The 115,343-nt window shown below is 64.0% G+C and carries 101 protein-coding genes (1 of these 101 running past the window's edge); 58 read left to right on the top strand and 43 right to left on the bottom strand.

Translation table 11 applies throughout. The features are described 5' to 3' along the window. Together AB4Y82_RS05415 and aroE are read right to left on the bottom strand one after the other, a co-directional pair. On the bottom strand, positions 1–150 hold the 5' portion of the coding sequence (locus AB4Y82_RS05415) for a YkgJ family cysteine cluster protein (protein WP_441601835.1). The gene continues 138 nt to the left of window position 1, outside the view; only the first 150 of its 288 coding nucleotides appear in the window; the start codon lies at positions 148–150; the stop codon falls past the left edge of the window. A gap of 10 nt (positions 151–160) precedes the next feature. Continuing rightward, positions 161–991 carry a shikimate dehydrogenase gene (gene aroE / locus AB4Y82_RS05410; RefSeq protein ID WP_441601834.1) on the bottom strand — a complete coding sequence of 277 codons (831 nt, stop codon included), beginning with the start codon at positions 989–991 and terminating at the stop codon, positions 161–163. Between the two features lie 155 nt (positions 992–1,146). On the opposite strand from aroE, the gene AB4Y82_RS05405 reads away from it, so the two are divergent. Further along, on the top strand, positions 1,147–1,404 hold the full coding sequence (locus AB4Y82_RS05405; RefSeq protein ID WP_441601833.1) for a hypothetical protein: 258 nt from the start codon (positions 1,147–1,149) through the stop codon (positions 1,402–1,404). A 271-nt stretch (positions 1,405–1,675) separates the two neighbouring features. Here AB4Y82_RS05405 and AB4Y82_RS05400 read toward each other — a convergent pair whose 3' ends face one another. Beyond that, positions 1,676–3,160 (bottom strand): RimK family protein, encoded by a 1,485-nt coding sequence (locus AB4Y82_RS05400; RefSeq protein ID WP_441601832.1) that lies wholly within the window; start codon positions 3,158–3,160, stop codon positions 1,676–1,678. Positions 3,161–3,527: 367 nt separating this feature from the next. On the opposite strand from AB4Y82_RS05400, the gene AB4Y82_RS05395 reads away from it, so the two are divergent. Continuing rightward, positions 3,528–4,001: a GNAT family N-acetyltransferase gene (locus AB4Y82_RS05395; protein WP_441601831.1), complete on the top strand. Its 474-nt coding sequence runs from the start codon at positions 3,528–3,530 to the stop codon at positions 3,999–4,001. A 1,266-nt stretch (positions 4,002–5,267) separates the two neighbouring features. Here the strand turns inward: AB4Y82_RS05395 and AB4Y82_RS05390 are convergent. After that, the gene (locus tag AB4Y82_RS05390; RefSeq protein ID WP_441601830.1) at positions 5,268–5,951 is read right to left on the bottom strand and encodes a hypothetical protein; all 684 of its coding nucleotides are present in this window, start codon (positions 5,949–5,951) and stop codon (positions 5,268–5,270) included. A 137-nt stretch (positions 5,952–6,088) separates the two neighbouring features. Between AB4Y82_RS05390 and lptM the strand changes: the two genes are divergently transcribed. From lptM to AB4Y82_RS05355, 7 genes are all read left to right on the top strand, one after another. Continuing rightward, complete coding sequence (gene lptM / locus AB4Y82_RS05385) at positions 6,089–6,478, top strand: LPS translocon maturation chaperone LptM (protein WP_441601829.1); 390 nt, start codon at positions 6,089–6,091, stop codon at positions 6,476–6,478. Continuing rightward, positions 6,478–7,311, top strand: a complete 834-nt coding sequence (gene dapF, locus AB4Y82_RS05380) for a diaminopimelate epimerase (RefSeq protein WP_441601828.1) — start codon at positions 6,478–6,480, stop codon at positions 7,309–7,311. The genes lptM and dapF overlap by 1 nt, the downstream gene beginning before the upstream one ends. Positions 7,312–7,397: 86 nt before the next feature. Continuing rightward, positions 7,398–8,081 (top strand): DUF484 family protein, encoded by a 684-nt coding sequence (locus tag AB4Y82_RS05375; protein WP_121883777.1) that lies wholly within the window; start codon positions 7,398–7,400, stop codon positions 8,079–8,081. 5 nt (positions 8,082–8,086) lie between these two features. After that, positions 8,087–8,974: a tyrosine recombinase XerC gene (xerC, locus tag AB4Y82_RS05370; RefSeq protein ID WP_441601827.1), complete on the top strand. Its 888-nt coding sequence runs from the start codon at positions 8,087–8,089 to the stop codon at positions 8,972–8,974. Positions 8,975–9,168: 194 nt separating this feature from the next. Continuing rightward, positions 9,169–9,702 (top strand): ATP-dependent protease subunit HslV, encoded by a 534-nt coding sequence (gene hslV / locus AB4Y82_RS05365; protein ID WP_046972849.1) that lies wholly within the window; start codon positions 9,169–9,171, stop codon positions 9,700–9,702. Between the two features lie 79 nt (positions 9,703–9,781). Then, positions 9,782–11,119 carry an ATP-dependent protease ATPase subunit HslU gene (hslU, locus tag AB4Y82_RS05360; RefSeq protein WP_441601826.1) on the top strand — a complete coding sequence of 446 codons (1,338 nt, stop codon included), beginning with the start codon at positions 9,782–9,784 and terminating at the stop codon, positions 11,117–11,119. Between the two features lie 36 nt (positions 11,120–11,155). Further along, positions 11,156–11,770: a hypothetical protein gene (locus AB4Y82_RS05355; RefSeq protein WP_441611150.1), complete on the top strand. Its 615-nt coding sequence runs from the start codon at positions 11,156–11,158 to the stop codon at positions 11,768–11,770. Positions 11,771–12,469: 699 nt separating this feature from the next. On the opposite strand, the gene AB4Y82_RS05350 is transcribed toward AB4Y82_RS05355, so the two are convergent. Together AB4Y82_RS05350 and AB4Y82_RS05345 are read right to left on the bottom strand one after the other, a co-directional pair. After that, complete coding sequence (locus AB4Y82_RS05350; RefSeq protein ID WP_441601825.1) at positions 12,470–14,749, bottom strand: DPP IV N-terminal domain-containing protein; 2,280 nt, start codon at positions 14,747–14,749, stop codon at positions 12,470–12,472. Between the two features lie 163 nt (positions 14,750–14,912). After that, on the bottom strand, positions 14,913–15,611 hold the full coding sequence (locus AB4Y82_RS05345) for a glutathione S-transferase N-terminal domain-containing protein (RefSeq protein ID WP_441601824.1): 699 nt from the start codon (positions 15,609–15,611) through the stop codon (positions 14,913–14,915). A gap of 135 nt (positions 15,612–15,746) precedes the next feature. On the opposite strand from AB4Y82_RS05345, the gene AB4Y82_RS05340 reads away from it, so the two are divergent. Next, positions 15,747–16,172, top strand: a complete 426-nt coding sequence (locus tag AB4Y82_RS05340; RefSeq protein ID WP_441601823.1) for a hypothetical protein — start codon at positions 15,747–15,749, stop codon at positions 16,170–16,172. A 59-nt stretch (positions 16,173–16,231) separates the two neighbouring features. Next, positions 16,232–17,113, top strand: coding sequence for a ribokinase (rbsK, locus tag AB4Y82_RS05335; protein WP_441601822.1), 882 nt, complete (start codon positions 16,232–16,234; stop codon positions 17,111–17,113). Positions 17,114–17,220: 107 nt separating this feature from the next. On the opposite strand, the gene AB4Y82_RS05330 is transcribed toward rbsK, so the two are convergent. From AB4Y82_RS05330 to rpmH, 5 genes are all read right to left on the bottom strand, one after another. Further along, a complete protein-coding gene (locus AB4Y82_RS05330; protein WP_441601821.1) occupies positions 17,221–19,800 on the bottom strand; it encodes a DNA translocase FtsK 4TM domain-containing protein in 2,580 nt (859 codons plus the stop codon). A 119-nt stretch (positions 19,801–19,919) separates the two neighbouring features. Next, a complete protein-coding gene (gene mnmE, locus AB4Y82_RS05325) occupies positions 19,920–21,260 on the bottom strand; it encodes a tRNA uridine-5-carboxymethylaminomethyl(34) synthesis GTPase MnmE (RefSeq protein WP_441601820.1) in 1,341 nt (446 codons plus the stop codon). Between the two features lie 253 nt (positions 21,261–21,513). Then, entirely contained in the window at positions 21,514–23,202 is a 1,689-nt protein-coding gene (gene yidC, locus AB4Y82_RS05320) for a membrane protein insertase YidC (protein WP_441601819.1), read from the bottom strand. Between the two features lie 57 nt (positions 23,203–23,259). Then, positions 23,260–23,658: a ribonuclease P protein component gene (rnpA, locus tag AB4Y82_RS05315; protein ID WP_441601818.1), complete on the bottom strand. Its 399-nt coding sequence runs from the start codon at positions 23,656–23,658 to the stop codon at positions 23,260–23,262. Positions 23,659–23,671: 13 nt separating this feature from the next. Beyond that, positions 23,672–23,809 carry a 50S ribosomal protein L34 gene (rpmH, locus tag AB4Y82_RS05310; RefSeq protein WP_019464789.1) on the bottom strand — a complete coding sequence of 46 codons (138 nt, stop codon included), beginning with the start codon at positions 23,807–23,809 and terminating at the stop codon, positions 23,672–23,674. A gap of 211 nt (positions 23,810–24,020) precedes the next feature. On the opposite strand from rpmH, the gene dnaA reads away from it, so the two are divergent. The 9 genes from dnaA (at position 24,021) to AB4Y82_RS05265 (ending at position 34,484) form a co-directional block, all read left to right on the top strand. Beyond that, entirely contained in the window at positions 24,021–25,367 is a 1,347-nt protein-coding gene (gene dnaA / locus AB4Y82_RS05305) for a chromosomal replication initiator protein DnaA (protein ID WP_441601817.1), read from the top strand. Positions 25,368–25,618: 251 nt separating this feature from the next. Further along, entirely contained in the window at positions 25,619–26,719 is a 1,101-nt protein-coding gene (gene dnaN, locus AB4Y82_RS05300) for a DNA polymerase III subunit beta (RefSeq protein WP_441601816.1), read from the top strand. A 96-nt stretch (positions 26,720–26,815) separates the two neighbouring features. Next, positions 26,816–27,895: a DNA replication/repair protein RecF gene (recF, locus tag AB4Y82_RS05295; protein ID WP_441611149.1), complete on the top strand. Its 1,080-nt coding sequence runs from the start codon at positions 26,816–26,818 to the stop codon at positions 27,893–27,895. 73 nt (positions 27,896–27,968) lie between these two features. Next, positions 27,969–30,383 (top strand): DNA topoisomerase (ATP-hydrolyzing) subunit B, encoded by a 2,415-nt coding sequence (gyrB, locus tag AB4Y82_RS05290; protein ID WP_441601814.1) that lies wholly within the window; start codon positions 27,969–27,971, stop codon positions 30,381–30,383. A 310-nt stretch (positions 30,384–30,693) separates the two neighbouring features. Beyond that, positions 30,694–31,983, top strand: coding sequence for a tetratricopeptide repeat protein (locus AB4Y82_RS05285; RefSeq protein ID WP_441601813.1), 1,290 nt, complete (start codon positions 30,694–30,696; stop codon positions 31,981–31,983). Positions 31,984–32,181: 198 nt separating this feature from the next. After that, on the top strand, positions 32,182–32,841 hold the full coding sequence (locus AB4Y82_RS05280) for an energy transducer TonB (protein WP_121883796.1): 660 nt from the start codon (positions 32,182–32,184) through the stop codon (positions 32,839–32,841). Between the two features lie 49 nt (positions 32,842–32,890). Next, positions 32,891–33,637: a MotA/TolQ/ExbB proton channel family protein gene (locus tag AB4Y82_RS05275; protein WP_046972825.1), complete on the top strand. Its 747-nt coding sequence runs from the start codon at positions 32,891–32,893 to the stop codon at positions 33,635–33,637. Positions 33,638–33,648: 11 nt separating this feature from the next. Continuing rightward, on the top strand, positions 33,649–34,062 hold the full coding sequence (locus AB4Y82_RS05270) for an ExbD/TolR family protein (RefSeq protein ID WP_046972824.1): 414 nt from the start codon (positions 33,649–33,651) through the stop codon (positions 34,060–34,062). A gap of 5 nt (positions 34,063–34,067) precedes the next feature. After that, positions 34,068–34,484: an ExbD/TolR family protein gene (locus AB4Y82_RS05265; protein WP_046972823.1), complete on the top strand. Its 417-nt coding sequence runs from the start codon at positions 34,068–34,070 to the stop codon at positions 34,482–34,484. Positions 34,485–34,737: 253 nt separating this feature from the next. Here AB4Y82_RS05265 and AB4Y82_RS05260 read toward each other — a convergent pair whose 3' ends face one another. Together AB4Y82_RS05260 and AB4Y82_RS05255 are read right to left on the bottom strand one after the other, a co-directional pair. Next, positions 34,738–35,481 (bottom strand): pyridoxine 5'-phosphate synthase, encoded by a 744-nt coding sequence (locus AB4Y82_RS05260; RefSeq protein WP_441601812.1) that lies wholly within the window; start codon positions 35,479–35,481, stop codon positions 34,738–34,740. A gap of 211 nt (positions 35,482–35,692) precedes the next feature. After that, entirely contained in the window at positions 35,693–36,337 is a 645-nt protein-coding gene (locus tag AB4Y82_RS05255) for a 4'-phosphopantetheinyl transferase family protein (RefSeq protein ID WP_441601811.1), read from the bottom strand. A 108-nt stretch (positions 36,338–36,445) separates the two neighbouring features. On the opposite strand from AB4Y82_RS05255, the gene AB4Y82_RS05250 reads away from it, so the two are divergent. Continuing rightward, positions 36,446–39,913, top strand: coding sequence for a hybrid sensor histidine kinase/response regulator (locus AB4Y82_RS05250; RefSeq protein WP_441601810.1), 3,468 nt, complete (start codon positions 36,446–36,448; stop codon positions 39,911–39,913). Positions 39,914–40,810: 897 nt separating this feature from the next. On the opposite strand, the gene AB4Y82_RS05245 is transcribed toward AB4Y82_RS05250, so the two are convergent. Then, positions 40,811–41,485 carry a response regulator transcription factor gene (locus AB4Y82_RS05245; RefSeq protein ID WP_441601809.1) on the bottom strand — a complete coding sequence of 225 codons (675 nt, stop codon included), beginning with the start codon at positions 41,483–41,485 and terminating at the stop codon, positions 40,811–40,813. Between the two features lie 156 nt (positions 41,486–41,641). Then, a complete protein-coding gene (acs, locus tag AB4Y82_RS05240) occupies positions 41,642–43,582 on the bottom strand; it encodes an acetate--CoA ligase (RefSeq protein ID WP_441601808.1) in 1,941 nt (646 codons plus the stop codon). A gap of 217 nt (positions 43,583–43,799) precedes the next feature. Between acs and AB4Y82_RS05235 the strand changes: the two genes are divergently transcribed. Continuing rightward, positions 43,800–45,305 carry a hypothetical protein gene (locus AB4Y82_RS05235; RefSeq protein ID WP_441601807.1) on the top strand — a complete coding sequence of 502 codons (1,506 nt, stop codon included), beginning with the start codon at positions 43,800–43,802 and terminating at the stop codon, positions 45,303–45,305. Positions 45,306–45,484: 179 nt separating this feature from the next. After that, positions 45,485–47,143: an MFS transporter gene (locus tag AB4Y82_RS05230; RefSeq protein ID WP_441601806.1), complete on the top strand. Its 1,659-nt coding sequence runs from the start codon at positions 45,485–45,487 to the stop codon at positions 47,141–47,143. Between the two features lie 62 nt (positions 47,144–47,205). Here the strand turns inward: AB4Y82_RS05230 and AB4Y82_RS05225 are convergent, their stop codons facing one another. Next, complete coding sequence (locus tag AB4Y82_RS05225; RefSeq protein WP_441601805.1) at positions 47,206–47,466, bottom strand: GlsB/YeaQ/YmgE family stress response membrane protein; 261 nt, start codon at positions 47,464–47,466, stop codon at positions 47,206–47,208. Between the two features lie 191 nt (positions 47,467–47,657). Between AB4Y82_RS05225 and AB4Y82_RS05220 the strand changes: the two genes are divergently transcribed. Together AB4Y82_RS05220 and AB4Y82_RS05215 are read left to right on the top strand one after the other, a co-directional pair. Beyond that, a complete protein-coding gene (locus AB4Y82_RS05220; RefSeq protein WP_441611148.1) occupies positions 47,658–49,865 on the top strand; it encodes a hypothetical protein in 2,208 nt (735 codons plus the stop codon). Positions 49,866–49,939: 74 nt separating this feature from the next. Beyond that, a complete protein-coding gene (locus AB4Y82_RS05215; protein WP_441601803.1) occupies positions 49,940–51,031 on the top strand; it encodes a PA0069 family radical SAM protein in 1,092 nt (363 codons plus the stop codon). Positions 51,032–51,058: 27 nt separating this feature from the next. On the opposite strand, the gene AB4Y82_RS05210 is transcribed toward AB4Y82_RS05215, so the two are convergent. The 7 genes from AB4Y82_RS05210 to AB4Y82_RS05180 all read right to left on the bottom strand — a co-directional run bounded on the left by AB4Y82_RS05210 (position 51,059) and on the right by AB4Y82_RS05180 (position 58,895). Then, complete coding sequence (locus AB4Y82_RS05210) at positions 51,059–52,549, bottom strand: hypothetical protein (RefSeq protein ID WP_441601802.1); 1,491 nt, start codon at positions 52,547–52,549, stop codon at positions 51,059–51,061. Beyond that, positions 52,546–53,442, bottom strand: a complete 897-nt coding sequence (locus AB4Y82_RS05205; protein ID WP_441601801.1) for an ABC transporter ATP-binding protein — start codon at positions 53,440–53,442, stop codon at positions 52,546–52,548. Before AB4Y82_RS05205 ends, AB4Y82_RS05210 begins: the two co-directional genes overlap by 4 nt. Positions 53,443–53,530: 88 nt before the next feature. Beyond that, a complete protein-coding gene (locus AB4Y82_RS05200; RefSeq protein WP_441601800.1) occupies positions 53,531–53,914 on the bottom strand; it encodes a GntR family transcriptional regulator in 384 nt (127 codons plus the stop codon). Between the two features lie 114 nt (positions 53,915–54,028). Further along, on the bottom strand, positions 54,029–56,056 hold the full coding sequence (locus AB4Y82_RS05195; protein WP_441611147.1) for a S9 family peptidase: 2,028 nt from the start codon (positions 56,054–56,056) through the stop codon (positions 54,029–54,031). Positions 56,057–56,124: 68 nt separating this feature from the next. Beyond that, positions 56,125–56,643, bottom strand: coding sequence for a hypothetical protein (locus AB4Y82_RS05190; protein WP_441601798.1), 519 nt, complete (start codon positions 56,641–56,643; stop codon positions 56,125–56,127). Positions 56,644–56,745: 102 nt separating this feature from the next. Then, positions 56,746–57,687 (bottom strand): patatin-like phospholipase family protein, encoded by a 942-nt coding sequence (locus AB4Y82_RS05185; RefSeq protein WP_441611146.1) that lies wholly within the window; start codon positions 57,685–57,687, stop codon positions 56,746–56,748. A 194-nt stretch (positions 57,688–57,881) separates the two neighbouring features. Beyond that, positions 57,882–58,895 carry a class 1 fructose-bisphosphatase gene (locus AB4Y82_RS05180; RefSeq protein ID WP_441601796.1) on the bottom strand — a complete coding sequence of 338 codons (1,014 nt, stop codon included), beginning with the start codon at positions 58,893–58,895 and terminating at the stop codon, positions 57,882–57,884. A 327-nt stretch (positions 58,896–59,222) separates the two neighbouring features. On the opposite strand from AB4Y82_RS05180, the gene AB4Y82_RS05175 reads away from it, so the two are divergent. The 7 genes from AB4Y82_RS05175 to AB4Y82_RS05145 all read left to right on the top strand — a co-directional run bounded on the left by AB4Y82_RS05175 (position 59,223) and on the right by AB4Y82_RS05145 (position 66,289). Next, positions 59,223–59,840: a DJ-1/PfpI family protein gene (locus AB4Y82_RS05175; RefSeq protein WP_441601795.1), complete on the top strand. Its 618-nt coding sequence runs from the start codon at positions 59,223–59,225 to the stop codon at positions 59,838–59,840. A 23-nt stretch (positions 59,841–59,863) separates the two neighbouring features. Continuing rightward, entirely contained in the window at positions 59,864–60,058 is a 195-nt protein-coding gene (locus tag AB4Y82_RS05170; protein ID WP_441601794.1) for a hypothetical protein, read from the top strand. Then, positions 60,055–60,459 (top strand): GFA family protein, encoded by a 405-nt coding sequence (locus tag AB4Y82_RS05165; RefSeq protein ID WP_441601793.1) that lies wholly within the window; start codon positions 60,055–60,057, stop codon positions 60,457–60,459. The genes AB4Y82_RS05170 and AB4Y82_RS05165 overlap by 4 nt, the downstream gene beginning before the upstream one ends. A 37-nt stretch (positions 60,460–60,496) precedes the next feature. Beyond that, positions 60,497–61,126: a glutathione S-transferase family protein gene (locus AB4Y82_RS05160; protein WP_441601792.1), complete on the top strand. Its 630-nt coding sequence runs from the start codon at positions 60,497–60,499 to the stop codon at positions 61,124–61,126. A gap of 127 nt (positions 61,127–61,253) precedes the next feature. Then, entirely contained in the window at positions 61,254–61,961 is a 708-nt protein-coding gene (locus tag AB4Y82_RS05155; RefSeq protein WP_441601791.1) for a helix-turn-helix transcriptional regulator, read from the top strand. 870 nt (positions 61,962–62,831) lie between these two features. Beyond that, positions 62,832–64,502 (top strand): SulP family inorganic anion transporter, encoded by a 1,671-nt coding sequence (locus AB4Y82_RS05150; RefSeq protein WP_441601790.1) that lies wholly within the window; start codon positions 62,832–62,834, stop codon positions 64,500–64,502. After that, positions 64,499–66,289: a DUF885 domain-containing protein gene (locus AB4Y82_RS05145; RefSeq protein ID WP_441601789.1), complete on the top strand. Its 1,791-nt coding sequence runs from the start codon at positions 64,499–64,501 to the stop codon at positions 66,287–66,289. The genes AB4Y82_RS05150 and AB4Y82_RS05145 overlap by 4 nt, the downstream gene beginning before the upstream one ends. A gap of 51 nt (positions 66,290–66,340) precedes the next feature. Here the strand turns inward: AB4Y82_RS05145 and AB4Y82_RS05140 are convergent, their stop codons facing one another. Then, positions 66,341–66,883: an SRPBCC family protein gene (locus AB4Y82_RS05140; RefSeq protein ID WP_441601788.1), complete on the bottom strand. Its 543-nt coding sequence runs from the start codon at positions 66,881–66,883 to the stop codon at positions 66,341–66,343. Between the two features lie 162 nt (positions 66,884–67,045). On the opposite strand from AB4Y82_RS05140, the gene AB4Y82_RS05135 reads away from it, so the two are divergent. Next, positions 67,046–67,438 carry an MbcA/ParS/Xre antitoxin family protein gene (locus AB4Y82_RS05135; protein WP_441601787.1) on the top strand — a complete coding sequence of 131 codons (393 nt, stop codon included), beginning with the start codon at positions 67,046–67,048 and terminating at the stop codon, positions 67,436–67,438. Positions 67,439–67,599: 161 nt separating this feature from the next. After that, positions 67,600–68,283, top strand: coding sequence for an RES family NAD+ phosphorylase (locus AB4Y82_RS05130; RefSeq protein WP_441601786.1), 684 nt, complete (start codon positions 67,600–67,602; stop codon positions 68,281–68,283). A gap of 70 nt (positions 68,284–68,353) precedes the next feature. Here AB4Y82_RS05130 and AB4Y82_RS05125 read toward each other — a convergent pair whose 3' ends face one another. Together AB4Y82_RS05125 and phhA are read right to left on the bottom strand one after the other, a co-directional pair. Further along, positions 68,354–68,971 (bottom strand): OmpW/AlkL family protein, encoded by a 618-nt coding sequence (locus tag AB4Y82_RS05125; protein WP_441601785.1) that lies wholly within the window; start codon positions 68,969–68,971, stop codon positions 68,354–68,356. A gap of 169 nt (positions 68,972–69,140) precedes the next feature. Further along, entirely contained in the window at positions 69,141–70,031 is an 891-nt protein-coding gene (gene phhA, locus AB4Y82_RS05120) for a phenylalanine 4-monooxygenase (RefSeq protein WP_441601784.1), read from the bottom strand. Between the two features lie 145 nt (positions 70,032–70,176). Here phhA and AB4Y82_RS05115 point away from each other — a divergent pair, with 145 nt between their 5' ends. The 13 genes from AB4Y82_RS05115 (at position 70,177) to AB4Y82_RS05055 (ending at position 78,947) form a co-directional block, all read left to right on the top strand. Then, on the top strand, positions 70,177–70,653 hold the full coding sequence (locus AB4Y82_RS05115) for an Lrp/AsnC family transcriptional regulator (protein ID WP_441601783.1): 477 nt from the start codon (positions 70,177–70,179) through the stop codon (positions 70,651–70,653). 51 nt (positions 70,654–70,704) lie between these two features. Continuing rightward, entirely contained in the window at positions 70,705–71,523 is an 819-nt protein-coding gene (locus AB4Y82_RS05110) for a lysophospholipid acyltransferase family protein (RefSeq protein WP_441601782.1), read from the top strand. Next, positions 71,520–72,527, top strand: a complete 1,008-nt coding sequence (locus tag AB4Y82_RS05105; protein ID WP_441601781.1) for a YheT family hydrolase — start codon at positions 71,520–71,522, stop codon at positions 72,525–72,527. The genes AB4Y82_RS05110 and AB4Y82_RS05105 overlap by 4 nt, the downstream gene beginning before the upstream one ends. Positions 72,528–72,602: 75 nt before the next feature. Beyond that, entirely contained in the window at positions 72,603–72,992 is a 390-nt protein-coding gene (locus AB4Y82_RS05100) for a DUF3224 domain-containing protein (RefSeq protein WP_441601780.1), read from the top strand. A 61-nt stretch (positions 72,993–73,053) separates the two neighbouring features. Beyond that, on the top strand, positions 73,054–74,148 hold the full coding sequence (locus tag AB4Y82_RS05095) for a PQQ-dependent sugar dehydrogenase (RefSeq protein WP_441611145.1): 1,095 nt from the start codon (positions 73,054–73,056) through the stop codon (positions 74,146–74,148). Positions 74,149–74,203: 55 nt separating this feature from the next. Beyond that, entirely contained in the window at positions 74,204–74,824 is a 621-nt protein-coding gene (locus tag AB4Y82_RS05090; protein WP_441601778.1) for a YbhB/YbcL family Raf kinase inhibitor-like protein, read from the top strand. Between the two features lie 130 nt (positions 74,825–74,954). Then, positions 74,955–75,110, top strand: a complete 156-nt coding sequence (locus AB4Y82_RS05085; protein ID WP_441601777.1) for a DUF1328 domain-containing protein — start codon at positions 74,955–74,957, stop codon at positions 75,108–75,110. A gap of 84 nt (positions 75,111–75,194) precedes the next feature. After that, on the top strand, positions 75,195–75,560 hold the full coding sequence (locus tag AB4Y82_RS05080; protein WP_441601776.1) for a DUF883 family protein: 366 nt from the start codon (positions 75,195–75,197) through the stop codon (positions 75,558–75,560). Between the two features lie 20 nt (positions 75,561–75,580). After that, complete coding sequence (locus AB4Y82_RS05075; RefSeq protein ID WP_441601775.1) at positions 75,581–76,042, top strand: ABC transporter ATP-binding protein; 462 nt, start codon at positions 75,581–75,583, stop codon at positions 76,040–76,042. Next, positions 76,039–76,350, top strand: coding sequence for a hypothetical protein (locus AB4Y82_RS05070; RefSeq protein WP_441601774.1), 312 nt, complete (start codon positions 76,039–76,041; stop codon positions 76,348–76,350). The genes AB4Y82_RS05075 and AB4Y82_RS05070 overlap by 4 nt, the downstream gene beginning before the upstream one ends. Before the next feature lie 95 nt (positions 76,351–76,445). Next, complete coding sequence (locus AB4Y82_RS05065) at positions 76,446–77,513, top strand: AI-2E family transporter (RefSeq protein WP_441602133.1); 1,068 nt, start codon at positions 76,446–76,448, stop codon at positions 77,511–77,513. After that, positions 77,510–77,971 carry a GNAT family N-acetyltransferase gene (locus AB4Y82_RS05060; protein WP_441601773.1) on the top strand — a complete coding sequence of 154 codons (462 nt, stop codon included), beginning with the start codon at positions 77,510–77,512 and terminating at the stop codon, positions 77,969–77,971. Before AB4Y82_RS05065 ends, AB4Y82_RS05060 begins: the two co-directional genes overlap by 4 nt. 34 nt (positions 77,972–78,005) lie before the next feature. Then, complete coding sequence (locus AB4Y82_RS05055) at positions 78,006–78,947, top strand: prolyl oligopeptidase family serine peptidase (protein WP_441611144.1); 942 nt, start codon at positions 78,006–78,008, stop codon at positions 78,945–78,947. Here the strand turns inward: AB4Y82_RS05055 and AB4Y82_RS05050 are convergent. The 8 genes from AB4Y82_RS05050 to AB4Y82_RS05015 all read right to left on the bottom strand — a co-directional run bounded on the left by AB4Y82_RS05050 (position 78,941) and on the right by AB4Y82_RS05015 (position 90,061). Beyond that, positions 78,941–79,918: a hypothetical protein gene (locus AB4Y82_RS05050; protein ID WP_441601771.1), complete on the bottom strand. Its 978-nt coding sequence runs from the start codon at positions 79,916–79,918 to the stop codon at positions 78,941–78,943. The two genes, AB4Y82_RS05055 and AB4Y82_RS05050, sit on opposite strands and share 7 nt — an antisense overlap. Before the next feature lie 127 nt (positions 79,919–80,045). Then, a complete protein-coding gene (locus AB4Y82_RS05045) occupies positions 80,046–80,813 on the bottom strand; it encodes a LytR/AlgR family response regulator transcription factor (protein ID WP_441601770.1) in 768 nt (255 codons plus the stop codon). Further along, entirely contained in the window at positions 80,810–81,886 is a 1,077-nt protein-coding gene (locus tag AB4Y82_RS05040; protein WP_441601769.1) for a sensor histidine kinase, read from the bottom strand. The genes AB4Y82_RS05045 and AB4Y82_RS05040 overlap by 4 nt, the downstream gene beginning before the upstream one ends. 112 nt (positions 81,887–81,998) lie before the next feature. Further along, the gene (locus tag AB4Y82_RS05035; RefSeq protein ID WP_441601768.1) at positions 81,999–82,970 is read right to left on the bottom strand and encodes a TolB family protein; all 972 of its coding nucleotides are present in this window, start codon (positions 82,968–82,970) and stop codon (positions 81,999–82,001) included. A gap of 139 nt (positions 82,971–83,109) precedes the next feature. Beyond that, positions 83,110–83,799 (bottom strand): SDR family oxidoreductase, encoded by a 690-nt coding sequence (locus AB4Y82_RS05030; protein WP_441601767.1) that lies wholly within the window; start codon positions 83,797–83,799, stop codon positions 83,110–83,112. Positions 83,800–83,870: 71 nt separating this feature from the next. Then, positions 83,871–85,349 (bottom strand): efflux transporter outer membrane subunit, encoded by a 1,479-nt coding sequence (locus AB4Y82_RS05025; RefSeq protein ID WP_441601766.1) that lies wholly within the window; start codon positions 85,347–85,349, stop codon positions 83,871–83,873. Between the two features lie 97 nt (positions 85,350–85,446). Then, complete coding sequence (locus AB4Y82_RS05020) at positions 85,447–88,647, bottom strand: efflux RND transporter permease subunit (protein WP_441601765.1); 3,201 nt, start codon at positions 88,645–88,647, stop codon at positions 85,447–85,449. A 217-nt stretch (positions 88,648–88,864) separates the two neighbouring features. After that, the gene (locus tag AB4Y82_RS05015) at positions 88,865–90,061 is read right to left on the bottom strand and encodes an efflux RND transporter periplasmic adaptor subunit (protein WP_441611143.1); all 1,197 of its coding nucleotides are present in this window, start codon (positions 90,059–90,061) and stop codon (positions 88,865–88,867) included. Between the two features lie 145 nt (positions 90,062–90,206). Between AB4Y82_RS05015 and AB4Y82_RS05010 the strand changes: the two genes are divergently transcribed. Both AB4Y82_RS05010 and AB4Y82_RS05005 read left to right on the top strand, forming a co-directional pair. Beyond that, a complete protein-coding gene (locus AB4Y82_RS05010; RefSeq protein ID WP_204634934.1) occupies positions 90,207–91,157 on the top strand; it encodes a LysR family transcriptional regulator in 951 nt (316 codons plus the stop codon). 116 nt (positions 91,158–91,273) lie between these two features. Then, complete coding sequence (locus AB4Y82_RS05005) at positions 91,274–92,392, top strand: serine hydrolase domain-containing protein (protein WP_441601763.1); 1,119 nt, start codon at positions 91,274–91,276, stop codon at positions 92,390–92,392. Here AB4Y82_RS05005 and AB4Y82_RS05000 read toward each other — a convergent pair. Further along, a complete protein-coding gene (locus AB4Y82_RS05000; protein WP_441611142.1) occupies positions 92,389–93,954 on the bottom strand; it encodes a winged helix-turn-helix domain-containing protein in 1,566 nt (521 codons plus the stop codon). The genes AB4Y82_RS05005 and AB4Y82_RS05000 overlap by 4 nt on opposite strands. Positions 93,955–93,999: 45 nt before the next feature. Beyond that, positions 94,000–94,797 (bottom strand): undecaprenyl-diphosphate phosphatase, encoded by a 798-nt coding sequence (locus AB4Y82_RS04995; RefSeq protein ID WP_441601761.1) that lies wholly within the window; start codon positions 94,795–94,797, stop codon positions 94,000–94,002. A 323-nt stretch (positions 94,798–95,120) separates the two neighbouring features. Between AB4Y82_RS04995 and glnA the strand changes: the two genes are divergently transcribed. Both glnA and AB4Y82_RS04985 read left to right on the top strand, forming a co-directional pair. After that, the gene (gene glnA, locus AB4Y82_RS04990; RefSeq protein WP_441601760.1) at positions 95,121–96,536 is read left to right on the top strand and encodes a type I glutamate--ammonia ligase; all 1,416 of its coding nucleotides are present in this window, start codon (positions 95,121–95,123) and stop codon (positions 96,534–96,536) included. A 97-nt stretch (positions 96,537–96,633) separates the two neighbouring features. Beyond that, on the top strand, positions 96,634–97,965 hold the full coding sequence (locus AB4Y82_RS04985; RefSeq protein ID WP_441601759.1) for a hypothetical protein: 1,332 nt from the start codon (positions 96,634–96,636) through the stop codon (positions 97,963–97,965). A 42-nt stretch (positions 97,966–98,007) separates the two neighbouring features. On the opposite strand, the gene AB4Y82_RS04980 is transcribed toward AB4Y82_RS04985, so the two are convergent. From AB4Y82_RS04980 to AB4Y82_RS04970, 3 genes are all read right to left on the bottom strand, one after another. Continuing rightward, positions 98,008–98,883 (bottom strand): polysaccharide deacetylase family protein, encoded by an 876-nt coding sequence (locus AB4Y82_RS04980; protein WP_441601758.1) that lies wholly within the window; start codon positions 98,881–98,883, stop codon positions 98,008–98,010. Positions 98,884–99,172: 289 nt separating this feature from the next. Further along, a complete protein-coding gene (locus AB4Y82_RS04975; protein ID WP_441601757.1) occupies positions 99,173–100,315 on the bottom strand; it encodes a M23 family metallopeptidase in 1,143 nt (380 codons plus the stop codon). Positions 100,316–100,463: 148 nt separating this feature from the next. Next, positions 100,464–102,023 (bottom strand): GH39 family glycosyl hydrolase, encoded by a 1,560-nt coding sequence (locus tag AB4Y82_RS04970; protein WP_441601756.1) that lies wholly within the window; start codon positions 102,021–102,023, stop codon positions 100,464–100,466. Between the two features lie 226 nt (positions 102,024–102,249). Here AB4Y82_RS04970 and AB4Y82_RS04965 point away from each other — a divergent pair, with 226 nt between their 5' ends. Beyond that, on the top strand, positions 102,250–104,055 hold the full coding sequence (locus AB4Y82_RS04965) for a family 43 glycosylhydrolase (RefSeq protein ID WP_441601755.1): 1,806 nt from the start codon (positions 102,250–102,252) through the stop codon (positions 104,053–104,055). On the opposite strand, the gene AB4Y82_RS04960 is transcribed toward AB4Y82_RS04965, so the two are convergent. Together AB4Y82_RS04960 and AB4Y82_RS04955 are read right to left on the bottom strand one after the other, a co-directional pair. Further along, a complete protein-coding gene (locus tag AB4Y82_RS04960; RefSeq protein WP_441601754.1) occupies positions 104,056–105,465 on the bottom strand; it encodes an FUSC family protein in 1,410 nt (469 codons plus the stop codon). Between the two features lie 10 nt (positions 105,466–105,475). Further along, positions 105,476–107,203, bottom strand: coding sequence for an aspartyl protease family protein (locus AB4Y82_RS04955; RefSeq protein ID WP_441601753.1), 1,728 nt, complete (start codon positions 107,201–107,203; stop codon positions 105,476–105,478). Between the two features lie 203 nt (positions 107,204–107,406). On the opposite strand from AB4Y82_RS04955, the gene AB4Y82_RS04950 reads away from it, so the two are divergent. Next, entirely contained in the window at positions 107,407–108,633 is a 1,227-nt protein-coding gene (locus AB4Y82_RS04950; RefSeq protein ID WP_441601752.1) for an MFS transporter, read from the top strand. A gap of 173 nt (positions 108,634–108,806) precedes the next feature. Next, positions 108,807–109,715, top strand: a complete 909-nt coding sequence (locus AB4Y82_RS04945; protein ID WP_441601751.1) for an alpha/beta hydrolase — start codon at positions 108,807–108,809, stop codon at positions 109,713–109,715. Positions 109,716–109,783: 68 nt separating this feature from the next. Here AB4Y82_RS04945 and AB4Y82_RS04940 read toward each other — a convergent pair whose 3' ends face one another. Continuing rightward, a complete protein-coding gene (locus tag AB4Y82_RS04940) occupies positions 109,784–110,296 on the bottom strand; it encodes a PepSY domain-containing protein (protein WP_441601750.1) in 513 nt (170 codons plus the stop codon). Between the two features lie 480 nt (positions 110,297–110,776). On the opposite strand from AB4Y82_RS04940, the gene AB4Y82_RS04935 reads away from it, so the two are divergent. The 3 genes from AB4Y82_RS04935 to AB4Y82_RS04925 all read left to right on the top strand — a co-directional run bounded on the left by AB4Y82_RS04935 (position 110,777) and on the right by AB4Y82_RS04925 (position 113,307). After that, positions 110,777–112,321, top strand: a complete 1,545-nt coding sequence (locus tag AB4Y82_RS04935) for a glycoside hydrolase family 30 protein (protein WP_441601749.1) — start codon at positions 110,777–110,779, stop codon at positions 112,319–112,321. Positions 112,322–112,560: 239 nt separating this feature from the next. After that, positions 112,561–113,013, top strand: coding sequence for a fasciclin domain-containing protein (locus AB4Y82_RS04930; RefSeq protein ID WP_441601748.1), 453 nt, complete (start codon positions 112,561–112,563; stop codon positions 113,011–113,013). Positions 113,014–113,118: 105 nt separating this feature from the next. Further along, on the top strand, positions 113,119–113,307 hold the full coding sequence (locus AB4Y82_RS04925) for a hypothetical protein (RefSeq protein ID WP_441601747.1): 189 nt from the start codon (positions 113,119–113,121) through the stop codon (positions 113,305–113,307). A gap of 215 nt (positions 113,308–113,522) precedes the next feature. Here AB4Y82_RS04925 and AB4Y82_RS04920 read toward each other — a convergent pair whose 3' ends face one another. Beyond that, positions 113,523–114,296 carry a class I SAM-dependent methyltransferase gene (locus tag AB4Y82_RS04920; RefSeq protein WP_441611141.1) on the bottom strand — a complete coding sequence of 258 codons (774 nt, stop codon included), beginning with the start codon at positions 114,294–114,296 and terminating at the stop codon, positions 113,523–113,525. Positions 114,297–114,574: 278 nt separating this feature from the next. On the opposite strand from AB4Y82_RS04920, the gene AB4Y82_RS04915 reads away from it, so the two are divergent. Then, positions 114,575–115,249 (top strand): type 1 glutamine amidotransferase domain-containing protein, encoded by a 675-nt coding sequence (locus AB4Y82_RS04915; protein WP_441601745.1) that lies wholly within the window; start codon positions 114,575–114,577, stop codon positions 115,247–115,249. Positions 115,250–115,343 lie beyond the last annotated feature (94 nt).

Genomic DNA, 115,343 nt, shown 5'->3' with positions numbered 1-115,343 from the left:
GTTGTCGTCGTTCAGTTGCGCGCAACGCACGCCGGCGGGCTTGCCGTTGGGCATGCCGGGAATCGGCGAAGAAATCGACGGCGCGATACAGCAGGCGCCGCAGCCGACCCGGCAGGTGGGCGCGTTCGCCGCGGATGCCGGGCGCTGCATGATCACTCGCTCACCCGTACTGCTTGCGCAGTTCGGCGTAGACCGGGTCGGTATCGGGACGCTGGCCATGCCAAAGCTCGAAGGTATCGGCAGCGGTTTCGATCAGCATGCCCAGGCCATCGAACGCGTAGCGCGCGCCGGCGGTGCGTGCCCAGGCGAGAAAGCTGGTGGCGGCTACGCCATAGGAAAGGTCATAGCAGAGCGCGCGATTGCCGACGATGGCGAACGGCAGATCCAGCGACTTGCCCAGCACGCCGGCCGAGGTCGAGTTGATGATCAGGTCGAACGCGCCGAGGTCGGCGAGATCCTCCCAGTAGCGCGTGTGTGCACGCGCCGGATCGCCGATGGCATCGGCCAGCGCATCGGCCGTGTCCGGCGTGCGGTTGACGATGGTCAGGGTGTGCACGCCGGCATCGAGCAGCGCCCACGCCACGCCATGCGCCGCGCCGCCGGCGCCGAGCAACAGGGCGGTGTGGCCGCGCAGATCCACGCTGTGCCGTTCGGCGATGTCGCGCACCATGCCGTCGCCGTCGGTGTTGTGGGCGGCGATGCGGCCATCGGGCAGCGGCGTGAGCACGTTGGCTGTGCCGGCGCGCGTGGCCGCGACGCTGCGCTCATGGGCCATCGCGTAAGCGGCCGTCTTGTGCGGCAAGGTCACGTTGGCGCCGCGGCCGCCGTTGGCGAAGAACGAGCGCATCGTCGCTTCAAAGTCTGCCGGCGCGGCGTCGATGGTGCGGTATTCCAGGTCAATGCCGAACTGGCGCGCGAACGACTGGTGAATCTGCGGCGACAGCGAATGGCTGATGGGGTGGCCAAACACCGCGAACTGTCCTGCACTCATGCGCGCTCCTGATGAAAGTCGATGCCGCCAATGGCGGCTCCCGGTCGGACCGGGACGTCCATTTTACCCGCCGCAGGCCTTGTCCGGTGGGGCATCGCAGGTTTTGAGATCGGCTCCGCGCAGGCTTTGCCCCATACCGATCACGGAACACGACCATGCGCCCGACCAATCGCACAGCCCATCACGAACGCCTGCTTGGTGCCGCCCTGCTATGGCTGCTGGCTGGCGCGGCCTTGCTGCTGACCACGCTGGTCCCGCTGCATACCGATGCGTGGGGCTGGACGCCTGCGTTCTGGCTGATTGGCGCACCACTGGTGGTCCTGCTGGCGCTGGAGCCGTCGCTGCCCCGCCAGCTGCTTGGCCTGCGGTTTCGCTCGCGCCGCCGCCCGGCGTCGGCGCTGATCTGGAACTGACGCGACAACGAATTCACTTGGCAGTGGATGCCGCGGCAGGAAGGCCGTGGCGTGGGGCTCCGTGCGACGGCCTGGGATGGCTGGGCACCTCGCTGGAGCGGCGCGACGGATCGCGCCCGCGTGACGGCAGCTCAGGGACGGGCTGCCGGTATCACCCCACTGCTGTTGCAGCTTTCTGTGGGAGCGCACCCTGTGCGCGACAAACCTACGGAGCGGCACATCGCCACGCCGCAGTCGCGCACAGGGTGCGCTCCCACAGTTGTCATTGTGCTCAGTCAGTCTCGCCGGCGCGCTTGCGTTCCATGCGCCGCAGAAACTCCTGCATGATGCGGCGATAAAGCGCCTCGCCCAGATGCTCGTCTTCCACGCCGTGATCGATCGACGGGTTGTCATTCACCTCGATCACCACCGGCTTGTTGCCCACGCGCTTGATGTCGACGCCATACAAGCCATCGCCCACCGCCTGGGTGGCCTTGAGCGCCAGCTTCACCACGTCGGCCGGCGCGTGCTCGATCGGGATGGTTTCCGAGTCGCCCGTCTTCGATGCGCCCTTGGCGCCGTGGTTGTAGATCTGCCAGTGCCCGCGCGACATGAAGTATTTGCAGGCGTACAACGCCTCGTTGTTGAGTACGCCGATACGCCAGTCGAACTCCGTGAAGACAAACTCCTGCGCCAGCAGCAGCGCACTGTGCTGGAACAGTTCGGCACTGGCCTTGTTGAGCGCGGACTCGTTTTCCACCTTGACCACGCCACGCGAGAACGAACCGTCGGGGATTTTAAGCACCAACGGATAGCCGAGTTTTTCCGAGAGCTCTTTGAGGCCCTTGGCGTCGTCGCGGTAGAGAATTTCAGTGCGTGGCACCGCGAGCTTGCGCGACACCATCAAGTCGTTGAGAAAAATTTTGTTCGTGCAGCGCAGGATCGAGGTGGGATCGTCCATCACCACCATGCTTTCTTTCTCCGCACGATGGGCGAAGCGGTAGGTGTGGTTGTCGCTGGCAGTGGTTTCGCGGATGAACAGGCCGTCGTACTCGGCCAATCGCTGGTAATCGTTCTTGCCGATCGGATCGACTTCGATGCCCAGTTCCTTGCCGGCGGCGATGAAGGACTTGAGCGCCTTCTTGTTCGACGGCGGCATTGCCTCGTGCGGATCGACCAGCATGGCGATGTCGTAGCGGAACTGCCTGCGCGCCTTGGGTTTGCGCCACAGCTTTTTGCTGAAGCGGTCGAGCTCTTCGGCAAAGGCATCTTCCTGGGCATCGTCCAGCGTGTGCAGGCCCACCGGCTTGATCGCGCTGATCTGCCACACGCGGTCGCGCTCGAACTCGATGCGCAGCAGTGGGCACGGGAACATTTCGAACACCTGGCGCGCAAGATCCTGCAGCGCCGGGTGGGCGGTCTGCCCAAAGTAGACCAGGATCCCGAAGTCGGTGGTGTCGCGTCCGCCAGCCGGCAGGAAGTGGGTGAGCTTGGCGCTCAGGTCCTCGATCTCCAGGCCGTACAGCGAGCGGCGGCGCAGGTCGTTTACCGTGCGCACGGAAGGCATCACGCGATGCCCGCGTGCCTCGGCCAGCAGCGACACGTAGTACCCGGTGCCCAGGTATTTGTAGCTGCGGCACATGTTGATGACGTGCGTGCGCTCGTCGTCCACACCGACGGGTTCGCGCAGGTAATCCATCGCCGTGACTACGTCCGCGGACGGGTAGTAGGAACTCCAGTCGGAGGCCTTCTCGACAACAAGCACGAGACGAGTCATGACACCTCTGTCAGATGGAACCGAGGAGTGTCGTCACGCGGGGAACGAGGCGGCACGGCGCAAGGGGCGCAGTTTGGCACATGGATCGCGCGGCACAAGGCGGGGTGCCAGGCCGGCTCATAGGCGGTTCAAGATTTGCCCGCATCGTTCCACGCTCCGGTCCCATCTTTGCCACTGCGGCACGCCCGCCGGTAGCCACGTCGCTCACCGCTACACGGCAAGGCCTGCACTTTTCGCTCACATCTTTCGCCGGCAGCGTGCCGAGATTGAACGGGTTGTGACCTGCGCCACAAGTCATCGTTGCCCCCGGGGAGTGTGGGGACTAGAGTGCCCGGCTTGTTTCATCGCGCCCGCGGGACCGCCCCTGATGACCCCCATGCCCGCGACCGCCGCCGTACGCGTGCGTCGTGCTGAACTCTCCGATCTGGATGACCTGGTTGCCCTGGAAGAGAGCAGCTTCGCCACCGATCGCCTCAGCCGGACCCAATACCGCCGCCACCTCGACAGCGAAAGCGCGCAAGTGCTGGTGGCCAGCGCCAACCACCGCAACTTTCTGGGCACGGCCGTGGTGTTCTTCCGCAAGGGGACCCAGGTAGCGCGCTTGTATTCCATCGCCACCAAGGCGGAAGCGCGAGGCAAAGGCGTGGGCTCCGCGCTGCTCGAAGCGGCGGAAAAACTTGCGCTGAGACGTCATCGCAAGGCGTTGAGGCTGGAAGTGCGCACGGACAACGAAGACGCGCTGCGGTTGTATGAGCGACTCGGCTACAAGCGCATTGGGCGTTATGCGCGCTATTACGGGGATGGGGCGGACGCTTGGCGGTATGAAAAGGTGTTGGACTGAGGGTTTGCTCGAGTTCATTGCCTTCGGCCGAGCTGGGTTGCTCGCCGTTACGTTTCATCTCAGGTGTCATGCTGGTGCGGCCGCGGTAGCTCGTCATTTTGGCGAGCGCGGTTTCTGTTGCTCGTCCCAGTGCACCCCACAAGAGGGGGGCTAGGCCGGAGACGTTCTTCAACAGCCGAATGGCTGGTCATCAAGAGCTTCGGTGTTTCCTTGTCACCTTGAGGCCAGCGTGCCGCCTACGCGGCGGGCGTTTCGATCGGCTGCCGCCGCTCGAGTCACTTTTCTTTTGCTGGCCCAAAAGATCCCACGGGACTAGCTTCGCGTCGAAAGTAACCCAAAGAAAATGGCCTGATAACGCCGGCAGCATCGTGTTGGGATAAGCCCGAACGCTCGAGGCGCGTCGTTGTGGGACGACCTCCGAGGGTACACAGGGGATACTTCCAAGCGCTGCGCAACGCGCCCGAATCGCTGAGGACTTAAAGCCGGGCCTCGCTGCGCATCGGCTGTGGCTCACAGATGGCGCACTTGGTGCCGCACCTGGCGCTTGGCTTGTCTGTGGGAGCGCACCCTGTGCGCGACAGCCACGCCTGGGTGTATCGCTCCGTAGGTTTGTCGCGCACAGGGTGCGCTCCCACAAAGAGCCGACCGGCAAGTTTGATCCGCCATCCCCATACCTGCGTCCCCCTTGTAGGAGCGCACTTGTGCGCGACCGCAGCGTCGCGGTGCATCGCTCCGGTTGGTCGCGCACAAGTGCGCTCCTACAAGAGAGCGGCCCAGCAGCGTCGGACGTCGCGTGGCTCTTGATGCGGCTCTTGCCCCCGGGGTCCCCGTAACCCGCCCGCGCACCTGGAGGGCCAACGGCCCGGAAGGCGCGCCATCCGGGGGGCCCTTTCTTTTGGTTACTTTTCTTTACTCCGGGCATCCTGCCCTCCGCCCTTCGGGCCGGCTTCGCCGTTCGCGCGCGCTCGAAGCGCGTGCGTGGGCAAGCAAAGAAAAGTGACCCGGCCTCCGGCAGGAGGTCGGAAGCCCGCGGCAGGCGAGCCAGGTCGCCGTATCGCTAAAACCAAACACTGAGGCTCTGGATGACCAGCCATTCGGCTGTTGAAGAGCGCTTCCAGCCTACGCCGGGATGACGAGCAAAACGCGGCCAGCGCTGGGACAACAAGCGAATTTCCGCCGCTTGGAAACGACAACTACCGGAGGGCGGCTCCGCCTCCACGCAACAAAGCGAGATTCCCCCCTCGCTCAATTCCCAAAACCCCAACCTCAAAACGGCTGCGCGATGCGCTGCTCTGTCGCCTCATCCGGCCGCGCCACCAACGCCCCCGTGCGCATCAGACTCACCGTGTAATGCCCTTGATCCACCAGCGGCAAAAACACCCCACTGCCAAACAACACATCCACATCCGGCACCCAGCGCGGATATTGCTTGTGCAGATCGAGCAGATCGAAGCTGCCGCCTTCACGGAAATCGACCACGGTCCGCGGCCCATGCATTTCATCGTTCGGGTCGTCGTAGCGTCCCGACAACCGATCCAGCCGGTACAGCGGCGGCACGCCCGCCAGCATCGTGGGCAGCTTCCACTTCAGCACCACGGCCTCGACGCGCCACGCATCGCCGGCCACTTCCACGCGGCGGGAAGCGCCGTCAGGCCAATGCAGGATGAGCGACCAGCGCTGCGGTGAAAGGATGTGTGCGTCGATCTCCACTACCGGCGTCTCTTCGCTGAGCAGGCGATAGCCGCGCAACGCGAAGCCCATGCCCGTCAGTATCAGGGTGATGGCGAAACCCACGAGCAGCAGCACGGAACGACCGGCGGCTGCCAGGCGCTGCCTGTCATCAAGGCGCTGGCGCAAGGCCACCAGTTGAAACAAGGTGAACAGCAGGGCGACCGCGGCCAGGATCAGCAGGATCGTCGAAGGGAGGCGCAGCAGCGCGGTCCAATCCATCGTTGTACTTCTGTGCATTCAAACCGCTCGCGGCGGCGACGGCGGCATCATAACGGCTGACGCGCCATTCACGGGCGGCGGCGCTTCAAAAGCGGCGGCTCGCCTATACTGACCGGGTTCCCGCCGGATACCCCGACATGCGCCGATCACTCCTGCTGCTTTCGCTGTGCTCCGTTTTTGCCCTGCTCGCCGCATGCGGCAACAAGGGACCGCTTTATATGCCCAAGGCTACGCCCGCGGCCACCGTGCATCCCGCTACGCCCGTCGCGCCGGCAGCCAAGCCCATACCGGCAGTGGTTCCGGCGGCACTGACGCCTGTGCCCGTGCACGGCTTTGTCACTGATATGACGGCGTTCGACGCCTTTATCGCCGCACATCCCACGCCTGAGCAGTTCAAGGCCGCGTATCCGGATGTGCTGCTGGTCCTGCCGGGCACCATCGCCACGCGTGAGATGCGCAGCAACAACAGCCGCTATTTCGCCGAACTCGACGCCAACGGCCGGATCACCGGCGGCAAGTTCATGTAATGAAGCTTCCGTTCTCCAAGATGCACGGCATCGGCAACGACTTTGTGATGGTCGATTGCCGCCAGCGCGCGTTTGCACTGAACGAAGAGCAGATCCGCGCCATCGCCGACCGGCACATGGGCGTGGGTTTCGACCAGCTGATCAGCATCGAGCCGCCGCGCGATCCCAGTTGTGCGTTCTACTACGGGATCTGGAATGCGGACGGCACGCCGTCGGGCCAATGCGGCAACGGCGTGCGTTGCGTGGCGGCGTGGCTGCATCGTGCGGGTGAGTTGTCGATCGGCGACATGATCCGGCTGGAAAGCCCCTCCGGGCCCGTGACGGTGCGTCTGAGTGGCCCGAACGAGGTGACGGTCGACATGGGCGTGCCCACGCTGGAGCCCGAGCGCATTCCGTTCCGTGCCGACCTCCAGGCGGCTCGTTACGCCATCGAAGTGGGCGGCGACGTGCTGGAGATCGGTGCGCTGTCGATGGGCAATCCGCATGCGGTCGTGGTGGTGCCTGACTTGCAGGCGCCATCGCTGTATCGGGTCGGCCCGATGCTGACCACGCATAGTCGTTTCCCAGAAGGCGCCAACGCTGGCTTCGTTCAGCAGGTCGATCGGGGCCAGTTGCGCCTGCGCGTGCATGAACGCGGCAGCGGCTGGACGCTCGCCTGCGGTACCGGCGCCTGCGCCGCGATGGCGGTGCTTCGCCTGCGCGACGAAGTCGACGAGAAAGTGATGGTGACGCTGCCCGGCGGCACCCTGACCATCGAATGGGCGGGGCCGGGGCATACGCTGTGGATGACCGGGCCGGCTACGTTCGTTTTCGAAGGCGAATGGCTGGGTTGACGCGACTTTCTGTCCATGTCGGTTGAAAGCCGATAGCGGAACAACGCACACTCGGCCCGCAACGCATCGACTCCCCTGAGGTAGCCATGTCCGAAACCGCCATTGTCGACACGCTTTCCGCCGGCGACGTCGCGGCTTTTCTGCGGCACCATCCGGAGTTTCTCACCGACTATCCCGATATCGCGGCCCAGCTTACGCTGCCGCGCGAGCAGGGCCGTGTCGCCTCGCTGGCGGTCTATCAGCTGCAGAGCCTGCGCGAGAAGAACGCGGAGCTGGAGAAGCAGCTGGCCGGCCTGATCGCCATCGCCGCCGAAAACGAGCGGCTGATGCAGCGGGTGCACGAGCTCAATCTCGCCGTGCTGCGCGCTGGAACACCCGCCGTGGCGGCCCGCAGCGTGGTGGCGCGGCTCGCGGAGGATTTTCAGACCGACCAGGTACGCCTGATGCTGTTCGGCCCGATCGGGCTGCCGCCGGCGGACTGGCTGGTGCATATCCCGGGCGGGCGCTCGCAGGTGCCTGAGTTTTCCGATTTCATGGCGCACCACGAACCGGTCGCCGGCCGCCTCTCGGCCGAACGCCTGTACCGCCTGTTCGGCGACCACGCGCCGGAAATCCGCTCCGCCGCGATGATGCCGCTGGGCGAGTTCGGCATCCTGGCCATTGGCAGCGGTGATGCCGACCATTTCCAGCCGGGCATGGGCACGGTGTTCCTGAAGATGATCGCAGGCACCGTCACCGCCGCGCTGCGCCGCGCCCAGGAAGTCATGTAACACTTATGTCTCACCCGCAGGCCCAGGTCGACGCCTGGCTTTCGCGACTCGCGGGAGAACGCAAGGCATCGGTGCATACGGTCGATGGCTATCGCCGCGATCTGGCCAAGCTGCTGCGCTGGATGGAGGCGCAGGGCATCGCCAACTTCAGCGCGCTCGAGCCCAACCGCATGCGCGGCTTCGTGGCCGGCGAACACCGCGCTGGCCTCGCACCCAAAAGCCTGCAGCGCCTGTTGTCCTCCTGCCGCAGCCTGTTTCGCCAGCTCACCCGCGAAGGTCTGCTCGAGCATGACCCGCTGGCCGGCGTGCGCGGCCCCAAGGTGCACCGCAAGCTGCCGCAGGTGCTCGACGTGGACGAGGCCACTTCGCTGGTGGAAACGCAGAGCGAAGGCGCTTTGAATCTGCGCGACCGCGCGATGCTGGAACTGTTCTATTCCTCGGGCCTGCGCCTGTCCGAGCTCACCGGGCTGCGCTGGATCGATCTGGACATGCACGCCGGCGAAGTGCGCGTGCTCGGCAAGGGCAACAAGACCCGCATCGTGCCGGTCGGCCGCCACGCGGTCGCTGCACTGCGTGCGTTGGGCGAAGCGGAAGGCGTGGTTCCCGAGCAGCCCGTGTTCAAAGGCCGCGGCGGTGCGCCCATCAATCCGCGTACCGTACAGCTACGTTTGAAGACGCTGGCGCTGCAGCAAGGCATGGCCAAACGCATCCATCCGCATCTGCTGCGCCACACCTTCGCCAGCCATATGCTGGAATCCTCCGGCGACCTGCGCGCCGTGCAGGAGCTGCTCGGCCATGCGGATATCGCCACCACGCAGATCTATACACACCTGGATTTCCAGTATCTGGCCAAGGTGTATGACGCGGCACATCCGCGGGCGAAGCGTAAGTGACGGGCGCCGTGAGCCGACAGCCTTGAACACCCTGTGGGAGCGCACCCTGTGCGCGACGGGCCGCCCGCGGCCCGGTTTCCCCTGAAAATCCCGTCGCGCACAGGGTGCGCTCCCACAAGGGCTGGCCGGGCGGCGGCTTGGATTCCGCCCTTACGGCCCCACCTTTGGCGAATTCACTCTTTACGGAGTCCCCCATGGAATCCTTTCACGCCACGACCATCGTTTCGGTGCGCCGCAACGGACAGGTCGTGATTGGCGGCGATGGCCAGGTCACCCTCGGCAACACGGTGATGAAGGCCAACGCCCGCAAGATCCGCCGCCTGGGCAAAGGCAATGTGATCGCCGGTTTCGCCGGCGCCACCGCCGACGCCTTCACCTTGTTCGAGCTGTTTGAGCAGAAGCTGGACAAGCACGGCGGCAACCTCACCCGCGCCGCGGTGGAGCTGGCCAAGGAATGGCGCACCGATCGCCGCCTGGGCCGCCTCGAAGCCATGCTGGCAGTGGCCGACAAAGAGGCCTCGCTGCTGATCTCCGGCAACGGCGACGTGCTGGAACCCGAACATGGCTTGATCGCCATCGGCTCGGGCGGTCCTTACGCGCAGTCTGCCGCGTTGGCATTGCTTGAAAACACCGAGATGGATTCGCGCGCCATCGTCGAGCGCGCGCTGAAGATCGCCGGCGACATCTGCATCTATACCAACCACAACACCACGATCGAGGAGCTGTAAGCGCTCGGCGCGACGGCTCTTGGTCCCGTCGTTTTGCTGATGCAGAACGAGGGCGAAAACTCATCTTTCCGGTGAACTCATGTCCGAACTTACTCCCCGCGAAATCGTCAACGAACTCGACCGCTACATCATCGGCCAGCACGACGCCAAGCGCGCCGTGGCGATTGCACTGCGCAACCGCTGGCGCCGCATGCAGCTGGAACCGGGCTTGCGCGACGAAGTAACGCCCAAGAACATCCTGATGATCGGTCCCACCGGCGTGGGCAAGACCGAAATCGCCCGCCGCCTCGCCACGCTGGCCAATGCGCCATTCGTGAAGGTGGAAGCCACCAAGTTCACCGAGGTGGGCTATGTGGGCAAGGATGTCGAATCCATCGTCCGCGACCTCGCCGACGTCGCCTATAAGCTGGTGCGCGAGCAGGCCATGAAGCGCGTGCGCACGCAGGCCGAAGACCGCGCCGAAGACCGCATCCTCGACGCCCTGCTGCCGCGCCGCCAGACCCCTTCGGACTGGTCGCACGACGCCGCGCCCAGCAGCGAGCAGAACGACACCCGCCAGAAACTGCGCAAGCAGCTGCGCGAAGGCGCCCTGGACGATCGCGAGATCGAGCTCGACTTCGCCACCAACGTCGGCGTGGAAATCATGTCCCCGCCGGGCATGGAGGAAATGGGTCAGCAGCTGCGCCAGATGTTCCAGAACATGGGCGGCGGCAAGACCCAGCAGCGCAAGGTCGCGATCAAGGCGGCTCGTCCCATGCTGGTGGAAGAAGAAGCCGCCAAGCTGCTCAACGAGGAAGAAGTGCGCGCGCAGGCCATGCAGTCGGCCGAACAGAACGGCATCGTCTTCATCGACGAGATCGACAAGATCGCCCAGCGCTCCGAGTGGGGCGGCGCCGGCGTCAGCCGCGAAGGCGTGCAGCGCGACCTGCTGCCGCTGGTGGAAGGCTCGACCGTGTCGACCAAGTACGGCCCGATCAAGACCGACCACATGCTGTTCATCGCCTCCGGCGCGTTCTCGCTGGCCAAGCCCTCGGACCTGATCCCGGAGCTGCAGGGCCGCCTGCCGATCCGCGTGGAGCTGTCGGCGCTGTCGGTGGGCGACTTCAAGCGCATTCTGCGCGAGCCGCATAACGCCTTGACCAAGCAGTACATCGCCTTGCTGGGTACCGAGGGCGTGACGATCACCTTCACGGAGGAAGGCATCGACCGCCTGGCCGAGGTGGCTTTCCAGGTGAACGAGCGGACCGAGAACATCGGCGCCCGCCGCCTGCACACCGTGATCGAGCGCCTGCTGGAGAAGATCTCCTACGAAGCTGCTGACAAATCCGGCGAAAAATACCTGATCGACGCCGAATATGTGGATAAAAACCTCGGCGTGCTGGTCCAGGACGAGGATTTGTCGCGTTACATCCTGTAAACAAGGGGAAAGCCCCGGGCTGGTAAAATTTTGACCATGGGAAATGTGATTGAACTGAAGACCACCGGCCAGCGGGCTCAGCTGCGCGAGGCGCAGCAGAAGCATCAGCTGGTCCGGTTATGGCGCGGTGAACTCGAACACGGCAGCTTCTGTGGCTTCGTGGGCGGGGTTGGCCGTGAATTCTTTCTGCTGTGGGTGGTCGGTGACGGCATCACCTATGACGGCATGTACGTGATGCGCCACCGCGACGTTTCCGAACTGGAAGCGCCGGACAAACACGCGCCCTTCATGGAAAAGGCGCTGGTCCTCAAGCACCTGATGCCGCGTCCGCCCCGGGGCTTCCCGCTGGACGACATCCGCAGCGTCATCCAGGCCGCTGCCGCCCAGGCACCCGTCATCGGCGTGCACGTGGACAGCGAGGACGAGGCCGAGGTCTGCTACATCGGCCGACTGATCAGCGTGGAAGAAGACGGCTTCAACATGCAGGAGATCTCTCCCGACGCGGAATGGCTGCGCGAAGCGTCGTTCTTCTCATGGGATGAGGTGTCCACGGTAAGCATCGAAGACGGCTACGCCACATCGCTGCTGGCCGTTGCCGGTACTCCACCGCCGCTGGAGCAGGGCGATTCGGGCGTAGGGCACGCGCAGTAGGGTTTGATTGGTTTGATTGGAAGAAGCAAAGGCCGCCTCCGGGCGGCCTTTCTTTTTGCCTGCAGGTCAGACGGTCTTGTCTGTGGGAGCGCACCCTGTGCGCGACAGCCACGCTGGGGTGTACCGCTCTGTAGGATGGTCGCGCACAGGGTGCGCTCCCACAAAGAGCCGATCGATACTGACTTACGCGATCCCTTGTAGGAGCGCACTTGTGCGCGACCGCGGCGCTCGGATGTACCGCTCCGTCGGTTGGTCGCGCACAAGTGCGCTCCTACAAAAGACCTGCCCGGCCCAGTAGCGCCTGGCGTTGTTCGGCTCTTGGTGTGGCTCTTCGCCCTCGGGGTCCCCGTATGACGCGGCGGGCGGGTGGAGGAAAGCCCGAAGGGTGGCCGCATGGATGCGGCCAGTTTTTCGACAGGACAGGGATGTCCTGTCGAAAAACCCCGCAACCCGCCCGCGCACCTGGAGGGCCGCAGGCCCGGAAGGCGCGTCATCCGGGGGGCCCTTCTCCGTGGGTTACTTTCTCTTGGGCAAGCAAGAGAAAGTGACCCGTCCTCAGGCAGGAGGACGGAAGCCCGCGGCAGGCGAGCCAGATCGCCGTATCGCGACAACCGAAGTCCATCGCTCCTGGATCCCGGCCTGCGCCGGGATGACGAGCAAACAGCGGGCAAGTCCCGCGATGCCAGATGGAATGAAAAGCTAGCGCGTAGTGGTCGCCGCCGCCGGCACCGCTGCAGCCTTCGGTGCAACCGGCACAACCGCCGCCGCCCCCTTCACCTGCTGCTGAAAGAAATTCTCAATCAGGTGATACACGTGACTGCGCTGCCCGGGCAAGTTGAGCCCATGCTTCGCCCCCGGGTACGCCATGAACTGAAACTGCGTCCCACGCTTCTGCAACTCCGCCATCAACTCGGTCGAGTTGAGAAACAGCACGTTGTCATCCGCCATCCCGTGCACGAGATACAACTTCGAGGTAAGCCCATCGAGCCACGCCATCGGCGAGCTGCGCGTGTAACCCGAATCGTTGTCCTGCGGCCGCCCCAGATAACGCTCCGTGTAGAAGGTGTCGTAGAGCCGCCAGTTGGTCACCGGCGCCACCGCCACACCGCCGGCCAATTCATCCGAAGCCTTCGCCAGCATCATGGTGGTCATGTAACCGCCATAGCTCCATCCGAACACGCCCACATGCTTGGCATCCACCCACGGCTGCGACTTCAGCCAATGGATGCCGACCAGCTGATCGTCCACTTCGGCCGCGCCCAGCTGCTGGTAGATGGCGTTCTCGAACTGGCGCCCGCGGCGCGCCATGCCGCGGTTGTCCAGCGTGAACACCACAAAGCCCTGGTTGGCCATGTACTGGTTGAAGTAGTCGCCCCACGCATTGGTGACCATCTGCGCATGCGGGCCGCCGTAATACATGTCAAACACCGGATACTTCTTGGTGGGATCGAAGCCGGCCGGCTTGTACAGGCGGTAGTACAGCGTCTGCCCGTCCGCCGCTTTGAGCGTGCCGAATTCCGGCTTGATCAGGCTGTCGCGATACGGCCAGTACGGATGTTTTTCATCCAGCTTGTTGGCCTCGATCCAGCTGACCAGGCTGCCGTCCGACTTGTGCAGGCTGACCTGCGGCGGCGTATCGACACTGGAGAAATTGTCGAGATAGAAACTGCCCTCCGGCGCGAAAGAAGCCGCGTGCGTGCCCGCGCCCTGGCTGATGCGCGCCGGCGCTTTCGCCGTGCTGCCGTCGATCTTCAGCGCATAGATCTGCTTCTCGGGAACAGCGTCCTTGTTCGACGCCACGAAGACCGTGCCCGTGTGCTCGTTCACTGCCAGCAGTCCGTCGATCTGCCAGTCGCCTTCGCTCACCGCGTGCTTGAGCGTGCCGTCGAGACCGTACAGATACAGATGGTGGTAACCGCTGCGCTCGCTGCCCCACAGGAAAGTCTTGCCGTCCTTGAGGAAGGTGAGATCGCTGTTGAGATTGATCCAGGTGTCGCTGGTTTCGGTGAGCAGTGTGCGCTGCGCCAGGGTCTTCGCGTCGACCAGGCGCAGATCCAGTTTCTGCTGATTGCGCGGCATGCGCTGGTAGGTGACGTGCTTGCCGTCGGGCAACCAGTTCACGCGGGTGAGATAGATGTCCGCATCCTTGCCCAGGTCGATCCAGCGCGGTTGTCCGCCAGCGGGCGACACGAGGCCAAGCTTCACGGCCACATTGGGCGCGCCTGCGGCGGGATAGCGCTGATCGATCACGTCGGTGTGATCGGCAAACAGCTCGGTGCGCTTGGTCACCGGCACCTTGGCTTCGTCGTAGCGCTCGAACGCAATGGCCGAGTCGTCGGGTGCCCACCAATAGCCGGCGCTGCGATCCATTTCTTCCTGCGCGACGAACTCCGCTTCACCGTTGTGCACGGTGCCGCCGCCATCATGCGTCAGCTGCCTGGCTTCGCCGGTGCCCAGATCGATCACCCATAGATTCTGATCGCGCACGTAGGACACGTAGCGACCCTTGGGCGAGATCTTCGGATCGATCACGTTGTCGCCGGTATCGAGCGGCGTGGGAGCCGCGTCCGGCGTGGCCAGCGCGACGACATAGAGTTTGCCGTTGATCGGGAACAACAGCTGCTTGCCGTCAGGCGACCATTGGTAGCTCACGATGCCGTGCAGGCCGGCGGTGCGTTCGCGCTCGCGGCGCGCCTTCTCCGCATCCGACAACTGCTCGCCGTTGGGTTCGAGTTTCTTCGAATCCACCAGCAGGCGCGTCTTGTTGTCCTTGAGCTGGTATTCCCACAGGTCCAACTGGAACTGATCGTCCGCGCGGGCGCGCAGGAAAGTCACGCGGCTGCCGTCGGGCGAAATCTGCAGACCGCGCGGCGCGGCACCGGCAAGATTGCCACCGTCGAAGATGCGTTCGATCGTGAGTTTTTCGGCCATGGTCGGCAGGGCTACCATCGTCAGGGCAGCAAACAAAAGGGCGCGCATGGAGACTTCCTTGGGCGACGCGTCGTACGCAAGAACAAACGGCGATTAGAACGCGTCGCGCCCTTGGAAACCAGCGCTTTGTGCGTGAAGCAGGCGAAAAAGGGCGGAAACTCCGTGAAGGCGCGACGTTTCTGACGGCTCCCGCTCCTCTTCACACTCGCGGCTAGCTCTTCGCTCCCTGCCCGAACAGCACTTTGCGCGCGTCCTCATCCGTCGTCAGGTCGAACTTGCCCTTGATATCCTCGCCCAACGCATACGCGCGCCGGGTGGCGGGACGCTCGCCGATCGCTACGAACCAAGCCTTCAAGTGCGGGAAATCCTCCAGGCTCATGCCTTGGTTTTCGTGCGGCACGATCCACGGATAGGCCGCCATATCGGCGATGCTGTAGTCGTTGCCGGCGATGAAGCTGCGGCCTTCCAGACGCTTGTTCAGCACGCCGTAGAGGCGACGCGTCTCGTTGACATAGCGGTCGATGGCGTAGGGGATTTTCTCCGGCGCATAGCGGCTGAAGTGATGGTTCTGGCCGAGCATGGGGCCCAGCCCAGCCATCTGCCAGTACAACCACTCCAGCACCGTGTATTTGCCGCGCGGATCGGTCGGCAGGAAGCGGCCAGCCTTCTCGGCGAGGTACTGCAGGATCGCGCCGGACTCGAACACGCTGATCGGCTCACCACCGTCGGCAGGCGCCGTATCCACGATGGCCGGCATGCGGTTGTTCGGCGAAATCGCCAGGAACGCTGGCTGAAACTGCTCGCCCTTGCCGATGTTGACCGGTTTGATGGTGTAGGGGAGGCCGGTTTCTTCGAGGAATAGCGTCACTTTGTGGCCGTTGGGCGTGGGCCAGTAGTACAGCTCGATCATGAGGTTTCCTGGGGGCGGACGATCTGTTGATGTTCGGGGCGCTAGGCTTGGATTCAAGCCGGGACCGGCCGCTGCACCGTCAACCGCTCTTGGGTGCCCGCGTTCCCGCAGAGACGCCCTTAAGGAGTGCCGCCCATGAAACGCCTTCCCGCCATCGCTGCGATTGCTCTTGCCGTCACGCTGTCTGGCCACGCATGGGCCCAGCAGGACGCGCCACCCGCCGCCGGCAGCCAACACATGCACGCCTTCGATGCGCCAACGCAGTTGCAGCGCCTGACCAGGCAATTGCAGCTGACGCCGGATCAGCAGGCCAAGATCGGCCCGCTGCTGGAACAACGCGGCCAACAGCTGCAGGCGATACGCGGCGACACCAGCCTCAAGCCCGCCGACCGCCGCGCCAAGACCATCGCCATCGTGCAGGACAGCGACAGTCAGATTGGTGGCGTGCTGACCCAGGAGCAGCGCGACAAGTGGAAGGCCGTGCGCGAGAAGGCGATGGAGCGCATGCAGGAAAAACGCGGCCAAAACGTGCCCGCGGCGCCGGGCAGCAGCGGCGGCTGATTCCGCCCGCGGCATCCCTTATCCTGCTCCATCTCGCCTAACGCAGTGATGGAGCAGGTATGGCACGCGTCGTCGTGGTCGGCAGCATCAATATGGACCTGGTGACGCTGGCGCCACGCTTTGCCGAACCGGGCGAAACCATTCTTGGCGAACGCTTTCTCACCGTGCATGGCGGCAAGGGCGCCAACCAGGCGGTGGCCGCGGCCCGCCTGGGTGCGGACGTCGCGCTGATCGGAGCCTTGGGCGATGACGCCTTTGGCAACGAACTGCACAACGGCCTCGCGCGCGAGGGCATCTCGCTGGAGCATGTCGAGCGCATCGCCGACTGCGGCAGCGGCACGGCGTCCATCACGGTTGCGCAGGGCGAAAACCACATCGTGGTCGTGCCCGCCGCCAACGCCCGCGTGACGCCGGCGCAGATCGAGCACGCGCATGCCACCTTGGCGTCGGCAGATGCCATCCTCGTGCAGATGGAGATACCGCTCGAATCGGTCGAGGCGACGCTGCGCCTTGGTCAAAAGCTTGGCAAACCAGTCATTCTCAATCCTGCGCCCGCGCAGAAGTTGCCGATGGAGTGGTTGAAGCTCGCTCGCTATCTCACGCCTAACCAGCATGAGCTGGCCATCCTGCTTGGTGCATCCGGTGATGAGGACTTTCGCACGCTCATGCAACGCGCACCCGCGCCCGTCGTGCTTACGCGTGGCAGCGATGGCGCGTGGTACCGCGACGGCGGCGATCCACAGCATCAGGCGGGTTTTAAAGTCGATGTAGTCGACACCACGGGGGCGGGCGATACGTTCAACGCCGCACTGGCCGTCTTCCTGCACGAAGGATTGCCGATCGCGGTGCGCAAGGCGTGTGCGGCGGCGGCGTTGTCGGTGACGCGATTGGGCGCGCAGGGTGGCATGCCGACGCGAGCGGAGCTCAAGGAGTTCCTGTGACAGCGCACCCTCTCTGTGGGAGCGCACCCTGTGCGCGACAGCCACGCTGAGGTGTATCGCTCCGTAGGATTGTCGCGCACAGGGTGCGCTCCCACAGACAGCTCGCGCTAGTCCGAAGGCCCTGGCGCAATCACTTCGCGCTGCCCATTGATACCCATCGACGACACCAATCCTGCCGCTTCCATCGCTTCGACCAAGCGCGCCGCGCGGTTGTAACCGATGCGGAACTGCCGCTGCACGAACGAGATGGACGCACGGCGCGAACGCAGCACGAACGCAGCCGCCTCGTCGTAGAGTGGATCAAGTTCGGCATCGCCGGCTTCCTCGCCGAACAGTTCGCCGGAACCTTCGCTAGGCGGACCGGCAAGGATCTCTTCCTTGTAATCGGGTTCGCCGTAGAGTTTGAGGTGCGCCACGATGCGATGCACTTCCTCATCGGCAACAAAGGCACCGTGGATGCGCTGTGGATAACCCGTGCCCGGCGGCAGGAACAGCATGTCGCCCTGGCCGAGCAGGCTCTCCGCGCCCATCTGATCGAGAATGGTGCGTGAGTCGATCTTCGACGACACCTGGAAGGCCACGCGCGTTGGGATATTCGCCTTGATCAGGCCGGTGATCACGTCCACCGACGGGCGCTGCGTCGCAAGGATCAAATGAATACCGGCGGCGCGCGCTTTCTGCGCAAGGCGTGCAATCAGTTCTTCGATCTTCTTGCCGGCGACCATCATCAGGTCGGCCAGCTCGTCGATCACCACCACGATCATCGGCAAAGTGTCCAGCAACTCGGGCACTTCGGGATGCGCGGGGAACGGGTTCATCAGCGGCCGACCCGCCGCGCGCGCCTCGCGTACTTTCTGATTGAAGCCGGCGAGATTGCGCACGCGCAGATCCGACATCACGCGGTAGCGGTTCTCCATTTCGGCCACGCACCAGGCCAATGCATTGGCGGCGAGCTTCATGTCGGTGACGACCGGCGCGAGCAGATGCGGGATACCCTCATAGACTGAGAGTTCCAACATCTTCGGGTCGATCATGATCATGCGCACGTCGTCAGGCGTGGCCTTGTACAGCATCGACAGGATCATCGCGTTCACCGCGACGGACTTGCCCGAGCCGGTGGTGCCGGCCACCAGCATGTGCGGCGCCTTGGCCAGGTCGGCGACCACCGGTTCACCGGTAATGTCCTTTCCCATCGCCAGTGTCAGCAGCGAATCGGCATCGCGATAGACCGGTGAGTCGAGGATCTCGGACAAGGCGATCATCTGGCGCTGCTCGTTCGGCAACTCCAGGCCCATGCAGGTCTTGCCCGGAATGGTTTCCACCACGCGGATGGACGTCCGTCCGAGACCGCGCGCGAGATCCTTCATCAACGCGACGATCTGATTGCCGCGCACGCCCACGGCCGGCTCCACTTCGAAGCGCGTGATGACAGGACCGGCCGATGCGCCGACGACGGTCACCGGCACTTTGAATTCGCGCAGGCGTTGTTCGATCAGCTCGCCGGTTTCTGCGAGCTGCGCTTCGTCGATGGAGGTCAGCTCCTGGCGTGGCGCCGCGAGCAGGGAGAGCGGCGGCAACATGGCCGTCGAACGGGTTCGCGCTGTTGCAGAGGAAGGCAGCGGCGTGATGTCCGCAGCCGTGATGACGGGTTCATCGTCATTGGCGGCTACACGTCGGCCCGGTGCGATCGGTACAGCCTGCAACGGCAGGGCGACAGCTGCGAGATCGAGATCGGACGAGGTGTCCTCCGGTGCAGCCAAGGTTGCGGCAACGGGCAGCGGTGCTGGATCCAGATCGACCGCCGCAGCCAATGGCACCTCGTCGACGACCGGTTCTGCTTGCGTCGGCAACGGTGCCGGCACGACCGGCTCCATCGGCCGCGGGGCCTGTGCCGCCGCGGCGCCGGCGGCGATCGGTGACGCGGAGGTCTTCGCCAGGCTCGGGCTGGTCGCGATGGATGGCGAGGCACGACCAAACGTTGGACCTGGCGACGCTGCTGCCACGCGACCGTGCTTGGGCGTAAGCCAGGGCTCGCGTATCACTTGCTCTTGCTGTGCCGCGTAGCGGACAGGCGGGACGCGCGACGATGACGCAGCAGGTAGCATTGCTGATGCCGATGAAGGCGTGCTCTTTGCAGCGACGACGGGATCGACGGCCGCTTGAGCAACTCGCTCTGCTGCTGGCGTCGGTCGGCGATGCTTCGCGGATGCACGCTCCACGCGACGCACCGCGCCGGTCGCTCGACGTCGGGTGATCGGCTTGCCACGCCGCGCCGCGATCGCATCCAGTGCACGCTGCAGCAACCTGGCGATCACGTCGACAGCCGCCGACAAACGCTTGAACATCGCCGGCCAGCCCATGCCCAGATACCACGGCAACGCAGCAGCAAGCACCGCCAGCATGGCCAGCGTCGTGAGCCATCCACCGAGCAAGCCGCCGATGCCATGCGACAGCGCGCGACACACCATGCCGCCGGCGTTGGCATCATCGGTGTACTGATCGATCACCAGACCTTCGAGCGTGGCACTGGCCAGCAGCACCAGCAGCGCGCCCAACCCGTAGCGAATCGAACCTTCGCCGCCACCCGACCTGTTGCGCCGTTTCAGCAGAGTCCTGCCGGCGCGCCAGAGCAGGGGGACAAGCCAGAGTGTGGACAGCCCGAAGGCGCCGAAAAAGAATGAGAGCATGCCTGGATTCGAATCGACCGCGTGCAAACTCAGCATGTTAGCGCCATTGCCTAAGGCACGTCAGCAGAGAGTTCGCTAACGTCTTGTCGTTGTTTGGAACTTGGACTCAGACCGGCGTGCTATTTGCCGATGCAGAACGAGCTGAAGATGGCGCCGAGCAGGTCGTCGCTGGTGTAGCTGCCGGTGATTTCTCCCAGTGCCTGCTGCGCTTGGCGCAGTTCCTCGGCCGCCAGTTCGCCCGCGCGAGTAACCCGCAGCACCTGCTCGGCCTGATCCAGGTGCAGGGCGATTTCCTCAAGCGCCAACACATGGCGACGGCGCGCACTAAACGCGCCTTCGCCACTGCCCGAGCCGGCAAGTTGCTTCAAATGGTCGCGCAAGGCATCGAGGCCGGCACCGGTTTTCGCGGAGGCCCACACCCAGATGGCTTCTGGCCGCACGTCGTAACGCGGCGTGCCGCTGGCGAGGTCGATCTTGTTGATGAACACGATGCGTTCGACGCTCGCCGGCAGATCGGCGAGCAGGGCAAGGTCGTGTTCGGCGTGCGCGATGTCGGTGACGAGCAGGGCGACGTCGGCGCGAGCGAGCTCGCCATGGGCACGGCGTACGCCTTCGCGTTCCACCGGATCGTCGGTGTCGCGCAGACCCGCCGTGTCGGCCAATTCGAGCGCGACGCCGTCGAGGTTGAGTTGCTCGCGCAATACATCGCGGGTGGTGCCGGCGATATCGGTAACGATGGCGCGGTCGCTGCCGGCCAGCGCATTGAGCAGGCTGGATTTGCCGGCGTTGGGACGTCCGATGATGGCGACGCGCAAGCCGTCATTGAGCCGCACGCCGCGCTGCGCTTCACGCAACAGGGCATCGAGTTCCGCGCGCAGCGCCTGCAGCTGACCCATGATGCTGGGGTCAGCGAGAAAATCAATTTCCTCTTCGGGAAAATCAATCGCCGCTTCGATATGCACACGCAGTGCGATCAGCGACTGCAGCAAGTCGTGCACTTTGCGCGAGAACACACCCTCCATCGAGCGCAGCGCCGCGCGCGCACCAGCCTGCGAACGCGCCGCGATCAAATCGGCCACCGCTTCCGCCTGCGCCAGATCGAGCTTGCCGTTGAGAAACGCGCGTTCGGTGAATTCGCCCGGACGCGCCAAACGCGCGCCGATGCTGCAGACGCGACGTAGCAGTGCGTCGAGCAGCACGGGACTGCCATGGCCTTGCAGTTCCAGCACGTGTTCGCCGGTGTAGGAAGCCGGCGCGGGAAAGTAGAGCAGCAGGCCGCGATCGATCAATTCGCCGTCGCGTTCGCGGAAAGCTGTGAAGTGCGCGCGGCGGGGATCGGGGTCGCGTCCGAACAATTCCGCGGCGATGCCGGGCACCGCCGGTCCCGACACACGCAACACACCGACACCGGCGGCGCCGGGTGCGCTGGCAATGGCGGCAATAGTGTCGGTGTGATTCATGGCGGGAATTATGCGGTTTGCGAGGAGCAATGCGATAACGATATGGCCGCCCCTCATCGTCATCCCGGCGCAGGCCGGGATCCAGTGGCGAGAGCAATGGGTCTTCGCGACAGCGCATAAAGCAGCATCACTGTCGCGAAGACCGCGCATCGCCGCCACTGGATCCCGGCCTGCGCCGGGATGACGAGCCATAGGTTTGCTGCGCAAAAAAGGGCCGCTGACGCGGCCCTTTTCTCCAAACCTATGAGTGTGATCAGGCCGTCGCCTTGGCCTTCTCGTCCGCGCGATCGACGCTGCGCGTGATCAGCCACTGCTGGGTCAGGCTGGTCAGACCGTTGACCACCCAGTACAGCACCAGGCCGGCCGGGAAGAACAGGAACATGAAGCCGAACACCACCGGCATCACCTTCATCATCTTCTGCTGCGCCGGGTCCATGCCCGCCGCCGCTGGGGTGAGCCACTGCGTGGCCAGCATCACCAGGATGTAGATCACCGGCAGCACGAAGAACGGATCGGGCGCGGAAAGGTCGTGCACCCAGCCGAAGAACGGCGCATGGCGCAGCTCCACGCTTTCCATCAGCACGCGATACAGACCGAAGAACACCGGCATGGTGATCAGGATCGGCAGGCAGCCCGACATCGGGTTGACCTTCTCCTTCTTGTACAGCTCCATCATGGCCTGCTGCATCTTCATCTTGTCGTCGCCGTAACGCTCCTTCAGAGCGTTGACGCGCGGCTGCAGCTTGCGCATGCGGGCGCCGGAGCGGAACTGCGCGGCCGTGAGCTTCCACAGCGCACCCTTCAGCAGCAGCACCAGCAGGATGATCGCCACGCCCCAGTTGCCGGCGATGGTGTGCAGCTGCGACAGGAGCCAGTGCAGCGGCTGCGCGACCACGGTCAGCCAACCGTAGTTGGTGGTGAGATCCAGACCCGGAGCGACCTGGTCAAGCGTGCCCTGCAGCTTCGGACCGATATACAGGCGCGATGCACTGGTGGCGCTCTGGCCCGGCGCCACGCTGATGGACGGACCCACCGCGCGGATCAGATAGACCGGCTGCGCCGTATCGCCATTGATCACGCTGGTGCTGTACGTGCTGGCGTCCTGCGCCTGCGGAATCCAGGCCACGAAGAAGTAATGCTGCAGCATCGATGCCCAGCCGCCGGTGATGGCGTGGTTCAACGGCTTCTTGGCGAAGTCCGCGAACGACAGCGTGGTCATCTTGTCGTCGGGGCTATACCAGGCGGCGCCATAGAAGCTGTGCGACGAAGGATCGGTGAAGTTCTGCAGCCAGCTCTTCTGCTGCGTCGGCGCCACGCGCTGCAGCTGCTCATAGGTATTGCCGGCCCATGCCGCGCTGCCGCCGTTCTCGATCTTCTGGTCGACGGTGACGACATAGCTGCCGCGCTTGAGCGCGAAGGTCTTGGTGACCTTGAGGCCGGCGGCGTTCTGCCAGGTCAGGTCGACTTTGAGATCGTCCTGACCCTGGGTGAGGGTGTAGCTGGTCTGCGCGGCCGAGAACACGGCGCGATGATCGGGCGCGTCGCCCTGGTTGCTGACGATGCCGCTCTGCGCGACAAAGTACTGCGAGCGGTCGTCATCGAGCAGGCGCGCCGGCGCCGGATCGGGATCCTTGCGGGTACGCGGCACCGACGGGTAGGTCAGCAGCTCCGAACGGACCACGCTGCCGCCACGGGTATCGATGGTCAGGCGCAGCACGTCGGTGCTCACCGTGATCAGCTGGGCGGACGCCTCGCTGACCGTGCCGGGTACCGCAGCAGCCGGAGCCGTGGATGCACTGGCGCCCGGCACGCTGCTGTCGGTGCTGCTGGTGGCAGCGGCGGCAGCGGGCGGTTGCGGGCCGTAATCCTTCTCCCAGGCCTGGAACAAGAGATAGGCGACAGCCAGCAGGGCAAAGATGAGGAACGTACGCGTTTGATTCATCGCGGAGCAGATCCGGTGCATCCGCGACACGCGTGTCGCGGAAAGGAATGGAGAAGGTCAACGCACGATTGTGCCGGTCGGGCCGTCCGGCTTCAATGTGGCCTCGACCTTGGCGGAACGCAGTTTCTTCCACAGCTGCTGCAATTCGGCGAGCAGCTCCGGACCGGGCAGGCCACACGCCTGCTCGCGTGCCATCACCATGAGGTCGACGGAGGGAAGCTCAAGACGGGCGCGCCGGAAAGATTCGCGTATCAGGCGCTTGATGCGGTTGCGATCGACCGCACGCTTGGACACGCGTTTGGATATGGCCAGGCCCAGCCGCGGGTGGCCGAGGTCATTGACCCGATAGCGCACAGAAAAACAGCGGCCGCCGAAGCGGCCGCTGGTATGTCGCAAAGCTGCAAAATCACCGGCGCTACGTAACCGCGCTTCACGCGGCAGGCCGGCGGCACGCATGCTGGCGAGCCGCTTACGGGATCAGGCGCTTGCGACCCTTCGCGCGACGTGCGTTCAGGATCTTGCGGCCATCGGCCGTTGCCATACGAGCACGGAAGCCGTGGGTGCGGGCACGCTTGAGCTTGCTGGGCTGGAAGGTCCGCTTGGACATGGCTTCCTCCGGTTAAGTTGGTAAAAAGGTTGGAAATTATGAAGAGGAAGTTGGGCGCTTGTCAAATAGGGGTATGTTCGGGGTTGACAAAAGGCTGTTTACTTCCTGTGGATATCCATGTGGATATCCCGCCATGAAGGAGCTCTCGTGCTGCTAGAATCGCCGGTCCACCCCGCGCGAAAGCGCTCCTTCCAGTGGTTGAATACTTCCCATGAGTGACCTGTGGCGGCGCTGTCTCGAGCGCCTCGAGGGCGAATTGAACGCCGAAGACCTGCACACCTGGCTGATGCCATTGCAGGCGCGCGACGACACCCATGGCTTGCAGCTGTTTGCGCCGAACCCCTACACGCTCGATACGGTGCGCGAGCGCTATCTGGCGCGCATTGAAACGGTGATCAGCCAGCTGACCGGGCACGATCTCACGGTACGCCTGGAAGTGGGCTCCAACTCCCCGCGCGCTACGGCGAGCGGCAAGGTGGCCGCTCCCGCGCCGGCCAAGGTCGCCCCCACGGTGATCGAAGCACCGGCGCCAACCTTCAACCACAACCTGGATCCGCACTACACCTTCGAAACCTTCGTCGAAGGCAAGTCGAACCAGCTGGGCAAGGCCGCCGCCATGCAGGTGGCCATGAACCCGGGCCGCGCCTACAACCCGTTGCTGCTGTACGGCGGCACCGGCCTAGGTAAAACGCACTTGATGCACGCCTCTGGCAACCTGATGCGCGAACGCAACCCTGATTTCAAGGTGCTGTACCTGCGCTCGGAGCAGTTTGTCGGTTCGATGATCGAAGCGCTGCGCACCAAGAGCATGGACGAGTTCAAGCGTCGCTTCCGTTCGGTCGACGCGCTGCTGATCGACGATATCCAGTTCTTCGCCGGCAAGGACACCACGCAGGAAGAGTTTTTCCACACCTTCAACGCGTTGTTCGAATCCAAGCAGCAGATCATCCTGACCTGCGACCGCTATCCGAAAGAGGTGGACAAGCTCGAGCCGCGGCTGAAGTCGCGCCTGGGCTGGGGCCTGTCGGTGGCGATCGAGCCGCCGGACTTCGAGACGCGCGCGGCGATCCTGCTGTCCAAGGCGCAGGACAAGGGCGTGGCGGTGAGCGAGAACGTCGCGATGCTGCTGGCCAAGCGCATCCGCTCCAATGTGCGCGACCTGGAAGGTGCGCTCAACACGCTGGCAGCGCGCGCCAACTTCTACGGCAAGCCGATCACCATCGATTTTGCGGAAGAAACCCTGCGCGACCTGCTCGCCACCCACGCGCAAGCGGTGACGGTGCCGAACATCCAGAAGATCGTGGCCGACTACTACCAGGTGCGCTTGCAGGATCTGTTGTCCAAGCGACGCGTGCGTTCGCTGGCTCGTCCGCGCCAGATCGCCATGGCCTTGTCCAAGGAGCTCACCGAGCACAGCCTGCCGGAGATCGGCGAGGCGTTCGGTGGCCGCGACCATACGACGGTGCTGCATGCCTGCCGCACGATCAAGAAGCATTGCGAGACCGACACACGCATGCGGCAGGATTGGGAACAGCTGATCCGTATCCTCACCGGCTGAGCGAGCAGGGCGGCTGTGCACTGAACGCTTGAAAAGTACTGTGGCAAGCTGTGGATAATAGGTGGATGGATTGGACCGAAAAGTTATCCACATTTGGCCCACAATCATCAGGCCTCTGGGAACACAGTGTCAAAGTTCGGCAAAGTATTGATTGTTAAGGATAATTTCTCAATTTTGAGTTATCCACGGCCCCTACTACCACTACAGAACTTCTTTTAAAAACAGAAAAGCAGGATTGGGGAAGCGCATACATGCAATTCAGCATTCAACGAGAAGCTCTGCTCAAGCCGTTGCAGCAGGTCGTCGGCGTGGTCGAACGCCGCCAAACGCTGCCGGTTCTAGCCAACCTGCTGGTGAAAGTCGCCGACGGTAAAGTGTCGCTGACGGGTACGGATCTGGAAGTGGAGATGATCGCCACTACGACCGCTGACAAGCTGGTCGACGGTGAGATCACCATTCCAGCGCGCAAGCTGTTCGACATCGTGCGTGCATTGCCTGATGGCGCGCAGATCGAGCTGAAGCTCAATGGCGATCGCGTCGCCATGAATGCTGGACGCAGCCGTTTCACGCTCGCCACGCTGCCAGCCACCGAATTCCCGACCATCGATGAAATAGAGCTGGTTGAGCGAGTAGCGCTGCCGGAAGAAGTGCTGCGCGATCTCATGGAACGCACCGCGTTCGCCATGGCCAACCAGGACGTGCGCTACTACTTGAACGGCATGCTGCTGGATCTGCAGGAGCACACGCTGCGCTGCGTAGCCACCGACGGCCATCGCCTCGCGCTCAAGGAAACCAAGCTGGAAAGCAAGGTTTCCACGCGTCGCCAGATCATCATTCCCCGCAAGGGCGTGAACGAGTTGGTCGGTTTGTTCGAAACCGGCGACGGCCAGGTTGAGCTGGAATTCGGCCGCAACCACCTGCGCGTTCGTCGTGGCGATGTGGTGTTCACCTCCAAGCTCATCGACGGTCGTTTTCCGGACTACGAGGCAGTCATTCCGCTCGGTGCCGACAAGCACGCGACGCTCGATCGCGAAGTGCTGCGCGGGGCGCTCCAGCGTGCGGCGATTCTTTCCAACGAGAAGTACCGCGGCGTGAAGCTGGAACTGTCGCCGGGCAAGCTGCGCATCGTGGCTCACAACCCGGAGCAGGAAGAGGCCGTGGAAGAGCTGGAAGCCGATACGCCAGTCTCCGATCTGGCCGTGGGCTTCAACGTGGGCTATTTGCTCGATGCCTTGGCTGCCTTGCGCGGTGAGCGTGCTCGCCTGAGCCTGCGTGACGCGCAGTCGAGCTGCCTGGTGCAGGAAGACGATAGCGACCAGGCTCGCCACGTGATCATGCCGCTGCGACTCTGATGTCGATTTACCGTTTGCCTGATCACGGCAAGCTAGTCACGAACGCCGGGGCCGTCGAAAGACGCTCCGGCGTTCTTGCTTGGGAAGTTTGCTGATATGTGGCTGGAGAGCCTGCGCATTCGCGGTTTGCGTTGCCTCGCGGACGTCGTCATCCCCCTGGAACCCGGTGTGACCGTCTTTGCTGGGGCCAATGGCGCCGGCAAGACGAGCATTTTGGAGGCAGCGTTCCTGCTGTCGCACGCCCGGTCGTTCCGATCCGGCGCAAAAGACGCCTTGCTCCAACGCGGTGCAGAGTCCTTGTCCGTGTTCACCGAGCTTCGGCACGCCGATGGTCGAGGGCGTCGCCTGGGTTTGGGCCGACAAGGCGTTCGCTGGGAAGCGCGGATGGACGGTGAGGTGGTCAGCCTCAGCGAGTTGGTAGGGGAGTGCGCCGTAGTTTGTTTCGAACCGGGCTCGCATGCCTTGATCGCTGGCGGGGCCGAAGAACGCCGCCGCTATCTCGATTGGGGTGTGTTCCACGTGGAACACGAGTTCATGTTGGCCTGGCGACGTTACCAACGCGCTCTCAAGCAGCGCAATGCACTGTTGAGGGCTTCCAGCCCTGCGCCCGAGACACTGTTTTTGCCATGGGAGGCTGAATTGGACGCCACAGCGGCCGTTATCGATCGCCTTAGAGAACTGTATTTGGCGGCACTGCGCCCCCATATCGAAGGGGCGATGGCTGGCTTGCTGCCCGAGTTGGGCCGGGTGGAGATGAAATATCGGCGGGGCTGGTCCGAAGAAGCCTCGTTGGGCGAGTTGCTCGCCAGCCAGCGCGGCAGGGACCTGGCTCGGGGCCACACGACCATGGGTTCACATCGCGCGGACTGGTCGATCGTCTTTGAGCACGCCCCCCAGCGGGAGCATCTGTCTCGAGGGCAAGAGAAGCTGACGGCACTGGGTTGCTCTCTCGCCCAGGCCGCCCTCTATGCGGAGCGTCGGGGCGAGTGGCCGGTTGTCTGTCTGGATGATTTGGCCTCGGAACTCGATAGAGCCCATCAGGCGGCCGTGGTGGACCAACTGCGGTCGGTAGGCACCCAGGTACTGGTCACGGGAACGGAGGTTCCTGAAGCCCTCCAGCAAGGTCCCACGCAAGTGTTCCACGTGGAACAGGGTCGTCTCGGCCCCCTGCTATAATCACCGATTGTGTCCCAGCCCGGCCTCTAGGCGCCGTCCGGGCGGGAGAAGGCGCCCAGGAAACGGTCGACGAATGAACGCATCCTACGATTCGAGCAACATCAAAGTTTTGAAAGGTCTGGAAGCGGTGCGCAAGCGCCCCGGTATGTACATCGGCGATACCGATGACGGCACCGGCCTGCACCACATGGTGTTCGAAGTCGTCGACAACTCGATCGACGAAGCCCTTGCTGGCTACTGCGACCATGTGACCGTCACGATCCTCGATGATGGCTCGGTCAGCGTTACCGACAACGGCCGCGGCATTCCGGTCGATACCCATCCGGAAGAGGGCCGGTCCACCGCGGAAGTGGTGATGACCGTGCTTCACGCGGGCGGCAAGTTCGACGCCAATTCCTACAAGGTTTCCGGCGGCCTGCACGGTGTGGGCGTGTCCGTGGTGAACGCGCTCAGCTCGCACCTGTGGCTGACCATCTACCGCGAAGGCAAGGAATATCAGCAGGAATACGCCCACGGCGAGCCGCTGTACCCGATCAAGCCGGTCGGCGAATCCACCAAGCGCGGCACCACCGTGCGCTTCCTGCCCAGCACCGGCACGTTTACCAACGTCGAGTTCCACTACGACATCCTGGCCAAACGCCTGCGCGAGCTGGCCTTCCTCAATTCAGGCGTCACCATCGACCTGAAGGATGAGCGCGGGGAGGGGCGTAGCGACCGCTTTGCCTACGAAGGCGGCATCCGCTCCTTCGTGCAGCACCTGGCCCAGCTCAAGACTGCATTGCATCCCAACGTGATCAGCCTGAGCGCGCAGCAGGACGGCATCTCGGTCGAGCTGGCGATGCAGTGGACCGATGCGTACCAGGAAACGATGTATTGCTTCACCAACAACATCCCGCAGCGCGACGGCGGCACCCACCTCACGGGCTTCCGTGCGGCACTGACGCGTTCGTTGCAGAGCTACATCGAAAAGGAAGGTCTGGCCAAGAACGCCAAGGTCACGCTCTCAGGCGATGACATGCGCGAAGGCATGATCGCCGTGCTTTCGGTGAAGGTGCCCGATCCGAAGTTCTCCTCGCAGACCAAGGACAAGCTGGTTTCCTCCGAGGTGAAGACCGCGGTGGAGCAGGCCGTCAACGAAAAGCTGGGCGAATTCCTGCTGGAGCACCCGAGCGAAGCCAAAGCCATTGCCTCCAAGGTGGTCGACGCCGCCCGCGCTCGCGAGGCAGCCCGCAAGGCGCGCGAGATGACCCGCCGCAAGGGCGCGCTGGATATCGCCGGCCTGCCGGGCAAGCTGGCGGACTGTCAGGAAAAGGATCCGGCGCTGTGCGAACTGTTCCTGGTCGAGGGTGATTCCGCAGGCGGTTCGGCCAAGCAGGGCCGCAATCGCAAGACCCAGGCCGTGCTGCCGTTGAAGGGCAAGATCCTCAACGTGGAAAAGGCCCGCTTCGACAAGATGCTGGCCTCCGCCGAAGTCGGCACGCTGATCACCGCGCTGGGCACGGGCATCGGCAAGGAGGAGTACAACCCGGACAAGCTGCGCTACCACCGCATCGTCATCATGACCGACGCGGACGTGGACGGCTCGCACATCCGTACTCTGTTGCTTACGTTCTTCTACCGTCAGATGCCCGAGCTGATCGAGCGCGGCCACATCTACATCGGCCTGCCGCCGCTCTACAAGATCAAGCAGGGCAAGCAGGAGCTCTACCTCAAGGACGATGCCGCGCTCAACGCTTACCTGGTTTCCAGCGCTCTCGACGGCGCCGAATTCCAGTACTCGGGCGTCGCGCCGGCGATCTCCGGCGAAGCGCTCGAGAAGTTGCTGCGCGACTACCAGGCCGCACTCGACCAGATTCAACGACTGGGCCACCGCTTCGACGCCACGGTGCTTACCGCGATGCTCGAGCACACGCCGATCGAAGCGGCCCTGTGGAGCGACGCGGCGGCGATGCAGGGCTGGCTGGCCGGCGTGCAATTGCGCCTGGCCGCGAGCGGGCTGGGCAAGCCGCGTTACCGCCTGGCGTTGCGTCCGGCCGTCGACGAGCAGCCCGCGGCGATCGAAGTAGTGCGCGACCAGCACGGCCTCTCGCATACCTGGTTGCTGCAGCAGCCGTTCTTCAGTGGCGCGGAATTCCGCCCGATCCTGCAGGCCAGCCAGCAACTCGCCGGCCTGGTGCAGGCGGACGCGGTGGTGCGCCGGGGCAATGGTTCGCGCGGCGTGCTGAGCTTTGCCGACGCGCGCCACTGGCTGCTGGAAGAGGGCAAGAAGGGCCGCATGATCCAGCGCTTCAAGGGCCTGGGTGAAATGAATCCGGAGCAGCTGTGGGAAACCACGGTGAACCCGGAAACCCGCCGCATGCTGCAGGTGGGCATCGAGGACGCGTTTGCGGCCGACCAGATGTTCTCCATGCTGATGGGCGAGGCGGTGGAACCGCGTCGCGACTTCATCGAAGCCAATGCACTGAAGGTCGCCAACCTCGACGTGTGACGACCGGGCCGCGCGGATGCGAGCACCACTCGCTTCCGCGCGGCCTTCTTTTTGCCTGCGTGTATTAACGCATTAGCACGTTAACTAAAGTCCGGAAAAGGGCTGCCGATAGCGTGTTTCCAGGCCGAAAAGTCACGGATGGCATGGTGCTGGGGCATGAAAATCAGGTCCCGTCGCTGGCGTATGGCCCAACTTATTGATTTTTAACATTCTTTGTTGCCGCGGTGCGACTTGTTATCTGCCGCCGAGTCAGGTTACGCTCAGCGATCCCCCGCGTCCTAGGCGCGTGAAACCTACATTGAGGACTGCCATGAAGCGTGTTCCCCTGATCAAGATGCTCGCTGGTTCGGCGCTGGCCCTGGCCGTGGTGAGCACCCCGGTCATCGCGAGCGACAGCTCTTCCAAGGACAAGAAGGAAGCGCTGTACCCCAACGCCACGCGCAAGGAACCGAAGCTGGACCTGACCAGCGAGAAAGACCAGAAGGCGATCAACGAAGGTCTCGACGCGGTCAACAACCAGGACAAGGACAAGGCGATCCAGATCCTTCAGCCGATCGCCGACGGCAGCAAGAGCAAGTATGCGCAAGCGCTGGCCCTGCAGGGTCTGGCGAACGTGCACTACAACGACGGCGACGTGAAGGGCGCGATCGATCTGCTCAAGCGCGCACTCGACAACGGCACCATGCCGAACGACACCTACTTCCAGCTCGAGTACATGCTTGCCCAGTTCTACCTGGCCAGCGAGCAGTACCAGCTGAGCATCGACACGGTCGACAAGTGGCGTGCCGAAGGCAAGAAGGAAACCGCCGAGTCGTACGCACTCCAGGGCAACGCCTACTACCGTCTCGAGAAGTTCCCGGAAGCGATTGCCGCCATCAAGAAGGCGCAGTCGATGACGGACAAGCCGAACGACAGCTGGAACCAGATCCTGATGGCCAGCTACTCGGAATCCGGCCAGGGCGACCAGGCCGCTCAGGTGGCGCAGCAGCAGCTGTCAGCCAACCCGAATGATCCGAATGCATTGAACAACGCTGTGGCCGTGCTGATGCAGGCGCAGAAGTATCCGGAAGCGATTTCGCTGATGGAGAAAGCGCGCGCCAGCGGTCAGCTCAAGACCGAGAAGGACTACATCAATCTTGCCAAGCTCTACCTGGTTTCGGGCCAGCAGAGCGGCGACCAGAAGGAACCGGCCACCAAGGCGGTTGCCGTCCTTCAGGAAGGCCTGAGCAAGGGCGTGGTCACTTCCACTGCAGAGAACTACACGCTGCTTGGTACGGCGTCTTACATGGCCGACAACACGTCGGGCGCGTTGGCGGCATACCAGAAGGCGATCCCGATGGCGAAGGACGGCGAGGCGAACATCCGCGCTGGCCAGCTGCTTATTCAGGAGAGCAAGTTCAGCGAGGCGAAGAGCCTCATCCAACAGGGCATCGACAAGGGCGTGCAGCACAAGGGCACGGCGTATATGTTGCTGGCCGAAGCGTGTCGTGGTCTGAAGGACAAGCCGGGCACGATCGCAGCCATGGAGAAGGCCGCACAGGATCCCGAAACCTCCGCCAAAGCAAAGGCTTGGCTGAAGGCACAGGGCGCGAGTAAGTAAGGCAGAACGTGTAACAAGTGCGAGGCAGATGGACGTCCATTTGTCTGCCTCACAAGTGCTATACATTTGCCATGTGCTGTTGTACCGTTGAAACCCTTCCGTGTTCCCGTCCAGTGGCAAACGTCATCCGTTTGGATCGATTTGCCGCAGGAAACCGTGACCACGTCTTACCGATTGATTAGCTCCAGATAGTGACAGATGGCCTCAAGTAACGAAGCAACCGGCCAAGGGCCGTTCAATTGGAGGCGTACCTGGGCGCTGGCCGTAGCCATTGCGCTGCATGCGTTCGCGTTCCTGTTGCTGGTGGCGCCCATGGCACCGCCGAAGCAGGTACAGAAAGAAAAAGAACGCACGGTCCAGGTTAACTTTATCGAGCCTCCTCCGCCGCCACCGCCACCGCCGCCGCCGCCGCCGGAGCCGCCGAAGCAGCCGCCGCCGAAGATTATTCAGCAGGTCAAGCCGCCGCCGACACCGCCGCCGCCGGCTCCGCCGCCGGCTGTGGAAGAAAGGTCCAATAATGCTGTTGCTGCGGCTCCGCCGGCACCGCCTGCTCCTCCGGCACCGCCTGCAGATATCACAGCCAGTCAGGACATCAGCTATAACAGCCGTATTCAGCCCAAGTATCCGCCGCAGGCAATTCGCCAGCGTCACGAGGGCACGGTCACGCTGATGATCTTGGTGGACGTGGACGGCACACCTAAGGACATCAAGGTGGAAGCGTCCAGCGGGTATCGCGAGCTGGATCAGGCCGCGATTGAAACGGCACGCAAGTGGCGCTTCAATCCGAACATAAGGAACGGGCAAAAGACGGAAGGTTATGTCCGCGTCCCGGTCAATTTCAATCTCAATCAGCTGTAACTTCGGTTACGGTCAATCAGTTCACGCTTGACTTTCCAAGGGTAGCGTTATGTTCCTGCAAACTTCTCCGGCCCCCGCGGGCGGTACCACCAACGCCGAAGCCATGAAGTCGATGGGCTTCGATCACCTTATCCACAACTTTGATCCGCTTGGCTGGATCGTGTTCGTGGTGCTGGTGGTGATGTCCTTCTCTTCCTGGTACTTCATTGTCGCCAACGCCATCCGCAACTCCATGGTTCGCGGCCGCGCTGACAAAGTCATCAACGGCTTCTGGGCCAATGGCTCCACCCAGGACGCCATTCGCGAACTCGAAGCCCAGCCCAAGGGCGAACCGTTCTCGAAGATCGCTCTCGACGCAGCTTCGGCCGTCGCTCACCATCAGCAGGCTTCGGCCGGCGGTGGTCGCCTCGCCGAGTCGCTGAGCCGCTCCGAGTTCATCGATCGCGCCCTGCGTCAGGCTGTTGCTCGCGAGAGCCTGCGCCTGGAAGGCGGCCTGACCCTGCTCGCCACGGTCGGTTCGTCGGCACCGTTCATCGGTCTGCTTGGTACCGTGTGGGGCATCTACCACGCGCTGATCAAGATCTCCGCGTCGGGCAACGCTTCGATGGAAGCCGTGGCCGGTCCGGTGGGTGAAGCTCTGATCATGACCGCCTTCGGTCTGTTCACCGCTATCCCGGCCGTGCTCGCCTACAACTTCTTCAACCGCTCCAACCGTCTGACGTACGCTCAGTTCGACGAGTTTGCGCATGACCTGCACGACTTCTTCGCCACCGGCGCTCGCGTCGAAGGCAAGTGAGGATCTGACCCATGGCAATGAGTACCGGAGGCGATTCCGGCGGCCCGATGTCGGAGATCAACGTTACGCCGCTCGTCGACGTAATGCTGGTGCTGCTGATCATCTTCATGATCACCGCGCCGCTGATGTCCCATCGAATCACCGTCGAGCTGCCGACTGCCAATCCGAAGGTTCCGGATACTGAGCAGGTGACGCCGATGGACTTGGCCGTGAAGCCTGATGGCACGCTGTACCTCGATGACGTCGAAGTCACCGAGGCGGAACTGAAAGCACAGTTTGCGGTGAAGGCGACGCTGACGCCGCAGCCTGAGCTTCAGATCCGAGCGGACAAGACCACGCAATACAAGATCGTCAAGAAGGTCCTCGCTGACGCCAAGGAATCCGGCATGGTGCACGTCGGCTTCATGACGACCGGCAAGGAGTAAGGGTCATGGCATTCAGTTCTGGAAGTGGTAAGGGGCCAATGGCTGACATCAACGTCACGCCGCTGGTCGACGTGATGCTGGTGCTGCTGATCATCTTCATGATCACGGCGCCGATGCTTACCCATAAAGTGAAGATCGACCTGCCGCAGCCGAATCCGAACATCGTGCAACCGGAGAATCCGCCGGAGCCAGTTCGCCTCAAGATCGACCAGTCCGGTGCGCTGTACTGGAACGATACGCCGGTGGATGAGCTGGGCCTCAAGGCGCAGCTCGCGGTGATCGGTGGTCTGGGCGATCCGGCCAAGCAGCCGGAAGTGCAGATCAACGCGGACGATGGTGTGGCGTACGAGCACGTTGCTCGTGTGCTGGCTGATGCGAAGAGCTACGGCCTCACCAAGATCGGCTTCACTGAAGGTCAGTAATTCAGTAATACCGTAAGGCATTACCGCAAGACTACCCTTTGGACCCCCGCCCAGTGCGGGGGTTTTTTTCGGCTGTAGAAAACCCAGGCGACTGCGTTCGGGCCTTTTGCTGCGTCAACGTTCGGACGTATGGATGGCCAAATGTCCGCGAGGCTGCGCACGACGATGCACGGTGGCGCGCACGCAGAAGTGGCGAAACCACGCAATCGATTCCGGTCGGTTCCGGCACGATGGCCGCAGTGCGGCCACGAGCTCAGCGCAGGATCTGCAGGTATCTGCGAACCGTAGTCGCCATGCCTTCGTACAGCGCTTCGCCAATCAGCGCGTGGCCGATGGATACTTCCGCCAATCCCGGAATGGCAGCCTTGAACGTGCCCAGGTTGGCCTGACTCAAATCATGTCCCGCATTCACTGCCAAGCCCGCATGCTGGGCACGTCGAGCCGTGTCCGCGCAGCGCTCGAGCTCCTGCTGCACCTGGCCTTCTTCGAAGGCTTGCGCATAAGGGCCGGTATAAATCTCGATGCGCTGCACGCCGATGGCTACCGCCTCTTCGAAGCCGGTCGCGCCCGAATCCACGAACAGGCTTACGCGACAGCCAATGTCGCGTAGTGCGGCAACCAGCGGTTTCAAGGTCTCGATATCCCGGGTGAGGTCGAAGCCGTGATCGGACGTGATCTGGCCATCGCCGTCCGGCACCAGGGTGACCTGGTTCGGCCGCACTTCGCGCGCAAGTTCGATCAGGCCCGGATAACTGCCGCGTGGCCCGGCGAACGGATTGCCTTCGATGTTGTACTCGACGCGACCGCGCGTGATTGCTGCCAGTGCACGCACGTCGTCAGGACGGATGTGCCGCTGGTCGGGTCGCGGATGCACGGTGATGCCACCGCAACCCGCGTCGATGCAGGTATGCGCCGCGCGAAGAATGTCCGGTTCACTGCCGCCGCGCGAATTGCGCAGTACGGCGATCTTATTGACGTTGACGCTGAGCAGGGTCATGGGTGGGACAGTACTCGTCGAGAGGCTGGAAGCCGCTAACAGTATGCGTGAGCGACGATCATGCGGACTCGATGGGCGCCCGGATCCTGATCGACTCGCTGCTACGCGCCGATTCCTCTATGCGGGCCACACCGGCCTCGCAACCGTTCAGTGTGCTCTTGCAGTGGCTCAGGCAGAGCGTTGCAACGGCGGGTTGCACACATTGCGCCGATCAATCCGTACCGGCAAGTGTCCACTGGCGGATCCGACGCGGTGTGCCTTGCCAGGCCAGCGTGCCCACATGTGCGTCATCCAGAATCAGGCGATGCAGCTGCCACTGCTGGGGCTCATAGCCATCCAGTCGATGCAGCACGGGCAGATGGGATGGGCCGCTGATGCTCAAGCGGTGCAGTCCGAACGCCAGGCCGCGGCCGACTGCCTTGAGCACGGCTTCCTTGGCCGTCCATAGTTCCAGAAAGGCGCGGTCGCGCTGGTCGACCGGCAGCGCCTGGAGCGCTGCCGTTTCGTCGGGACTGAAATAGCGCTGCGCAATGGGTACAGCCTTGGGATGCGGCCGCAGTCGCTCCAGGTCGATTCCAGGCAACACGCCGCGCGCGATGGCGATCAGTGCCTGGTCGTGGCTGTGCGACCAATTGAAGGAGAACGCATCGCGCTGACTGCCCGACAGCTCCGGCCGCCCATGCTCGGAAATCTCCAGTTCCACAGCGTCCGCGCCGACGCCCAGATAGCCGCCCAACATCGCCAGCAAAGGCGCGCGGCCTTGATGGTGGTCGTAGGCGAGCCGCCAGACGTGAATATCCTCGTCACCCAGCTGCGCAGCCAGCTCGGCCGGTGTCTGGCCGTCGGTCGTGATCATCTGCCCATGTTGCCGGCTAAGGGGCGATACTTACAAGCACGGCGGTCGCCACGGAACGGCACGCTGGTCTCAGCCACTGCAGGAAGCCCTCATCTCGGAGAACACCGCTTGATAGCCGGATGGCTGCTGCTGCTGGTCTCGCTGCTGTACGTCGGGTTGCTGTTCGTGGTTGCCTATGCGGGCGATCGCCGGCCGCTCTACCCGCGCCAGCCGCGGCTTCGTCCGATCGTCTACAGCCTTGCGCTGGCGGTGTATTGCTCCTCGTGGACCTTCTATGGCGCGGTGGGTACGGCGGCCCGCGAAGGGCTGAGCTATCTGCCGATCTATCTGGGTCCGATCCTGTTGTTCGTGTTCGGCTTCGGCTTGTTGCGGCGCCTGGTGCTGCTGGCACGCCAGCGCAATATCACCTCGATCGCCGATTTCATCGGTGCGCGCTTCGGCAAATCGCATGGCCTGGCCGCACTGGTGGCGGTGATCGCGGTGATCGCCGTGGTGCCGTACCTGGCGCTGCAGTTCAAGGCCGTGGCGATGTCTTACGCGGTGCTCGGCAGCCCATCGCCGGCAGGCACCTCGCAATTCAGCGACAGCGCGCTCTGGTGCGCGATTCTGCTGGCCACCTTTGCCATCCTGTTCGGCACGCGCACCATCGACGCCACCGAACACCATCACGGCATGATGCTGGCCATTGCCGTCGAGTCGCTGATCAAGCTCATCGCCTTCATCGTGTTGGCTGGCTACGCGCTCTGGCGTGGACCGGGTCTGGCGGTCACCACGCAGTTGCCGCTTCAACAACTCTCCGAAGGCGTCTCCCCCGGCTTTCTTGCGCAGACGCTGCTCGCGTTCTGCGCGATGTTCTGCCTGCCACGGCAATTCCAGATTGGCGTGGTGGAATGCGAGGACCCGCACGACGTATCGCGCGCACGTTGGCTGTTTCCCATCTACATGGTGATCGTCAGCCTGGCCGTGCTCCCCATCGTGGCGGCGGGCCTGCACCTGCCGCAGCTGCAGGGTGGCAACAAGGATGCCTGGGTGCTCACCCTGCCGATGGCCTACGGCGATCGCGGCATGGCGCTGCTTGCCTTCATCGGTGGCTTCTCCGCGGCGACGGGCATGGTGATCGTGGCGTGCGTGGCGTTGTCCACCATGATCAGCAACGACATCGTCATGCCGATGCTGCTGCGCATTCATGCGCTCAAGCTCGAGCAACGCGCGGATCTGTCGCAACTGGTGTTGCTGGTGCGACGCATCGCCATCATTGCGCTCGCTGCGATGGCCTATGTCTATTATCGCGTGGTGGCCGATACCACCAATCTCGCCACCACCGGCTTGCTGGCGTTTGCAGCCGTCGCGCAATTCGCGCCGGGCATCGTTGCCGCGCTCTACTGGCGTGGTGCCAGTCGAAAAGGCGTGGCGGTGGGGCTGGGCGCGGGCTTCCTGGTCTGGGCCTACACCCTGCTGCTGCCAGGCTTGAACCGGGAGGCGGACTGGCTGGATACGGGTCCGATGCACCTGAGCTGGCTGCAGCCGCAGGCACTGTTCCATTTGAGCGGATGGGACCCGGTGATGCACGGCACGTTCTGGTCGCTGCTGGTCAACGTGTCCTGCTTGATCTTCGTCTCGCTGCGCTTTCGACCCAACCTGGAAGAGCGCCTGCACGCTGCGATGTTCATCGACCCCTATGCTGTCGATAGTCGCGGTGCGGGCGATTGGCGCGGTCGCGTCGCGGTGGCGGATCTGCGCACCATTGCCGAACGGATCGTCGGCGAGCGCAGCAGCCAGCGTGCGTTCGAGGACTATGGCGAGCGCCGCGGCAAGCCGCTGCAAGCCAGCGAGGCTGCCGATCGCGCGCTGATCCAATACACCGAGCGTTTGCTTGCCTCTGCGGTGGGCGCTGCGAGTGCGCGACGCATCCTGATGGGCGCACTGTCGGGCTCAGGCCTCGATATCGCCGAAGCGATGGCCTTGATGGACGAAGCCTCGCAGGAACTGCGCTTCAACCGCGAGCTGTTGTCCACCACGCTGGAAAACGTGTCGCAAGGCATCAGCGTGATCGACGCGAACATGCGCGTGGTCGCGTGGAATCGGCGCTATCTCGAATTGTTCGACTATCCCGACGGTATGGTCTACGTCGGCGTGCACGTGGCCGATTTGATCCGATGGAACGCAGAGCACGGTGAGTTGGGTCCGGGTGAAGTCGAGGCTCATGTGGCCAAGCGCCTCGGCCACATGCACGCCGGTTCGCCGCATGTATTCCAGCGCATCCGTCCGGATGGTTCGGTGATCGAAATGCGCGGACGCGCGCTGCCCGGCGGCGGCTATGTCACCACCTATACCGATGTCACGGCGTACAAGCATGCCGAGCAGGCGCTGATCGAGGCCAACGAGAATCTGGAACAGCGCGTGGAGCTGCGCACGGCCGAGCTCAGCGAAGCGCTCAACTCCGCCGCACATGCGCGTCGCGAAGCAGAGATGGCGAATGCGTCGAAGACGCGCTTTCTGGCAGCGGCGAGTCATGACCTCTTGCAGCCTTTGAATGCTGCGCGCTTGTTCACTGCGGCGTTGCGCCAACATCCCGGGCTCGACGGCGAAGCCAGCTTGCTGGCCGAGCGCATCGACGCCTCCTTCCGTGCAGCTGAAGATCTGCTCGATGCACTGCTCGATACCTCGCGCCTGGATGCCGGAAGCTATCGCGCGGACATCAGCAATGTGGCGTTGTCGGATCTGTTCGAATCGTTGATGGCGCAGTTCGCCGTGATCGCGCAGCAGCGCGGACTGCGATTGCGCGTGGTGCCCACGAAGCTGGCCGTGCGCAGCGATCCTCAATTGCTGCGTCGCGTGCTGCAGAACTTCATCTCCAACGCGCTGCGCTATACGCGCGAAGGCGGCATCCTGGTTGGTGCGCGCCGCATGGGCGATGAAGTGCGACTCGAGGTGTGGGACACCGGGCCGGGTATCGCGGCGGAGCAACGGGCGCGGATCTTCGGCGAGTTCCAGCGACTGGATCGACCATCGCCTTGGGGCGAGAAGGGCTTGGGCCTGGGCCTTTCCATTTGCGAGCGCATCGCCGGCATTCTGCAGCACAAACTCGAGCTGGTTTCCCGCGAAGGCAAGGGCAGTCGCTTCGCGGTGCGCGTGCCGCGCGCGGAAAGCGCGATACCGCGTCGCCGCACGAATGTTCATCCGATGTCGAACGAGCAGTTGCCGCTCACCGTGCTATGCCTGGATAACGACACTGCCATTCTCGACGGGATGCGTGCGCTGCTGCAGCGCTGGGGCGTGGATTGCCGAACAGCGATCGACGTGGCGGAGGCCGAGCAGGAACTGCGACGCGGTGGTGTCGACCTGATCCTGGCCGACTATCACCTCACCGATGATATGGATGGCTTGCAGGCGCTCGAGGAACTGCGCACGGTGCTGGGTGAATTGCCGCCGATTGCGATGATTACGGCGGATGGCAGCAGTGAGTTGAAGCAGCGGGCGCGGGGGTTGGGGTATCCGATTTTGCATAAGCCGGTGAGGCCGGCGGCGTTGAGGGCGTTGTTGAGTGCGTTGGTGCGCAGGCAGACGATGGCTTAGTTCCTGATGCGGGAGCTGAGCGTGCGTCAGCGTCTTGCGGGTTGTTCTCTTTAGATCGCCATCCCGGCGAAGGCCGGAGTGCTTTTTAACAGCCGAAGGCTGGTCATCAAGAACTTCGGTGTTCCCTTGTCACCTTGGGGCCAGGGTGCCGCCTGCGCGGCGGGCGTTTCGAACGGCTGCCGCCGCTCGAGTCACTTTTCTCTTGCTGGCCCAAGAGAAAAGTAACCCAAAGAGAATGGCCTAAAACGCCCGCAGCATCGTGTTGGGATAAGCCCGAACGCTCGAGGTGCGCTGTTGTGGGACAACCTCCGAGGGTACACAGGGGATACTTCCAAGCGCTGCGCAACGCGCCCGAATCGCTGAGGACTTAAAGCCGGGCCTCGCTGCGCATCGGCTTAGGCATCGCTCCTTTCCTCTGCTGCGGCTGCTTGTCTGTGGGAGCGCACCCTGTGCGCGACAGCCACGCTGGGGTGTACCGCTCCGTAGTTTTGTTGCGCACAGGGTGCGCTCCCACAAATTGCGATCGCAGAATTGAATTRCCGCTACAGCGTGCGAAACCCCTTGTAGGAGCGCACTTGTGCGCGACCGCGGCGTTGGGATGTACCGCTCCGTAGGTTTGTCGCGCACAGGGTGCGCTCCCACAAATAGCGATCGCAGAATTGAATTRCCGCTACWGCGTGCGAAACCCCTTGTAGGAGCGCACTTGTGCGCGACCGCGGCGTTGGGATGTACCGCTGTGCAGGTTTGTCGCGCACAGGGTGCGCTCCTACAGATGGGTTACGGCTGGGTGTTGTCTTGGGAGGTATTGGCGCAATGGTTGGACGTATGAAGGCCGCAAAGGCTGCCCAATCGCGGCGGACGCCTGTTTGCAGCTTCCTCGCACCACGATGCCGCCAATCAACCTTCCTCATCCGCAGGCAACGACGGCATCGCTTCCTGGTCGATCGCCAGATGGCTTGCAGCCAGCGCGACCTGGGTGCGGTTGTTGACGCCGAGTTTGCGCATGATGGCGGTCATGTGCGCTTTCACTGTGGCTTCGGATACGCCGAGGTCGTAGGCGATCTGCTTGTTGAGCAGGCCTTCGGCGATCATCGTGAGCACGCGGAACTGTTGCGGCGTCAGGGTGGCGACGCGATCGGCGACGGCGGCTTCGTCAGGCTTGAGCGCCGTGCCGCCGCCGACAAGCTGGTGCGGCAGCCACACATCGCCATCGAGCACCTTGCGGATGGCGGTGATGATGTCCTCGCCCGGTGTCGACTTTGGAATATAGGCCGATGCGCCATGGGCGAGTGCGCGTCGCGCCACCTGCACATCTTCATGCCCTGACACGACGATGGTCGGCAGGCCAGGATTTTGCCCGCGTATATGCGCCAGTGCGGAATAGCCGCGCGCACCGGGCATGTGCAGGTCGAGCAGGAGCAACTCGGCGTCGGGATACTGCTCGATCAGGCCAAGCAGCGTGTACACGCTGTCCGCGCTGTGTACGTTGGCATTGGGAACGGCCGCCACGACGGCGCGTTGCAGGGCGTCGCGAAACAGCGGGTGATCGTCGGCAATCAGTACGTCAGGCATGGATTCCCTGCTTCACTTTGTAGGAGCGCACTTGTGCGCGATCAAGTGCCTCGAGGCCGGAACAGCATCGAGACGGGTGACGCGACCGCGACGATCATTCATGGGGAACATCGGGTCGCTGCGGTCGCGCACGAGTGCGCTCCTACAAGTGCGTGTTTATTTGATGAGGCGTTCGTCCACCAGGTTTTTCACTACGCCGGGATCGGCCAGCGTGGAGATATCGCCGAGCTGGTCGGGTTGGTTCTCGCCGATCTTGCGCAGGATGCGGCGCATGATCTTGCCCGAGCGTGTCTTCGGCAGTCCCGGCGCCCACTGAAGGAAATCCGGCGTGGCGATAGGCCCGATCTCCTTGCGCACCCAGGCGACCAGTTCTTTGCGCAGCTCGTCGCTGCCCTGCTCACCGGCAACCAGGGTGACGAAGGCGTAGATGCCCTGGCCCTTGATGTCGTGTGGCGCGCCCACCACGGCGGCCTCAGCCACCTTCGGATGCGCCACCAGCGCGCTCTCCACTTCGGCGGTGCCGATGCGATGGCCGCTCACGTTGATCACGTCGTCGACGCGACCGGTGATCCAGTAGTAGCCGTCTTCGTCGCGACGCACGCCGTCGCCGGTGAAGTAGTTGCCCGGATAGGCGCTGAAATACGTATCGATGAAACGCTGGTGATCGCCGTAGACCGTGCGCATCTGGCCCGGCCAGGAATCGGTGATCACCAGGTTGCCCTCGGTCGCGCCTTCCAGCACGGCACCGCTGGCATCGACGATGGCGGGCTTGATGCCGAAGAACGGTAGCGTGGCCGAACCCGGCTTGGCGTCGATCGCGCCGGCCAGCGGCGTGATCAGGATGCCGCCGGTTTCGGTCTGCCACCAGGTATCCACGATGGGGCAGCGCTCGTCGCCGACCACGCGGTAGTACCACTCCCAGGCTTCGGGATTGATCGGCTCGCCCACGGAACCCAGCAAGCGCAGCGACGCACGCGAAGCCTTCTTCACCGGGCCTTCGCCTTCGCGCATCAGTGCGCGGATGGCGGTGGGAGCGGTGTAGAACGAGGTGACCTTGTGCTTGTCCACCACGTTCCAGAAGCGGCTGGTGTCGGGGTAGTTGGGCACACCGTCGAACATCAGCGTGGTGGCGCCGTTGGAGAGCGGCCCGTAGACCACGTAACTGTGGCCGGTGACCCAGCCCACGTCGGCGGTGCACCAGTAGACATCGTCTTCGCGCAGGTCGAACACCAGCTCGTGTGTGTAACCGGCATAGACCAGGTACCCGCCCGAGGTGTGCAGCACGCCCTTGGGTTTGCCGGTGGAGCCGGAGGTGTAGAGGATGAACAGCGGGTGCTCCGCTTCCACCGGCGTCGGCGGACAATCAGCCGACTGGCCTTCCATCAGCGTGTGGTAGTAGCGGTCGCGCGGCGACTGCATGGGCACGGCGCTGCCGGTACGGCGCACCACGATCACGGTCTCCACGCTGTTGGTGCCGGGGCGTTCGAGCGCGGCGTCCACGTTGGTCTTGAGCGGAATCTTCTTGCCGCCGCGCACGCCTTCATCGGCGGTGATGACGACCTTGCAGGCGGAGTCGGCGATGCGGCCGGCCAGCGAGTCCGGCGAGAAGCCGCCAAACACCACCGAATGGATCGCGCCGATGCGCGCGCAGGCCAGCATGGCCACGGCTGCCTCGGGGATCATCGGCATATAGATGGCCACGCGATCGCCCTTGGCCACCCCAAGGTGCTTGAGCGTGTTGGCGAACTTGCACACCTCGGCGTGCAGTTCCTTGTAAGTAATGTGGCGCGACTCATTCGGGTCGTCGCCCTCGAAGATGATGGCGGTCTTGTCGCCGCGCTCGGCCAGGTGGCGGTCCAGGCAATTGGCCGAGACGTTCAGCTCGCCGTCCTCGTACCAGCGGATGTGCAGATCCCTGGGGTCGAACGAGACGTTCTTGATCTTGGTGGGCGTCTTGGTCCACTGCAGGCGCTGGCCGACCTTGCCCCAGAAACCCTCCGGATCCTTCACCGACTCGGCATAGAGCCGCTGGTAATCGTCCTTGCGGATGCGCGCCTTGGCAGCGAAATCGGGTTTGACGGGGTAGAGCTTGGTCATCGTGGGGCTCCTGCGGCCGGCCCAGCCGGCCTCCTCATGCGTTGAATGTCGCCGCAGCAACCCACTGTCGGCGATAACGACCGAGTGTACCGGCTGGCCGGTGATCGATACGTTTCGCCCCACTTTCGACTTTGGTCGAGGTTCGACCAATGGTGAATAGGCGTCCGCAATGCAGCATGGACATGCTCGGGTGGTCATCGACCTGGGGAGGCCTGCCATGACATTGCCCACCACCGCCCGCCGCCATGCCGCGCTGGCGCTAAGCATCGCCTGCGCGCTGAGCCTGCCGCTGGCAGCCCATGCGCAGAGCACCACCACGAGCAAAGGCAGTACGCGCGAACAACAACTCGAGCAGCGCGTGAACCAGCTGGAACAGCAACTGGCCGAACTGAAGGCCATGATCCAGGAACAGAAGGCCGCCACCACGCAGGCCACGCAAACCGCGCAGCAGGCGCAGGTGGCCGCCACGCAAGCGCAGACCACGGCGCAGGCGACCTCCACCAAGGTCGAAGCGGCGCCCAAGCCGCAGTTCACCACCGCGCCGGGGCTGACGGTGGCGCTGCATGGCTTTATCGATGCCACCGTGTTTGGCCAGGACCGCACCTTCATCAACTACGGCAACGGCCAGAACGCGGAAATTCCCGCGCCGCCGACCGCCGCCAACAAGGCGAACGGCTATACCGGATCGCTCAGCGGCGCGGACGTGCGCAACACCCGCTTCTGGCTGGATTTCACCGGCGCCAAGTTGAACGACAACTGGAATGGCAGCGGCCGCCTCGAGATGGACTTCTTCGGCGGCAACAACGGCACCGGTGCATACGCGCAGCAGCAGCCGATTCCGCGCCTGCGCCAGGCCTATATGGACATCAACAACCCCACCTGGGGCACCACGGTGCGCATCGGCCAGATGTGGGATCTGATGTTCCCGCTGGAAAACACGCCGACCTCGCTCTCGCATATCGCCTTCCCGCTGGGCTACGGCTCGGGCATCGTGGGTTGGCGCTATCCTGGCGTGATCGTGATGCAGGACCTCAACCACGGCACCGACGGCGTGAAGTGGCGCTTCGACTTCGCCGTGCTCGAGGGCAACTGGAGCGGCCCGCAGAACCCCGCTGGCACCGCAACCGTCAACTATCTCAACGGCGGCGCGGCGCATTTCAAGCCGCAGGTGGAAGCGCGCCTGCATGCGCAGGGCAAGGACTGGCTGGGCTACCTCACGGCGCATTACTCCGAAATCGATCTGCATGGCGTGGGCGATATCGTGCCCAAGCCGCCGCGTGACACGCTCAACAGCATTGGCTACGACCTGGGCGGCCAGTGGAAGCCCGGTCCGTGGACCCTGAAAGGCCTGATCTATACCGGCAAGGCGCTGGGCGAGATCTTTGGTGCGATGTCCCAGTTCGGCAACATCAAGGAGTCGGGCGGCTTCGTGCAGGCCGGCTACAACTTCACACCCAAGTGGAGCGTCAACGCCTTCTATGCGGCCGCGCGTCCCAACCGCGAAGACGTGATGGCCTGGACTGCACCCGGCACGGCGGCTGCACCGGGCGTGGGCCTGCTGCGCAACAACATGTCTGCCTTGAGCCTGCAATATGCCTCGGGTAACTACGAGCTTGGGGTGGAGTGGATCTACGACAACTTGCGTTACCAGCTGAAGAATTCGCCCTCGAGCCAGACCGTCAACGGCAACCAGGTGAGCTTCAGCGGCATGTACAAGTTCTGAGGAAGCGACGGTGGCAACGTCCAGGCGTTGCCATCGCCACCGCCGGGTGGGGCGACGGGAGGCGCCCGAACCGGACGAGTAGAGAACGACGCAGCGAGTGGCCAACGCCGCTCCAGCGAGTTGCACCCTGAAACCACCATCCATCGATTCGATGGGGCGTCACAACAGAGGGCTACATCATGGCTACGACCGCCGTCGACATGCGGGGATCGCTCGACACCGGCCACCGCCGCGTCATCCTGGCTTCCAGCCTGGGCACCGTGTTCGAGTGGTACGACTTCTACCTCTACGGTTCGCTCGCCGCGCTCATCGGCAAGCACTTTTTCAGCGGTCTCAACGAAACCAGCCAATTCATCTTTGCATTGCTGGCGTTTGCAGCCGGCTTCGCGGTGCGTCCGTTCGGCGCGATCGTATTCGGTCGCCTGGGCGACATGATCGGTCGCAAGTACACCTTCCTCATCACCATCGTCATCATGGGCCTGTCGACCTTCCTGGTCGGCGTGCTGCCTAATTACTCGACCATCGGCGTGGCCGCACCGGTGATCCTCATCACGCTGCGACTGTTGCAGGGCCTGGCCCTCGGCGGCGAATACGGCGGTGCGGCGACCTATGTGGCCGAGCATGCACCGCAAGGCAAGCGTGGCCTGTACACCAGTTTCATCCAGATCACCGCAACGTTCGGTCTGTTCCTCTCGCTGCTGGTGATCCTCGGCCTGCGCCTGTGGCTGGGCACCGAGAAGTTCGACGACTGGGGATGGCGCGTTCCGTTCGGCATCTCGCTGTTGCTGCTGATCGTGTCGGTGTACATCCGACTGCAGCTGAGCGAGTCGCCGGTGTTCCAGCAGATGAAGGCCGAGGGCAAACAGTCCAAGGCGCCGCTGACCGAAGCCTTTGGCCAGTGGAAAAACCTCAAGCTGGTGATACTCGCACTGCTCGGCGCCACGGCCGGCCAGGCGGTGGTGTGGTACACGGGTCAGTTCTATGCGCTGTATTTCCTCACCCAGAGCCTGAAGATCGACGGCACCACGGCCAATCTGCTGATCGCTGCGGGTCTTGCCATCGGCACGCCGTTCTTCGTGTTTTTTGGATGGCTATCGGATCGCATTGGTCGCAAGACCATCGTGCTTGCCGGTTGCCTGCTCGCCGCGCTCACCTACTTCCCGATCTTCAAGGGGCTTACGCATTTCGGCAACCCAGCCATCGAAGCGGCGGCCGCCACCTCGCCAGTGAAAGTGGTGGCTGATCCCAACGGCTGCAGCTTCCAGTTCGATCCGGTGGGCAAGGCGAAATTCACCAGCTCGTGCGATGTGGCCAAGAGCGCGCTGGCGAAAAAGGGTATTCCCTACTCCAACATAGCCGCCGAGCCCGGCAGCATTGCCGAGGTCAAGATCGGCGACCGCACGATCTCCTCGTTCGAAGGCGGCGCGCTCGACAGCAAGGCATTTGCCGACCAGAACAAGGCCTTCGGCGCGCAGCTTACCGGTGCGCTGAAGGAGGCAGGCTACCCGGAGAAGGCCGATCCGGCGAAGAGCAACTACCCGATGCTGATCGTGTTGCTGGCCATCCTCGTGTTCTACGTGACCATGGTGTATGGCCCGATTGCGGCATGGCTGGTGGAGATGTTCCCCACCCGCATCCGCTACACCTCGATGAGTTTGCCCTACCACATCGGCAACGGCTGGTTCGGCGGTTTCGTGCCGACCATCGGCTTCATGCTGGTCGCATGGAAGGGCGATATCTACTACGGCCTGTGGTATCCGATCATCGTGGCGATCGCCACGTTCTTCATCGGCTTGCTGTTCCTGCGCGAGACCAAGGACGTGGATATCCGTAGCTGAGTCCCGCTCGTATCAACCAGAAGGCGCGACGGGCAACCGTCGCGCCTTTTCGTTTGCGCGAATCAGACGCTGCGTATGACGCCGACAATGGCCAGCAATACCACGGCGCCGATCAACGCATGCAGGACGCTGTTGACGAACGGGCTCACCACGGCGAAGTGCACCCCAAGCCGCGGCAACAGCCATCCGGCGAAGAACGCCCCGATGATGCCGACCACGATGTTGCCGAGCACTCCAAAACCAAAGCCGCGCACGATCAGCCCGGCCAGCCAGCCGGCAATGGCGCCGATCAACAGGAAGACGAGCAGGCCTTCGACGGTCATCGCATACTCCTTGCCCTGAAGCAGTGCGCGAAGTATCCACAGCGACGTGTCGCCCAGGCGTGACGCAAGATCTTCCCTTCAGCATCGAGTCGGCGACGTCGCCGAACCGTGCATGCGAAGGCCGTCACGGGTGGGGGCAACGTAGCAGCCTACTATGCTTGCCGCGACCCACGGAAGATGGAGGAAGCCGCATGCCCGACATCGAACGTGCAACGTCTTCCCGACGGCCGACCATCCGCCGCCGCTGGCGCCAACTGCTCGGCTGGACCGCCCTGGTGCTCGACCATCTCAAGCCCGTGCGCGTGTCGCTGCTGGTGCTCGCCGTGGCGGTGATGGTCGCGATCGGCGTCGATCAGGCTGCGGAACTGTTCCTGATCGCCCTGTGGACCGATCCCAGCGTGGCGCGCTATCTCGCCCTGCTGCTCTGCAGCGCGCTGGCCGGTCTGGCCATGTGGCATGCGGCACGTCAGGCCTATCGTCTGCGCTATCCACGCTGGCCCGCCCTGCAGGACGAACGCGCGGCTTTCCTGCGGGACTGGTTGCCGCGGCTGCTCGGCGCATTGGTTCCGTTGCTGGTGTGCCTTGGCTATGTGCTGGCGTTGGTCAAACTTCCGCATGGGCCGTGCGGCATTACCGAGCACTGTGCGCAACGCAGCTGGCGGGCGCTGGGATTGCTGGCGGAGGCGGCCTTCCTCATCGTGTTCTTCACCACGCGCCGTCGGCTCTGGAGCACCTTGACCCGGCGCATGCCGCGACTGACCACGCCGCATGCGCGTCCGCGCGATGAGAAACGCGTCTGGCGCGTGCGTGATCTCGGTACGTTTGCCGTGGTCATGTATGTCGTGGTGGTGACGCTCAACGTGCTGGCCACGGTGCTGATCGCATTCATGCCCGAATTGCTCGACGGCATGGGGCCGTTGGCCATCCTGCTGCTGTCCGCCACTTTCCTCTGCTACAGCGGCGGCCTGTTATGCATGATTGGTGACCGGCGCGGCGTGCCGCTGCTGACCATCCTGCTGCTGGTCAGCGCTTCGCTGCATTGGCTGCATCTGAACGACAACCACCAGGTGCGGCAGTATCCCGGCATGAGCACGCATGAGCGCCCGGCCATGCAGCCGCCGGATTCACGGCCGAGCTTCGATGCCTATGCCGATGCGTGGATCAAGGACCGCTGCGCCGGCCACGATCCGTGCCCGGTCATCCTTGTATCTGCCGAAGGTGGCGGCATCCGCGGCGCTGCGTGGACGGCGCAGGTGCTGAGCCGTCTTACCGCGATCACGCAACAGGGACAGCCGGCAATCAATGAGCCACTGTTCGCGCGCTATCTCTTTGCAGCCAGCGGCGTCTCCGGTGGCAGTCTTGGTCTGGCCGTCTATGTGAGTGCGCTGGCGCAACCCCATCCGCTGGATACCTCAGCGTTGGAACCACGCGCACAGCGCATGCTGAGCCACGATTTTCTCGCGCCGACCCTGGCCAACACATTCTTTGTCGACTTCACCCAACGCTGGTTGCCCGGCGCGTGGCTGGACGATCGCGCCCGAGCGCTGACCCGTGCCTGGGAATCGGCTGCCCGCAAGCAAGGCATGCCCGCCTTTGAGCAACCGTTTTCAGGCCTCTACGAAGGGCCGCAGGTCACGCCATCGTTGCCGGCGCTCTTCCTCAACAGCACCACGGTGGCCGAAGGCAAGCGCTTTATCCAGCATCCGTTCCAGCCGATGGCCACACCCCAGCGCCAGCCGTGGACCGCGGGCTTCGATGGTTCGAGCTGGCTCGACCCACGCGTGCCGCTGAGCGAAGTCGTGCTCAACAGCGCGCGCTTCACCTATGTGAGCCCGGCCGGCACCCTCGAAGCGCATCTGGCCAATCCGCCCGTGCCCAATCGCATGCAGCTGGTAGATGGCGGTTACTTCGAAAACTCAGGCACCACCACCCTGCTTGAACTGATGCGCCTGCTTCGCAGCAAGGCCAGGCAGCATGGCGTGTCGATGCGCTTCATCGTGATTCACATCAGCAACGATCCGCTGATGAGCGATTTCGTCGAGCAACACGACGCCAGAGCGCCGCTGCCGTTCTATTCCACGGCATGTCAGGCCGTACCCGGCGCCATGCCTGCGCATGTCCGTGGCGAGGCGACTGCCCCACTCGACGCCCTGCTCGATACCCGCAGCGCCCGCGGCGACTACGCCCGCGTACAGTTGTTGAACGCGCTACGGCCCGACGCCGCCGATCCATCGCGTGGCGACATGCTGTGGCACTTCCGCCTGTGTCCGGGCAACTATCCCATCCCCATGGGCTGGACCATCTCCGCGCCGGTGTTCACCGAGATGTCCGACCAACTGAACCACTATCCCCTGGAGGCCATGGGCGAGGCACTGCGAACCCAGCTGGCACCCTTCTAGGAGCGCACTGGTGCGCGACCGCAGGCCCCGGAGATGTCGCGCCACCTGAGACCCTGCGGGTGCAAACTGCCGGCATGGCCGAATCCTTTCTCCCTCCCCACGCGTTCAAGGGCCGAGGCGCCGCCTCCAATCCGGAAGGCCGCTTCGAGTCGATCCGCCACCACGCCGAGGACGACGGCTGGCAAAGCCTGGTGCTCGACGAGCAGGCGCCGCGACCGCGCACCGAGGTCACCGAAGAACGCGCGCGCAGCGTCATCACGCGCAACGATTCGCCGGACATCCATTTCAACCAGGCCTTGAATCCGTATCGCGGCTGCGAGCACGGCTGCATCTATTGCTTCGCCCGTCCGTCGCACAGCTATCTCAACCTCTCGCCCGGGCTCGATTTCGAAACCAAGCTGCGTGCCAAGAGCAATCTCGCCGAGGTGCTGCGCCATGAGTTGGCCCGGCCGTCCTATACGGTGAGCCCGATCAATATCGGCAGCAACACCGATCCGTATCAGCCCATCGAGCGGCGCTGGAAACTCACGCGCGCTGCGTTGGAGGTACTGGCCGAGTGCCGGCATCCGTGCACCATCGTCACGAAGAACGCGATGGTCGAGCGCGATATCGACATCCTCGCGCCGATGGCGCGCGACAACCTGGTGCAGGTGTTCGTGTCGATCAACTCGCTGGACAACCATCTGGCCGCCAAACTCGAACCGCGCGCCAGCGCGCCGCACCGGCGCATCCAGGCCGTGCGCACTTTGCGCGACGCAGGCATCCCGGTGGGTGTGCTGGTCGCGCCGATCATTCCGGCGCTCAACGATCGCGATATGGAAGCCGTGCTGCAGCAGGCGGCCGATGCCGGAGCGACCTGTGCGGGCTACACCACGCTGCGCCTGCCGTACGAACTGAAGGCGCTGTTCCGCGAATGGCTGGCGCTGCACGTGCCGCAGCGTGCAGCGCATGTCATGAGCCTGGTGCAGCAGATGCACGGCGGCCGTGACTACGACAGCGACTTCACCACGCGCATGCGCGGGCAGGGCGTGTTTGCCGACCTTATCCGCCGCCGCTTCGACGTGGCGTGCCGCAAGCACGGCTTTGGCCGCGCCCGCGAGTTGCAGCTGGACACGACCAAGTTCGTGCCGCCGCGCAAACCGTCACCGCAGGGTCAGTTGTTCTGACGCGCTGTCGTTCGTTGAGGGCTCGCGTCAGACGGAGTTGGCAAGAAATGGATGCGGCCGTCGTGCGAGGCCACGCCACCCGCGTAGCGCCAGCCATGCGAGCAGGGCCAGCAGCACACCCCACGCACCCACGAACCAGGTGACGTAGCCATGGACCTGGTCGCCGGAGCTCAGCAGGGGAACCATGATGCTGACCGAGAACAGCACATAGCCGAACAGACACAGACCGATGCTTGGCCAGCGACCCAGTGGGCGCCCGCCCAGGACGGACACCACGAAGGCGGAGACGAAGGCCATCGCGCCGCATAGCGTAAGCATCAGCGCGCAGGTGCCGATGGCACTCGCGTGCAGCAACGTCGCCAGCACCAGCGCCAACACCATCAGCGCACCCAGGGCAGCCAGCGGCGGCAGCAGCGAGGCGCACAGCAGGCGACGCTTCACGTGGGCGGCATCGCCGAGTCCTGGCATCAGCGCGAGCAGTGGCAATTCGGCGTTCTGTTTCATCCAGCGCTGAACCAGCTGGGCGATCGGCAGCAGCGCGATCATGCTGCCGCCGAAACCAACGCCCCACATCAGCATGCCAACCAGACCGGTATGAACGAAGCTTTCGCTGAAGTGGCCCGGATGGCGTTGTACGGCCTGCACGCCAAGCTGCAGCACAAAGATCAGCGAGGCGCCGAGCACGATGCTCAGCTGCATCGCACGCCCACCCGTAGTGAGCGGCGCAAACACGCCGCCGAGTCCGATGCGCAGGCTGGTCACGGGGTGCGCCGGGCCGCTTTGGCGCAGCTCGACACGCGGCTGCAGCCATGCCGGGTTGCGACGGATCAGGGTGCTGGCGTCCATGCCGGCGCCGCCCCAGCTGCCCCAGCCACCGCGCGAGGCTGCACCGAACTGCATCATCATCGGCGCCCCCATGCCGCCGTAAGGCTGGTCGGAGTGTGCCACGCGGCGCCAGCATCCCAGCGCGATCAAGGCGAAGACCAGGGCGATGGTGCCGCCCAATAGGGGAAATCCAGGCTCGGCGGGGCGCGGCAGATGGAACACGGGCTGCAGCATGTTGAATACCGCAGGCAACAACCAGATGAAGAAGCTGAAGACGCGCGGCAGCAGCGCCATGGCGAGCCCTGCCGTCACGGCGGCGGCCAGCGCAGCCATCACGTTCCAGGTGTAGCCGCCCAGACTGCCGATGACCACGCTGGGCACGATCACCAGCAACACACCGTATAGCAGCACGGCACCGGACGCCTCGCGTTCGACGCAGGGCAAACGCATCTTCCTGCCGTCGATGGCCAGCAGCAGACAGGGCGACAGCCCAAACAGGGTCAGCATGAACACGCCCGTGGCCACCAGCATGCCGGTGACCGGCGCCCAGTAAACGCGTTCCGCGCCGTGCAGGCCGAACAGGGCAAACGCGCTGGCGCCCGCAGCCAGCAGCACACTGATCGCCAGCACGATCCAGCGCGTCGTCTGGCGCATGGCATACCACGGTGCGATCAACATGCCATGGGCAGTCATCCCGCGATCTCCACGAAAAGATCTTCGAGGCCGAGCGCATCGACGCGCGCGCCCGGCAAGGACGAGGCCTCGGGCCAGCGGCCGTGGGCATCGCGCTCCACCACCAGGCTCACGCTGCCATCTTCATGACGATGACGCCCGAACACCTGGGTCGGTGCAGCCGCAGACATCGCCGCTGGCAGCCACAGACGTGCGAAGCGTTCCTTGGTTTCGTCCACGCCACAATGCAGCAGCAGTTTGCCTTCGTGCAGAAAGGCGATCTCCGAGGCGACGCGTTCCAGGTCGGACACGATGTGGGTGGAAAACAGCACCGTGGTGCCGGCTTCGCCCGCGCGCAATGCAATCTCACGCAGCAGGTCGCGGCGCGCCACGGGATCGAGTGCGGCAGCCGGTTCGTCCAGCACGAGCAACTCGGGCCGGGAGGCGAGTGCGCGGATCAGGTCGACACGCTGGCGCTCGCCTGGCGACAGTTTACCCAGCAGCTTGTTCGGCGAAATCAGCCAGCGCTCAAGCGTGCTTTTCGCATAGGCTGCATCCCAGGTGGGATAGAAGCGGCCCACGTAGTCGAGCATCTGGCGTGCGCTCAGCCACGCCAGGGCATCCGGCTGTTGGGGCACATAGGCGATGCGCGCCTTGCTGTGATCGGACAGCTTGAGCGCCGCCTCACCAAACACGGTGCATTCGCCGGCATGCGGCTGCAGCAGGCCAAGCATGGCGCGGATCAACGTGGACTTGCCGGCGCCATTGCGCCCGATCAGGCCCAACACGCTGCCCGGTGCAATCGCCAGGTCAATGTTGGACAACACCTGGCCATCCTCGTAGCCATGCGAGAGACCGCGCACAGCCAGCGGTGCGGCGGCATTGTCGTTGATGGATCGCAGTGCGGCATTCATCGGACTACCCTCACGTCAGACGCTTGTTTAACCGTGCGGCGCGGTGCCGCCGGCGATGCGAGGGGCGGTGTGCCCCTCCCTGCCAATCTCATTCGTCCAGCAGCTTGCCAAGCCGGCGCAGTACGGCATCGCCCGGCAATTCAAGCTCACGCGCATGGCGCGCGAGTGCCTGCAATTGGGCCTCCAGCAACGCCATGCGTTGCGCCTGCGTGGCCGTGCTGCGCGTGGTCGCGGCCACCGCCATGCCCTTGCCGCGCAGGCGCTCCAGCAAACCTTCCGTCTCGGCCATGCCGTAGGCGCGCGATACCGTCATCGGGTTGATCGCGTGAAATCCTGCGACATCGCGAACGGAGGGCAGCAGGTCGCCGGTCACCAGCTGGCCGCCGGCGATCAGTCGGCGCAGCTGCTCCACGATCTGCCGGTAGATCGGTTCGGCCGAGGTGGGTTGTATGGCGAACATCGAGGCATCCATGTGTATTAATACAACAATACACTTTGACCAAATTCAATAGGCCGGATGGCAGGGGCACAAAAAAGCCGCCGATGCGGACATCGGCGGCTCAGGCTTTCGGTGGTGCGGCCAGACTCAGTTCGACGCCGGCAGATATTTCTCGAACCACAGCAAGGCGCGCTGCAACACATCGCGCTGATGCTCCGGATCCACAAAGTGATGGCCTTCATTGGGATACACCACCAGCGAGGTCGGCACGCCCTGCGCGCGCAACGCATGCCAGTATTCGAACGACTGCGGCGCCGGACACTCGGCATCGCGGTCGCCCACCACGATCAGCGTGGGCGACTTGGTCTGCTTGATGAAGTTGATCGCCGAACTCTTCGCGTACACCTGCGGATCGTCGTAAACGGAGGCGCCGAAGAACGGGATCATCCACTGGTCGATCAGGTTCTGGCCGTAATAGCTCTGCCAGTTGGCGATGCCTGCGCCCGCCACCACCGCGCGGAAGCGCGTCGTCTGGGTGGGGATGAACATGCTCATGAAACCGCCGTAGCTCCAGCCGGTGAGGCCAAGGCGCTTGTCGTCGACGGGAAGCTTCTTTTCGATCGTGTCGATGCCGGCGAGAATGTCGCGCAGATCGCCGTGGCCGAAGTCCTTGCGATTGGCCTGTACGTACGCCTCGCCGTGGCCAAAGCTGCCGCGCGGATTGGGCATGAAGACAAAGTACCCCAGCGCCGAGAACGGCTCGCCCGCAAAACCCATGCGCGGCCAGCGCGGAATCACCGCGCTCGACGGACCCCCGTGCACGGTGACGATCATCGGGTAGGACTTCTTCGCATCGTAATTGGCGGGATACAGCAGCCAGCCCTGCACGTGGCGGCCTTCGATATCCCATTCCACCGATTCGGCCTTGCCCCATTGCGGCTTGAGTGCAGCATTGAACTGGGTGACGGCGGGCGGCGGGGTGTCGCCCAAGGCGCCTGCGTGCACTTCGGGAGCCTCGGTGTACGAGCTCTGCACGAAGGCGAGTCTGTTGCGATTGGCGGACAGCGATAGCGCCATCTCCGCACTGCCGTCGCCGATCGTCGCCGGCAGCGTGAAGAGCAGACGCGTTTGCGCCGCCCTGGCCGCATCGATGGCGTACTCGGCCACCTGGCTCTGGCCATTGCTGACCTGTGCGACGAGCAACTGCTGCGTGCCGGACCAGGTGAACCACGCCGGCGTCACGCGCGTGTTGGGCGTGAGATTGATCGCATCGCCGCCGCTGGCAGAGACCGCGTAGAGATCACCGCCGGTGGAACCCTGGTCGCTCATCAGGCCGCCGATGAAGACGATGCGCTGAGCATCGGGCGACCACTGCGGCAATGCCATCTGCAGGCCGTGCAGTGAACCCTTCGCGGTCGCCGGATCGAGAATCGCCGTGGCCTTCGCATCGACCTGCGCGTTCTGCACATACAGTTTGGCCAGCCACCAGTTGTTGTCGCCCGGCGGCGGCGCACCGGTGAAGACGATGCGCTGGCTGTCCGGCGACCACGCAAATTCATACGCGTAGGTACTTTCCGGTGTAAGCAGGCGCACGTTGCCGCCGGCGGCATCCACCGTCGCCACGCGCTGCACTTCCATGCCATCCACACCGATCTCGCCCGAGGCCGGCTTGGCGGCATACACCGCGCTGGCACGACGCGTGCCGTTGGGCACGTAAAGGAAGCCGAGCGACTTGCCGTCAGGGGCCCAGCTCAGGTCCTGCGCCACGCCGGGCAGCGAGGCCATATGTTTAGGCGACTCCTTGGCCTGCATGTCGACCACCAGCAGATCTTTCTGCTTGCCGCCGTTGGCGCAATTGGAAAGAAAGGCCAGATGATGCGAATCGGGCGCCCAGGCGGGATCTGTCTCATTGCAATCGCCACGCTTGGCGATGCCCACGCGATGCGCGTCGCTGCCGTCGGCTTTGGCCACCTCGATGGCATCCTTGCCGTCCGTGCGCACCACCCAGGCGAGCTGGTTGCCATCGGGCGACAGCTGTACGGCGCTGATGGCGCGCGTCTTGCCGAGGTCGGTGAGCAATTGTTCGATGCGCGGGTCGGTGCGGGTCGCCGCATGGAGGCCGGGAACAAAAGCCGCCACCAACAGGGGCAGCAGCAGACGGGCAGGGTGTTGCATGGCGGGCGCCTGGATTGCGATGGGGATTACCACACGCTAGCAGGCCAGGCCGCGCGCCGCCAAGTCGCTCAGCGGTGCGCGGAGAACGACGGCAGCGCGCCCTGGGCCTCGAAATAGTGCCTGGCGATCTGCCGCCGCACGACGTGTTCAAAGGCGGTCGTTGGCCGCGCCGGCTCGCCTTGGCACAGGCCCAAGATGTTGCGAACGATCTGCACCGGCGTCATCAGCAGACCCCACGGAAAGCCCCACCAGCCCAGCCCCAGGCAGTAGAGCGTGCTCAGCAGCTGGTCGCGTCGACCGCAGCGACGACAGCACACACTGCGTCGTGTGCTCCACTGCGTCATCAGCAGCAGCGAATGCACGCGGTGGTGTTCGTATACGTCGATGGCAGCGTCCTGTCGCTTGCAACGTGGGCAGCGCGATTGGCGCCACTCGCTCACCTGGCGCTGCAGGATGTCCAGTGGCACCTGGTCGGCAGCAAGGTGCAGCGGATGGGAACGGGCGCAGGCAGCGCTGCAATAGCGTCGCCCATCGAGTCGTCGGCCACCGAACAGGATCGACTTGCCGCACTGGCTGCACGCGCCCATGGAACCCCCTGGTTGTCCCCGCGCGCAAACTAGCGCGCAGCTGTCCGTTGGGCCAATCATCCAGATGGCCGTCTGGACAGCCAGGCGAGAAACTGCTGTGGGTTAGTGCGTTACCGGCGTTGCCACGACGCTGGCCGCTTGCTGGCGCGCCACCTGGATCGCAGCAATCTTCGCCTTGATCGCAGGCATGGCCGCCAGCGCGGCGCGCTCGCCTTCCATGATGGCCTGGTCCTTCTGCTCGAAGTCCGCCGCGCCGATCTGATTCACCTTGGGCCGGATCACGATGTCTGCGCGCGCCAGCTCCTGCTCGCCGAGCTTCTGGCCCATGATGCTGATGGACTGGCCGACAATATTGAGCATGCCCTGCGGGTTGCTGCCGTTGGCCTTGCTGGAAATATCCACCGCGATCACCACGTCGGCACCCAGCTGACGCGCGGCATCCACCGGCACCGGACTGACCACGCCGCCATCCACGTAATGCTTGCCGCTGATGTCCACCGGCTCGAATACGCCGGGCACGCTGCTGGAAGCACGCACGGCCTGGCCGGTATTGCCACGCACGAACACCGTGCGCTGACCGGTTTCCAGTTGCGTCGCCACCACCGCGAACGGCACGTTGAGCTTGTCCAGCGGACGGTTCTTCACCTGGGCGTTCACGTAGTCCTGCAGTTTCTGCCCCTGCACCACGCCGCCGGAAAACAGACGCACGTCGCGCAGGCTGGCCTGGTCCAGCGCAATGGCGGTCTCCTGCAGATGGAACGGGTCCATGCCGCTCGCATAAAGCGCGCCGACCACGCTGCCTGCGCTGGTGCCGGCCACCACATCGGGGCGAATGCCGTTGGCCTCCAGCATCTTGATCACGCCGATGTGCGCAAAGCCCTTGGCCGCACCGCCGCCCAGGGCCAGGCCAATACGCAGCTTCACCACCGGAGGCGGCGCGATCGGCGCAGGCGGCGGCGTGGGCTTGGTGCTGCCGAAGCAGGCGCACAGCACCAGGCTGGCAAGCAGGGGCAGGACAGGGCGAAACAAGCGGGTGGACGTCATGTCGATGGGCGCGGGCGGCTCGTAGAGGAAGGTTCGGCCTGCTGATCCTTCGGCAGGCCGGTCACTGGCGAGCGAGTGTACGACCGCCAGAGGGCGGCACGATGGCAGGTTGCGGCGCACGTTGTGCAACGGTCAGCAAACTGCTCGTCATCCCGGCTTGTACCGGGATGACGAGCGTCAAAGGGGGACGGCCTTTAGCCTGCGGCGTCTGCCTCGACGTGGTAGTGCGTGGCCACTTCCACTTCTTTCTTCGAACCGAGGAACACCGGCACGCGCTGGTGCAGGCCGGTGGGCTGCAACCCCATGATGCGTTCGCGGCCAGTGGTGGCGGCGCCGCCGGCCTGCTCGACGATGAAGGCCATCGGGTTGGCTTCGTACATCAGGCGCAGCTTGCCGCCCTTGGACTTGATCTTGGCGTCCAGCGGATAGAAGAACACGCCGCCGCGGGTGATGATGCGATGCACGTCGGCCACCATCGAGGCGACCCAGCGCATGTTGAAATCCTTGGCGCGGGGGCCTTCCGTGCCGGCCAGCAGCTCCCCGATGTAACGCTGCATCGGCGCTTCCCAATGACGCTGGTTGGACATGTTGATGGCGAACTCGGCGGTCTCTTCCGGGATGCGGATATTGCGACGGCTCAGGATGAAGCTGCCCACTTCGCGATCGAGCGTGAACTCGTGCGTGCCGTGGCCAAAGGTGATCACCAGCACCGTGGCCGGGCCGTACACCACGTAACCGGCGGCCAGCTGGGTGGTGCCTTCCTGCAGGAAGTGCTCGGCCTTGGGTTCGGTGATGCCGTCGGGACAACGCAGCACCGAGAAGATCGTGCCGACGGAAATGTTCACGTCGATGTTGGAGCTGCCGTCGAGGGGATCGAACAGCAGCAGGTGATGGCCCTTCGGATACATGTCGGGGATCGGCTGCGGATCTTCCATTTCCTCAGAGGCGCACGCGGCGAGCTGGCCACCCCAGGCGTTCGCTTCGAGCAGGATCTCGTTGGAGATCACATCGAGCTTCTTCTGCGCCTCACCCTGGATGTTGCCGGTGCCCGCCTCGCCCAGCACGCCGCCAAGGGCGCCCTTGTTGGTGGCCACCGCGATGCGCTTGCAGGCACGGGCGACCACTTCGATCAGCAGGGACAGCTCGGCGTTCATGCGGCCGGCGCGGCGTTCCTCGATCAGGAACTGGATGAGCGAAATGGACTTCATGGCGAACCCGCAAGCAAAGGGACCCCTATTGTCCCGGTTGATGCCGACACTTGTCAGCTCAAAGTATGACCAGTGGGTTCATCTATCCGTCCTGAAAACCTTTTCGGACAAGCCACCGCCACGAGCGTCGGCCCCCTCCCTGTGGGAGCGCACCCTGTGCGCGACAGGCGCCCGAGCGCCTGGCGAGAACCGGTCTTCGCGGGGCGCTCGGGCGCCTGTCGCGCACAGGGTGCGCTCCCACAGGTGGTTACACGGCGGCTCCCCTACTGACAACACGTTGGCAGCAGGGGGTAGCCACACTGGCCTCCGTCATAAGGAGGGACTCTCATGCGCGATACGGTGTATTTCCTGGCGTTCGACGGTTTTGCGGACTGGCATGCGGCGCATGCGCTCTGTGAAATCCGTCGGCCGGGCGACTGGCAGTTGAAGACGGTGGGTTTTTCCATGCAGCCGGTGCTTTCCATGGCCGGCCTGCGCGTGGTGCCCGAGCTCACCCTGGATGAGCTGGACCTGCGGCGCGCGGCATTGCTGATCGTCCCGGGCGGCTATCTGTGGGAACACGGCGATGGCGACGAGGCGGTGCAGGCCGTGGGGCGCGTGCACGCGGCAGGCGCGCCGGTGGCGGCCGTCGATAGTGGTGTGCTGGTGCTGGCCCGGGCCGGGCTGCTCGATGCCTGCCGTCATACCGGCAGCTGGCCGGGCCACATCGGCACGCATGTGCCCGCTTATGCCGGCGCCGAGCAGTACGACGCCAACGCGCTCGCCGTGAGCGACGAGGGCGTCATCACCGCCAGCCAGCTGGGCAGCGTGGAATTTGCCCGCGAAGTGATCCGCACGCTCGACCTCTACAACCCGAGCGATCGCGAACATTGGTACCGCTTGTTCAAGCACGCCCTGCCGCCGCCGTGGTGCGCGGGCGACGCCGCCACCGCCGTGGCGGCCTGAGCGAACACGACGAGGAGAATGTCATGGCACTGTCGATCGGAAAGATCCTGATGGCATACCGGCCCTTGTACCTGCGCGGGCTGTTGATGGATGGCCAATACCGCTTTCCGGTAACCACACCGGAAACGGCGAACGGCAAGAAAGAGGAGGTCAGCAAGCAGGTCACCGCCGAGCGCGCATCGCTGACGCCGCGCCGACTGCGAGGAGCGCGCGCATGACCCGCACCTATCACGGCAGTTGTCACTGCGGCGCCGTTCGCTACGAAGCGGACCTGGATCTGTCCGCGGGCACCGGACGCTGCAACTGCTCCATCTGTCGCAAGTTGCGCTTCTGGAGCGCGAGGGCCGACCTCAAGACGTTTCGCGTGGTGAGCGGCGAGGACGCGCTGGTCGATTACCGCTTCGGCACCGACAGCACGCACAACCTGTTCTGTCGCCATTGCGGCACGCATTCGTTCCATCGCGGCTATGTGGAACAAATCGGCGGCGAGTTCGTGGCGGTCAACGTGGTCTGCCTGGACGACGTGAGCGACGAGGAATGGGCCGCCGCACCTGTCCGCTATTCCGATGGGCGCGACAACAACTGGTGGAACGCGCCCGCCATCACCAGCTATCTCTGATCTCGACGCCAAGCTCTCTCGCAGCGAGGAACGTGCCATGACCACTCCACGCGTCACCTTCTACCACGCACCCAATAGCCGCTCCGGCGGCGCCCGCGCCCTGCTGGAAGAACTGGGCGTCGAATACGACATGCACGTGCTCAACCTGCGCAAGAACGAGCAGCGTGAAACGCCGTACACGGCGGTCAATCCGATGGGCAAGGTTCCGGCCATCTGGCATCGCGGCGAACTGGTCACCGAGCAACCGGCCGTCTATCTCTATCTCGCCGATCTGTACGTGGATAAGGGGTTGGCGCCTGGCCTGGACGATCCGCTGCGTGGGCCGTACCTGCGCTGGATGGTGTTCTACGGCTCGTGCTTCGAACCGGCCGCGGTGGACCGCGCGCTGAAGCGCGACGCGGTGCCGCCATCCACGTGTCCCTATGGCGACTGGGACACCATGTTCGCCACGCTGGTGGCGCAGCTGGAGCGTGGCCCCTACATGTTGGGCGAACGCTTCAGCGCGGTGGATGTGCTGTGGGGCTGCGCATTGAACTGGATGACGATGTTCAAGCTCATCCCCGAGGTGCCGGTGATCGGCGCCTATGTGGCTCGCGTGATGTCCCGGCCGGCCATGCAGCGCGCGATGGCGCTGGACGCGGCCTTGGCGGAAGCGCAGGCGGCGTGAAGGCGTATGGCCGGCCGGTTGTCATGGCGTTTGTTGAGAGCGTGCCGAGTGGCTCTGAGGTGAGCGGCCAGGCAAACCATGACTCCCGGCGCTGTTCCCGGGCGCGCCGCTCCGCCATCATCCACGGATGCGTCGCGCCGACCGGTTGTTCCTCATCATCCACGCCTTGCGGGGTCGCCGGACCGCGCTGCAGGCGCGTCAGCTTGCGGGCACACTCGGTGTGTCGTTGCGCACCGTTTACCGCGATGTGGCTGACCTGCAGCTCTCCGGCGTGCCCATCGAGGGAGAAGCCGGTGTCGGTTACGTGCTGCGCAAAGGTTCGGACATCCCGCCGCTGATGTTCACCGCCGACGAACTCGAATCGCTGGTGGTCGGCACGCGCTTCGTGCGTGCCTTCGCCGGGCAGAAACTGGCGGAGAGCGCGCAGGCCGCGCTGCTGAAGATCGAAGCCGTCCTGCCTGCCGAGTTGCGCGAGCGCTCCACGCGTACGCGCATCTATGCGCCGATCTGGCGTGACCAGACCAAGACCGATTTCGCCGCGTTGATTGACCGTCTCAACGCGGCCATCACGGATAACCAGGTGCTGCGGCTGGAATACAGCGATGAAGCTGGCCGTACCAGTACGCGCGAGGTTGAGCCGTTGTGTCTGGCGTTCTGGGGTGGTGCGTGGACCTTGGGCAGCTGGTGTCGGTTGCGCGTGGGCTTCCGCAATTTTCGCCCGGATCGCATTCATGGGTGTTCGATTACGGGTGAGCGCTTCGACAGTGTGGAGGGGCGCAATCTGGACGCCTATCTGCAGGCGATGCGGGGGTATTACGAGGGGATGGAGAGCTGAGGCCTTTCGCTCCCCCTCCCCGCCGGGGAGAGGGTTGGGGTGAGGGGCCAACCCTGCCTCGTTGTTTGGAGGTGCCGCAGTCTTCTTTCGCTCGTCATTCCGGCGTAGGCCGGAAGCGCTTTTCAACAGCCAAAGGCTGGTCATCCAGAGCCTCGGTCTTTAGTTGTCGCGATACAGCGACCTGGCCCGCCTGCCGCGGGCTTCCGACCTCCTGCCGGCGACGCAAAGCTAGTCCCCTTTTTGGGAAGGCCGGGTTACTTTCTCTTGCTTGCCCAAGAGAAAGTAACCAAAGAGAAGGGCCCCCCGGATGACGCGCCTTCCGGGCTGCGCCCTCCAGGTGCGCGGTCGGGCTCCGGGGTTTTTCGACAGGACATCCCTGTCCTGTCGAAAAACTGGCCGCATCCCTGCGGCCACCCTTCGGGCTTTCCTCCACCCGCCCGCCGCGTCATACGGGGACCCCGAGATCAAGAGCCGCATCAAGAGCCACGCGACGTCCGACGCTGTCGGGCGGCTCTTTTGTAGGAGCGCACTTGTGCGCGACCAGCCGACGGAGCGGTACATCCAGGTAGTGCGGTCGCGCACAAGTGCGCTCCTACAAGGGGGACGCAGGTATGGAGATGGCCGATCAATCTTGCCGCTCGGCTCTTTGTGGGAGCGCACCCTGTGCGCGACAAACCTACGGAGCGGTGCACCGCAGCGTGGCGGTCGCGCACAGGGTGCGCTCCCACAGAAGAGCGGGCGCGACGGTGCTGCGAGCCGATGGGTAGCGAAAATCCGCCCGCGCCTAAGCGGCGAGCAACCCGAGGTCGGCAACAACGAACCATCCCCGCAATCAGCTACCCTCCCCCCCATCCATGCCGGAAGCGCCCCATGCCCACGACAACACCACCCGTCGTAGCCAAAGCGCCATCCACCTGGCATCTGGATCTGGTCGCAGGTCTCTCCATTGCCGGCCTGCTGATCCCCGAAGCGGTCGCTTATTCCGGTATCGCCAACCTGCCGCCGCAGGCGGGCGTGATTGCTTTGTTCGTGGGGTTGGCTACGTATGGGCTGTTGGGGCGCAGTCGCTATGCGATCGTGTCCGCCACTTCGTCGTCGGCAGCTGTGCTGGCGGCGGGAACGTTGGCGCTGTCTGGTGGTGACAGTATTTCGAGGGTCGCATTGGCGGGAACGCTCGTGGTGCTGGCAGGCGGCTGTTTTCTGGTGGCCGGTGCGGCGCGACTGGGTGGGTTGTCGCATCTGATTGCGCGTCCTGTGCTGCGTGGCTACACCTTTGGGCTTGCCTGTGTCATCGCACTCAAGCAGCTGCCGCATCTGCTGGGTGTGGCGGACGTGCATGGCGATTTCATGCCGCTGCTGATCGTGCAATTGGCGAAGGTGTTGCCGCAGGTGAACGTGGCGGCGTTGGGTGCGGGCCTGGTTGCGTTGCTGCTGCTGTTTGCCTGCGAGCGCATTCGTCGGCTGCCGGGAAGTCTGGTGGCCATCGCACTGGGCGTGCTGGCATCGGGTTGGCTGGCGGCGCATGGCGTGGCGTTGACGGGCCCCATCCAGCTGGCGACCGATCTGGGTTGGCCGACGTGGCCGCGCAGCGACCAGTGGTTGCCCAGTGTGGAATTGGCGGCAGCGCTGCTGCTCATTCTCTATGCAGAGTCCTATAGCTCGATCCGCGGCTTTGCGCTGAAGCATGGCGACACAGTGAATCCCAATCGCGACCTGCTGGTGCTCGGCATCGCCAATGTGATCTCCGGTGCGCTGCACGGCATGCCGGTGGGCGCAGGATATTCCGGCACCTCGGCGAACGAGGCGGCCGGTGCGCGGTCGCGCCTTGCCGGCCTTATCGGTGCCGTCAGCGTGCTCGTGCTGGTGTTGTTGGCCTTGCGCTGGATCGAGCGCATTCCCCAGCCGGTGCTGGCGGCCATCGTGATCCACGCGGTGAGCAAATCGCTGCGGGTGTCGGTGTTCGCACCGTATTTTCGCTGGCAACGCGACCGGCTGGTGCTGCTGGCGGCGGTGGTGGCGGTGTTGTCGCTGGGCATCCTCAACGGCTTGCTGTTCGCCATCGCCTTCAGTCTGGTAATGCTGTTGCGCCAGCTCGCCACGCCCCGGCTGGGCATACTGGGGCGGCTGGCCGACGGGCACGATTTCGTGGACACGGCGCAACATCCCGAGGCGCTGCAGGTACCGGGCATGCTGATCGTGCGGCCGGAGGAGCCGCTGTTCTTCGCCAATGCCGAGGCCATGCTGGCCCAGGCCCGCGAACGCGTCAAAGCGGGCCAAGGCCTGCGTCGCGTCGTGCTCAGCCTGGAGGAAAGCCCGGACCTGGACGGCACCTCGCTCGAATCCCTCGCCGATTTCGCTACATGGCTGGCCAGTCGTGGCATTGAGTTGCGCGTGGCACGATTGAAGGGCGATGCGCGGGACGCGCTGTCCCGCATAGCGCTACCCCAGCTTCCGCCACAGGCGCTGGATGACTGGAGCGTGGAGGATGCCGTGTCGGCATCGCCGCTCACGACCTCTTTGGCAAAGGGAAACCCGCAGTGAAGAAAGCTCTACGCACCACCTGGCTGGCCGCGGCCACCACGCTCGCACTGGCCGCGCCGGCCTGGGCCGATACCAGCGCCGATGCACGCTTCAAGCAGATCTACGAGCAGGAGTGGACGTGGCGCAACGGCCAGTCCGGCATTGCCAGCTCGGGTGAAGCACAACCCAATGGCTCGCGCCTGGACAATGTGGACGCGGCCAACCAGCAGAAGCGCCAGGACTATTGGCAGAAGGTGTCCAACGACCTCGATGGCATCGACGTCAAGCAACTGTCGCCGGAAGACCAGGTGAACTACGCCGTATACCGGGCGCAGATCCAGAACCTGCTCGCCTCGCAGAAGTTCAAGCAGTGGCAGATGCCGTTCAACAGCGACTCGGCGTTCTGGAGCGACCTGGGCTATGTGCTCGAAGGCGACCGGCTGCGCACCACGCAGGATTATCAGCGCTACATCGATCGCCTCAACCAGGTGCCTGCGTACTTCCAGCAGCAGATCGACAATATGCGCGACGGTCTGGCGCGTGGCTTCACCGTGCCGCGCGAAGTGCTCAAGGGACGCGACGCGTCCATCAGCTCGGTATCGGAGTTGAAGGACCCGACCCAGAGCACTTTCTACAAGCCGTTCGAGAAGATGCCCTCGACCGTGCCGGCCGCCGACGCGATCAAGCTGCGCGATGCCGCCAAGAAGGCAATCAGCAACAAGGTAATCCCGGCCTACGCCAACCTGCTCAGCTTCTATCGCAACGACTACGTGCCCAAGGCACGCACCACGCTCGCCGCCGAAGCCATGCCCGACGGCAAGGCGTTCTATCGCCAGCAGATCATCGAATACACCACGCTCGATCTGGATCCGGACACCATCCACAAGATCGGCCAGGAGCAGGTGGACAAGATCCATGCCGAGATGGTCAAGACCATGCAGGAGTCGGGCTTCAAGGGAAGCTTCGCCGATTTCCTGCACTTCCTGCGTACCGATCCGCAGTTCTACGCCAAGACGCCCGACGAACTGCTGATGCGCACCGCGTGGGTGGCCAAGCAGGTAGACGCGCAGCTCGGCAAGGAATTCGGCCGCCTGCCGCGCCAGCGCTTCGCCATCGTGCCGGTGCCGGCCGATATCGCGCCGTATTACACCTCGGGCCGCGGCGGCGCCAGCACGTATCTGGTCAACACCTATGACCTGCCGTCGCGTCCGCTGTACAACATGCCGGCGCTGACGTTGCACGAATCGGCGCCCGGCCATTCACTGCAGCTGGCGCTGGCGTCCGAGCAGCGCGGCCAGCCGGACTTCCGTCGCGAGGGTTATATCTCGGCCTACGGCGAGGGTTGGGGCCTGTACTCGGAGTACCTGGGCAATGAGATGGGCATCTATAAGACGCCCTACGATCGCTTCGGTTACCTCACCTACCAGATGTGGCGCGCCTGCCGACTGGTGGTCGACACCGGCATCCATCACCTGGGCTGGACGCGCCAGCAGGCGATCGACTTCATGACGCAGAACACCGCCTTGTCCGATCGCGAGATCGCCAACGAAGTGGATCGCTACATCAGCTGGCCGGGCCAGGCGCTGTCGTATGAACTGGGCTACCTGAAGATCCTGGCGCTGCGCCAGAAGGCCGAGCAGGCGCTGGGTTCGAAGTTCGACATCCGCCACTTCCATGACACCGTGCTGCAGATCGGCTCGGTGCCGCTGCCGGTGCTGGAGCAGCGCATCGATCGTTTCATTGCCGACGGTGGACCGGCACCGGATTTCGGCTGCGATTGCGCAAAGGACAAGGACGCGAAGAAGTAAGTCGCCCCACCACGACCCCGGCTTGGCTGGGGGCGTGGCATTCGCGAAAACTCAGGGTTTGGCCGGTGTGCTCTTGCCGGTTTCCGCATAACGCTGCAGTCGCTGCAGCTGTTCCATCAGCATGCCGTTGGCGACCGGCGCAATCCTGTCGAGCCCGCTGGCGCTGGAACCGTTGACGCGGTATTCCAGCGCCAACGCGGTGCCTTCCGGCGCGGGCTTGAGCGTGAAGGTCAGCACGCCTTGCACGGCCATGGCTTGAAACGGACCCAGCGCGGCATCCATGCGCAGCAGATGGCCCGGCGCGGCCCAGATCACCCGGCCGTGCTGCACGCTCTGGTCATTCCAGCGTTCGCAGAAGCAGCCGCCGGCCTCGGCCTTGAGGCTCACGTGCGAGGCGTCGCCAGAGTAGGTGTGTTCGCTGTTCCACCACTTGGCTACGTCGATCAGCGCCGCATAGAGCTTCTCGGGCGGTGCGTGGACGGTGCGGGCGTCCTGGATCAGCAGGTGATCGGGCGCGGCTTCCTTCACCTCGGCGTGGACGGCGAGGGCATGGAACGACAGCAGCGTGGCGGCGGCAATGACTTGAATACGCATGGGTTTCCCTCTGATCGATGCCACGTGGGCGTCACCGGGCGGGCCGAGTATGCGGCGACCCGTGCGCGCGCTGTACTGGCCGAACGGCGGATGACCGGACCACTGGCGAAAAATGCATCAGTGGAGTAAATTGGCTCCTAACTTCACTGGGAGAGTTGAACCATGGCGGCTCATCTCCAGCCTGAAACCCATCCCATCGCCGATCTCGGCGGCCCCGCCTTGCGCGCTTTCTTCAATATCGCCGAGCGCTGGAACCTGCGCATTGCCGACCAGCGCCGCCTGTTGGGCGATCCGCCGGAATCCACTTTCTACAAGTGGAAGCGGCTGCAGAGCGGCACCCTGGGGCGCGACACGCTCGAGCGCATCAGCTACCTGCTGGGCATCTTCAAGGACCTGCAGATCCTGTTTCCCGATGCGGACCAGGCGGACGGCTGGGTCCATCGCGCCAACCGCTCCAGCTTGTTCGGCGGCCAATCGGCACTGGAACGCATGCTCTCGGGCAACGTCGCCGACCTTTATGTGGTGCGCCAGTACCTCGACGCCCAACGCGGCTGACCCCGACGCCTTTTGTAGGAGCGCACTTGTGCGCGACCGCAGACTTGCGGCTTTCCTCAGACATCCACCCCAGACAAAACCCTGCGCTCCACGTCGCAACCCCCGATACGCCCTCAGGCCATACTTCTCCCCTCTGGCAGACCGCGCGAGAGCTTCACGTCATGGCCGACATTCCACCGCTCAAACGCGTCCGCTGGGGTCACGCTTACCGCATCGTGCCCAGCCGTTTTCCGCCCATCGGCGTGTTCGACCGTATCGCTGATCCGGGCGACCTTGAAGCGCTGTACGCCATCGAGGCGATGACCAATCCGCGTCTGCGCAACGATATCGGCGACCTGCATCTGGTCCCGCCGGATCGGCGCATCAGTGGCCCCGGCAGCACGCCGGTGATGGCCGCGTTCACCCATCTCAATCCCGAAGGCAGCCGTTTTTCGGATGGCAGCTGGGGCGTGTTCTACGCCGCGCATAGTGTGGCCACGGCGGTCGAAGAGACGGTCTATCACCGCGAGCTGTTTCTGGCGGCAACGGCCGAGCCGCCGTGCGATATCGAGATGCGCTGTTACAGCACCAGCATCCAGGCCAAGTTGCACGACCTGCGTGGCGGTTGGAAACCCGAGCACGATCCGGACAACTACGCGGCAGGCGTTGCGCTGGCGCGCAAGCTGCGTGAGCAAGGTTCCGACGGGCTGGTCTACGACAGCGTGCGGCATGCCGGGGGCGAATGCGTCGCCGTGTTCTATCCCGACCGCGTGGCGCCCTGCGTGCAGGCGCAGCACCTGATGTACCGCTGGGACGGCAAGCGCATCGGCCAGGTGCTCACCGTGGATGAGTGGAAGCGCGGCTGAGCGCCTGCGAAAAAAACGGGGCCCTTCTTGCGAAGGGCCCCGCGCAGCTTCCGTGCCGACTGGTCTCCCCTTAGAAGCGGTAGCCGACGCTGGCGCCGAACACCACCGGATCGATCTTGGCGGTGCCTACCTTGGTGTTGTTGACCTTCACGTCGCTCTCGATATTGGCCCAGCGCACGTCCACCGTGGCCAGCCACTTCTCGGAAATCCTCAGGTCGAAACCCGCGCGCACGGCGCCACCCCAGCTGTTGGCGATGCTCACGCTGTTGCCGTAGAGCGCGCCGGTGCCATGCGTGCCGAAGAAGTTGGTGTAGTTGACGCCCACGCCCAGGAACGGCGACCAGGCCGCATCAGGCATGAAGTGATAGTTGACGCCGAAGGTCGGCGGCAATTGCTTGGTGCGCGCCACTGTGCCCAGGCCGGCGAGCTTGACGTCATGCAGGAACGGCCACGCACCCAGCGCGTCCACGCCCCAGTTCGGGGTGAACATGTATTCGAGGTCGATGGTCGGTCGCGTGCTGCTGCTCACGTTCGCACGTGCGCCGGCCAGGGTGCCGTTGTTGTCCTTGGGGGCGACCACGGCGCCGCCGACGCGCAGCACCCACGAATCGGTGCCTTCAGCGTGGGCCGTGGGAGCGGCGAGCGTGCCAAGAGCCGCGGCAATGACGAGGGGAAGCAGGACTTTCATGGCGTTGTTCCATCATGTTTTCGTTGGGGGACAACGTCATGGTCGTTAGGAAGTCGTTGCTCGCTGTTGATCCAGGTCATGTGCTCGTAGGGCATTCGGACGCAGGCGCGCACGCACGAAAAGGCCCGCGCGAGGCGGGCCTTCTGTGTCTTTGCGGTAGAGCTGACGATCAGGTGTCGGCGTTCGTCGCCCAGCCTTCGCGGTTGCCGCGCGTGAACACGCGGTCGCTCTCCAGCACGTCGCCTGCCGCATACGCCGGCTGCTCGCGCAGGCTGGCGTAGATCGGCGTGAAGTCCGGACGCGTCGCCTCGAACAGCTGTTCAAAGCTGTCGATGACGAAATACGTCTGCTGGAACGTGTCGATGCGGTAACGCGTGCTCATCACGCGCTCCAGGCCGAAGCCGATGCGGTTGGGCGAGGCCGAATCCAGCGAGTAGATCGACTCGCCCTTGGAGCTCACGATGCCGGCGCCGTAGATGCGCATACCGTCCTTGGTGTTGATCAGGCCGAACTCCACCGTGTACCAGTACAGGCGCGTGAGGTTCATCAGCGCTTCGGGGCCGATCGCGAAGGCCTTCATACCGCCGCGGCCGTAGGCCTGCATGTAGTCGGCGAACACCGGGTTGAGCAACAACGGCACGTGGCCGAACAGGTCGTGGAACAGGTCCGGTTCGCTGAGGTAATCGAGCTGGTCCGGCTTGCGGATCCACCAGCTCACCGGAAAGCGGCGATGCGCGAGATGGTCGAAGAACACCTCGTCCGGCAGCAGGCCTTCCACCGCGACCACTTCCCAGCCGGTCGCAGCGCCCAGCACCTTGTTGAGCTCGGAGAACTTGGGGATGCCGCCGGCGCCCATGCCGAAACGTGCCACGCCATCAAGGAATTCCTGACAGGCGCGGCCAGGCAGGAGGTCGCTCTGGCGCTGGTAGAGCGTGTCCCACACTTCATGGTCGGTAGCGGAGTAATCCGCCCAAGGCTGCTCCACCACGCCGGTGGCATACACCGGGACATAGCCGCGATCGGTCTGCTGATGTTCGACGCGGCGGGGAGGGGTGTTCATGGCGTGCTCCTGGAAACAAGGCCGACCTGCTTGGATAAGCCAGCATAGGGCGATTGCCGCGCACGATGATTGTTTTATTGCATTGATTCAGTTCAGCTAAGCAATAATCGTGTTCCCTCATCCGTATCTATGGAGATTTATTGCCATGGCTACCTTGGACCGCACCGATCTGCGGATTCTGGCCGTCCTGCAGTCCGACGGCCGCATCACCAATGCCGACCTGGCCGAGAAGGTCAGCCTGTCGCCTTCGGCCTGTCTGCGCCGCCTCCAGCGCCTGGAGGCCGACGGCGTATTGACCGGCTATACCGCCCAGGTGGATCCCCAGGCCGTAGGGCTGGGCCTGCAGGCTTTTGTCCGCGTGCAGCTGGGCAAGCATGAGAGCGCCGTGGTCGAGCGCTTCGTGGAGCTGGTGAACGGTTGGCCGGAGGTGGTGTCCTGTTATGCGCTGACCGGCGACATGGACTACCTGTTGCATGTCTATGTGGCTGACCTGCAGGATTTTTCGCGCTTCCTGCTGGATCGCCTGCTGAACGCGTCGGGGGTGGCCGATGTCAATTCCAGCTTCGTGCTGCGGACCGTGAAACGGTCCTCGGCCTTGCCCCTGTCGCAGCTGGAACATTGATGCTGCGACGCGGGGACGCAGGGGTCGACTAACGCTAAACTAACCGGACTGATGAATAGCCAATCCCTCTCCGCCCCAGCCCGCCGAGACGTCATTCGGCCCCTGCGCTACTTCTGGCGCGTGCCGCTGCTGCTGCTGCACATCGTATTGGGCGTGCTGCTGTGTGCCCTGGTGCTTACCTGGCGCCGTGACGCGGTGATGAAAGATGGCCGCGAGCCGTTTGCGCATCGCACCATCCGCTGGTGGTCGACAGCCCTGCTCCGCATCTTCGGTCTGCGCTCTGTGCGCGTTGGCCAGCCGCTGGCCGATCCTGTGCTGTTCGTCGCCAACCACACCTCCTGGATCGATATCGAGCTGCTGCACAGCCAGCGCGCGGCGTGCTTCGTGGCCAAGGCGGAAATTGCCAGCTGGCCGCTGGTGGGCTGGCTGGCGTCGGCGGGCGGCACCATTTTCCATCGCCGCGGCAGCAATCACTCGCTGGCAGCGGTGATGCAGGTGATGGTGGATCGGCTGCGCGGGGGGCGTTCCGTGGCGGTCTTCCCGGAGGGCGGTACCGGACACAACGGCGTGTTGCGCGTCTTCCATGCGCGCATCTTCCAGGCGGCGCTCGATGCCGAGGTGCCGGTGCAGCCGGTGGCGCTGCGCTTTGCGCGCGACGGCCGTCGCGTCCTGGATGCCGGTTTCCGCGAGCACGAGAACTTCATGCAGAACTTCCTGCGGCTGCTGGGCGAAGCCCCGCTCGACGCCGAAGTGCATTTCCTTGAACCCGTGCCGGCTGCGCCGGACGCGCGCCGTCGCATGGCGGAAACCTCGCGCGAGCGCATTGCGATGGCGCTGGAAGACAAGCCGGAACACGAAAAACACGCATGACGCTGCCCCGGGGTAAGGATTTTCAGCCACCGTGGCCGCTACGCAGTGGCCACATCCAGACCATGCTGTCCTCCAGCGGCGTGCGGCGCCTGATGCTGCCCAAGGCGGCGCAAACGGTGCTGCAGGATTCCCAGCAGGTGGTGGTGAATGGCGGTGATGGCGTGCGCCTCACCGGTGCCTACACCAGGCAGAGGACGCAATCGGAATCGCGCGGTCTGGCCGTCTTGTTCCATGGTTGGGAAGGCAGCGTTGATTCCACGTATGTGCTGCAGACGGGAAGCCGGCTGCTGGCCGATGGCTGGGACGTGTTCCGCCTGAATTTCCGCGATCACGGCGACAGCCATCACCTCAACGAGGCCTTGTTCCATTCCTGCCGCATCGACGAAGTGCTGCATGCGCTGAACGACATTGCGCAACGCTTCCCGTCGCGACCGCTTGCGCTGGCGGGTTTTTCGCTCGGCGGCAACTTCGCCTTGCGCGCGGCCATGCACGCGCCGGCGGCAGGCCTGCCATTGAGCTATGCGCTGGCGGTGTGCCCGATCATCGATCCGGGTGAAGGCCTGTTCTCGCTGGAAGGGCAGGCGCCGTGGTTCTACCAGGCGTACTTCATGCACAAGTGGCGGCGTTCGCTGCAGGCCAAGCAGGCGGCCTTCCCGCACGTGCAGTATTTCGAACTGGCCGAGCTCAAGCAGAGTCTGCGCGGACTGACCGCGTCGCTGGTCTCGCGGCACACCGATTTCGGTTCGCTCGAAGCCTATCTGGACGGCTATTCCGTGGCCGGTCGCGCGCTGGAAGGCATGCACGTGCCGTGCACCATTCTTACCGCGCGCGACGATCCGGTCATCCCCGTGGCGGCATTCGAACGACTCGATCTGCCGGCGAATGTGGAGCTGGATATCTCCGACTACGGCGGCCATTGCGGCTATATCCGCGGCTGGGACATGACCAGCTTCACTGACGAGTACATCGCCGCACGTTTCAATGCCGTGGTGGCGCAGCGATAGCACTGCGCGGCCTTGTGGCTGTCACAACGGCATTCCATCATCCGTCTCACCACCGTTCTGCCTGGAGACCCGGCCATGCATGCCAAGGGCACGTTCGAAGTGAAGATCACGCCGCAGCCTCCGCAGGCAGGCATTGACGATCCCGGTGTTGGCCGTCTGGTGATCGACAAGGTCTTCCAGGGCGATCTGCAGGGCCATAGCAAGGGAACGATGCTCGCCGTCGGCACGCCGATCGACGGTTCGGCAGGCTACGTGGCGATGGAGTGGGTCGAAGGCAGCCTGCACGGGCGTCATGGTCGTTTCGCACTGCAACACAGCGGCAGCATGCATCGCGGGTCGCCGCAGCTGTCGGTAACCATCGTGCCCGATTCGGGCACTGACGAACTGGCGGGCATCGAAGGCGCGCTCACCATCACCGTCGCCAACGGCGTGCATTCCTACGACCTCCACTACAGCCTGGCGTGAAACGTTTCCCCGTCGCCGCGATGGCGCTACGCTTCGACACTCCCGCGATGGAGTGCCGTCCATGCTCAAGTTGATGCTGGGTTTGTTCGGATGTCTGGTGGCCTGCACAGCCATGGCGGCGCCCCCACTGGAAAAGCTCACCTTGCCCAAGGGGTTCCATGTCGCCGTGTACTCGGACCAGGTGCCCAATGCGCGCGAGATCGCGCTGGGCGCCAAGGGCACGGTGTTCGTCGGCTCCAATAGCGCGGGCAAGGTCTATGCGCTTACCGACAGCAGGCACGACGGCCACGCGGACAAGGTGCGCGTGATCGCCAGCGGCCTGAAGTTGCCGGTGGGCGTGGCCTTCAGGAATGGCGATCTGTACATCTCGGCGGTGAGCAAGATCCTGGTGCTGCGCGACATCGAGAATCATCTCGACGATCCGCCCAAGCCCGACGTGGTCTTCGACAAGTTTCCCACCGAGACGCATCACGGCTGGAAGTTCATCGCGTTCGGTCCCGACGGCAAGCTCTACGTGCCGGTGGGTGCGCCGTGCAATATCTGCGACAAGGACAAGGACTACGCCAAGCTCACGCGCATGAACGCCGATGGCAGCGGCCTGGAAGATGTCGCCTCAGGTATCCGCAATACCGTGGGATTCGACTGGCAGCCCAAGACCAGGCAGCTGTGGTTCACCGACAACGGAGGGGACCTGATGGGCGATGACATGCCCAGCGACGAGTTGAATCGCCTGTCGCACGTGGGCGAGCACTTCGGTTATCCCTATTGCCACCAGGGCGACACACTCGATGCGGAGTTCGGCCAGGGCAAGAACTGCAAGGATTACAGTGCGCCGATCTACAAGCTCGGTGCGCACGTGGCGGCGCTGGGCATGCGCTTTTACGAGGGTTCGCAGTTCCCCGCCAACTACAAGGGCGCGATCATCGTGGCGGAGCATGGCTCGTGGAATCGCACCAGGAAGTCCGGCTATCGCGTGATGGTCGCTCATCTGAGCGGCGACAAGGTCACCGCCTATGAGCCTTTGCTGGACGGATTCGAGCAGAACGAACAAACCTGGGGCCGGCCGGTCGACGTGCAGCCGCTCCCCGACGGCAGCGTGCTGGTGAGCGACGACCTGGCCGGCGCGCTCTACCGCGTGACGTACCAAAACCCCTGACGCGCCGCGGCTTGCGCGACGCTTCACCCACTCGCTTTGATCCCGGAGAACGACCTTGCAATTGCGTAGCGACAGTTTCGAACACGGTCAGGCGATGCCGGCCCGACTGGCTTTCGGCAAACGCGGCGAACCCTTCGCCTTGTCCGACAACCTCAGCCCGCACCTGGCGTGGAAGGATGCACCGCATGCCACGCGTTCCTTCGTGCTGGCGGTGTTTGACTTCGACGTGCCCAGCAAGCCGGACGACGTGAACCAGGAAGGACGCACCGTGCCGGCCGATTTGCCGCGCGTGGAATTCGTGCACTGGCTGATGGCCAATATTCCGGTGGAATGCGGCGAACTGGCCGAAGGCGCCTGCAGCGACGGCATCGTGCCGCGCGGCAAGCGCGCGCCGTACGGCCCGCCGGGCAGCGTGCAGGGCGTGAACGACTACACCGGCTGGTTTGCCGGCGATGCCGACATGCGCGGCGAATATCTCGGCTACGACGGCCCGTGCCCGCCGTGGAACGACTCCATCGTGCATCACTACCATTTCCGCCTGTACGCGCTGGATGTGGAAAGCCTCAAGCTGGCCGATGGTTTCACCGTCAGCGCATTGCGCGCGGCGATGGACGGCCATGTGCTGGCCGAGGCCGAGCTGATGGGCAGCTATACGATCAATCCCGCAGCCGTTTAGACGACCTTGTCGCCAGCGTGAACGGCGACCAAAGGGCGGCGTGGGCTGAGATCATTTTCACGCTCGCAAGGCATGGGCTGTGGGTGAATGGTCGGCAGGACGATGTCATGTCCGCTGAGAGGATCGCCCCATGCTGCACTACGCCCTGGTATTCCTGGTCATCGCCATCATTGCTGCCTTGTTCGGTTTCACCGGCATTGCCGGTACCGCTGCCAGTATCGCGAAGATCCTGTTCGTCGTCTTCCTGATCCTGGCTGTGATCGCCTTTTTCAGGCGCGCGAGCTGAGCGAACGGCGCATCGGGCTGAATCCCGATGCGCTTCGCGGCACCGATTCAAGACCATTGCATGTCCGCTTCAACGGAGAACGTCATGAACAAGCAAGTCCAGGCGCACGAGGAAAACACCGCTGCCGAGCGCATCGAGGAACGCGCCGAGCGCATCAAGCAGGCGACCACCAGCGCCGTGAGCAGCACCAAGGAAGCGGTGGATCGCGCGGCCGACAAGGTCGAGGACAGCCTGCATCGCGCCACCGACAAGGCCGCCGATACCGCCACCCGCGCCTCTGAGAAAGCCGACGAATATCGCCAGCGTGGACGTGAGGTGTACGACGAGGCCGTCGACCGCGCCGACGAATGGCTGGACCGTGCACGCGACTATGTGCGCGAGAAGCCCGTGCAGTCCGTAGCCATCGCCCTTGGCGCCGGCTGGCTGCTTGGCCGCATACTCCGTCGCTGATAGACGACTGAGGACAGGGGATGGACCAGACCGGACGCGAAGACGCGCCCGCCGCGCCTGACGAGACGCCACCTCCTGCGCCACCGGGCCTGCTGGACGATATCGGCCGTCTCGGTCGGGCTTTTCAAAAGCTCTTTGGGGCACAACTGAAGCTGTTGTCCGCCGAATTGGGGCTGGCGCGCAGCGCCGTCCACTGGCTGCTCATCGCCGGTCTGGTCGCCACCGTGGCGGCCGTAGGCATGGGGCTGACCCTGCTGGGCCTGATCGGCTGGCTGCTGGCGCAGTGGCTCGGCTCGTGGGCCTGGGCGTTGGCCGCGCTATCGCTGGTGGAGCTGCTGTTTCTCGCCGGCGCGATGCTGTTGTTCCGCCGCTGCATGCACTGGATGACGCTGCCCGCGACGCGGAACGAGTGGAGTGCGATGATGCGTGACACCCTGCGTCGTCCCGGTCCGCAGGGCAGCAACCCGGAGGACGTGCCGTGAGCCTCTTCAAGCAATTGCATGCGGTACGTACGGCGGAGAACCGTGCACGGGATGCCCGCGAGGAGCTGGCGGTACCCGCCCAGGCCTTGTTGGCGCGTGGACAACGCCATCCGCTCACGACCGTAGGCTTGGCCGCGGGCGCGGGTTTCGTGCTCGGCAAGCTCAATGTGCATCCGCTACGCGTGCCGGGCCTGGGCGCGCTGCTGAGCGGCACCGCAGCCGAAGTCGTGGGCCAGGCCATGCGACTGGTGGCCGAGTTCACGCAGAACGCCGGCGACGTCACGCAGGACACCGGCGACTTCACATGAACACGCCGATGTCATCGCTGCCGCCCGTCGCTGAAGGTGACGCGGCGCAACCGGAGGTACCCGTCGACGCGATGGTGCCCAGCCGCGAGCCGCGGATGAACCTGATGCGGGTGCAGCGCACGCAGAGTGCACGCCGGCACCTGCGCGGTATCCGCGTCGTGCTCAATATCTTCCTGGCGTTGGCGCTGATGTATACGGTGACCATCACCAAGCAGCTGCTGATACCGCTGGTGCTCGCCTCGTTCATCGGCCTTGCGCTCAATCCCATCGTGGCGCGTTGCTCGAGCATCGGGATTCCGCGCTGGCTGGCGGCCAGCGTGCTGATGATCGGCCTGATGACGGCCATCGGATTCGGCGTGGGTGCGCTCACCCAGCCCGCCCTGGGCTGGGTGCACGAAGCGCCGACGGCGATCCGCAGCTTTATCCCGAAGCTGCGCAACTTCACCCAGCCGCTTGAGGCGGCCAACCGCGCCACCCAAGGCCTCACGGGGCCCACGAAGGTACAGGCTTCGGCGCAGTCGCCGCTCTCCATCACCGTGTGGGACATCGTGGCGACCACGCCGAAGGTCCTGGCCGGCGTGCTCACCGTGGTCTTATTGGTGTTCTTCTTCCTCGTCTACGGCGACCTGATGCTGCGACGACTGGTGGAGGCATCGCCCAACTTCGGCTACAAGCGACACGCCGTCCACGTGGTGCGCGGCATCCAGTACGAGGTGTCGCGTTACATCCTCACGGCGACGCTGATCAACTTCGGCCTTGGCGCCGTCACCGCCGGCATGCTGTGGCTGTATCACATGCCCGATCCCTTGCTGTGGGGCACGGTGGCGATGCTGGCCAACTTCATTCCCTACGTGGGCGCGATCAGCACCACGACCGTGCTTGCGGTGGTGGGCCTGCTCAACTTCAACGAGCCGGGTGCGGCCCTGCTGCCGGCTCTCACGTTCGCCGGCATCACGGCGGTCGAAGGCAACCTGGTGACGCCGCTGATCCAGGGGCATCGCATGCGCCTGAGCCCGATCGCGATCCTGCTGTGGCTGCTCTTCTGGGGCTGGTTGTGGGGCATCCCGGGTGCGCTACTGGCGGTGCCGATGCTCACCAGCGCCAAGCTGGTGGCCGAACGCGTGCGCGGCTGGCGCTGGTTTGCACGCATGGTGCAGCGTTGACGGCTCGCTTCGCGATCCGCGCGGTTGGCGCGCAGGACTTCGATGCGTGGAAGCCATTATGGGACGGCTACAACGCGTTCTACGGCCGCAGCGGCGACACCGCGCTGGCGCAAGAGATCACGCGCGAGACGTGGTCGCGCTTTCTCGCGGCAGACGAACCGATGCACGCGCTGGTGGCCGAAGGCGATGGCCAGCTGCTGGGACTGGCGCACTACCTGTTCCATCGCAGCACCATCAGCCGCGCGAACAGCTGCTATCTGCAGGATCTGTTCACCATACCGGCGGCACGCGGCATGGGTGTCGGACGCGCGTTGATCGAAGCGGTGTATGCCAACGCACGCCAGGCCGGTGCATCGCGCGTGTACTGGCAAACCCATGAAACCAATACCAACGCGATGCAGCTCTACGACCAGCTAGCCGAGAAGTCAGGGTTTATTGTCTACCGCAAGCCGTTGTAGCGTCGCCGTAGACTCACCGACGCGGGTAAGCGCCATGCACGTTTCGTTCGCGGTCCGACTCGGCGCCATGGCGCTACTACTTGCGGGCAGCTGTTCCGCGATGGCAGCGACGACGTCGACGGACGGGCTTCATCGTTGCGAGGCGCAAGGCCGTGCCACGCCGACGGTTGCGCAAACGACGCTCAATGGCGTGCCCGCCATCGTGCGCATCCCCACGCATATCGACAAAGCGCCGATCATCCTGTGGCACGGCTTCGGCCCACCGGCCAGCGAGAGCGCCATGATGGAGGCGCTGCCGCTCGACGAGGTCGGTGCGGTGAAGATCTACCTCGGCCTCCCTCTGTTCGGCGCGCGAGCACCGTCTGGTGGCATGAAGGAACTCGCGCGGCGGCAGGGCGAGGATCTTGGCCTGGAAGTGTTCAAGCCCGTGGTCGCTGGCGCCGCGGATGAGCTGTCGAACGTGGTCGCGGCCTTGGTCGAGCATGGCTGCATGAAGGCTGGCAGCGCGGTTGGCCTGGTCGGCTTCTCCGCCGGCGGCGCAGCAGCGCTCTACGCGTTGTCGCAGGGCAGGGTGAAGATCGAAGGCGCGGTGCTGCTCAACCCGTCAACGGGTCTGACCGATTCGGTGCAGGCCTATGAGAAAGCGACGAGGCAGACCTACACCTGGTCACCCGCGTCGCGCGAACTGGCCCACCAGACCGACGCGGCCGCGCACACCGCCGATATCGCACGACATCGTCCCGCGTTGCTGTTCCTGCAAGGTGCGAACGACGCGGTGCTCGATGGGAAAGCGGTGTCGGCGCTGTGCGCCGGGCTAAAGCCGTTGTATGGCGATCAGGTATCGCGGCTGCAGTGTCGCCTGCTGGCCGGCATGTCCCATCAATGGGCCGCCGATCCTGCGTCGCTGGCGCTGGTGCGCAAGGCCGTCGGCGCATGGTTCTCGGATATCCCAGCCGCATCGACGACGACTCATTGATCGATGCCATGCGCCTTCAGCACATCGCTGATGTCGAACAGCCACACGTTGCGCGAACCATTGAGCGGTTCACCCAGGCGTTGCTGCAGCGACGCGATATCGTCCTTGGGCTTGGGAAAATTCACCGTGCTCTGGCGGCTGCTCGAAACATACAGCTCGCCGAATTGACGGCCCAGCGAGGGCGCATTTTCCAGCGCGGTGCTGTTGACGTCGCCAGCCAGATGCAGCGGCTTGCCCCAGCGGCCATCGGGCTCGCGAAAGGCAATGTACAAGTCCGCGCTGCCTAGCGAATCGCCTTCGTTGCCAGCGTAGATGAGGAAGCGCTGGTCCGGATCGACGCAAGGATCCATGCGATTGTGTTCCAGGTCGCCCAACGCCACGCGCTCAGGTTTCGCGTAGCCGTTGGCGGTGTGTCGCGCCACATAGACTTGATACGCCTTGCCCGAATCGTCGCGATGAGCCGAAAAATAGATGTCGCCATTGGACGCGACCGAAGGGTTGTAAATCATCGCGCCATCATTGAGTGCGCCATCGACATGGACGGGCTTGCCCCAACGGCCGTCCGACTGTTGTTCGACGTACCACAGGTTGGTGCCGGCAAACGTCTGGCCACCCATTTCGGCCATCACCGGCACGTCGCCATCATGCACAGGCCGATTGGAGACGAAGTAAAGGCGCTTGCCATCCGGTGACAGCGCCGGCTCGGAATCGTGCCATTGGCCGGAAAACGACACGACCTCGGGTGTGGTCCAGTCCTGGCCGCGCCGATGCGTGACAAGAATGGTGTCGTCCTTCTCGGCAAAATCCGAGCGCATGAAATACAGCGTCTTGCCATCGGGACTCACGGCCGCCGAGGTCTCCTGCAAGCCGGTGGAGATCACGCCTGGCCCGACCAACTCGCCCGCACCGGCATTGGCGGCTATCAGGGCGAGGGCCAACAGGCCGGCCGGGATGAACAGTTGCGACGGCATGCACGATGCTCCAGCAGAGGGGACGGTGGGTCCGCCACACCATGGAGCACAGGTGTGCGAGCTGCAGCAGGTTTGTGACTGGCGGCCAGAGCGGCGTGATGAGCGGTCGACGCAGGCGCGTCGGCGGTCAGGCCATACCCAGGGCGCGACGTGCGTGCAGGCGGAAGCGGCGGCTGAGGCTAAGCCGCGTGCCGTCCTGCAACACCACTTCCGCGCTGCCCTGGAACAGGGGATGCACTTCGCGTATGCGTTCCACGTTCACCACGATGCCGCGGTGTATGCGCAGGAAGCAGGCCGGATCGAGCACGGCAAGCAGGTGGCGCAGCGACTCGCGGTGGAGATAGGTCGCGCTGCCGGCATGGATATGCACGTAGTTGCCGTCGGCGCGGATCCAGTCGATATCGCTGGCGGCAATCACGCGGATATGCTCGCCATGCTGGACACTGAGCCGCTGCAGATAGGGCGATGCGGGCACCTGCGCTGCACCTGAAGTCGCGACCGGGACGGGCAGAGCGTGCAAGCCCTGCCAATGGCGCCGCACGCGAATCATCGCCTGGTCAAAACGCTCCTGGTCGATCGGCTTGAGCACGTAGTCGATCGCATTGGCGTCGAAGGCGCGCAGCGCGTGCTGGCCGTACGCGGTGGCAAACACCACCATCGGCAGACCGTCGCGCTTGAGTCCATGCAACAGACGGAAGCCATCCATGCCCGGCATGCGGATGTCGAGGAACATCAGGTCCGGTTCCAGCGCTTCGATCGCCTGTCGCGCTTCGCTCGCGTTGCCGCACTCGCCCACGATCGTCACATCCGCATGCGATGCCAGCGCCTGCCGGATGGCCAGCCGTGCCAGGACCTCGTCGTCGACGATCAAGGTGCGGATAGGCGGCGTAGTCATGCGGCCTCCCGGAACGGAAAGCGCAGTTCCACCCGTGTGCCGCCTTCGGGCTTGCGTTGCAGTTCCAAGGTGGCGTCCTGGCCGAACAGCATGTCCAACCGGGTGCGCGTATTGCCCAGGCCCAGCCCGTCCTTGGGACCGTCGGGCGGCAGGCCGATGCCGTCGTCGTCCACGCGCAGCAGGAGATTGTCGCCATCGCGTCGCGTGGAAATATGCAGCGTGCCGCGCTCCGTCTTCTCCAGCAGCCCGTGGCGCAGCGCATTCTCCACCAGCGGCTGCAGGATCATGTTGGGCACCAGCGCTCGCAGCGTGTCGGCGGAAACATCGATGTGGGTGCTCAGACGATCCTGGAAGCGCACCTGCTGGATGCCGAGATAACAGGTGAGGAATTCCACTTCACGCGATAGCGGTACCTGTTGCGCGTGCCGCTCTTCCAGGGTGAGGCGAAGAAAATCACTCAGTCGCGCGATCATCTGCCGCGCCTGCACCGGGTTGGCCAATGCCAGCGCCGAAATGGCGTTGAGCGTGTTGAACAGGAAGTGCGGCTGCAGTTGCACGCGCAAGGTCTGCAGCTGCGATTGCACCAGCTGCGTTTCAAGCTGCGAGTTGCGCAGGCGTTCGTCGCGCAGCCGGCGCTGTGAATCGATGGCGCGCAACACCACCAGGATCACGCCGTAAGTAAGCCAGCTGAGATGGAAGTTATAGGCGAACTGCATGCGCGAGAACGCACTGAAGCTGATGTTCGGTCGCGAGAGGGGCGGCCCGCACAGCGTCCAGTAGATGGCCAGCACCAGCATCACCTGCAGCGCCGCGAGCAGGATGCTGGCGGGCAGGTGCACTGCCCAGAAGCGACGCCAGCCACCGTGGCCGCCGATGCTGCCCAGCCACGCCACGACGGGCGTGAGCAACATCCACAGATAGGCGTTGGTGAGGTTCCAGGTGAATGGGCGGGTCCAGGTGAACACCTCGCCCTCGCTGATCATGGAGATCACCGAGCTGGCCGTGTAGGACAGGCCCAGCAGGGTCCAGAAGACGAACACGAGCGCCCAGATCTTCCAGCGTGGCGCAGTCATCAGGTCGGACACCGGAACCTCGCAGGCACGAGCCGCTGCAGTGAACTCCCCCAGTCTGGACGCCCGTAATGTACGGCAACAGTGCCTGAAGACATCGTTAGTGCGGCCTCGCTCAACTTGCCATGCAGGCTGCAGCGGCCGCCACCAGGCGATCGCCCAGTCTGGCCAGCCAGGGAGCGAGCGAGACGCGCCAGATATGGTCCGCGTTGGCGCTCGACGTTTTCCCTGAAAGCGAGGCGGGCAGGGCGCGATCGCTGGAGAAATACAGCGTGCGATGGTCGCAGCCCAGCTGAGAGCCCATATTGTGCGTGCCGCCGTTCACCGCGTCGCCCAGGTCCTGCGGCGTGCTCCAGTTGTCGTCGGTGTGAAAGGCAATCGCCAGCCGATACGGCTGCGAGGGTTCGTGCTTGATGCTGAAGACCATGAACGAACGATCGGGGGCAATGGCGACATCGCGGATCTGCGCGTCCTTGTCGCCCACCGCCACCACATAAGATGCCTGGTACTGACCGTGCTCGTACGCCGCGCGCAGCGGACGCAGCACACCATCGGGTGCACAGCCGATGTAATAGACGCTGTTGTCCGCCGCGATGCTGGGCGCGAACGTGCTGGTGCAGGTATTGACGGCGTCGGGCAAGCGCACGGGTTCGCTCCAGCCGTCGCCTTTGCGATCGACGCGCCACAGGTTCATGCCCTGGCCGACCAGACGCTGGCCTTTGCGGATGGCGTCGAGGGCTTGCCCGTCCTTCGTGGCGGGCCGGTTGGAGGCGAACAACAAAAACGAACCGTCCGGCGCTATCGCCGGGTCACCGTCGCGCCATTGGCCGGAAAAGGAAGCGACCGCTGGCGTCGACCAGTGTCCGTCGACGCGGTGCGACGCCATCACCGTGGCGCCATGGTCGGTTCCGCGCATGAAATAGACCGTGTTGCCGTCCGGTGTGAAGGCCGGTGAGGCGTCATCGGAGGCATGCAGGTCGCCGCCGGGAACAAACACAGTCGGCGCGGCCGCCGATGGCTCGATCGATGAAGATGGCAGCAACGGCCAGATCGCCAACAGCACGACGCATATCATCTGTTGCCACATGGTGCGAACTCCCGGGCCAACCGGAGCCCTTCAGCACGCACAAACTAGAGCGATCACGGCATGGCGTCGCCGCATTTGTGACGACCGGCGTGGTGGGAGCCACGAGCGGTCTCTCGCCATGGACTACCGGTGGGATGCGCTACCAGTCGATGCGCTGTCTGTCGCGAAAGAAGCCGCCGTTGACGGCCGGGCGCGAGGGCAGCATGGCGGCCCAGACGATCCCCGCGGCGCCATCGGCGACGGGGCGTCCACCGTGGCCGCCCATATCGGTGGCGACCCAGCCGGGGCATACGGCGTTCACCAGGATGCCGCTGCCGGCGAGTTCCGCGGCGAGCATGCGCGTGTGGCTGTTGAGCGCGGCCTTGGACACGCGATAGGCGGGACAACTCGCGCCGTCGCTGTCGTTGGCGCCGCAGCCGCTGGAGACGTTCACGATGCGCCCGTAGCCATGCCGCTGCATCAGCGGAAGCATGGCCTCGGTCAATTGCCAGGCGCCGATCAGGTTGGTTTCCAACGCCTGCCGGACCAGGCTGAGGTCGACCGACGATGCCTGATTGTCCACATCGAAATACGCGCCGGCGTTGTTGATCAGGATATCCAGCCGGCCATATTCGCCCTCGATGCGCGCGGCCAGTTCGCGCACGCACTCCAGCGAGGTGACATCCAGCGGCACGGATACCACCGTGCCGCCTTCGCGCCGCAATTGTCGTGCTGCCTTTTCGCCAGCCAGTGGACGGCGTGCACCCAGCAACACGGTGACGCCTTCGGCGGCGAGCTGGCGCGAGATCTCAAAACCCAGCCCGCGATTGGCGCCGCTGATCAGCGCCACGCGCTGTGACGGCTCCGGGTCGGCCGTCGCCGCGCGACGTCGTGAAGGCCTCCCCGGAAACGCCACCGCGTTCATGGCGTCGCGGCCAGCTGGTCGCAACGCTCGCTGGCGCAGGCCTGCCAGCCACCGCCAAGCGCCTTGTACACCGACACGGCGCGCAGATTGATGGCGGCCTGCGCATCGGCCAGCGAGTCCTCCGCTTCCAGCTGAGTGCGCTCGGCATCGAGCAACAGCAGGAAGTCGGCAGCACCTTCGTTGTAGCGGATGCGCGCGAGGTCGGCCGCGTGGCGGCTATTGGTCACCTGATCCTGCAGCTTGAGCACGCGCTCGCGCTGCAGGTTGTAACCGACGATGGCGTTGTCCACATCTTCCACCGCCTGCAGCACGGTGCGCTGATAGCTCGCCAGCGCGGCATCGGAACGCGCCTCGCTGGCCTTCACGTTGGAACGCACGCGCTGCACATTGAGGCCCGACCAGGTGATGCTCGGCGCGATCGACCAGGCGCGTGATTGCGCCCCGCCGAAGTCGTTGCTGCGGCCAGCAAGAAAGCCGAGGAAACCGCCCAGCTGGATATGCGGGTAGTAATCCGCCTTGGCCACGCCGATGCGCGCATTGGCGGCGGCCAGTTCGCGCTCGGCGATGCGGATGTCCGGACGGCGTTGCAGCACGTCACCCGCGTTGCCGATATCCAGTGCCACGTCGATCGGCTTGAAGCCCTTCGGCGAGACATCGATATCCAGCTCGCCCGGACGCTCGCCCAGCAGCACGGCAAGACGCGAGGTGTCGTTCTGGGCCAGGGTCTGCAGGGTGGGCAGCTGCGCTTCGACGAAGTTCAGTCGCGCGGTGGCGCTCGCCACATCCTGCTCCGAACCCGTGCCGATATCGGAACGGGCATGGATCAGGCGCAGCGATTCGCGCTGGTTCTCGATGTCGCGATTGGCCACGTCGATGCGCAGTTGCACGCCACGCAGATCGAAGTAGTAGCGCGCGACTTCCGCGAACAACGTCACCTGCGCATCCTGCAACGATGCTTCGCTTGCGCCGGCGTCGGCACGCGCGGCTTCCACCGAGCGACGCACGCCACCGAACAAGTCGATCTCCCAGCTGGCATCGAAGCCGGCCTGGTAGCTGGTGATGGTGGTGCGCTGGTCGGTGAAACCCGGCTGCTGTTCGCGGGCTCGCGAATAGTTGGCGACGGTTTCCACGTCGGGAATCTGCTGCGACTTCGCCACGCCGAGCAAGGCGCGCGATTCACGCAGGCGCGCATAGGCGATCTTCAGGTCGGGGCTGTTCGCCGCCGCGCGCTGGATCAGTGCTTCCAGCGTGGGGTCGTTGAACTGCTTCCACCATTGGGCCTGGAAGGTCTGGGTGGATTCCTGCGCATTGACGCCTTGCAGGGCCACCGGCTTTTCCTGGGGCGCATGGTAGTCGGGGCCAACACTCACGCAGCCGGACAGCATGATGGCGGCGGCGATGGCGGTGACTTTCTTGGCGGTGTTGCGGCGCGATACGGGTTCGCAGGCGCAGTCATCGACCAGTGCGAAATCCATGTGGCCGACGCCCGACTCTAGCGTGTCGCTCCGCTGGCCCCTCTCCCGCGTGGGGAGAGGGAGCAGTGAGGCTTTGAGGTTCTTGAAGAAGGACATATCAACGCTCCTCGATAAGGTTGCCGGACTGCGCAAGGCGCGCGGCCTTGCGAGCGCGGCGGCGTTCGCTGTTGCGTTCGCCCCAGCCGCGCACCAGCACATAGAACAGCGGCGTAAAGATCAGGCCGAAGAAGGTGACGCCAAGCATGCCGGCGAATACCGCCACGCCCATCGCATGACGCATCTCCGCACCCGCACCGTGCGAGGTCACCAGCGGCACCACGCCCATGATGAAAGCGAACGAGGTCATCAGGATCGGGCGCAGTCGCAGGCGAGCTGCCTCCAACACCGCCTGCGTGCGGTCCATGCCTTCGAGGATCTGCGCTTCGCGGGCAAACTCCACGATCAGGATCGCGTTCTTGCACGCCAGGCCCACCAGCACGATCAAGCCGATCTGGGTGAAGATGTTGTTGTCGCCACCGGTCATCCACACACCGGAGATCGCAGACAGCAGCACCATCGGCACGATCAGGATCACCGCCAGCGGCAGCAACAGGCTTTCGTACAGCGAGGCCAGCACCAGGAACACCAGCAGCACGCACAAGGGGAACACGAGTACGGCGGTATTGCCGGCGAGGATCTGCTGATAAGTCAGCTCGGTCCACTCGAACGTCATGCCGTTGGGCAGGTTGTCCTTGGCCAGCTTTTCAATCGCCGCCTGGGCCTGACCGCTGCTGAAGCCCGGCGCCGGACCACCGTTGATCTCGGCCGTCGGATAACCGTTGTAGTGCTGCACGCGATCCGGGCCCACGGTCTGATTCACCGTAAGGAACGAACCCAGCGGGATCATCTCGCCAGTCGAACTGCGCGTCTTCAGGCCCAGGATGTCCTGCGGCTCGTGACGGAAGCCCGGCTCGGCGGACACGTTCACTTGATAGGTGCGACCGAAGCGGTTGAAGTCGTTGACGTAGAGCGAGCCGAGGTAAGCCTGCATGGTCTGGTACACATCAGCCAGATCCACGCCTTCGGCCTTGGCCTTCTCGCGGTCCACGTCCGCGTCGATCTGCGGCACGCTCACTTGATAGCTTGAGAACAGGCCTGCCAGCGTCGGCACCTTGGTGCTTGCCTGGATCAGGTTCTGCGTCTGCTTGTACAACTCCTCAAAGCCCGCATCGGAACGATCTTCCACCTGCAGGCGGAAACCACCGATCGTGCCCAGGCCGTTCACCGGCGGCGGCGGGAAGATCGCGATGTAAGCGTCCTGGATGCCCGCATACTTCTGCTGCAGGGCAGCGGTGATCGCACCGGCCGACAGCGATGCATCGCGACGTTCCTCGAACGGCTTGAGCGTCACGAACACGATGCCGGAGTTGGTGCTGTTGGTGAAACCGTTGATCGACAGGCCCGGGAACGCCACGGCGCTTTCCACGCCCGGTTGCTTGAGCGCGATGTCGCTCATGCGACGGATCACGTCTTCCGAACGGTCGAGCGAGGCGGCATCCGGCAACTGCGCGAACGACACCAGGTACTGCTTGTCCTGCGGCGGCACGAAACCCGTCGGCACGTGGGCGAAGCCAAACAGGCCGAGCAACACCAGGCCACCGTAGATGATCAGCGCAATCGAACCCGAACGCAGGATGCGCTTGACGCCACCCACGTAACGGTTCGCACTGCTGATGAACAAGCGGTTGAACGGACGGAACAGCCAGCCGAAGGCGCGATCGATCAGCAGGCTCAGCTTGTCCTTCGGCGCATCGCGATCCTTCAGCAGCAAGGCAGCAAGCGCCGGGCTGAGGGTGAGCGAATTGAAGGCGGAGATGACGGTCGAAATCGCAATGGTCAGCGCGAACTGGCGATAGAACTGACCGGTCAGGCCACTGATGAAGGCTGCCGGCACGAACACCGCGCACAGCACCAGCGCCGTGGCCACGATGGGTCCGGTTACTTCGTTCATCGCCTTGCGCGTCGCTTCCTTTGGCGACAGGCCGTGCTCGATATGTCGTTCGACGTTCTCCACCACCACGATGGCGTCATCCACCACGATGCCGATCGCCAGCACCAGGCCGAACAGCGACAGCGCGTTGAGCGAGAAGCCCGCCATCAACATCACCGCAAACGTACCAATCAACGACACCGGCACGGCGACCAGCGGGATGATCGAAGCACGCCACGTCTGCAGGAACAGGATTACCACCAGCACGACGAGCGCGATAGCTTCGAACAGCGTATGCACCACCGCTTCGATCGAACCACGCACGAACACGGTCGGGTCGTAGACGATCTGGTAATCCACGCCCTGCGGGAAATCCTTCTTCAGATCCGCCATCAGGCCGCGGACTTCATCGGAGATCTGGATGGCGTTGGAACCCGGGCGCTGGAAGATCGGCAACGCCACGGCCGGCTGGTTGTTGAGCAGGCTGCGCAGCGCGTAGTTGTTTGAACCCAGCTCCACGCGGGCCACGTCGCGCAGATGCGTGAACGAGCCATCGGCATCTTTGCGCACGATGATGTTGAGGAAGTCTTCCTCGGTGATCAGTCGGCCCTGCGTGTTGATGTTGAGCTGGAAGGCAGAGTTGGTCGGGCCCGGCGGTGCATTCAGCGCGCCAGCGGCCACGGTGATGTTCTGCTCCTGGATCGCATGCACCACGTCGCCCGTGGTGAGCTGGCGCGAGGCCAGTCGCTGCGGGTCGAGCCACACACGCATGCTGTATTCGCCGGCACCGAAGATCTGCACGTCGCCGACGCCATCGAGGCGGGCGAGCTGATCCTTGATGTGCAGGCGCGCATAGTTCGACAGATACAGCATGTCGTAGCGCTGATCGGGCGAGATCAGATGCACCACCATGGTCAGGTCGGGCGAGCTCTTCTGCGTGGTCACGCCAAGACGCTGCACTTCCTCAGGCAGACGCGGCTGCGCCTGCGCGACGCGGTTCTGCACCTGCACCTGGGCGTTGTCCAGGTCCGTGCCCAGCGCAAAGGTGACGGTCAGCGTCATCGCGCCGTCGCTGGTGGACTGCGAGCTGGTGTACAGCATGCCTTCCACGCCATTGATCTGTTCTTCCAGCGGCGTGGCGACGGTTTCGGCGATCACCTTGGGGTTGGCGCCGGGATAGGAAGCACGCACCACCACGGTAGGCGGTACGACTTCGGGGTATTCGCTGATCGGCAGCTTGAACAGCGAAATGCTGCCCGCGATGAGGATCAGCACGGAGAGGACGCCGGCCAGAATCGGCCTGTCCACGAAGAATTGTGCGATTTTCATTGCATTCGTCCTGGTTGCTCGCTGGCACCAATGCCCGCGCGAGGCGGGGACTTCCGGCGCTTTGCCTGCGTGATGCGAAGACAAAGCGTCCCTGGCCCTCGGCTCAAGAGAGCGAGGGCGTTCGTTTCTTGCTTACGGGTGTCCTGACCCGTCATCCCTGCTTGACCAGCCTTCGGCTGTTGAGAAGCGCCTCGCAGGAATGACGAGCTATAGAGCGTTACTTCTGTTGCGCCGCGTTCTTGCCAGAAGCGCTGCCGGCCATCGCAATCTGCTTGCTCGGATCCAGACTGCGCGTCTCCATGGCCACCTTGGTCGGGTTCACTTCCACGCCCGGACGCACATGCTGGATGCCCGAGACGATCACGGTGTCCTTGGCGTCCAGACCTTCGGTAACCACGCGCAGGCCGTCCAGTAGCGGGCCGGTGACGACGCGGCGGTATTCGACTTTGCGGTCCTTGTCGACCACGTACACGTACTTGTTGCCAAGGTCGGCGCCGACGGCGCGGTCATCGACCAGCGCACGCGGCTGGCGGCTGTCGCTGCGGAGCTGGATGCGGACGTAGAGGCCGGGCGTGTAGCCCGCGTCGGCATTGTCGAACACGGCGCGCAGGCGGATGGTGCCGCTGCCGGCGCGTAGCTGGTTGTCGACAAAGTCCACGCGGCCCGTGTGGGGAAACCCTTTTTCATCGGCGAGCGCCATCGAGATCTGCGGCGCGGCGCCATGTTCGCGACGCTGGCGATCGAATTTCAGATAGCTGTGCTCGTCGACGTCAAAGTACGCATAGATCGGATTGACGCTCACCACGCTGGTCAGCACGTCGTTGCTGGTCACCAGGTTGCCGGGCGTCACCAGGGCATTGCTGACGCGACCGTCGATCGGCGCGCGCACTTCGGTGAAGCTGAGGTTGAGCTTGGCGGCGTCCAGTGCAGCGGTGGTGGAGGCCACCTGGGCCTTGGCGCTCTGTGCCGTGGTCTGCTGGCGGTCGGCCTCTTCCTTGGAGATCGCATGCTGGTCGAGCAGGCGCTGGGCACGCTCGCCATTGGACTGGGCCAGCACCTGCTCAGCCTTGGCCTGGCCGAGGTTGGCGCTCAGGCGGTCCACTTCAGCCTGATAGGGACGCGGATCGATGCGGAAAAGAAGATCGCCTTTTCGCACGATCGCCCCTTCCCTGAAGTGCACCGAGTCCACATATCCGCTGACGCGGGGCCGCAGCTGGATGGTGTCGACCGCCTGCAGCCGGCCGGTGAATTCGTCGGCATCGTCCACCGGGCGGACCAGAACCTGGGACACGGTGACGGCGGGTGCGGGCGGCGGGCCGGCCTGGGCGTGGCTGTCGGCGCTATGGCCCAGCAGGGCCCAGCTGCCGCCCATCACGGCGAGGGCAAGAATGGCGAGGATCCATCGGTTTTTCATGTTGCGCTCCCGGAATGAACTCGTCGACGTGGGGGTACCCCGACGATCAGGAGCGGAAGATTAGGTGTACTATCTGGTTCAATAAATGGTTTTTGATGCAATGCAATAGTGACTCCCAGTCACGAATGGGGTGAAAATCCAGCCTATGGAAGACTTTGCCGCAATCTCTGCCTTTGTCCGCGTCGTCGAAGCCAAGAGCTTTGCCGCGGCCGCCGCCCAACTGGGCATGACCCCCTCCGGCGTCAGCCGTGCGGTGTCGCGACTGGAAGAACAGCTGGGTGCCCGGCTGTTGTTCCGGTCCACGCGTTCGCTGCGTTTGACCGACGATGGGGCCTCGTTCCATGCACGTTGCAAGGAGATCCTGGCCGATCTGACCGAGGCCACCGAGGCCCTGGGCTATGCCCAGCGCAAGCCGACCGGCAAGCTGCGCATCGGCGTGCCGGCCGCCGTGGGCCGCACCGTGATCATCCCCAGGCTGGCGGAATTCGAACAGCGCTATCCGGACATCCGTCTTGAGCTGTCGATGTGCGATTACCCCTACGACCTCAATGAGGAAGGCATCGATTGCGCTGTCCGGGTCGGGCCGCTGGAAGATTCCAGCCTGATCGCCCGCAAGATCGGCTATCTGCGCAATGTGATGATCGCCTCGCCGGACTACCTGGTGAAGCATGGCGCGCCGCAGAGCATCGAGGATCTGAAGGATCACCGCTGCATCAACTACATCCTGCCCAACGGCCGCCCGCGCCAGTGGCAGTTCGAGACGCCCAGCGGCCAGGTCGCCGTGGACATCGACGCGCACCTGCTGATCAACGATGCCGAGTCGGTGATCCAGGCGGTAGTCGCGGGGCTGGGCATCACCCAGGCGCCGCATGTCATCGCCGCCTGCATGCTCGACTTCGGCAAGCTAGAGCTGGTGATGACCGACACCACCTCCACCGGCAAACCCGTGTGGATCGTCTACCCGCAGAAGAAACACCTGTCCGCTCGCGTGCAGGCCTTTATCGAATGGGTGCGCGAGGTGTTCGAGCAGACCAGCGAGCCGGGCAAGCACAAGAAGCCGGTGATGGCGGCGGTGCCGGAGCGGCTCAGCGCCTGACCGCACAACGGCGGAAAAGCGCACGGCTGTGCGCTTTCAGAATTCTTCATACGCATTTCAGGCGCTTCATTCGGTGACCTGTTGGGCTGGGCTCTGTTTTCCCACGGAGCTCACCCATGTCCAATCGTTCTCACCGATGGCTGCTGGCGCTGATGCTGGCGGTGCCTTCTCTCGCCTGCGCCGACTATCAGCCGCCCGTCGCCCGCGGTGATGGCTGGGCAGTTGGCGATGCCCGCACTGCCCATTGGGACTTGGCGTCCCTGGCTGCGATGGAAGCGAAGCTCAACGACGGCAGCGTCAAGGGCATCACCAGCGTCGTCGTCGCCCAGCACGGCAAGCTGGTCTACGAGGGTTATTTCAACGGCAGCGATGCCGCGCGGCTCAACGACGTGCGTTCCGCCAGCAAGAGCGTGACGGCCCTGCTGGTTGGTGCAGCCATCGATCGCGGCCTGATCGCCAACGTGCAGGCGCGCGTGTACGACTTCTTCCCCGACAAGCAGCCGCTGCAGCATCCGGACACGCGCAAGTCGGCCATCACGCTCGAAGACCTGCTCACCATGAGTTCCTTGTGGGAGTGCAATGACGACAACGAGTTCTCAAGCGGCAACGAGGAGCGGATGTACGTCACCGAGGACTGGCTGCAGTTTGCGCTCGACCTGCCCATCAAGGGCTTTGCGCCGTGGATGCCGAAACCGAAGGACAGTCCGTACGGGCGCTCGTTCTCTTACTGCACGGCCGGCGCATTTACGGCCGGGGCGGTGGTGGAGCGCGCCGCGCATCGAGGCCTCGCCGCGTTCGCCGCGGACACGCTGGAAAAACCGCTGGGCATCACCGCGGTGCAGTGGAACCAGTCACCGCTAGGCATCGGCATGGGTGGCGGTGGCACGCGCTATCGCAGCCGCGACCTGGCCAAGCTCGGCGAACTGGCGCTCGACGGTGGACGCTGGGGCGGGCGCCAGGTGATCTCTGCAGCCTGGATCAAGCAGATGCTCACCCCCCATGCGCAGGCGCGCGAGGACGCCGACTACGGTTACCTGTGGTGGTGCTTCCGTTTCCCCGTGCACGGCACGGAGCAGGTGGCATGGGCCATGTCCGGCAACGGCGGCAACTATGTGTTGGTGATGCCGTCCCAGCAACTGGTCGCCGTGATCACCAGCACCGCTTATAACCAGCGCAACGCGCATCAGCAGTCGCAGCAGATCTTTCGCGACTATGTGTTGAAGGCGTTGCCCTAGCGCGACGCGCCTTTCAATTCGGGCGGACACCATGTCGCTGCCAGCACGCGCTGGCGCTGTTCGGCCACGCGGCGGTTGATCACGGCGATTGCCGCCGCGTAGCGCGGATCGGACGACAACGACTTGAGCAGCGGCGACAGCTGCAGATAAGCCGCATCGCTATAGCCCTGCCTCACGGCGGTCTGCACGGCATCGATGGCGGCATCGCGCTGGTCTTGCGCCTGCAGCAGCATCGCCAGTTCGAGCCATTCGCCGGGATACAGCGTATGGCGTGAAGCTTCGTCACGCACCGCATCGACGCGCGCGGCAAGCCAGCTGGCGCTGGGCGCGTCCTTGCCATAAAGCCCTTCAAGCGTACCCGGCAAACCCATTTGCGGGCGAAGTTGCCGGGCGTGCACGAAGGCGGCAAGCGCCGCATCGCGATCGTTGCGCAGCAGCGCGAGTTCACCCTGCAGCACGTACAGCTCCACATGCGGTGTGTTGCGCGTCAGCGCTTCGTCCAGTGCCTGCTGCGCCTCCACCAGGCGACCGTGCAGAAACAGGTGACGCGGCCAGGCGATGTTGGAAAACACATTGTCGGGATAAAGCTGGAAGCTGCGCGCGAGACGTGCTTCGGCAGCGTCGTCGAAACCAAGCAAGGCCATCTCACGGGCAATCTGCACTTCGCGGAAGCGCACGCGCGTAGCGTCGCCGCGCATGTCCAGGTTGGCATGGAGCGCCTCGTCGATGCGTCCGCGCTCCTGATAGAGGTAGGCGACGGAGGCGCGCGTGGCGTCATCACCCGCGTCCAGTGCCAGGGCCTTTTCGTAGGCCGCGATGGCGGCATCGATGTCGCCCAGGCAGTCGCGTGCATAGCCCAGTGCCGACCAGGCGGAAGCGCGGGAAGGTTCGCCAGCAACGGCGTCGTCGGCCAGCGTCTGCGCTTGCTGCGCCCACTGGTAGGGAAAATTGTAGAGGCAGACGCGCGCACTGTACGCGCGGCTCAGGCCGATCCGCGCATCGGCATTCTGGGGCGTCGAGGCGAGCGCTTGCTGATAGAGCGCGATGGCGCGTTCGTTGTTGTCGCGCTGGCCGATGCCGGCGTAATAGCTCGCGCGCTGCACCACCTCCTGCGTGGCGGAGGGTTTGTGGATGCGCTGGGGCATGAGCCACCAGGCGATGCCAGCCGCCGCGAGCAGGAGCACGCCAATGGCGAGCGCGATCCATCGCCGTGGCACGCGAGTCGCTGCCGGTGCATCTGTTTCCTCGACCACCGGCATATCGCACAACTGGTAGCCGCGCCCTCGCACGGAGCGGATGTAGCGCGGTGCGCGGCCGTCATCGCCCAGCGCCTGGCGCAGCAATTTCACGCGCTGCGTGACGGTTTCCTCGTTGACCACGGCGGGCGCCCAGACTTCGGCGATCAGCGTGTCGAAATCCACCACGTCCACGCCGTGCTGCAGCAGGCACGCGAGCAACTGAAACGAGAGTCCCTGGACATCGAGCGTCGCGCCATCGCGCGTCACGCGCTGGCGCATCGCGTCGATGGAAAGATCCAGCAGTCGGTAACGCGTGGCGCTCATGCGGTGAGGAGGTCAGTGTGCCGACATCATCCTCGCATGGTTTGCTCAGGCGCCTGCAGGGATCAACAACAGCAGGGCGATGCCCAGCACGATGCGATAGATCGCGAACGGCGTGAAACGATGGCTGCGGATATAGCCGAGCAGCCACTTCACTGCCACGAAGGCGACGATGGCCGAGACCACGAAACCAATGCCGAAGGCCGTCCAGTCTTCGTGGTGCGCCCCGCCATCCTTCAACACTTTCAACAGCTCGTAGCCGGTCGCGGCATACATGGTGGGAATGCCGACCAGGAAGGCGAACTCCGTCGCCGCCGCCCGATTGCTGGTACCAAACAGCATCGCCGTGAAGATCGTGGCCGCCGAGCGCGAAGTGCCCGGGAAGATGCCCGCGATCATCTGCGCGATGCCGACCAGGATGGCCACGCGCCACGTCACCTGCGTGCGATCGGGCTGGCGGGCAGCGAGACGTTCCGCTGCAATCATCCAGATGCCGCCAATCACCAGCGCCCACGCCACCGGCGTCACCGCTTCGGGCAGCTTGAAGCCGAGCTTCACCGCGATAAAGCCGAGCACCGCCGTGATCATGAAGGCCACGAACAGCTTGGCCAGGTAATCGCGGTTGGCCGGGTCACGCCACTGCGTGAACAACTGCCAGATGCGGCTCCAATAGATGAAGGTCACCGCCAGGATCGCACCCGCCTGAATGCCCACGTTGAACAAGTCCGAGCGCTGGCCCAGGCCGAATTTTTCGGCGATCAGCAGGTGACCCGTGCTGGAAATGGGCAGAAACTCGGTGATGCCTTCGATGATGCCAAGCAGGATGACGTTGATGATGTCGCTCACACAGACTCCGGCAGTGAGGTCAGCACCGGTTCCATACCGGCGCAAAGCGGCATAGCTTAAGGGACTGGCGTGGCGTTTTTGGGGCACGTTGCATCCGATGTGGCTGATTTCGCCGCACGGCAAATCCCACAAAAGCAGGAACGCCCGACCCGCCGTCATTGCACCAATATGGTGCTTTGTGATGTTTCATCATCGTGCAATCAAGCGGCGTCATCATCGATTTGCAGTAATTAAACCATTGATATAAAAAGATCATTCCCCTTGGCACGCGGCTTGCTCAGACGCCTGTCGATTACTCACCTTTTCGCCCGTCGAGGTTGTCCATGTCGTCCCCCGTCCAGAAAGTGCTCGATCTGATCCAGGAACACGAGGTCGAATTCGTCGACTTCCGCTTCGCCGACATGCTCGGCAAGCACCACCACGTGACGTTCCCGGCCCATGCCATCGACGAGGGCACGTTCGAAGACGGCAAGATGTTCGACGGTTCGTCGATCGCCGGCTGGAAGGGCATCAACGAATCGGACATGGTGCTGATGCCCGATCCGGACACCGCCTACCTCGACCCGTTCAGCGCCCACACGCAGATGGTTCTGCACTGCGACGTGCTCGAGCCGTCCACCATGCAGGCCTATGGCCGCGATCCGCGTTCCATCGCCAAGCGCGGCGAGGCGTTCCTCAAGTCGACCGGCATCGCCGACACGGCGTTCTTTGGTCCGGAGCCGGAATTCTTCATCTTTGATTCCGTGCGCTGGCAGAACGACATGGGCCGCGTGTTCTACGAAATCGGCTCCGAAGAAGCCGCGTGGAGCTCGCGCTACAAGTACGAAGACAACAACACCGGCCACCGTCCGGGCGTGAAGGGCGGCTACTTCCCGGTCAGCCCGGTCGACTCGCTGGGCGACCTGCGCGCCGACATGTGCAAGGTGCTCGAGTCGCTGGGCCAGGTGGTTGAAGTGCATCACCACGAAGTGGCCAATGCCGGCCAGTGCGAGATCGGCGTGAAGTTCAACACGCTGGTGAAGAAGGCCGACGAACTGATGACGATGAAGTACGTCATCAAGAACGTCGCCCACCAGAACGGCAAGACCGTCACCTTCATGCCCAAGCCGATCGTCGGCGACAACGGCAGCGGCATGCATGTGCACCAGTCGCTGGCGAAGGATGGCAACAACATGTTCGCGGGCGACCTGTACGGCGGCCTGTCGCAGACGGCGCTGTGGTACATCGGCGGCATCTTCAAGCACGCCAAGGCCATCAACGCGTTCGCCAACTCCACCACCAACAGCTACAAGCGCCTGGTGCCGGGCTTCGAAGCGCCGGTGATGCTGGCCTACTCGGCTCGCAATCGTTCGGCCAGCTGCCGCATTCCGTACGTGTCCAGCCCGAAGGGCCGCCGCATCGAAGTGCGCTTCCCCGATCCGATGAACTCCGGCTACCTGGTGTTCACCGCGCTGATGATGGCCGGCCTGGACGGCATCATCAACAAGATCGACCCGGGCGCACCGGCCGACAAGGATCTGTACGACCTGCCGCCGGAAGAAGAGAAGAACATCCCGCAGGTCTGCGCCAGCCTCGACGAAGCGCTCAACGCGCTCGACAAGGACCGCGACTTCCTCAAGGCCGGCGGCGTGTTCACCGACGACTTCATCGATGCGTACATCGCGCTGAAGATGCAGGAAGTGACCCGTTACCGCGCCAGCACGCATCCGCTGGAGTTCCAGATGTATTACGCGCTCTGATCGCAAGTTTCCGCGATCACTGAGAGACGAGGGGTGCTTAGGCGCCCCTCGTTTTTTCTGTGGCTAGAATGCGTGCAGGGACACAAGGGGAACACGCATGCATCGCGCGCTGAAGGGATTGCTGTGGGCGGTCGCTGGACTGGTCGTCGCCGTGGTGGCGGTGTTTGCATGGGGGCGGCTGCGTCCGCCGACGCCGGAGCAAAAAGAGGCGCTGGCCGCGCTGCAGGCGGATAGCAAGCCGACGCAGGGTCGCAATGCATATCCATGGCTTTGGTTCGTGGACTTCGATGTGCCGGCCGACCAGCTCGACGCGGCTTTCGCCAAGGATCGCCAGCGCGTGCTCGCGTGGGAGTCGCATTTCAAGCCTGGAACCGGCAGCACCGACCCCCTACCCGATCCCAAGTCCGATTTCCCCTCGATTCCCAGGATATCCAAAGCCGATCGCGACGTGCTGTGCAAATCGCGCGAAGCCGATTGCCTGGGCAAGGTGCGGGCGCATCGCGATGCCGTCAGCGAGGTGCTGGCCCGCCATCAGCAACGGCTTGTGCGTGACGAAGCGCTTAGCGGTTTTGACTACGTCTGGACGGACAAGCCCATCAGTCCTGTGACATCGACACCGTCCTTCGGCGCGTCCATGGGGCTATGGCAAACCGCGATCGCAGCAAGCTTCCTCGACGGACACCAGGCGCAAGCGATGGATGCGGCCTGCACGCAGGTGGCCACGATGCGTCGCCTGCATGCGCACAGCGATACCCTGATCAGCAGCATGATCTTCGCCGCTCGTTTGCGCGGCGCCATACAACTGTTTGCGCAATTGCTGGCGGCATCGCCGATCGATGAACCCATGCCTGAGTCGTGTGCCGCGGCATTCGCGCCAGTCACCGACGCGGATGTCGATCTGTGCCCCAGCATCCGGTCGGAATTTTCGCTGCTGGCGTCGCCGGACCTCTTTGGAAAACAGGAACACTGGTACGACAACCTCAGCTTGGACGTGAAAGGCACGCAGCGCCTGTTGGCGCCACGCTACAGCGCCGTATGCGATGCCACCCTGCCGCAAAAGCTGCTGGCAGACGAACACCTTGCCATGCCGGGCGCGAGCCCACGTTTCGACATCTTCGACCTGGTGGCCAATAGCGGAGGCACGATGCTGTCTCGCATGCCGGGCCCTGAGTTTGATCTTTACCTTGCACGCCAACAGGACGTGGCGGCCAGTCTTCGCATGGGCGCTCTGATGCTTTGGTTGCGAGAGACCCGGGATCGCCACGAAACCTTGCAGCAACGCATGGCCGCGCGTCCGGCGTGGATGCATTTTGCCGATGATCGCCACGTGGCCGTCACGGCCGACGGCAAAGCGCTCGCCATGGGGCTGCGGGACAACCGGGCGGACGACCCATGGCTTACAACGTGGCCGCTCGCGCCCGGACTTTGAGCGCGACAAGCTACGTCAAGGTGATCTGACTGCCGCTAAACCTCAAACACCGGTTGCGTTCTGATCATCCGGAAGTACAAAGGTGAACCCGCGGTGCTCCAGGTCGGTAAGGATCTTGTCGAGGGCTTCGGCGGTGCCGGCACGCTCGTGCATGAGAAAGATCGACATATCGCCGGGACTCTGCGTGCTCAATTCGTAGATCTTATTCGGGTCGTGGTACATGTAGTCCTTGGAATTGACGTTCCAGAACACCGACTTCATGCCGGCCGCCTGGACAGCCTGGTCAGCGTAGGCTGACGAATGACCAAAGGGCGGCCGAAAATATTTCGGCCGATGCCCGGTGATGTCGGCGATGCGCGAACTGCATGCATCGACCTGATGCCAGGCATCCGCGTAGGACAAGCTGGGGACGTGCAGATGGTCGAGGCTATGGTTGCCGATCACGTTCCCGCTGCGCTCCATCTCTCCCAGCACGGGCAGCGTGCGCTCGTTGATGTTTTTGCAGACCAGGAAAAATATCGCGTGCGCGTGGTGGCGGTTCAAGACTTCGAGAAACTTCTCGTCGAGTCCGCCACCGGCCGGGCCATCGTCGAACGTCAGCATGGCGTACGAGCGATGTTGAACGCGATCGGTGAATTTGTACCAGGGCGAGTAAGCCGACGGGGCGATGCCGTGCTGGCCTGGATCAATCCTGAAATGCTCGGGTCGGGGCGTGAGCCAAGCGGTCGTCAAAAGGATGATGTCCAGCGCCACCACCGTGATGGCGATGGGTTTGGCCAGGCGAAATACGGCATGGATGGCCCGCACCCAAGGCAGTGCTGCGCACTTGGAAGGTAGCGATTTGACACGGTCGGCGAGCCAGCGCACCACTTCGAGCGTGCGAAGATCAGTGTCCAGGAAAAGAACAAGCTTTTGCATTGTGCGATCTATCTGGCAGTTCGACTGAGAACTGCCAGAGCACAGAGCGTGCCAACCTGTTCGCACCAGGTCTGGACCAGTAAATGCAACGGCAGCAGTGACGATGTTTCGCCTGCAAAGCGCGGTGCTGGACGAAAGGCCAGGAAAGGGGGCGACGTAATGAGCGCATGCCAGCGAGAGAGCGGGTCACTTTTTGCCCTAAACGGTCTTCGGGCCTTGGCGCCGGCATTCGTCAGGTTCGCGTTTGGTCGCTCCTGCTGCGTTCCCCGCATGTCTGCATGGTGCAGCGTCAACGACCAACGTCGAAGTCGACTACGGAAAGCGGCGCAGGAAATCCGTTGCCGGCCGCGGGCGACGTGGCCGCCGTCCATGCTCGGCCTTGTGCGAACTCCTCGATGGAGGCATAGGCGCCAAGGACACGGAATGATGTCAGCACGTATGGCAAACCTTCGGCGGCAAGCGGCGCATTGGCATCGCTCACATGGAAATGCAGATGCGGACCGGTGGACTCGCCGGTGAAGCCCAGTTGCCCGATGACGTCCCCACGGCGCACGCGTTGCCCGGCTTTCACACGGATGCTGCCGGGCTTGAGATGTTCGTAGAACGCGTAGCGTCCATCACCCAGATCCAGCGCCACGTAGTTGCCGGCGGCATCCTCCAGCGACACCTTGTGCGCGGCGCCGTCGGCCAGCGTGGGTGGCTCGGACACGCCTTCACCGGTCGATGCCACGGTCGCATCGGTCACGGCGAGCACATCGGCGCCATAGCCAAACCACTGCTTGGGCGACTCACCCTTGCCCTGCGCATAACCGCCGTGCGGCCCGACGCGGATCCAGTCGATGGCGAAGCGGCCCGGCACTTTCACGCTGCCGTCGGTGGCGTAAAGCACACGGCGATGGCCTCGCTCCCAGCGCGCATCGTAGATCGCCACCCATGGGCCGCCACGCAATGGCGGACCCAGTTGCCGTGGTGCGTTACTGACTGACGCGACGTCGCCGCCTTCGGTGGTGAGGTTCTGATGGGCCTGATCGACGTAAACCACACGGTGACGCAGATGCACGGCGGCGGTGTCGGCCAGCGGAACGGAAAGATATGCCACCGCCGACATGCCCGGCGCCACACGCAGGCGCTCGTCGCCTTTTGCCCGGTCGGCCCTGCCGATGGCTGCATGGAGTTCGCTGCCAGTCAGTTCGGCACGGAGGTGTTGCTGGTCGTCGAGGACGTCGATGCGCTGGATGGTCAACGTCTCCTGCGCCTCGTTGGTGAGATGCAGTTCGTATACCAGCGAGACCTTGCCGGCGACCGCCACCGGCTGCGGCATCCATGGCACGCGTAGGTCGAATGACTGATGCAGCGGTGCACGTTGCGCGATGACGGCGGGTGCCGCGAGCAACATGAGCATAGCGAGCAGGCACTCGCGCCAGAAACGCATAGCCGTCATCCGTGGTGGATAGCAGCGCGAGCTTTGATCCGTACAGAGTGGGGCGCCAATGCCAGAGGTCACTGCGCCCGCTGCAGCGAGGTAAAGCAGCGTGTGACGCCACCACGAGGGGATGGCGGCGTCACACGCTTGTTGGTGGTCAGTGCAGTTCCACCACCACCAGACCCTGCGGCGGGATATCGATGCTCAGGCGGCCGTTCTGCAGGGTGGCCTGTTCCGGAGCGGCGAGTTTGCCCGCCTCACGTAGCTGAGTGATCTCATCGCGGCTCGGGGTTGCCGGGCGGCCCATTTTGTCGAACGCGGCCACCGCGTTTCCGTGATCCTGGTCCAGGCGCCACACCGTGGCCTGCCTGGCGCTGCCCAGATGCTTCAGGTCCACATCAAAGTGCTTGGCTGCACCAGTCGGCACGCCCGGCGTGTAGTCGGCGGTGTCGCCCAGCGGCTTGGTGTAGTTCCACAGCGCCAGCACCACGGTGCCGTCGGCGCGGCGCGTGGCCAGCGCGCTGTCGGTCTTCAGCGGCAGCTGGGTATCGCCCAGCTTGTGCAGCATGGCGAACGCGTTGAACGCCGGCTTCTCGATGCGGTCGGCGGCGATCAGGCCGAAGCCGCCGTAGAACGGGGTCTTCACCACGCCCTGTTCGTCAAACACGTCCGAGAACGACCAGTAGCTCATCAGCTCCACCTTGCCCGCGCATTCGCGAATGGTGTTGGCCATCCACGGGCCCATGTAGACCGTGTCGGTGACGTTGGGCAGGTTGGCGTACGAGGCGTTGTATTCGCTGTAGATCAGCGGCAGCTTCGGGAACGGCGAGGCGACGATTTCCTGGTGCGACTTGTCCACCGCACGGCACACCATGTCGCGACGCGGAATGTTTTCCTTGGTCTTGAACACGTTGTCGGCGGTGTCATCGCCGTACACATGTGTGCTGACGAAATCGATCGGCGCGCCGCTCTGCTTCACATGCTTGAGGAAGTCCGGCAGCCATGCGGCCTGTGCGGTGGCAGGGCCGCCCACACGCAAGCGCTTGTCGACCGACTTCACCACGCGGGCCGAACGGTCATACAGGTCGTAATAGGTGGATTGTTCGGGCTTGCCGCCCCAGAACGCGAGGTTCGGCTCGTTCCACACCTCGAAGTACCAGCTGGAGACTTCCTCGATGCCGTAGCGCGCGATCTCGTGCTGCAGGAAGGCGCGCACCAGCGCGTCCCACTCGGCCGGATCCTTCGGCGGCATCACGTTGGGGTGATACCAGAAGTCGTGATGGCTGGCCGGATCGGTGCTCATTTCCGGCGGCATGAAGCCCAGCTCCACGAACGGCTTCACGCCGCGCGCGAGCAGGCCGTCATAGACCTGGTCCACGTAGCTGAAATTGAATTGCAGCTTGCCCTGCGGATCGCGATAGGCCACGCCCATGTCGCGGTCGAAGATGCCGTGGAAGCGGATATAGCTGAAGCCGGTGGCGCCCTTCACCGCTTCCAGATCCTTGCGGTAGTCATCGCGCAGCGCGAGCACGGCGCGGCCGGAGCCGAACATGTTTTCCCAGAAGTGGGGCAGCGGCGTGCCCTTGGCCGTCGCGTCGACCTGCAGTTGCACGGCGTCGCTACCGGCGGGCGCCGCATGCACTGAGCCAAGCAGGGCGAGGCAGGCCGCGGCGCAAGTGCGCAGGGCAAGGCGGCGGAGCGGCGACGGGGTAGTCATGACGAGTCCTTCGATCAACGGGGAGTGGGTTGGCCGGCCGTGATCGGGCGGCTACGATGTAAACGTTTACGGCGATGGTGACGGAGTCTCTTACAGACCGGGTCACCTGATCAATAAGGGAAGTTCACAGAATCCGGCGCCGCTGCGCTGCAGCATGAGCATGCATCCGATGTCAGACCCTATATCAAAGGCTTTTGCCCCTCTGCGGCGAGTCATGCTTTGCTGCATGGCATGGCTGGTCGCCACCGCCGCTTCCGCTGCACCGGCGGCCCCGCAGACCTGGGCCAACCCCATCGACATCGACTACCGCTACAACTTCGAGCAGATGAACGAGGGTATTTCCTATCGCACCGGCGCCGACCCGGCGATGGTGCGCTACGGCGACGCCTACTACCTGTTCATGACGCTCGCCGACGGCTACTGGCACTCCACCGATCTGCTGCACTGGGATTTCGTGAAGCCCGATCACTGGCCGTTCGACAGCGAGGTGGCGCCGGCGACCCTGGTCGCCGATGGCCGCCTGTTCCTCATGCAGTCCGCCACTGAACCGCGACCGCTGCTCGTATCCACCGACCCCGCGCATGGCCATTGGACCTTCTGGACCCGGCTGCTGCCGCCTGTGCCAGGCGCAGTCTCCAGCGTGGGCGAAGCGACCATGAAACCGGACGAGCTGCCGCCTGGTCCCTGGGATCCGGCGCTGTTCCAGGACCGCGACGGCAAGGTCTATCTGTACTGGGATTCGTCCAACGTCCACCCGCTCTACGGCGCCCGGCTCGACCTCCGATTTGCCGACATCGACCAGGGCGAGGGCAAGCGGCTTGCCTTCGTCACCCGACCGCAGCCGCTGCTTCAACTGGACCCGGCCCAGCACGGCTGGGAACGGTTCGGCCAGGACCACACCGACGAAACGACCAAGCCGTTTCTCGAGGGCGCCTGGATGAATCGACACGGTGACCGCTACTACCTGCAATACGCAGCGCCGGGTACCGAGTTCAATGTCTACGGCACGGGCGTGGTGGTGAGCGATGCGCCGCTCGGCCCGTTCCGTTATGCGCCTTACAACCCCGTCGGCGAGAAGCCCGGCGGTTTCGTCACCGGCGTGGGCCACGGCTCAACCTTCGAGGATGCCCACGGCAATGTGTGGAATAGCGGCACGTCGTGGATAGGGTCCAACTGGACCTTCGAGCGACGCATCGGCCTGTACCCGGCCGGTTTTCATACAGACGGCCAAATGTGGATCGATACGCGCTTCGGTGATTTTCCGCATCGCATGCCTGACCATGCCCTGCAGGACGGCGAAGACACCTTCACCGGATGGATGCTGCTGTCCTATCGCAAGAAGGCCACTGCATCGTCGTCCCAGCCCGGGCATCCTGCCTCGGCAGCGACGGATGAGAATCCACGCACGTTCTGGCTTGCCGCGAGCAACACGGCGGGCCAGACGCTGACGGTGGATCTGGGTGGCGAGCGCACGGTACGCGCCGTGCAGGTGAATTTTGCCGACTACCAATCAGGTCGCTACGGCGATGCGCCCGACATCGTCACGCAGTTCGTGCTGGAGGGATCGCGCGACGGCACGCATTGGAGCACGCTGGCCGATCTCTCCCATGAAACGCGCGATCGCGCCAACGCGTATATCGAACTCGATCAGGCGGCTCTTGTTCGCTATGTTCGCTATAACCACCGACATGTCGGCGCACACACGCTGGCCATTGCCGATCTACGCGTATTCGGCAACGCCACTGGCGCGCTGCCCGCGGCACCCACGCTGCTATCGGCCAGGCGCTCGAGCGACACGCGCGATGCCCAGATCGTCTGGGCGCCCGTGCCTGGCGCCGTGGGCTACAACGTCCGCTGGGGGCTGGCGGCCGATCGCCTGCATTCGACCTATCAGCGCTTCGCCGACCAGCCCACCCGACTTGTGCTGCATTCGTTGAACAAGGGCGTGAACTACGTGGTGGCGGTGGAAGCGTTCGATGAGCACGGTGTATCCGTGCTGTCGCGCGTACAGAACCTGCCTGCGGGCGATTGATCAGCCCGCCAGCGTCTGGCGCAACTGCTGCAGCGCCGGCAACAGCGTGTCGGGTTCGCGCAACGACTTGCGTGCGGCGCCGATGGCCTGACGCAGCCGGCCCGGGGTTTCGCCTCGCGCAATCACCTCGATGGCCGGTGCGCGGCAGGCCAGCAGCGTATCCACCCAATCGGCAGGCTGGATGCCATGAAAGCCTTGGGTGAATCGCCGCGCGGCGCGAAATGGTGCGGCCATGTCGGCCAGTTCATCCAGCGCCTTGGCCACGCGTGCGGGGCTGCGTTCGGGCGTCGCCGGATCGGTGGCCTCGGCCATCGCCGCAAGCGCGTCCGCCAGTCGGCGGCGCAATACATCGGTAGAACGCACCGGCAACACAAGCCACGCCGAAGCCAGGCCGATCACGGCGCCGATGACGATCTCCTCAAGTCGCTGCCACAACAGCATGCCCGGCGGCTGGGGCTCGAAGCCCTGCAGCAGCGCCAATGCCAGCGTGACGAACAACGCCCACCACGCATAACCGAGCGGACGCAGCCATACACCGAAGAACAACGCCGCCAGGATCCACACGCCGGTGGTGCCCGGGTTCGCCTGTGCATGAAAGCTCAGCGACATCGCGAGCACGGTGCCTGCGGCCGCGCCCAGGACGCGCAGGCCGCTCTTGTAAGCCACATCCAGCCGCCCGCGATTGCCGCTATGAACGATGAACGCCGTGAGTACGATCCAAGCCCAGCGTTCGGCAAAGCACAGGTAGCCGACCACAAACGAAAGCGTCAGGGCCACTGCCATCTGGATGGCCATACGCGTGCTGGCGGTGGGACGCAGCCCGCGTTCCTGCGTCGGCGTCGCGTGCGCATGCGACGGTGCCGTGATCGGCGGCAGCAGGCCCAACCGACGCCCCAGCAGATGGAACAGCGTGACCCAGAAGAGCGCCAACAAGGCCACCACGATCGGCACCAGCAGGACAGGGAGCGCGCCGCTATGGGCAGCGTGCACATGGGGCACGGTCAGCAAGGTGACAAACGGCAGGGCGATCAAGTGCCCCGCGCGGCGTGCCATCGGGCCGAAGTTGCGCAACCAGATCGACAGGAACATGCCGGCGACAAAGGTCAGCGCACCCACCCATGGCGTCTGCCGCAGCAGCATGCCCACGCCGATCGCCACCAGGCCCACCAGCGGCAGGACCACTGCTGCTTCCAGCCGACCGCGCAGGTCGCGATCCAGATGACTGCGCGACAACGACAGGCTCAACACCACCGCGAGCACGGCCGGCCCGCTGCCGGGTGCGATACCCAGTGTGCACAGTAACGTGGCCAATACGGCAAACATGGTCACCACCGCTTCCACCAGCGGTTGGATCAACACCGACGCACGCGTGCGGGCGATGCGGATCCAGGTGGGAAGGGCGTTGGTCACGTGCGCGTTCCTACGGTTGCGGTACGGTCAAACCGAACTTGCTGGCATGTCGTTCGATTTGCGGATCAAGCGCGCGCGCGGCAACCAGGTCGGCGTTGCCTGCATCCGGTTGACCACTGCGGACTTTCGCCAGGCCAAGTCCGTAGCGCGACCACGCGGAACCCGGGCCCAATGCAACGGCTTGCTCATAAGCCTTGATGGACTCGGGATAATGTCCCAGGCGCAGTTGGACCAGGCCCAGACTGTCGAGATAAGCCGGATCGGCGCCGTCGCGCTTGATGGCTTTGCGGCAATCCTTCAAGGCATCGTCCAGCACCTGATTGCTGAGCGCGCGCGCCCAACAGCGCTCGTTGAGTACGGAGCCCAGCATGGCGTCGTTGTCATGCAGACGGATCCAATCGTCGAGCAAGGGCAAGGCCGCGGCGGGCTGGTCGAGCCTGATGTACAAGGCGGCAATGGAACGTGCCCGGGCAGATCCAGCCGGCGCCAGCGCGCCAGCCGCCGCTGCATCAGTGGCAGCTCCAGCCAGGTCGTTGTTGGCGTAGCGATGTTCGGCGCGCATCTGCAAGGCATCGAGATTTTTTGGATCCAGGCTCAGCGCCTTGTCCAGGTCAGCGAGCGCTGCCCCAGGCTGCTTGTCCGCCATATGGGCTCGCGCACGGGCGGTGTAGTAAGCCGATTGATCGGGCGCCATGCGGATTGCTTGATCCAGCTCGGCCACGGCAGCCTTCGCTTCGCCGCGGGACAGGTGCGCCTGGCCCAGCAGGGCATGGTCGCTGGCGCTCTGGGATGCCGTGCCATTGTCTTGGGTCATCGTGCCAGCGGGTTTGGTTTCGTCGTCCGCCGCGGTTGCGAAGCTGAAGACGCGCCCACCGTTATAGGTGAAATAGGCCTTCTTCTTGCTGTTGGCAATGAACATGTGATGGGCGAGCAGGAAATCCACGCCCAGCAGCATCTCCGTCTGGTCGCCAAAATTCCCGTCGAGCACCATCATCTGGCTGTGCTGGATCGTTTCGGACCCCACCGAAAACGTATCGATGTTCGCGGTCCATGTCCTGACCGGTTTGGCGCCGATGCCGAAGGTGCTGGTGCCGGCCTGGAGGCCCAGGGCTTTCACATCGATGCCCGCGCGCTTGGCCGCATCGCGACTCAGCACGGTGGCTGCGGCGCCTGAATCGAGCACCGCCCGCACCTTTCTGCCATTGATGATGACCGTGACAAAAGTGCGCCGGTCGTACTCCCGGTCAGCTGGCTCCAGATCCACGACGTTGTAGTTGCCGTCCTTCACCCAGTACGCGAGCGAGCTCTTCTCGCAGTGCTCCGCCTTGAACAGCGTCACCTTGCCGTGGGCGAGATCGATCTCCAGATCGGCGAAATCGAGCAGGTTGGCGCCGAGCAATCCATCGCCTATGTCGGTCCCGCCCACGATGAAGTCCACGTTCTTGAGCGTGGTGCCAAGGATGCCGAACTCCTTGACGTGGGCCTGCTGGATACTCGTCTGGCCTCCTACGCCACCCATGCGATAGCCAAAAGGTGCGGGTTCCAGCTTGAGCCCCAGCGATGCGGCGTTGGCAGTCGACATGAAGTTGAAGAATGCCCCGGTGTCGAGCATGAAGCGCGTATCGGTGCCATTGATCTTCACCATGGTGGTGGCACGACTGCCGACCATGGCTACTGGCAGGCTGCCGTAGTCGCTCAAATGGCAGTCGTCAGCCCAGGCCTGGCCTGCGAGCAACATGCCGATCCCCATGCAGCACAACCGCAGCATCCCCATGCCTCTCCCCCGTTTGGCCGTGGCCGAAGCATAGAACGGCGACCAGCGGCGTTCAGCAGCGGCATGTCGAAACTCCCAACCTTCCAGGCTGGCAACCCGGAGGCATAGCCGCTACTCTTTCGTGCTGCAGCGCACCACTGCGCTGCCCCACGGCCCGAGTTGTCCCCATGTCCGCCTCTTCCCCCGCCCTGGCTCCGGGCGCGCCGCCTGTTCGCGTTCCCCACGTTGGACTGGTCATCCTTGCGCTTGCGGTCGGTGGCTTTGCCATCGGCACCACCGAATTCGCCACGATGAGCATGCTGCCGTTGTTCGCGCAGGGGCTGGGCATCGATGCGCCGACAGCGGGCCACGCGATCAGCGCCTATGCCTTGGGCGTGGTGGTCGGTGCGCCGGTGATCACCGTGCTGGGTGCGCGCATGCCGCGTCGCCGTCTGCTGGTGATGCTGATGGCAATGTTCACCGTGTTCAACGGTTTGACCGGACTCTCGCCCAGTTATCACTGGATGCTGCTGTTCCGTTTTCTCAGCGGCCTGCCGCACGGCGCTTACTTTGGCGTGGGCGCGCTGGTGGCCAGCTCGCTGGTGCCTGCCAATCGACGCACGCGCGCCGTGGGGCAGATGTTTCTGGGCCTCACCTGCGCCACCGTGGTGGGCGTGCCGCTGGCCAGCTGGCTTGGCGAGGCCGTGGGATGGCGCTGGAGTTTTGCGCTGGTAGCCCTGTTGGGCGTGGCGACCATGAGCGCCGTGTTGGCCTTCGCACCGAACACGCCGGCCGACGCCAACGCCAGCCCGTTGCGTGAACTGGGCGCGCTCAGGCGCTCGCAGGTGTGGCTGACGCTGGGCATCGGTGCGATCGGTTTTGGCGGCATGTTTGCCGTGTACACCTATCTGGCCGACATCCTGCTGCACGTGACCCATATGCCGCTCGAAAGCGTGCCCTGGGTGATGGGCGTATTCGGCATCGGCATGACGCTGGGCAATATGATCGTGCCGGCCTTTGCCGATCGCGCGTTGATGCGCACCGCCGGCGGCCTGCTGCTGTGGAGTGCGCTGATCCTCGCCTGTTTCCCGTTCGCCGCGGGCCATGTGTGGGCGCTCGGTGCCACGGTTTTCCTGATCGGCATCGGCGGTGCGCTTGGCACGGTGCTGCAGACCCGGTTGATGGACGTGGCCGGCGACGCCCAAGGCCTCGCCGCATCGCTCAATCATTCCGCCTTCAATGCCGCCAATGCGCTCGGCCCCTTCCTGGGCGGGCTGGCCATCGCACACGGCTATGGCTGGACCTCGCCTGGCTGGGTCGGCAGCGGACTGGCGCTGGGCGGCTTGTTGCTGTGGTCCGTTTCCGTGGCGATGGATCGTCGTGGCGATGCGGTCGTTGCGGCCCAATCCTGCTGACGGAGCACATGCGCCGCGTTGCGCGCAGGCGCTGGCCAACTGCTTGCCCGAAAAATTCCATCAGCGCAGCAGCAGCCGGGCCGATGCGTCAGTCAGGATCGCGAAGGTGGGAAATCCCCATGGATTTCTCTCGACCGCACAACACTGGCCGAGCGCCAACAGGGAGGAGCGCAATGAAGTGGTGGATGATCGCCGCGTGTTTGCTGGCTGCGAGCGCAAGCGCCAATGCCGAACCGTCGGTATGGCAGCCGTCAGCGGGACATACGCAAATACCGATCTGGCCGGGCGCTGCGCCTGACCTGCAACCGGTGCCAGGGCCCGAGAAGGAAACGAAAGGTGCGGTGACCAACGTGACCCGTCCGACAATGACGGTGTACGCCCCCAAAGGCGTCAACACCGGCGTAGCGGTCGTGGTGATTCCGGGCGGTGGCTTCCAGATTCTGGCCATCCAACTCGAAGGTACCGACGTCTGCGACTGGCTCACCTCGCAAGGCATCACCTGCGTGTTGCTGAAGTATCGCGTGCCCAGCATTCCCTACGTCTGGCAGACCGACAGCCGCCCGCACAACTTTCAATTGTCCGTGCCATCGCTGCAGGACACCCAGCGAACCTTGAGGCTGGTGCGCTCGCATGCCGCCCAATGGCAGATCGATCCGCACAAGATCGGCGTGCTCGGTTTTTCTGCAGGTGGGTATCTGGTCGCCGAGGCGAGCACCAACTTCAAGCGCCAGCTGTATAAGCCGGTTGATGATGCCGACAAGGAAAGCAGCCGCCCCGATTTTGCGGTGGCGATTTACCCGGGCCATCTAGCCACCGAGCACAACACCTTGAATCCCCGTGTGCCGGTCTCTCACGACACGCCGCCGACCTTCCTGGCGCAGGCGGAAGACGATCAGGTGGATGGCGTGGAGCAATCGCTCGTTTACTTCGCCGCGCTCAAGGACGCCGACGTGCCTGTTGAAATGCATATCTATGCGCACGGTGGGCATGCGTTCGGCATGCAGCATCCGGAGTTCCCGATCAACGAGTGGCCGAAACTCGTGCAGGTCTGGTTGCGGACGATCGGCGTAATCCCCCACTGAGCATGTCAGAACCCGGCGTCGCGATGGCGGCGCCGGGTTCCATTGTTTACCGCACGGGTGACGACGCATCAATCGCGCGAGCGGGCCACCACGCTGCCATCGGTGGGATCGACCAGGAGATTCACGTCGGTGCCCCGCTTGCTCTTGGCGTCGGCGCTCCACAGCCCTTCGGCGAACTTCACGTGCTTGACGTTCTGGAAGCCTGCCGTCGCCAGCTGTGCATTGACTTCGTTTTCGTTGAGCTTGGACGGCGCATCGGCCGGGTAGACCTTGCCATTGACGGGACCGACGGAGAGCTTGACCCACTTCTTGTCGCCGCCGCGGGCCTCGCTGCGCCACACGCCGTCCTTGAACTCCAGGCCCTTGACCTCCTTGTAGCCAGCGTTGGCGATGGAGGACTTGATCGCCTCTTCGGTCAACGCACCGGTCGGAGGCTGGTTGCTCCAGGTCGTGACGGTGGTGGTCTGGGTCGTCTGGGTGGTGGCACTGGTAGTGGACTGCGCCGCGGCGGGCATGGTCTGCGCGGACGCCATACTGGAAACAGCCAGTCCAATCACTAAGGGAAGCATGCGCTTGATCATGATGAACTCCTTTGCTGTTGGCGGCGCATCGTGCCGCCGGCGCGCGCATGTCCCAGTCAAAGGCTGCGTGAAACCGTCCGTGACACTTACCCGCGATTCATGAAAAAAAGGCCGCGCACGGCCCTGAGCGTCGTAGCGGAGCGCGGCGATGAACGCGTGCCAACAGAGCGTGGCGATGCGTTGAGAGGCTATGGATAAAAGACGCGACGGGCATCCCGCGAAGATGCTTCGCACGAGCTTGCTGGCTTTGCCAGCTGATCCATCCGCGCAGGCCGATGCGGCCATTCAATGCGCTCGGCCACAGTCAAGACGGCGCAGGTTCGCTATGCTGCGCGCATGGCATCGGGTTCATGCCGGGGTTTTGGCGCAATGAATCCGATCCTGTCGCCGTGATCGGCCAGGATCTTGTGTTGATGCGCAGACCCGGGAGTTTCGTGATCCAACTGAACTGCAGCGCGAGCGTAGGGTTTTGTGTGCGCCATGGATGAGCATCGATCCGAATCCAGGTGGGCCACGCTTGTCCCGGTCGGCTTGATTGCCCTGCTGACCCTGACCGCCCTTTATGCGCCGCGCTTGGAGCGTCCGGTGGTCGGCGCCCACATTGCACCTGCGACGCCGTCGCTGCTGCCCGCGGTCGAGCTATGGTTGAGCACGGCCGACCGTCGCCTGAAGCTGGCCCGACAACCCGACCTTGCGATGCGCGCCCGCGGCTCGGCGCCTGCCGATGTGGTGATCGACGTGCAGACCACCTACCAAAGCATGGTCGGCTTCGGCGCCGCGATGACCGACTCGTCGGCGTGGCTGCTGCAGAACGATCTCAGCGATACGCAGCGCAGTGCGCTGTTGCACGAGCTGTACGGTCCGCCGCCCAACCTCAACTTCAACATGATGCGCCTGACCATCGGCGCGTCGGATTTCTCGCTCAAGCCTTACACGCTGGACGATGTGCCGTTCGGGCAGACCGATCCGACATTGGAGCATTTCAATATCACGAGCAATTTGCGCGACGTGATTCCGAGCGTGCTCGAAGTGCTTTCCATCCATCCGGACTTGCAGATCGTGGCCACGCCATGGAGCGCACCGGCCTGGATGAAGACCAGCGAGAACCTGATTGGTGGCGAGTTGCTGGAGCAGTACGAGGAGACATACGCGGACTATCTGCTCAAGTACCTCGATACCTATAGCGGTTACGGCATCCCCATTTTCGCCCTGACCGTGCAGAACGAGCCCGGCTTCATACCGATCACTTATCCGGGCATGCAGATGCCGGCGGCCACGCGGGCACGCATCGTCGCGCAGTACCTGGGTCCCAAGCTGGCAAGCCGCAAATCCAACACGCGCATCCTGGAATGGGACCACAACTGGAATGCGCCCGAGCAGCCCCTGGCCGTCCTGGGCGACGCCGAGGCGGCACGCTACATCGACGGCGTTGCCTGGCATTGCTACGAAGGCAGCCCTTATGCGCAGGGCCGCGTGCATCGTGCCTTCCCCGACAAGGACGCCTATATCACCGAGTGTTCCGGTGGCGACTGGGCCTCCAGCGTCAAGGGCGAATTGCTGTGGTTCTCGCGCGACCTGTTGATTGCAGGCATCCGGCAGTGGGCGCGCGGCGTCATCTATTGGAACCTGGTTCTCGATGAGAAACATGGCCCGCACTTTGGCGGCTGCGACGCCTGCAAGGGCGTGGTGACGATCGACTCGGCCACGGGTGAGGTGAGCCGCAACGATGAATACTACGCGTTGGCGCACTTCAGTCGATTCGTGCTGCCCGGTGCGCTGCGGATCAACTCCACCGCTACCGAGAAGGGTCTGGACAACGTGGCCTTCCTCAATCCCAGCGATGGCTCGATCGTACTGGTGATGGTGAACAGCAGCGTGGACCCACGCAACGTCTCCGTGGCGGAAGGCCAGACCCGTTTCGACTACACCATGCCGCCGCAAAGCGTGGCGACCCTGGTGTGGAATCCGAACCAGGCGAACGCATGGCTGCGACGTGCGCTCGAGTGGCTGCAACGATCCCGTTGACCAACGTCAAGTGAACCGCCCACGTGGCATGACGACGAACAGTTGCCACATCACCCTTACGTAACAACCACACGTGCATGCTGCATGGGCGCCAGGATAGAAAGTCTCCTCCTTGGCAGGCGTCTCAGCCTCGCGGTCCTCTCCCTAACGCCATCTGAGTATTTCTCCGATCTGTATCGGAGTTGCGGCTACGTCCGCTCTGGATCCGCATTTCGGATCTTCACTAAAGGCAAATACTCATGTCCACCAACGATTCCAACGTGTCTCGCGTTAGCAGCAAGAACCTCGTCGAAACAGCGGCTGCCAACGGCAGCTTCCATACCCTTGGCAAGGCGCTTGAAGCGGCAGAACTCACCAACGTGTTGAAGGGCACCGGCCCGTACACGGTCTTTGCGCCGACGGATGAGGCATTCGAGAAGCTGCCCAAGGATGTGCTGTCCAATTGGCTCAAGCCGGAAAACAAGGCCGAATTGATCTCGGTGCTGAAGTATCACGTGCTGCCGGGCCGCGCTTCGGCCGCGGACGTCGAGAAGCTCACCACACCGAAGATGATGCAGGGTCAGACCGCGACGGTCACCAAGGATGGCGACAAGCTCCGCATTGGCGCAGCCACCATCACCAAGGCAGACATCACCTCGAGCAATGGCATCATCCACGCGATTGATACCGTGAACGTGCCCACCAAGCACTAACCAGTACGGGTTGTGGTGGGGCAGCGCCCCGCCACAACACCTGTCGACCCATCGACAGGGATTCGCGTCCACCGGGGCGCAGCGTCAAAACTCAAGGTGACTATCATGGCTGGCCATTTTCGCTTTACCTCCCGACCCACTCGGCTAGCTAAGCTCATCCAGTCCGTCGGTGATCTGTTCGATCACGTGTTTGGTGAACCCTACAGGCAGCTCTCACCGGTGCTGTCGCAGCGGCAGCAGCTTGCCGCAGCGATGGAAGCGGCGCGCCGGCTCAAACGCGGCGCCGGACGATGATCCTCGGCGCCGTCACGCGATTCGGATATTTCTTCCGACCTTTTCGACGAGGCGCGTATCGACACGCGCCATCGATCGAAGAGCTGCATGTGATGCGCAAGAGCTGGTTGTCGCGAGTCACCGACTTGCGCCGCCGTTGGGTACGCGCCGCCGTGGAAGCGGTCTCGCGCTAGCCCATGGGGCCCTGCCGGAGCACGGATTGGCGTGCTCCCCTTTTAAGTCAGCGGCATCTCAGCCCTGAACAGCGCCACCTTTCCAACCTGCCATACAGTGACCTTGGCGAAATATTCGCTGAGTGCCGACTGCAAACTTGCCAGCGTGTCGTGGCGGTTTCCAAAGATGCCCTTGCGGTTGTAAAGCCCCATGAGGCGGCGCCCCAGCCAGTTGTGGTTGGCCTCATCGCCGAGGATGGTCGCGCCATACAGCTCGCCGCCCGGGGTCAGGTGAGTACCAAGCGTGGAAAACACCTTGCGCGCCTTGTCGGTCATCGTGCCCGGCAGGCAATGCAGGAGATAGAACAGGGAAATCGAATCGAACGTCCTGTCGCCGAGCGCACCGCTGGGCTGCAATACGTCATCGCGCACCAGCGTTGGCTGCAAGTTCGCGATGCGCGACGCTGCAGCCTTCAAGCTGTTGTCATTGAGATCCAGCAAGGTGACTTTCTGCCCGGGCTTGTCCGCGCTATGCGCCAGGTAGTAGCCCGAACCGACGCCCACATCGAGATGGTTGGAGCTCAGGTGTTGCTGGAAAAAAGGCAACAGCACGGCGTCCGTTGGACACTTCCACGCATAGTTGTTCGAGAAGCCCAGGACCCAGCGGTCATAAATCTTCAATACGCGATCTGAGTAGACGGCTGCGCCGTGCTCGGAATCGAGGGGGGCGAAAGGTTTGCTCATAGGTAACAGTGCTTCAGGCGGGGATGGGGAAAGGTGCGAAAGCGTCGATAGGGTACACGGCGACAGCATCGTGTTTTCAGCGCTGAGTCTCATGCACCTGCTGGCGACGTTCTTGCCATCACGTCGATCCATCCATCAGGACGCTTGGGCGTGCGCACGTGGCACGCATGTCAGATCTTGCGATGCAAGGGTTGAGAAGTCCGGTGGCGGAAAACTGATACCAAAGCTTGATAGACCCCTTTGCAAAGCCGGGGCAATCTTCGCGGACAGAGAACCGAACCATCGATCCATCGAGCGTGGTCGCCTGAAGCGGGAGGCATTCCATCGGGCGAGATGACAGGTCCTGGTCGCATCTAACGAGGGGTTACGGCATGAAGATACTGATGGTACTCACCTCACACGACATACTCGGAAACACGGGAAGGAAGACCGGCTTCTGGCTCGAAGAATTTGCGGCGCCGTATTACGTTTTTACCGATGCCGGCGTATCGGTGACGGTCGTATCACCCAAGGGCGGGCAGCCACCCATCGATCCCAAGAGCGATGACCCGAGCAATCAGACTCCTGCGCAGACCCGTTTCAAGGAAGACAAGGTGGCACAGAAGGTCTTGTCCAACACCGCACGCCTCGACTCCGTGTCTTCGAAGGACTTCGACACCGTGTTCTATCCGGGTGGCCACGGTCCCATGTGGGATCTCGCCGAAGATCCGGTCTCGATCAAGTTGATCGAATCGTTTTACGACAGCGGCAAACCCATTGCCTTTGTATGCCACGCTCCCGGCGTGTTGAGGCACGTCAAACACAAGGGCGAGCCACTGGTGAAGGGCAAGCACGTCACTGGCTTCACCAACGGCGAAGAAGAAGAAGTCCAGCTCACCCACGTCGTTCCCTTCCTGGTCGAAGACGAGCTGTTGAAGCTCGGCGCCACTTTCGAGAAGAAGGCCAACTGGGAAGTGTTCGCCGTCACCGACGGTCGCCTCGTCACCGGTCAGAACCCTGCCTCTTCGACGGCCGGCGCGAAGGCACTCATGGCCCTGTTCAAATAGGTTGGCGAGGAGTGGAGCCGACCGCGACGAGCATCGGGCGCTGACAGAAGCGCGCCTGGGCGACCGGCTTCGTGTTCTGAACCGCAAAGTCTGT

It is taken from the genome of Dyella sp. 2YAF14, assembly GCF_052114725.1.
In the GTDB taxonomy this organism is placed as follows: Bacteria; Pseudomonadota; Gammaproteobacteria; order Xanthomonadales; family Rhodanobacteraceae; genus Dyella.
This window is presented reverse-complemented; position numbering and strand designations above follow the sequence as displayed.

Bases quoted from the DNA above. Each gene is read 5' to 3' on its own strand.
- aroE (WP_441601834.1), bottom strand. From the start codon at position 991: ATGAGTGCAGGACAGTTCGCGGTGTTTGGCCACCCCATCAGCCATTCG.
- AB4Y82_RS05405 (WP_441601833.1), top strand. From the start codon at position 1,147: ATGCGCCCGACCAATCGCACAGCCCATCACGAACGCCTGCTTGGTGCC.
- AB4Y82_RS05400 (WP_441601832.1), bottom strand. From the start codon at position 3,160: ATGACTCGTCTCGTGCTTGTTGTCGAGAAGGCCTCCGACTGGAGTTCC.
- AB4Y82_RS05395 (WP_441601831.1), top strand. From the start codon at position 3,528: ATGACCCCCATGCCCGCGACCGCCGCCGTACGCGTGCGTCGTGCTGAA.
- AB4Y82_RS05390 (WP_441601830.1), bottom strand. From the start codon at position 5,951: ATGGATTGGACCGCGCTGCTGCGCCTCCCTTCGACGATCCTGCTGATC.
- lptM (WP_441601829.1), top strand. From the start codon at position 6,089: ATGCGCCGATCACTCCTGCTGCTTTCGCTGTGCTCCGTTTTTGCCCTG.
- dapF (WP_441601828.1), top strand. From the start codon at position 6,478: ATGAAGCTTCCGTTCTCCAAGATGCACGGCATCGGCAACGACTTTGTG.
- AB4Y82_RS05375 (WP_121883777.1), top strand. From the start codon at position 7,398: ATGTCCGAAACCGCCATTGTCGACACGCTTTCCGCCGGCGACGTCGCG.
- xerC (WP_441601827.1), top strand. From the start codon at position 8,087: ATGTCTCACCCGCAGGCCCAGGTCGACGCCTGGCTTTCGCGACTCGCG.
- hslV (WP_046972849.1), top strand. From the start codon at position 9,169: ATGGAATCCTTTCACGCCACGACCATCGTTTCGGTGCGCCGCAACGGA.
- hslU (WP_441601826.1), top strand. From the start codon at position 9,782: ATGTCCGAACTTACTCCCCGCGAAATCGTCAACGAACTCGACCGCTAC.
- AB4Y82_RS05355 (WP_441611150.1), top strand. From the start codon at position 11,156: ATGGGAAATGTGATTGAACTGAAGACCACCGGCCAGCGGGCTCAGCTG.
- AB4Y82_RS05350 (WP_441601825.1), bottom strand. From the start codon at position 14,749: ATGCGCGCCCTTTTGTTTGCTGCCCTGACGATGGTAGCCCTGCCGACC.
- AB4Y82_RS05345 (WP_441601824.1), bottom strand. From the start codon at position 15,611: ATGATCGAGCTGTACTACTGGCCCACGCCCAACGGCCACAAAGTGACG.
- AB4Y82_RS05340 (WP_441601823.1), top strand. From the start codon at position 15,747: ATGAAACGCCTTCCCGCCATCGCTGCGATTGCTCTTGCCGTCACGCTG.
- rbsK (WP_441601822.1), top strand. From the start codon at position 16,232: ATGGCACGCGTCGTCGTGGTCGGCAGCATCAATATGGACCTGGTGACG.
- AB4Y82_RS05330 (WP_441601821.1), bottom strand. From the start codon at position 19,800: ATGCTCTCATTCTTTTTCGGCGCCTTCGGGCTGTCCACACTCTGGCTT.
- mnmE (WP_441601820.1), bottom strand. From the start codon at position 21,260: ATGAATCACACCGACACTATTGCCGCCATTGCCAGCGCACCCGGCGCC.
- yidC (WP_441601819.1), bottom strand. From the start codon at position 23,202: ATGAATCAAACGCGTACGTTCCTCATCTTTGCCCTGCTGGCTGTCGCC.
- rnpA (WP_441601818.1), bottom strand. From the start codon at position 23,658: ATGCGTGCCGCCGGCCTGCCGCGTGAAGCGCGGTTACGTAGCGCCGGT.
- rpmH (WP_019464789.1), bottom strand. From the start codon at position 23,809: ATGTCCAAGCGGACCTTCCAGCCCAGCAAGCTCAAGCGTGCCCGCACC.
- dnaA (WP_441601817.1), top strand. From the start codon at position 24,021: ATGAGTGACCTGTGGCGGCGCTGTCTCGAGCGCCTCGAGGGCGAATTG.
- dnaN (WP_441601816.1), top strand. From the start codon at position 25,619: ATGCAATTCAGCATTCAACGAGAAGCTCTGCTCAAGCCGTTGCAGCAG.
- recF (WP_441611149.1), top strand. From the start codon at position 26,816: ATGTGGCTGGAGAGCCTGCGCATTCGCGGTTTGCGTTGCCTCGCGGAC.
- gyrB (WP_441601814.1), top strand. From the start codon at position 27,969: ATGAACGCATCCTACGATTCGAGCAACATCAAAGTTTTGAAAGGTCTG.
- AB4Y82_RS05285 (WP_441601813.1), top strand. From the start codon at position 30,694: ATGAAGCGTGTTCCCCTGATCAAGATGCTCGCTGGTTCGGCGCTGGCC.
- AB4Y82_RS05280 (WP_121883796.1), top strand. From the start codon at position 32,182: ATGGCCTCAAGTAACGAAGCAACCGGCCAAGGGCCGTTCAATTGGAGG.
- AB4Y82_RS05275 (WP_046972825.1), top strand. From the start codon at position 32,891: ATGTTCCTGCAAACTTCTCCGGCCCCCGCGGGCGGTACCACCAACGCC.
- AB4Y82_RS05270 (WP_046972824.1), top strand. From the start codon at position 33,649: ATGGCAATGAGTACCGGAGGCGATTCCGGCGGCCCGATGTCGGAGATC.
- AB4Y82_RS05265 (WP_046972823.1), top strand. From the start codon at position 34,068: ATGGCATTCAGTTCTGGAAGTGGTAAGGGGCCAATGGCTGACATCAAC.
- AB4Y82_RS05260 (WP_441601812.1), bottom strand. From the start codon at position 35,481: ATGACCCTGCTCAGCGTCAACGTCAATAAGATCGCCGTACTGCGCAAT.
- AB4Y82_RS05255 (WP_441601811.1), bottom strand. From the start codon at position 36,337: ATGATCACGACCGACGGCCAGACACCGGCCGAGCTGGCTGCGCAGCTG.
- AB4Y82_RS05245 (WP_441601809.1), bottom strand. From the start codon at position 41,485: ATGCCTGACGTACTGATTGCCGACGATCACCCGCTGTTTCGCGACGCC.
- acs (WP_441601808.1), bottom strand. From the start codon at position 43,582: ATGACCAAGCTCTACCCCGTCAAACCCGATTTCGCTGCCAAGGCGCGC.
- AB4Y82_RS05235 (WP_441601807.1), top strand. From the start codon at position 43,800: ATGACATTGCCCACCACCGCCCGCCGCCATGCCGCGCTGGCGCTAAGC.
- AB4Y82_RS05230 (WP_441601806.1), top strand. From the start codon at position 45,485: ATGGCTACGACCGCCGTCGACATGCGGGGATCGCTCGACACCGGCCAC.
- AB4Y82_RS05225 (WP_441601805.1), bottom strand. From the start codon at position 47,466: ATGACCGTCGAAGGCCTGCTCGTCTTCCTGTTGATCGGCGCCATTGCC.
- AB4Y82_RS05220 (WP_441611148.1), top strand. From the start codon at position 47,658: ATGCCCGACATCGAACGTGCAACGTCTTCCCGACGGCCGACCATCCGC.
- AB4Y82_RS05215 (WP_441601803.1), top strand. From the start codon at position 49,940: ATGGCCGAATCCTTTCTCCCTCCCCACGCGTTCAAGGGCCGAGGCGCC.
- AB4Y82_RS05210 (WP_441601802.1), bottom strand. From the start codon at position 52,549: ATGACTGCCCATGGCATGTTGATCGCACCGTGGTATGCCATGCGCCAG.
- AB4Y82_RS05205 (WP_441601801.1), bottom strand. From the start codon at position 53,442: ATGAATGCCGCACTGCGATCCATCAACGACAATGCCGCCGCACCGCTG.
- AB4Y82_RS05200 (WP_441601800.1), bottom strand. From the start codon at position 53,914: ATGGATGCCTCGATGTTCGCCATACAACCCACCTCGGCCGAACCGATC.
- AB4Y82_RS05195 (WP_441611147.1), bottom strand. From the start codon at position 56,056: ATGCAACACCCTGCCCGTCTGCTGCTGCCCCTGTTGGTGGCGGCTTTT.
- AB4Y82_RS05190 (WP_441601798.1), bottom strand. From the start codon at position 56,643: ATGGGCGCGTGCAGCCAGTGCGGCAAGTCGATCCTGTTCGGTGGCCGA.
- AB4Y82_RS05185 (WP_441611146.1), bottom strand. From the start codon at position 57,687: ATGACGTCCACCCGCTTGTTTCGCCCTGTCCTGCCCCTGCTTGCCAGC.
- AB4Y82_RS05180 (WP_441601796.1), bottom strand. From the start codon at position 58,895: ATGAAGTCCATTTCGCTCATCCAGTTCCTGATCGAGGAACGCCGCGCC.
- AB4Y82_RS05175 (WP_441601795.1), top strand. From the start codon at position 59,223: ATGCGCGATACGGTGTATTTCCTGGCGTTCGACGGTTTTGCGGACTGG.
- AB4Y82_RS05170 (WP_441601794.1), top strand. From the start codon at position 59,864: ATGGCACTGTCGATCGGAAAGATCCTGATGGCATACCGGCCCTTGTAC.
- AB4Y82_RS05165 (WP_441601793.1), top strand. From the start codon at position 60,055: ATGACCCGCACCTATCACGGCAGTTGTCACTGCGGCGCCGTTCGCTAC.
- AB4Y82_RS05160 (WP_441601792.1), top strand. From the start codon at position 60,497: ATGACCACTCCACGCGTCACCTTCTACCACGCACCCAATAGCCGCTCC.
- AB4Y82_RS05155 (WP_441601791.1), top strand. From the start codon at position 61,254: ATGCGTCGCGCCGACCGGTTGTTCCTCATCATCCACGCCTTGCGGGGT.
- AB4Y82_RS05150 (WP_441601790.1), top strand. From the start codon at position 62,832: ATGCCCACGACAACACCACCCGTCGTAGCCAAAGCGCCATCCACCTGG.
- AB4Y82_RS05140 (WP_441601788.1), bottom strand. From the start codon at position 66,883: ATGCGTATTCAAGTCATTGCCGCCGCCACGCTGCTGTCGTTCCATGCC.
- AB4Y82_RS05135 (WP_441601787.1), top strand. From the start codon at position 67,046: ATGGCGGCTCATCTCCAGCCTGAAACCCATCCCATCGCCGATCTCGGC.
- AB4Y82_RS05130 (WP_441601786.1), top strand. From the start codon at position 67,600: ATGGCCGACATTCCACCGCTCAAACGCGTCCGCTGGGGTCACGCTTAC.
- AB4Y82_RS05125 (WP_441601785.1), bottom strand. From the start codon at position 68,971: ATGAAAGTCCTGCTTCCCCTCGTCATTGCCGCGGCTCTTGGCACGCTC.
- phhA (WP_441601784.1), bottom strand. From the start codon at position 70,031: ATGAACACCCCTCCCCGCCGCGTCGAACATCAGCAGACCGATCGCGGC.
- AB4Y82_RS05115 (WP_441601783.1), top strand. From the start codon at position 70,177: ATGGCTACCTTGGACCGCACCGATCTGCGGATTCTGGCCGTCCTGCAG.
- AB4Y82_RS05110 (WP_441601782.1), top strand. From the start codon at position 70,705: ATGAATAGCCAATCCCTCTCCGCCCCAGCCCGCCGAGACGTCATTCGG.
- AB4Y82_RS05105 (WP_441601781.1), top strand. From the start codon at position 71,520: ATGACGCTGCCCCGGGGTAAGGATTTTCAGCCACCGTGGCCGCTACGC.
- AB4Y82_RS05100 (WP_441601780.1), top strand. From the start codon at position 72,603: ATGCATGCCAAGGGCACGTTCGAAGTGAAGATCACGCCGCAGCCTCCG.
- AB4Y82_RS05095 (WP_441611145.1), top strand. From the start codon at position 73,054: ATGCTCAAGTTGATGCTGGGTTTGTTCGGATGTCTGGTGGCCTGCACA.
- AB4Y82_RS05085 (WP_441601777.1), top strand. From the start codon at position 74,955: ATGCTGCACTACGCCCTGGTATTCCTGGTCATCGCCATCATTGCTGCC.
- AB4Y82_RS05080 (WP_441601776.1), top strand. From the start codon at position 75,195: ATGAACAAGCAAGTCCAGGCGCACGAGGAAAACACCGCTGCCGAGCGC.
- AB4Y82_RS05075 (WP_441601775.1), top strand. From the start codon at position 75,581: ATGGACCAGACCGGACGCGAAGACGCGCCCGCCGCGCCTGACGAGACG.
- AB4Y82_RS05065 (WP_441602133.1), top strand. From the start codon at position 76,446: ATGAACCTGATGCGGGTGCAGCGCACGCAGAGTGCACGCCGGCACCTG.
- AB4Y82_RS05055 (WP_441611144.1), top strand. From the start codon at position 78,006: ATGCACGTTTCGTTCGCGGTCCGACTCGGCGCCATGGCGCTACTACTT.
- AB4Y82_RS05050 (WP_441601771.1), bottom strand. From the start codon at position 79,918: ATGCCGTCGCAACTGTTCATCCCGGCCGGCCTGTTGGCCCTCGCCCTG.
- AB4Y82_RS05045 (WP_441601770.1), bottom strand. From the start codon at position 80,813: ATGACTACGCCGCCTATCCGCACCTTGATCGTCGACGACGAGGTCCTG.
- AB4Y82_RS05040 (WP_441601769.1), bottom strand. From the start codon at position 81,886: ATGACTGCGCCACGCTGGAAGATCTGGGCGCTCGTGTTCGTCTTCTGG.
- AB4Y82_RS05035 (WP_441601768.1), bottom strand. From the start codon at position 82,970: ATGTGGCAACAGATGATATGCGTCGTGCTGTTGGCGATCTGGCCGTTG.
- AB4Y82_RS05025 (WP_441601766.1), bottom strand. From the start codon at position 85,349: ATGGATTTCGCACTGGTCGATGACTGCGCCTGCGAACCCGTATCGCGC.
- AB4Y82_RS05020 (WP_441601765.1), bottom strand. From the start codon at position 88,647: ATGAAAATCGCACAATTCTTCGTGGACAGGCCGATTCTGGCCGGCGTC.
- AB4Y82_RS05015 (WP_441611143.1), bottom strand. From the start codon at position 90,061: ATGAAAAACCGATGGATCCTCGCCATTCTTGCCCTCGCCGTGATGGGC.
- AB4Y82_RS05010 (WP_204634934.1), top strand. From the start codon at position 90,207: ATGGAAGACTTTGCCGCAATCTCTGCCTTTGTCCGCGTCGTCGAAGCC.
- AB4Y82_RS05005 (WP_441601763.1), top strand. From the start codon at position 91,274: ATGTCCAATCGTTCTCACCGATGGCTGCTGGCGCTGATGCTGGCGGTG.
- AB4Y82_RS05000 (WP_441611142.1), bottom strand. From the start codon at position 93,954: ATGAGCGCCACGCGTTACCGACTGCTGGATCTTTCCATCGACGCGATG.
- glnA (WP_441601760.1), top strand. From the start codon at position 95,121: ATGTCGTCCCCCGTCCAGAAAGTGCTCGATCTGATCCAGGAACACGAG.
- AB4Y82_RS04985 (WP_441601759.1), top strand. From the start codon at position 96,634: ATGCATCGCGCGCTGAAGGGATTGCTGTGGGCGGTCGCTGGACTGGTC.
- AB4Y82_RS04980 (WP_441601758.1), bottom strand. From the start codon at position 98,883: ATGCAAAAGCTTGTTCTTTTCCTGGACACTGATCTTCGCACGCTCGAA.
- AB4Y82_RS04975 (WP_441601757.1), bottom strand. From the start codon at position 100,315: ATGCGTTTCTGGCGCGAGTGCCTGCTCGCTATGCTCATGTTGCTCGCG.
- AB4Y82_RS04970 (WP_441601756.1), bottom strand. From the start codon at position 102,023: ATGACTACCCCGTCGCCGCTCCGCCGCCTTGCCCTGCGCACTTGCGCC.
- AB4Y82_RS04965 (WP_441601755.1), top strand. From the start codon at position 102,250: ATGGCATGGCTGGTCGCCACCGCCGCTTCCGCTGCACCGGCGGCCCCG.
- AB4Y82_RS04955 (WP_441601753.1), bottom strand. From the start codon at position 107,203: ATGTTGCTCGCAGGCCAGGCCTGGGCTGACGACTGCCATTTGAGCGAC.
- AB4Y82_RS04950 (WP_441601752.1), top strand. From the start codon at position 107,407: ATGTCCGCCTCTTCCCCCGCCCTGGCTCCGGGCGCGCCGCCTGTTCGC.
- AB4Y82_RS04945 (WP_441601751.1), top strand. From the start codon at position 108,807: ATGAAGTGGTGGATGATCGCCGCGTGTTTGCTGGCTGCGAGCGCAAGC.
- AB4Y82_RS04940 (WP_441601750.1), bottom strand. From the start codon at position 110,296: ATGATCAAGCGCATGCTTCCCTTAGTGATTGGACTGGCTGTTTCCAGT.
- AB4Y82_RS04935 (WP_441601749.1), top strand. From the start codon at position 110,777: ATGGATGAGCATCGATCCGAATCCAGGTGGGCCACGCTTGTCCCGGTC.
- AB4Y82_RS04930 (WP_441601748.1), top strand. From the start codon at position 112,561: ATGTCCACCAACGATTCCAACGTGTCTCGCGTTAGCAGCAAGAACCTC.
- AB4Y82_RS04925 (WP_441601747.1), top strand. From the start codon at position 113,119: ATGGCTGGCCATTTTCGCTTTACCTCCCGACCCACTCGGCTAGCTAAG.
- AB4Y82_RS04920 (WP_441611141.1), bottom strand. From the start codon at position 114,296: ATGAGACTCAGCGCTGAAAACACGATGCTGTCGCCGTGTACCCTATCG.
- AB4Y82_RS04915 (WP_441601745.1), top strand. From the start codon at position 114,575: ATGAAGATACTGATGGTACTCACCTCACACGACATACTCGGAAACACG.